We start from the raw sequence: 112,621 nt of genomic DNA, 5'->3' as shown, positions 1-112,621 counted from the left end.
CGATCTCGAAGCCGGTCCAGGCGACCTCGACCGACGTGCTGCCGTCCGCGCACGACACGAGCGCGGTCTGCGTGCGGTGCTTGGCGTAGTCGTACAGGACGTACTTGCCCTTCTCGGCACCGGCCAGCGCCTCGGCGGGGTCGGCCGGCCGCGGGACCTGGTCGGCCTCCAGCAGCCCGCCCGCCACGGCGTCGGACACGACGGCCTGCTGCGCGCCGTCGGCGTCGGACAGGTGCCGGGCGCCGGCCTCCTCGCCTCGCTGCCAGTCGTCACGCACCGTCAGCCCGTCGTCGCCGACCTGGATCACCTGCGCCGAGGTGTACATCTCCTGGGTGTCCGGCTCCCCCTGCCACTCCACGACGACGCCGTCCGTGCAGCTGCTCTCGACGGCCGGTGCGACCGCCTCCTCGGACGCTGCGGCCGACGACGAGGGCTCGCCGCCCGGTTCGTCGGCCCCTCCGCAGCCGGCCAGCACCAGCGCACCGGCGCTCACCAGCGCCACACCCACGGTCCCTCGACGCACCCTCGTCCACATCGCCTCATCGCGTGTCATGCGCCGCAAGGTAGCGGAGCGGAGCCGCTCCCCGGCACCCCTCAGCACAACGATTCGGCAACGGTTGACACGTGTCACCCTCCGGGCCCGGATTCCTCGGCACGACCCAGGGCCTCAGTCCCGTCGACGCACGACGACCGGCAGCACCCCCCAGAGCCCGAGCAGCAGGGCCGCGACCGCTCCACCCACCACCAGACCGACGGCACGGCTCACCACCACGTCGAAGACGAGCAGGGCCGTGGCCGACAGCGCGACGGCGAGCAGCACCAGCCCGAACCGCGTCATCCGGTCCCCGAGGCTGACCACGGCGAGCTTGAGGCGTCGGCGGAACAGCCCGCGGTGCACCGCCACCGGGGCGATGAACAGGCCGGACGTCACCAGGCACACCAGGACGTCGACCAGGTACACCGTGTGCTGGAAGGGGTCGAGGTCGGCGAACCGCGCCTGGAACGGCAGGATGAGCAGGAACCCCGTGAGGATCTGCACGCCCGTCTGCAGCACGCGCAGCTCCTGCAGCAGCTCGTTCCAGTTCCGGTCCGACCGCTGCTCCGCGGTCTCCGGCCGTCCGCCGCGCAGGCGGATCCGGCCCGTCTGGTCGCTCATCTCCCCATCGTGGCGCCTCCCTCGCTCCCGCACACTCGACGGCATACCCCTAGGGGTATTACAGTGGGTCGTGCCCGGAGGCGGCGCCCCTGCGCCCCGGAACTCCCGCCGGAAGGAGCACGCCATGTGCAGTCCCGCTCGTTGTCCCCGCTGCGGCAAGGTCACCTGGACCGGCTGCGGCATGCACGTCGACCAGGTCATGGCCGACGTCCCGCCCGCCGAGCGCTGCACCTGCCGATGACGTCGGCGCCGGACACCCGGGCGCGCCCGGCGGCACGGACGCGTCGACCGGTCAGCGCACGCCGGGTCGTCGTCGGCGTGCTGGCGGCCACCGCCCTGGCCGTCTGGTACGTCACCGCCGCCGGCGTCCCGGGCGCGGCGGCCACCGGACTGCTGGTCGGCAGCGCCGCGATCGGCGGCTCCACACTCGCCACGTACGTCCCGCCCACGGGGACCCGGTGGCGTGCGGTGCTGGGCTGCGGACCCTGCGACGTCGCGGCGGCGGCGACCGTGCTGGTCCCGCCCGTCCTGCTGGCGGGCTCCCCGACTGCCACCATGGCAGTCGTCGCCGTGCTCGCGACCGTCTTCGGGCGCTACCAGCGCCGGGCCGCCGCGGCGACCGCCTGCCCCGTCTGAGCACCCGCGATCCGGGGGAACGCCCCGGGAAGGAGTTCGTATGAGCTACACCCTCACCGCCACCGTCACCGCGCCCTTCGACGAGGCCGTCGCGGCGGTCCGCCAGGCGCTGTCCGACCAGGGCTTCGGCGTGCTGACCGAGATCGACATGGCCGCGACCCTGCGGACCAAGATCGGGGCCGAGATCGAGCCCTACCTGGTGCTCGGCGCCTGCAACCCGCCGCTCGCGCACCGCGCGCTGCAGGCCGACCGCTCCGTCGGAGCGCTGCTGCCGTGCAACGTCGTCGTGCGTGACGCCGGGGACGGGACCACGACGATCGAGGCCATGGACCCCCACGCGATGATGTCCGTCGCCGACAGCGCCGAGCTGGAGGCCGTCGCCGACGACGCCGCCCAGCGGCTGCGCACCGCGCTCGGGTCGCTGTCCTGATCCGTCCGCCGCCCGGGCGATGAGTCCGGGCGGTGCCGGCGGTCCACCCGGGTGACACCGACTCGAGGAGCGAGGACACCCGTGCACACGATCGTCGCCGTGGAGAACGTCTCGCTGGACGGCGTCATGCAGGCGCCGGCCGGCCCGGACGAGGACCCGCGAGGGGGCTTCATCCGGGGTGGTTGGGCCACCCCGTACCTGCAGGCCGACCCCGAGGCCGCGATGGCGGCCTTCACGGGACGCGCCGCCCACGGCGCCGCGCCGGGCGGGATGCTGTTCGGGCACCGCACCTACGACGACGTCGTCGGGTACTGGTTGACCACCACCGAGCCGAACCCGTTCAGCGAGGTGCTGCGCGCGTCCCCCAAGTACGTCGCGACGCGCGACCCGGACGTCGAGCTCGCCTGGCCGGCGTCGTTCCCGCTGGTCGGCGAGGCCATCCAGACCGTCGCCCGGCTCAGGGAGCAGGGCGACGGCGACCTGGTCGTCCTCGGCTCCGGCGCGCTTGTGCGCGATCTCGCCGCCGCAGGGCTGGTCGACCGGTACGTGCTGACGACCCTGCCCGTCGTGCTGGGTCAGGGCACCCGTCTGTTCGCCGGGACGCCCCTGGACCTCGAGGTCCGGTGGTCGACCACGTCCCCGAGCGGGATCGTCACCACCGAGTACGCGGTGCGGCGGCCGTAGCGCCCGCCGCACCGCGCCCCGGCCGCTCACCCCGCGGCGACCGGTGCGCCGCGGCACTGCCGGGCGAGGTGCTCCGCGACGTACCGCGCGTCCCGGCTCACGCCGGGGATCTGCTCGGACGCCTTGGCGTACTGGAAGTCCTGGCCGACGGAGTACAGCCCCGGCACCTCGGTGACCCCGCGGACCTGACGCACGCGTCCTCGCTCGTCCAGGACCGGCAGGTCGATCCACTCCTCCAGCCCGGTCCGGTACCCGGTGCACCAGACGACCGTGCCGACGTCGAGCACCGTGCCGTCCGCCGCCACGGGCAGGCCGTCACGGGCCGCCTCGATGCGCGGGACCCGGTGCACCCCGGCCCGCCGCAGGTCGCGGGGTCGCTCCCGCACCAGCAGGTCCGCCCGGGACTGCAGCACGGGCTGCGCGCGGCGTCCGACCGGGGTGTCGATCGTCAGCACGTGGCGGAACACGAGCCCCACGACCCGGGTGCCGAGGTTCCGCCCGAACCAGCCGTCCACGCGGAACGGCAGGTGCCCGGTCTCGGTGCCGGCCAACCAGGTCTCGTGGTCCCGGGCGGCCTCGACCGCGATCTCCGCCCCGCTGTTGCCCACACCGACCACGAGGACCGGCCCGTCGGCGAGCTGGGAAGGGTTGCGGTAGTCCGCGGAGTGCAGGGTCCGGATGCCGGGCCGCAGGTCGCCCGCGACCGCCGGCACCCGCGGAACCTGGAGGCCACCCATCGCCACGACGACGGCCTCCGCCCGGTATTCGCCGTCCGCGGCCTCGAGCCGGAACCCCGCGCCGTCGGACGCGAGCCGCCGCACCCGGACACCGTGGCGGACGGGCAGGTCGAACTCGCGCTCGTAGCGCTCCAGGTAGTCCGCGAACTCGTCCTTGGTCGGCACCGGGCCGCGGCGCCCGAGGTCCAGGCCGTCCAGGTGGTCGACCCGCGCCGGGGTGAAGAGGCGCAGGGAGTCCCAGCGCCGGCGCCAGGAGTCCCCCGCCCGGGCGGCGGCGTCGAGCACCACGTGCTCGACACCCTGTCGCGAGAGGTGGTACGAGGTGGCCAACCCGGCCTGGCCCCCGCCGACCACCACGACGGGTACCTCGTGCTGCTGCGTGCTCATGACTCCTCCTCGGGTCGGACGGAACGCAGGAAGCTCAGGGCCTGGACGGAGCCGGAGACGAGGCAGCCGGGGACGAACCCGAGCTGGTCGGTGACCAGGGCGTACGCGATCCACGGCGGCTGCACCGACGCCCCCAGCAGCCAGCCCCACCAGCGGGGCCCGCCGGCCGCCCACAACGCCGTGACCTGCAGCCCGGTGAGCAACCACGGCCAGCACGCCGGCGCGCCCAGGTGCGAGGAGGTCGCAGCGGCACTCACCAGCACGGCGACCACCACGGCGGCGCTGCCGGAAGCCCCGAGCGCGCACCGGCGCCGGGTGCGCAGCCGCTCCGCGAGATCCCCGGGGGAGACCGGGGCCGCGGACCGGGTCGGCACGATGTCCATGCCGTCGACGCTACGGAGCCGTGCGCCGCCCCGGTATCAGGAGTTCTCCCCAGGCGAGCAGGCCGTGCTCGGCCGCGAAGAGCGCGACGGCCGCCCGGCTCGACACCCCGATCTTGCGGTACGCGTGCTGCAGGTGCTGGTCCGCCGTCTTCGGGCTGATGCCGAGGGTGCGCGCGACCTGCTTGGTCGCCAGCCCGCGGGCGACGAGCCCCACCACCCGGCTCTCCTGCTCCGTCAGCCCGGCCGGCCGGTGCAGCGGCGGGGGCTCGAGCCCGGCGGCCTCGACGACGGCGGCGACCGCCTCGGCGTCGAGGCGCCCCTCGCGCACGTCACGGCCCAGCGCGTACACCGCCGCGGCGCGGCTCAGCCCTCGGCCGTGGGGCGGTGTCTCGCAGGCCGACCGCATCGCGTCGGCGGCGGCGAGCAGCCGCGCCGGGACCCCGAGCGCCGCGGCCGGCAGCCCCCGGTGGTACCCCGACCCGTCCAGCCGCTCGTGGTGGCAGACGGCGTCCCGGGCCAGGTCGCGCAGGAACGGGGAGGCGGCGCACACCCGCTCGGTGAAGTACGGGTGCAGCCGGACGTGCTCCCGGTCCTCGGCGGACAGCGTCCGGTGGGCGTGCCAGATCCGCGCCGGGACGCTGATCCGCCCGACGTCCTGCAGCAGCGCGGCCCGACGGACGTGCCGGACCTCCGCGGGGTCCAGTCCGGCCAGCTCCGCCGCGTCGCCCGCGAGCGCCGCCACCGCCCGGGACCGGCCTGCCCAGGCCGGCCCGACCACGTCCGCCAGCTCGCCGAGCGTCGCCACGGCGTCGTCGACCTGCTCGGCGGGGATCTCCCGCGGGGTGCCCGGTTCGGCGGCGAGCACCTCGTCCCAGGTCGCCCCCTGCTCGTGCGGCTCACCGAGGATCTCGTGGTGGTGCCGCACGAGCATCCCCGCCACCCACGGGTCGTGCGCACGTCCCGCCCGGTCGGCGATGACGTCGGCCGCGTACCCGCTGCCGCCGACGGACGCCTGGTGGGCGGCGTCGCGGGCGACCAGGACGATCCGCAGCGCGGTCGGGATCTCCTCGCCCCGACCCCGCCCCAGCACCCCGGACCCGTCCCACCGGTCGGTCAGGTGGTGCAGGTCGTCGGCGACGCCGTCGAGCCCCAGGTGGCGGGACAGGTGCTGGGCGACCTCGCACAGGGCGAGCTGCTCGCGCGGCTCGTGGGCGACGGCACGCGGCAGCCGGGCGACCGTCTGCCCCACGGCGGCGGGCACCGGCGCACCAGGGTCGGGCAGCGACCGCAGCACCACGCCCATCTGCTCGCGCCGGGTGCCCCAGATGACGTCGACGATCGACTCGGTGATCGGTCCCCCGAAGAACTCCGCCTTGACCGTCGCGTCGGCGGCGCAGCCGGCGTACGCCAGGAGGCTGAGGAAGTACGCCTGCCGGCGCACGGCCTCGTCGGCTCCCGCCACGTCGCACAGCCGCATCGTCGCGGCGGTCGCCTCGAGACCGTGCGCCCAGGGGAAACCCATGCCGAGGTCGGTGGCCAGGCAGAGGGCCGCGGCGACCTCGGCGGCGCGCACCGGCCGTGCGGTGGCCGACGCCGTCTCAGCCATGCTTCGACGATAGTCCTCGCCCTGCGGCTCGCCGCCGGTCACGCGGAGCAGATCACGCAGCGTGGGCGCGGAGCCAGTCCACGGCCGCGGGCAGCGCGGCCAGCACGCTGATGTGCCCGTCGTGGGGACGCAGCCAGAGCTCACCGGCCGGCAGGGCCCCGTGCAGCAACCTCCCGTGCCGGCGCGGCACCACCCGGTCCGCACCGCCCTGGACGACGAGCGCGGGGGCGGCGACGTCGGCGAGGGCGACACCCCAGTCCCGGACGAACGCGACGTCGTCGTCGACCAGACCCTCGGGCCACGACTCGCTCGCCCGTCCGGCATCGGCCCCGAGCGCGCCCCACGGGCCGGAGAACATCGCCACGTCGGCGTCGGTGAAGCTGGTGGGGTCGAACTCGGCCGTCTCCTCGTAGGCCTGCCGCGCCGCCGCACCGTCGAGGGCGGCCCGCAGCCCGCCGTCGTCGGCCATCGTGGCGAACCAGTCCTCGGTGCCGTCGTACGGGGCGATGCCGGCCAGGGTCACGACGCCGCGGACCAGGTCGGGGCGCCGGGCCGCGAGCGCCAGCGCGTGCGGACCGCCGCCGGAGGCGCCGACGGCGTGGCAGGCGGTGACGCCGATCGTGTCGAGCAGGTGCCCGGTGTCAGCGGCCGCGTCGGCGACGGTCCGCCCGGGCCGTCGGGTCGACCCGCCGTAGCCCGCCCGGGCCGTGGAGACCACCCGGATCCCGCGGTCGGAGGCCGCCCGCACGACCGGGGCGAGCAGCTCGCCGGACTGCGGGGACCCGTGGTGCCACACCAGGACGGGCGCCCCGTCGGGCCCGCCGGTGTCGTGCCCCACCAGCACGCGGCCGTCGGGCAGGTCGATCTCGTGCCGCACCGTCCCGCTCATGCACGCTCCTCGTCGTCCTCGTCGTGCGATGTCGACCGCCCCGACGTCGCGGTCTCATCGTCGCGCACCCGGTCGCCTGGCGCTGGCCGGGGCCCGCACCCGAGGATGGACCCGTGCCCACAGCCCCCGACGACGCCGAGATCGAGCTCATCCGACGGTCCGGCGTGGCGTTGCGCGTCGGCCGGTTGTCCCTGTCCGCCGGGACGGGGTCGTACCGCGTCAAGGCGTCGATGGCCCGCGCCGCCCGCGCGCTGGGGATCGAACGGCACCAGGCCCACGTCACGCTCACCGAGATCACCACGACCTCGCACCGCGGCCCGAGCTTCCGCACGGAGGTCACCGAGGTCCGCAGCGTGGGCATCAACGCCGACCGGCTGTGCGCCCTGGAACGGTTCGCGCAGGACGTCGAGCGGGACCAGCCCGTCAGCGTCGAGGACGCCACCGCGCGGCTCGACCGGATCCAGGACAAGCCCCCGCTGTACCCCGCCGCGCTCAACGCCCTGTGGGCGGCGATGGCGTGCGCGGCGTTCGCCTTCCTCAACCACGGCGGCGTCGTCGAGATCGCCGGGGTGTTCCTCGGGGCCGGTCTCGGGCAGGCGCTGCGCCGCGCCCTCATCCACCGGGGATGGAACCAGTTCGGCGTGACGATGCTCGCCGCGGCGCTGGCCACCACCACCTACGTGGGGTTCCTCGCCGCGTTCGGCGCGCTCGGGGGAGCGGCCACCAACCACGAGGCCGGGTACGTCTCCGCCGTGCTGTTCCTGGTGCCCGGGTTCCCGCTGGTCACCGGCGCGCTGGACCTCGCGAAGCTGGACTTCTCCGCGGGGCTGGCCCGGCTCACGTACGCCCTGATGATCCTCACCTCGGCGGCGCTGTCGGTGTGGGGCGTCTCGATGGTGGTCGGCCTGGACCCGGTCCCGGCCGAACCCATGGGCCTGGACCCGGCGCTGCTGGTGTCGCTGCGGGCGTTGGCGAGCTTCCTCGGCGTCCTCGGGTTCGCGCTGATGTTCAACAGTCCGTGGTCCATGGCGCTGGCGGCCGCCTCCATCGGGATGGTCGCCAACACCGGGCGGCTGTGGCTCGTCGACGCCGACGTCCCCGTCCAGGCGGCGGCCGCCGCCGCGGCCCTGCTCGTCGGGCTGCTGGCCGCCGTCGTCGCCCCGCGCATGAACGTGCCGCGGGTGACCGTCTCGGTGCCCGCCGTCGTCATCATGGTCCCGGGCGCGTCCGCCTACCGGGCGATCTACCACGTGTCGAACGGCGCGACGTCCGAGGCCCTCACCTACGCGGTGGAGGCGACGCTGGTGGTGGCGGCGCTGGCGATCGGTCTGGCGATCGCGCGGATGCTCACCGACCCCGAGTGGGGGTTCGAGCGCTGAGCACACCTCCCGCCACTTTCAATCTATAGCCCGGAGGGGGTCTTGCGGCAAGATCCCCTGGCAGGCGCAGAATCACAGGTCTCACCGGCCCCCTGGGCCGATCGACCGGAGCTGATGCCCGTGCTGCCTCGCCGACCGTTCCGCCTGTCCGAGCACCTCGCCGCCAAGGACGACCCCGCGCTGATCGCCGCCGACGAGGCGCACCTCGCCGCGATCGCCACCGCGATCGACCGGCAGGTCGTCGACCTGACCACCCGGCTGGACGCCGCCCGCCGGGCGCCGGGCCGGTCCGGGCAGGCGGCGTTCGACCGCGACCAGGAGATCCACCGCCTGTCCGCCCGGCTGCGGATGCTGCGGCGCTTCGGCATCGACCTGTGCCTGGGGCGCATCGTGCGGGCCGACGGCGTCGTCACCTACCTCGGCCGGGTCGGCCTGACGGACGCCGCGGGGGAGCGGTTGCTGCTCGACTGGCGCTCACCCGCCGCCGAGCCCTTCTTCAGCGCCACCCACGGAGACCCGAGAGGGCTGGTCAGCCGCCGGCGCTACCGGTGGACCGCAGGGCAGGTCACCGACTACTGGGACGAGGTGTTCACGTCCGACGGGCTCGCGGGGCACGCCGCGCTCGACGACCAGTCCTCGTTCGTCGCGAGCCTGGGAGCCAGCCGTTCGCCCCGCATGCGCGACGTGCTCGCGACGATCGCCGCCGACCAGGACGCGATCGTCCGGGCCGGCTCGGCCGGCACCCTCGTGGTCGACGGCGGGCCGGGCACCGGCAAGACCGTCGTCGCCCTGCACCGCGCCGCCTACCTGCTGTACTCCGACCCGCACGTCGGCGAGCACCACGGGGGCGTGCTGTTCGTCGGCCCGCACCGGCCCTACCCCGGCTACGTGGCCGACGTGCTGCCCGGCCTCGGCGAGGACGGGGTGCGCACGTGCACGCTCGCGGACCTGCTGCCCGAGGGGGACGCCGCCCGGCCCGAGCCCGACCCCGAGGTCGCCCGGCTCAAGGCGGACGCGCGGATGGTGGCCGCCGTCGACCCGGCCGTCGCGCTCTCGGAGGAGTCGCCGACGGAGGGCATGCTCCTCGAGACCGCGTCGGGCGACGTGTGGCTCGACCCGCGCGACTGGGCCGAGGCGTTCGCCGCCCCTGATCCGGGGACACCGCACAACGAGGCGGCCGACGTGGTCCTCGGCGAGCTGCTCACGATATTGGCCGACAAGCTCGCCGACGCCGCCGGGGAGCCCGAGGAGGAGGGGTTCGGGTCCGACGAGAACCCCGGCTGGGACGCCGTGCCCGGGGTGCACCTCGGCGAGGACGAGTTCGACGCCTACGGGATCGCAGGTCCCGAGCCCGGGGCCGACCTGCGGGAGGAGCTGGCCGCCGACGACACGCTGCGGCGCGCTGTGGCCCGGGCCTGGCCGCTGCTGGAAGCCACCGACGTCGTCGCAGACCTGTGGACCGTGCCCGCCTACCTGCGCCGGTGCGCGCCGTGGCTCACGGCGGACGAGGTCGCCGCCCTGCAGCGTCCGGACGCCCGCGCGTGGACCGAGGCCGACCTGCCGCTCCTGGACGCGGCGCGACGCCGGCTCGGGGACCCGGACCACGCCCGTCGCCGCCGGCGGGCCGAGGCCGAGCGCGCCGCCGAGCGCGCCCGGGTCGCCGACGTCGTCGACGACCTGATCGCCACCGACGACTCCGACCTCGGCGTGATGTCCATGCTGCGCGGGCAGGACCTGCAGGCTGCGCTGGTGGGCGACGCGGGGCTGCCCGTCGTCACCCCGGACGCCCTCGCCGGGCCGTTCGCGCACGTCGTCGTCGACGAGGCCCAGGAGCTCACGGACGCGCAGTGGCAGATGCTGCTCGCCCGCTGCCCGTCGCGCAGCCTCACCGTGGTGGGGGACCGGGCCCAGGCCCGGCACGGCTTCGCCGAGTCCTGGACCGAACGGCTGGCGCGGGTCGGGCTGGACCGCGTCGAGCAGGCGTCGCTGACGATCAACTACCGCACGCCCGAGGAGGTCATGGCGGTGGCCGCCCCGGTGATCCGCGCGGCCGTCCCCGACGCCAACGTCCCGACGTCGGTGCGCCCCGGCGGGACTCCGGTCCGGTACGGCACGACGGCGGAGCTCACGGACGTGCTGGACGGCTGGCTGGCGCAGCACCCCGAGGGCACCGCATGCGTGATCGGTGCCGGTCCGCCGGCCGACGCCGCCGTCGAGGACCGCGACCGGGTGCGGTCCCTGACCCCCGCGACCGCCAAGGGCCTCGAGTTCGACCTCGTGGTGCTCGTGGAGCCGGAGGGGTTCGGCGAGGGGATCGAAGGTGCCGTGGACCGGTACGTCAGCATGACCCGGGCGACCCGCGAGCTGGTGGTGCTGGGTCGGCCGTGAGCGGCCGGGAGTGTACCCACGCGCACCTGAACAGGACCTGATCACCACCTGCTCCCGTTCCCAGACTCGTGTGTTTACGCTCGATGCTCCGCACCCCCTTGTCTGGAGTCACCCATGTCGATCAAGCGTCCCCTCGCCGCCGTCACCCTGGCGGCGGTCGTCGCCCTCGCCGGCTGCAGCGCCGGGTCCGACGGCGACGACACCTCGTCCGCCCCGGCCTCCCCCAGCGCCGAGGCCGCGCCGGACGCCGGCGCCGCGCCCGAGGCCGACCTCGAGGACGTGCCCGACGTCGTCGCCGAGGTCAACGGGGAGGAGATCGGCCGCGAGGAGTTCGTCACGAGCTTCGAGGGACAGCTGCAGCAGGCGGCCCTGTCCCAGCAGCAGAGCGGTGCCGGTGAGGTCGACCAGGACGCGCTCAAGAAGCAGGTCGTCGAGCAGCTGGTGAACAACCGGCTCCTGACCCAGGCCGCGGCGGACGCCGGGATCGAGCCCACCGCGAAGGACGTCCGGGCCACGCTCGAGGACGTCGCCGCGCAGAACGGGCTCGAGTCCGCCGACGCGGTCATCAGCGCGTTGAAGGAGCAGGGCCTGACGGAGGAGCAGGTGCGCGCGGACGCCGCGACCCAGTTCCAGGTCTCGACCTACATCGAGCAGGAGGCCGACGTGCAGGAGCCGTCCGAGAAGGAGCTGCGCGCGCAGTACGACGAGCTCGTCGCGCAGATGGAGTCCCAGGGCGGCGACGGCGCGTCGGCACCGGAGATTCCCCCGTTCGAGGACGTGCGCGACCAGCTCGCCCAGCAGGCCACCAGCCAGCAGCAGAGCGCGGCGATCGACACGATCGTCACCGACCTGCGCGAGGACGCGGACGTCACGATCAACCTGTGAGCTCCGCCGGGGGCCCGGCCGGGACGCCCGGCCGCCGTCGGCCGCCGCCTCAGCCCCGGAGGAACTCCCGGACCACGGCCGCGAAGGTCTCCGGGTCGGTCTGGTCCGCGACGTGCTGCTGGCCCTCGAGCGTCACGACCCGGCAGTCCGGGACCGACCCGGCCACGGTGCGGATGGCGTCCTGCAGGAACTCCGGGCTGTCCCCGCCGCGGATGAGCAGGGTCGGGGCCGTGACGCCGGCCGCCTCGGCGGGGTCCAGCAGCAGCGGGACGCTCTCCTCGCGGGGCAGGGTCGGCGCGGTGGCCACGCGGGCCGGCCAGCTCGGCTGCTCCCGGAGCACGGCGAGCTCCGCCTCGGGCATGTGCAGGACGTCGCGCATCATGATCTCGACGGCCTCCTCGTACCGTCCGGCGTCGACCGCCGCCTGCACGCGGGCGACCAGCTCGGGCGGCTGAGGGTGCTGGACGACGGCCGGTTCGTAGAGCACCAGCCGCCGCACGTGCGGGGTGCGCCCCGCGGCCCGGACGCAGAGGTAGCCGCCGAACGAGTGGCCCAGCACGTCGGTCGGCCGCCCCGCGTCCGCGGCCACCGCCTCGATGACGGCGACGACGTCCTCGACCTCCCGCTCCGGCGTCCAGTCGAGAGCGTCCGTGCTGCCGCCCCGACCGCGCCGGTCCATCGCGTGCACCGTCCGGTCCTGCGCGAGCAGGTCGACGATGCGCCAGCGCCGGTGGTCGGACATCGACCCGTGCACGAGCAGCAGCGGGGGACCGGTGCCCGTGCTCCACACCGCCAGACGGGTGCCGTCCGTCGACGTGACGTGCCAGGGACCTGAGGACTGGTGCTGGACCATCGCGACCTCCCGGGGACGCCCTTCCAGCATCCCACCGGGCGTGCCGCCCGGCCATGTCACATCCCGGCGTCCACCGGTGTCGTATGGGCGACACGAGAGGACGTGAGGGACATGCAGCACATCGTCGTGGTGGGCGCCGGGTACGCCGGGGTCGCCGCCGCCAACCACCTGACCGCCGAGGCGCCGACGCCGGTCCGGGTGACCGTCGTCAACCCGCGGGAGGAGTTCGTCGAGAGGATCCGGCTGCACCAGCTCGTGGCGGGCACGGGGTCGGCGGTGCGCCCGCTGCGACCGCTGCTCCGCCCCGGCGTCGACCTGCGGCTCGACACGGTCACGCGGGTCGGCGCGGACGGGGTGGCGCTCGCCGGCGGGGGCGACCTGGCCGCCGACCGGATCGTCTACGCGGTGGGCAGCGGTGCCGGCCCCGCGATGCCGGGGGCACTGCCCGTGCGGCACCTGGACGGGGCCGTCGCGCTGCGCCACCGGGTCGACGGGGCGTCTGCGGGCACGCCCGTCACCGTCGTCGGCGGTGGGCTGACCGGGATCGAGGCCGCGTCCGAGCTCGCCGAGGCCCACCCGCACCTGCGGGTGCGGCTCGTCGCGGGGGCCCTCGCCGCCGGACTGTCCCCGGCCGCCCGGGACGCCGTCCGGCGCGGCCTCGAGGCGCTCGGCGTCGAGGTGCGCGAGGGTGAGCACGTGGACGCACCCGGCGACGGCATCACGGTGGACGCGACGTCGTTCGCCGTGCCCGGCCTCGCCCGGGACAGCGGCCTCGCGGTGGACGACGCCGGACGCCTGCTCGTCGACGACGCCCTGCGCGGCGTCGACGTGCCGACCGTCGTGGCCGCCGGGGACGCGGCGTCGACCCCGCTGCGGATGAGCTGCCAGACGGCGATCCCCCTGGGGATCGCGGCGGCCGACACGGTCCTCGCGGAGCTGCGCGGCGAGCAGCCGCGGCCGGTCTCGGTGGGCCTCACGATGACCTGCGTGAGCCTGGGTCGCCGGCGCGGCGTCGTGCAGCCGACGGACCGACTGGACGTACCGCGGGGCCCGGTGCTGCGCGGGCGGGCCGCCGCCCTGGTCAAGGAGCAGGTCTGCCGCGCCACCGTGCGGTTCGTCCGGCGTCCCGCCCGAGCCGTGACCCGTGCCGGGGACGGCCCGCTGCTGCCCGCGACGGTGCCGGCATGAGCACCGACCCGTTCGTCGAGCACCGCCCGCTGCTGTTCACCATCGCCTACGAGCTGCTGGGCAGCGCCGCCGACGCCGAGGACGTGCTGCAGGAGACGTGGCTGCGCTGGTCCGCGGCCGTCGAGGCCGCCGAGGAGCCGGGGCGGGAGATCCGCGACCCCCGCGCCTACCTGGTCGCGACGGTGACCCGGCAGGGGCTGAACCACCTGCGCACGCTGAAGCGGCGACGCGAGGACTACGTCGGGCCGTGGCTGCCCGAGCCGGTCCGTACCGCGGCCGACCCGGCCGCCGACGCCGAGCTGACCGAGTCGGTGAGCATGGCGATGATGCTCGTGCTGGAGACGCTGAGCCCGATCGAACGTGCCGTGTTCGTGCTGGGCGAGGTCTTCGGCTTCTCGGGGGCGGAGATCGCCGCCGCCACCGGTCGCACGCCGGCCGCGGTGCGGCAGACGGCGCACCGTGCGCGCGAGCACGTGCGCGCGCGGCGCCCCCGGTTCGAGGCCTCACCGGAGCAACGTGCCCAGGTGGCGCGCCGCTTCGTCGTCGCGGCGCAGGCCGGCGACGTCGCCGGCCTGATGGACGTGCTCGCCCCGGACGTGGTCTCCCTGTCCGACGGCGGCGGGCTCGCCTCGGCCGCACGGCACCCGATCCGCGGGGCGGAGAAGGTCGCCGCGTTCGTCTCGGGGCTCGTCCGGACCGCCGGTGCCGGCACCCGGTGGCAGGAGGCGACGTACAACGGGCTGCCCGCCCTCGTGGTCCGACGGGACGGCGCGGTCGAGGTGATCGCCCTGGTCGAGACCTCCGGCGACGCGGTCACGGCGCTGTACTTCGTGCGCAACCCCGAGAAGCTCGGCGGCGTCGACGAGGTGCGGCCACTGGTGCGGTGACCCGAGGACCAGCGGCGACGTGCGCGGTCACCGTCCCGACGGGGTCTCCTGGTGGCGACGGTCCTTCCCGTCGGGCATGCGTCACCGCGCCGGCAGCAGCATGCTGACAGGAGCCGGCATCGGACGGCCCTGCTGCACCGTCGCGCCCCGCGCGAGCTGAACGAAAGGACACCGCACATGACTGTCACCGACGAGGGCCCCCGGCCTCAGGCCTTCGACATCGAGGCTGCCACCCGGCACAACGACGCCTACCGCGCGGTCGTCTGGACGGGGGTGCATCTCCAGGTCACGCTGATGTCGATCCCGGTCGGCGAATCCGTCGGGCTCGAGGTCCACCCGGACACCGACCAGTTCCTCCGGCTGGACGCCGGCCGGGGTCGGTGCGTCATGGGTCCGGCGCGCGACGACCTGGACTTCGTGCAGGACGTCGCCGACGGCTGGGCGATCCAGGTGCCGGCCGGCACCTGGCACGACGTGATCAACACCGGGGACGAGCCGATGCGGCTGTACGCCGTGTACGCCCCCACCCATCACGCGGCAGGAATCGTGCAGGAGACCGCTGACGAGGCCGAGCGCGACGAGTCGAGCGGGCGCGACGAACCGCCGTCGTGGACCGAGCAGCCGGAGGAGGGCGAGCCCGACCGGCACGCCTGAGTCGCGCCGATCGCCAGGCCCCCGGGAACGACGAAGGCCCCGGTTCGAGGAACCGGGGCCTTCGTGCCACGCACCGTGGGGAGGTGGGAAAGCCGGTGCGGGTGACGGCGTGCTGGGGTCAGCCCGCGGATCGGACGGGCTGGCCGGCCCCCACGGAGGCCGCCGACGCCAGCAGCGCCTCGCGGGAGGGGATGTACTCGAAGCCGAACTGGCGCGGCGCGTCCGTGCCGTCCACGTCGGCGTTGAGCCCGAGGCCCGTGGAGGCGGTCTTCATCGTCGGCATGACGACCGACATCGCCCGGATCAGCCAGTTCGGCGCGACCCGGTTGGTGATGCCGGCGTCCGGGTAGGCCACGCGGAGCACGCCGGCCATCTCGGGGATGGACATCGGCCCCGCGTTCGCCGGGAACCGCTGCCCGACGGCGCCCTCGTCCGACATCGCCCGCACGTGGATCCGCGCGACGTCGCGGACGTCGACGACGGGCATGTTCATCTGCGGCAGCATCGGCAGCTGCCCGGTCACGAGCTGCTCGACGGTGCCGAGCGAGGACCCGTAGTGCTCGTCCATCGCCGGGCCGAACACCATGCCGGGGTTGACGACGGTCAGCCGCATCTCGGGGTGCTCGGCGACGAACCGCCACGCCGCCTGCTCGGCCAGCGTCTTGGACGCCTCGTACGGGGTGGTCCTGGGGCCGTCGGTCTCGGTCCAGTCCTCGCGGGTCTTCCGGCGGGACCACTCGTGGTCGGCGGGCTTGTAGATCGCACCGCAGGTCGAGGTGAGCACGACGCGGTGCACCCCCGCGGCCCGGGCGGCGCGCAGGGCGCGCAGGGTCCCGTCCACGGCGGGACGGATGAGGTCCTGCGGGTCCTTGGGCGGGTCGGTCGGGAAGGGGGAGGCCGTGTGCATGAGCACGTCGACACCGACGAGGGCGTCGTCCCAGCCCTCGTCGGAGGTCAGGTCGAGCGAGACGAACTCGAGGTCGGCGTCCGGGAAGAGCGCCTCGACCTGGGCGCGCCGCCGGTCGGACCGGACGGTGGCCCGGACGGTGTGCCCGTCGGCGAGCAGCTCGCGCAGGATGTGCTTGGCGATGAATCCGGAGGCTCCGGTGACCAGGACGGTGGACATGATGCTCCTTGGGGGTGGTTCCGGGCGAGGTGCCGCTAGCGGGCGGCGTTCCGTGCGGTGATCGACGCCCACGCCATCTCGAACGCGACGGCGCGCTCGGCCTCGGCGAGGTCGCGGGAGACCGCGAGGTCGATCTGGTTCTCGACGACCTCGGCGAGGTACGGCAGCGGCATGTCGACGAGCTGCCCGTCGGCCGCCGCCTCGGCCAGCACGTCGGGTACGGCGGCGAAGTAGGTCTGGGCCTCCTCGACGGCGGCCCGCCGGATCAGACCTGCGCCCTTGAGCAGCAGGACCACCCGGTGGCGCGCCGGGTGCGCGGTGCCCCAGGCGACCCACCGGTCCCAGATCGTGCGGGACCGGTCCTTCGTCGAGCCGGTGGCGTCGACGTCGCCGATCGCCGTCGCGAGGTCGCGCTTGAGGTGCAGGTACAGCTCGTCGAGCAGGTCCTGCTTGGTGCGGAAGTAGTGGAAGAGCGTCCCGTTGGACACCCCCGCGGCCGCCGCGACCTTGGCCGTGGACACGCCGATCCCGTCCGCGTCGATCAGGGTCACCGCGGCGTCGAGGATGTCGGCGGGCACGAACTTCATGAACCTAGAGTAAACACTCTAGAGTGATCGGTCAACGGCGTGGCGCGCCTGCCGGTCGCCTCCTCACGGGGAGACGGGCCCCGGTGCGCCGAGGCCCGTGAGCCAAGCACGCAGGACGGCCTCCGCGTCGACGGGGGTGCCGTGCACGCCATGGCCGACGAGCCGGTCGTAGAAAAGGCCGTTCATGATGCCGGCGAGGTCGATGGCTCGCTGCCCGCTGTCGGGCACCCCCAGCCCGTCGAGCAGCCGCCGCGCCTGCTCGAGCACGGTCGCGCGGACGGGAGAGTCGGTGGTGAGCAGGGCGTGCAGCTCGGGGTCGAGCAGCGTGTCGATGGAGAGCGACATGCGCGCCCGGGTGTCGACCCCGCGCGCGACGACGCCCTCGAACGCCTCGGTGAGCTGCTCGACGGCCTCCTCGACGGTGCTGGGCGTCGGCGCCTCCGGCGGGAGCAGGTGCGCGACGGCGGCCACCTGCTGAACCACCAGCAGCATCAGCTCTCGCCGCGACCGGGCGTGGTTCGACGTCGTGCCCTCCGGGAGGCCCAGCCGTCGGTCGACCCTGCGGTGCGTCAGCGCATGGGTGCCGCCCTCGGCGACCAGCTCCATCGCCGCGGCGGCGATGTCGTCCCGCCTCGTCATGTGAGAACCCCTTTCGTTCACTACGCTCGTAGTCTACGATCACAACGATCGTAGTAAAGCCACCTGCGCTACCGCTCCGCCCGCCATCGGGTCGGCCAGCAGACCCGCTCGTCCGGCAGGCATGTCTCCGGAAGGTGTCAGCGACATGACGAACGCCGAGCCCACCACGCGGACCACCGCGCCCGTCCGCCCCTTCACCGCGGCGATCCCGCCGGAGGTGCTGGAGGACCTCCACCACCGGCTCGAGCGGACCCGGTTCGCCGCCGCGGCGCCCGGTGACGGGTGGGATCACGGGACCCCGACCTCCTACCTGCGCGACATGGTCGAACGCTGGAAGGCCTTCGACTGGCGCGCCGTCGAGGCCCGCATCAACGCGGTGCCCAACTTCCTGACCGAGATCGAGCACCAGACGATCCACTTCGTCCACGTGCGGTCACCGCACGAGGACGCGACCCCGCTGCTCCTGCTGCACACCTATCCCGGGTCCTTCGCGGAGTTCCTGGACCTGATCGGCCCCCTCACCGACCCCGAGCGACACGGTGGCGACGCCGAGGACGCGTTCCACGTGGTGGTCCCGTCGATGCCGGGCTTCGCCTTCAGCACCCCGGTCGTCGAGCAGGGGTGGACCATGGACCGCGTGGCCAGCGTCTACGACACGCTGATGCGTCGTCTGGGCTACGACTCCTACGGCGCCCACGGCAGCGACGCCGGCGCCATGGTCTCGCGGGAGCTCGCCGTGCTGGACCCCGAGGGCTTCCTCGGCGCCCACGTGCTCCAGCTGTTCTCCTTCCCCTCCGGCGACCCCGCTGAGCTCGAGCGGTTCGGGCCCCAGGACTACGCCGCTCTGGAGTTCGCGGGCTGGTTCCAGTCCGTGGCGGGCTACCACCAGATGAACGCGACGCGACCGCAGACGATCGCCGCCGCGCTGGCCGACTCGCCCGTGGGCCAGCTCGCCTACCACGAGCTCTTCGAGAACTTCGGCAACGGCACCAGCCTCGTGACACCGGACCAGGTCCTGGCCCAGGTCTCGCTCTACTGGCTCACCAACACCGCGGCCACAGCAGTGCGCTACCACTACGCCGAGCAGCACCCCGCCCGCGACACCACGGTGAGCCACGGGCGCATCGGCGTCGCCGTGTTCGCCGACGACTTCCGGACCATCCGGCCACTGGCCGAGCGTGACAACGCCTTCATCGACCACTGGTCGGAGTTCGACCGCGGTGGACACTTCGCCGCCCTGGAGGTGCCCGACCTTCTCGTCGGCGACCTGCGCACGTTCTTCGGGCCGACGGGACGTCCCACGGGGGAGCGCGGATGAGTGGCGCCCTCACCACGGCAGCGATCGTGGCGCTGTCCGCCCTGATGGCGTGGCGGCCCCTGGTGCCGCGCCGCTCGGCGCCCTTCACCCTGCAGCACGCCCTGGGATGGTGGATCAACGAGGTCCCGTTCCTGGGGGCGTGCTGGCTCGCGGCGGGCACCCTCGGAGCGCTGAGCCATCCTGAGCCGGGCGTGTGGTGGTGGGTGGTGCTCGCGGTGACCGTGGCCGCCGTGCTCCTTCTGGCCCGGCTCGCGGTGCGTGCCCGCTCCGCCCGACCCGCGCTCGCAGCGGCGCTGCAGGATGTCTACGGGCCACGCGCGCGGCCGCGCCGCACCCGCCTGCCCTGGTGGCGGACGCTCGTGCCCTTCGTTGCCCGGCGCCCGGACGTGCGGCGCGTGCGCAACCGTCGCTACGGCCCGGCACGGCTCGGGAACCGGCTCGACCTCTACGTCTCCCGCCGGACCGGCCAGTCCGGGGGACCGGCGCCGGTGCTCGTGTACTTCCATGCCGCGTTCAGCAGCAAGATGCTCGGGTCACAGCCGTTGATCCACCGACTCGCCGCGCACGGGTGGGTGTGCGTCAGCGCCGGGCGTCGCCAGCTCGGTGTCGACCATCGTGCACAGCTCGCCGACGTGCGGGCCGCACTGGACTGGGTGCGTGAGAACGTCGCTGCGTACGGCGGTGATCCCGGACGGATGATCGCCGTCGGCGGGTCGGCGGGGGCGAACCTGGCCGTCACCGCCACGATGACCGACGGTGGCGTCGCCGGGCTCGTCGGGCTGTACGGCTACTACGGCGACTTCGGTGACCCCGGGGCGGCGTCGCCGCACCGGGCGATCCACCGTGACGCGCCCCCGACCCTCCTGATCCACGGCGCCTTGGACACCCTCGTTCCCGCGCGCGAGGCCCGGGCCTTCGCCGATCGGCTCCGCCGGACGTCGGCACAGCCGGTCGTCCATGCCGAGCTGCCCGGCGCGCACCACAGCTTCGACGTGTTCCCGTCGATCCGCTCCCGCGCCGTGGACGACGCGATCGTCCGATTCGCGGACCTCACCGTCACGGGCGATCCGGCGCCGCGTCCACCCGGGCCCGCTTCCTGATGTCCGCCCGATCCGGCCGTAGGCTCGAGATCCCGCCGGGGACGTCGGATGCCGATGCAGTTCATGACCGCAGTGCCACACGTCAACACAGGGGAGAGACGCTGATGTCCGAGACCACGTGTCACATGTCCATCTCGCTCGACGGCTTCGTCGCCGGTCCCGAACAAGGTCGGGACCACCCGCTCGGAAAGCGCGGCGGCGAGCTGCACGGCTGGCATGTCGGCGACCCGCGTGCGACCGAAGCCGACAGGACGGCCGACCGATGGCTCATGCGTCCCCGAGGCGCCTACGTCATGGGCCGGAACATGTTCGGGCCGATCCGCGGGCCGTGGGACCAGGAGTGGGACGGTTGGTGGGGACCCGAGCCGCCGTATCACGCCCCGGTCTTCGTGCTGACCCATCATGCCCGCGAGCCGATCCAGATGGAGGGTGGGACGACCTTCCACTTCGTCACCGAGGGATTCGCCGCCGCGTACGAGCAGGCGCTCGAAGCGGCCCGAGGTCGCGGCGTGGACATCGCCGGCGGCGCTTCGACAGCTCGGCAAGCGCTCAACGCCGGTGCGATCGATGAGCTCACCCTCGACGTCGCACCCGTCCTGCTGGGCGACGGCGAGCGCTTGTTCGACGGCGTCGAGACGTTCGACCTCGAGCCTGTCGAGGTGCTCCACTCACCGCTGACGACCCACATCCGTTATCGCCGGCGCAGCGCCGCCTGACCAACGACCGCCGTCGGATCCCTGCCCGGGGCAGCCTGCGCAAAGCACCCAGGAACGACAAGAAGTCCTCTCGATCCAGGTCGATCACGACGGCATCCGACTCGGCCGCCAGCCCATCCAGCAGCGTCGACTTGCCCACACCACGGGGCCCTTCGAGGAGAAGCACCGGGGTGGTCGCCGAGCGGTCGCGGACAACTCGGGTCAGTCGGCGTGCGATCAGGCTGGTCACGCGCCCGAACGTAGCGGCAGGTCGGAATCTGCCGCCCCCGAATCTCGGATCCTGCCGACATAGGACGTCGGACCATGCCGACCCGTCCTGCTGACCGCCTGGTCCCGCCGCTTCATCCGGGTCCGCCGGCTGAACCCGACCGCCCTGCTGCTCGCCTTCGTCCTGGCGGCCTACAACGCCTGCGAGCTGCACCGCTGGTACGTCGCCGCCGGCATCACCGAGCCCTGGCAAGCCACGCTCGGCGAACCACCGGACGACCGGCCGATGGGCTACACCACGCGCTCAGTGCCGAACCCGCACCGAGGACCACCTGACACCTACCGGCACCCGCCGGACGGACCGGCACGCCCGATATCGGGCCGGAGCGGCCCCCGCAGCAGCGCCACACAGAGCCGCGACGGCCGTGAGACCGCCGACCAGGCTCATGCCAGCACAGCGCCAACCTCCAGAGCCCTGCGCGAACCGCCCAGAAACGACAAAAGTCCCGGCCGGGTCACCCCGGCCGGGACTCAGTCTGCGGTGCGCGAGGGGGGAGTTGAACCCCCACGCCCTCTCGGGCACACGGACCTGAACCGTGCGCGTCTGCCTATTCCGCCACTCGCGCTTGCCGGAGCAGATTAGCACGCACCCGCCCCCGCATCCCAACCCGATCCGGGGCCTCGTGCGGGGACGTACGTCACACCTGCACCGCGCGCTCCGCGTCGTGATCCGGCCGTGATCCGGAGCGCCACCTCTTCCCGAGGGATTCGCACGAAATCCACAGGTTCACGGGCGCGGATGGTGCAGCGATGCCTACGATCTGGATAGTCTGCCCGCACACGCGGGCTGACGGAAGGAGGTGGCATGGGAGCGCTGGACCGCTTCGAGAAGAGCGTCGAGCGGGTCATGAACAACGCGTTCGCGAAGGTCGGGCGAGGCAGCGAGGTCAAGGCGGTCGAGCTGGCGAGCAGACTGCGGCGCGAGATCGACGACCGTGCCGCCGTCGTCGGCTACGACCGGACCGTGGCGCCGAACGAGTTCACGATCGAGCTCGGCCCGGAGGACTTCGACCACGTGCAGTCGTGGGGAGCGGAGACCATGGCCGACGAGCTCGCCGCGAACCTCACCGAGTACGCCTCCTCCCAGCACTACGCGTTCGTCGGTCCCGTCAGCGTGACCTTCGAGCGCAACAGCCAGCTGACCCGGGGCCGGTTCGAGCTCCGGTCGGCGACGGTGCGGGGCAACGTCGCGCCGGCGACCAACCCGGCACCCAGCACGCGCCACCCGCTCATCGACATCGACGGTCAGCGCTACCTGCTCACCGGCCCCGTCACGGTCATCGGCCGTGACGCCGAGGCGGACATCGTCGTCGACGACCCGGGCGTCTCGCGCCGACACCTGGAGATCCGGGTGACGCAGGAGGGCGCGGTGGCCACCGACCTCGGCTCCACCAACGGACTCTTCGTCGAGGGCCACCAGGTCCCGGCGGCGACGCTGCTGGACGGCAACACCTTGACCATCGGACGGACCCGGATCATGTTCTGGACCGGCACGTCCGCCGGACGATCGAACGAGGAGTGGTGATCCGCCCCGGATGAGCGAGCTGACGTTCACCCTGCTGCGGCTGGGATACCTGGTGCTGCTCTGGGTGTTCGTGCTCTCCGCCGTGGCCGTGCTGCGCCGCGACCTGGCGCTGCGCGGCACCCCCCGGGCTCCCAAGAAGTCGGACGACGTCGCCGCGGCGGCGTCGGCGCCGGTCGCCGCTCCCCGGCCCTCCGGCCGTTCCGGCCCGACCCGCCTGGTCGTCACGCAGGGGCCGTTGACCGGCACGACCCTGCCGCTGTCCGGTTCGTCGATCCTCATCGGCCGCGCCCCGAGCTGCACCCTCGTGCTGGACGACGACTACTCCTCCTCCCGGCACGCCCGCATCTTCCCGCAGGGCGACCAGTGGTACGTCGAGGACCTCGGGTCCACGAACGGCACCTACCTCGGCGACCAGCGCGTCTCGTCGCCCGCCCAGCTCGCCCCCGGTGTCGGCGTGCAGATCGGCCGCTCCGTCGTCGAGCTGCAGGGATGACCGCCCCGTGACCCTCGCCCTGCGCTACGCCGCGCGCTCCGACGTCGGTCTGGTGCGCCACGACAACCAGGACTCCGCCTACGCCGGACCCAACCTGCTGGTGGTCGCCGACGGCATGGGCGGGCACGCCGGCGGCGACATCGCCTCCAGCCTCGCGATCTCCGCCCTGGCGCCGCTCGACACCCCGGAGCACGGCCCCGACCAGGCGCTGCAGGACCTCGAGGAGACGGTCGAGCGGGCCCGCCAGGACCTCGTGCACGCCTCGGAGATCTCGCCCGAGCTCGCCGGGATGGGCACCACCGTCACGGCGCTGCTGCGCTCCGGCAACACGCTGGCCATGGCGCACCTGGGTGACTCCCGCGCCTACCTGCTGCGCGACGACAAGCTCACCCAGGTCACCGTCGACCACACCTTCGTCCAGCACCTCGTGGACACCGGCCGGATCTCGCCGGACGAGGCCGAGACGCACCCGCAGCGCAACGTCGTCATGCGCGTCCTGGGCGACTTCGACGTCGACCTCACCCCGGACATGTCGATCCGCGAGGCACGGGCCGGCGACCGCTGGCTCCTCTGCTCGGACGGCCTGTCCGGGTTCGTCCCCGTGGACCAGATCACCGAGGTCCTGGCCCGGTGCGAGTCGCCGGACGAGGCGGCGGACATGCTGATCACGCTGGCCATGACCGCGGGCAGCACCGACAACATCACCGTCGTCGTCGCCGACCTGGTCGACGACGAGACCACTCCGGCGGCGGCCCCGACCGAGACGACCCAGGTCGTCGGGGCGGCGGCCACCGACGTGGCCGCCCCGGTCTCTCGCGACACCGGCACCGAGCCGGCGACCACGGAGTCGGCACCGGCCGACCCGGCCGACGACGCTGACGACGAGGACGACGGCACCGACGACGTCCGCCCGAAGCGTCGCCCCTGGATCGGGGTGCTCGTGCTGCTCCTCGTGCTCGCCGGGGTGGGCCTCGGGGGCTGGTGGGCCTACGGCTGGACGCAGGACCAGTACTACCTCGGGGTCGCGGAGGGCCAGGTCGCCGTCTACCAGGGCATCCCGCAGGACGCCGGCCCGTTGACGCTCTCCCGCGCCGTCGAGGTGACGGACACCTCGGTCGACGACCTGCCCGCCTACTGGGTGGAGCGCCTCGACGGCTCGATCCGCACGGGCTCGCTGGACGAGGCGCTGGAACGCGCCGACCGTCTCGCCGAGGAAGCCGCACCGACGCCGGTCCCGAGCCCCTCTCCCAGCCCGTCGTCCTCACCGAGCCCGTCGGGCAGCCCGCGCCCCGACTCCTCGCCGAGCGAGGAGCCCGCGCAGGCGGCGGAGGAGGGTGACGCGTGACCGTTGACGAACCCGCCGTGACGCCACGGCAGCGTCGTCCGCTGCGCCTGGCCGAGGTCTTCCTGCTCCTGCTGGCCCTCGCCGGCGGCATCGGCGGCTACGCGATGGTCGGGACGTCCATCCGCGGGGAGCTGCCGGACAGCTTCTGGGGGAGCAGCGCCCTGCTGGCCGCCACCGCCCTCGTCGCACACATCGTCCTGCGGCTGCGCGCCCCGTGGTCCGACCAGGTCATCCTGCCCGCGGTCGTGCTCCTCAACGGCATCGGGCTGTCGATGATCTGGCGGCTGGAGATCTCCGGCTCGCCCGGCATGGCCCCGGCGGACGCCGTCGGCAACATGACCGCGTCCCTGCTGGGCGCGAGCGTGGCCTTCACCCTCCTGTGGCTGCTGCGCGACCACCGCTGGCTGCGCCGCTACACGTACATCTTCATGCTCGTGGGTCTGCTGCTGGTGTCGCTGCCGCTGATCCCGGGCCTGGGACAGCAGATCAACGGCGCTCGGATCTGGATCACGATCGGCGGCTTCTCGCTGCAGCCCGCCGAGTTCGCGAAGATCGCGCTGGCCGTGTTCTTCGCGGGCTACCTGGTCGTCAACCGGGACACCCTCGCCCTGGCCGGCCCCAAGGTCCTCGGCCTGCACCTGCCGCGCCTGCGGGACCTGGGGCCGATCATGCTCGTCTGGGGCGTGTCCCTGGTCATCCTCGTGTTCCAGCGCGACCTGGGGACGTCGCTGCTCTTCTTCGGCCTGTTCGTCGCGATGCTGTACCAGGCGACGGCCCGCTCGAGCTGGATCCTGCTCGGCATGACGCTGTTCGCCCTGGGGGCGTTCTCCGCGGCCCAGCTGTTCCCGCACGTCGGCGCGCGCATCGACGTCTGGCTGCACCCCCTGGACGCCGAGCAGTACGACCGCGAGGTCGGTGGCTCCTTCCAGCTCGTCCAGGGCATGTTCTCCATGGCGAACGGCGGGTTGTTCGGCACCGGCTGGGGCGAGGGCCGGCCGTTCCAGATCCCGTACGCCTACTCGGACTTCATCTACGCGGCCCTCGGCGAGGAGCTGGGTCTGACCGGCCTGGCCGCGGTCCTGCTGTCCTACCTGCTCATCGTGCAGCGCGGGTTCAAGGCCGCGTTGACCGTGCGGGACGGCTTCGGCAAGCTGCTGGCCGCCGGGCTGGCGTTCGTCATGGCCCTGCAGATCTTCGTCGTCGTCGGCGGGATCACGCGGATCATCCCGCTGACGGGTCTGACGTTGCCGTTCATGGCTCAGGGCGGGTCGTCCCTGCTCGCCAACTGGATCGTCATCGCGCTCCTGCTGCGCATCTCCGACAGCGCACGGCGCCCCTCCGACCTGCCCGTGCGCGGCCAGGTCGGCGCGGCCGAGCGTGAGCCCGTCCTCGTCGGCGGCACGTCCGCGGACGACGGCACCCCTGTGGCCGGCACCCCGTCCGCGGGCGGGACACCCCCGCCCCCGCCCGACGGCGGCACCCCGGCGGCCGGCAACCGGCTGCCACGCCGCAGCCTCACCGAGCGCGAGAGCTCGGGCACCACCGGCGCGAGCGGTTCGTCGGACCCCACCGAGTACATCGACCCGTCCACCCCCGAGGCCCCACGAGGAGGTGACCGCCCGTGAACAAGACCGCTCGTCGTCTGGCCTCGATCGTGATGGTCATGTTCCTCGCGCTGCTGGTCTCCACCACGTGGATCCAGTTCTTCGCCGCGGAGTCGCTCAACAACGACCCGCGCAACGCCCGCACGCTCTACGAGCAGTTCGGCACCGACCGCGGCCCCATCGTGGTCGGCGGCGAGGCCGTGGCCGACTCCGTCCCCGTCGACGACGAGTGGAACTACCAGCGCGAGTACGCCCAGGGACGCCTCTACGCGCCGCTGACCGGGTACTACTCGCTGGTCAGCGGCACCTCCGGCATCGAACGGGCGGAGAACGACTTCCTCGCCGGTTCGGCCGACGCGCTGTGGGCGGACCGGCTGCAGAACCTGCTGACCGGGTCCGACCCGCAGGGGTCCGCCGTCGAGCTCACCGTGAACCCGGCCGCCCAGCAGGCCGCCTGGGACGCTCTCGGTGACCAGCGCGGCGCCGTCGTCGCCCTCGAGCCGTCCACGGGCCGCATCCTGGCGATGGTCTCCAAGCCGACCTTCGACCCGAACGAGCTGGCGACGCACGACACCAAGCAGGCCAACGACGCCTACCTCGCGCTGTCGAACAGCGACGACAAGCCGCTGAACAACCGAGCGACCTCCGAGATCTACCCTCCGGGGTCGACGTTCAAGCTCGTCACCGCCGCCGCGGCGCTGGAGAGCGGGGACTACACGGCCGAGTCGGTCGTGGACGCGCCCGAGACCTACACCCCGCCGGGCACGAACAGCGCCATCCGCAACTACGGTGGCACCTCCTGCTCGCCGTCCGGGGAGCAGACCCTCGCCGACGCGCTGCGGATCTCCTGCAACACGGCGTTCGCCCAGCTCGGCGTCTCCCTCGGCGACGAGGCGTTGCAGGAGCAGGCCGAGGCGTTCGGGTTCAACGAGAGCTTCGCCGTCCCGTTCGGCACGGCGGCCAGCGTCTTCCCGGACCCGCCGATCGACCCGGCCTTCGTGGCGACCTCCGCCATCGGCCAGTGGGACGTCAGGGCGACACCCCTGCAGATCGCCATGGTCTCGGCCGGCATCGCCAACGACGGCGAGGTCATGGAACCCCACTCGGTCGCCCGGGTGCGTGACCAGAACCTCGACGTCGTCTCCGAGACGCGGCCCAGCGGACTCGGCCGTGCCGTCTCCGCCGACACGGCCCAGCAGCTCACCGAGATGATGATCGGCGTCGTCGAGGGCGGGTCCGGCACGGGGGCGCAGATCTCCGGCGTGACCGTGGCCGGCAAGACGGGCACGGCCCAGCACGGCACGGGCTCCGAGCCACCGCACGTGTGGTTCACCGGGTTCGCCCCGGCCGACGACCCGCAGGTGGCCGTCGCCGTCATGGTGGAGGACGGCGGGTCCATCGGGACGTCCGAGGCGACCGGCGGCAGGGTGGCCGCGCCGATCGCGCGGGCCGTCATGGAGGCGGTGCTCAACGAATGAGGCCGACGACCGGACTGTCCCTGGGGGACCGTTACCGCCTGACCCGACGGATCGCCGTCGGGGGCATGGGCGAGGTGTGGGTCGCCGACGACAGCTACCTGGGCCGCGACGTCGCGGTGAAGGTGCTCCGTGAGGAGTACACGGGCAACGAGGACTTCCTGCGTCGGCTGCGCATCGAGGCGCGCAACAGCGCCTCGCTGTCCCACCGCAACATCGCCCAGATGTACGACTACGGCGAGCAGGACGGCGCCGGGTTCCTCGTCATGGAGCTGGTGCTGGGCGAGCCCCTGGCGGACCTGCTCGAGCGCGAGCCCGTGGTGGCGCCCCGCAAGCTGCTGCCGATGCTCGCCGCCACGGCCCGCGGCCTGCACCACGCCCACAAGGCCAAGGTCGTCCACCGCGACGTCAAGCCCGGCAACATCCTGCTGGAGCACGACGGCGGGGTGAAGATCACCGACTTCGGCGTCTCGCTGGCGGCCAACCAGGTGACGATGACCGCGACGGGCATGGTCATGGGGACCGCGCAGTACCTGTCGCCCGAGCAGGCCGTCGGGCAGGCCGCCACCCCCGCCTCCGACCTCTACGCCCTCGGCGTGGTGGCCTACGAGGCCACCGCCGGCAAGCGGCCGTTCACCGGGTCGACCCCGGTGGACATCGCCGTCGCGCACGTCAACAACGCCGTCCCGCCGCTGCCGCAGGCGGTGCACCCGGGCCTGGTCGACGTCATCATGCGGATGCTCGCCAAGGACCCGGGCAAGCGACCGGCGTCCGGAGCCGACCTCGCCGACGAGCTCGACGCGCTCGCCGCCGAGATCGCCGAGGACCCGCTCGGCGCCCGGTCCCGGTCCGCGCGACGCGCCGCCCGCACCGGCCGGCCCGCACCGGTCCGGCACGCGCGCACCGAGGAACCGTCTCCCGCGGCCGAGCGCCGGACGGCTCCGGCCCGTCCGGACCGGTCGGCGGGCGTCGCGACGCCGGACGCGCCGGAGGTGCCGGCACGTCCGTCGCGGGACCCGGCGCGTCCGCCCGTCCCGCGCGCCTACCCGGCGCGGCGCGACGTGCACGGCGCCACTCGCGCGACCCCGGCACAGGTGGAGGAGCGGACCCGCCGGAGCGGCTCCTCCCGCAGCAGGAACCGGTCGGGGCCGGAGCGGACCTCCACGACGACCGGGCACCGGCTCGGACCGCTCGGGCGGCTCTCCTGGCCGCTGCTCGCCCTGCTGGGTCTGCTCGGCGTCCTGCTGGTCGCGACGCTGGTCAGCGGCTCCGGTGGCGACGGGGACGCTTCCGCGACCGCCGGCACGACACATTCCGTGAACGTGGGGGCGATGACCGTGACCGACTCTGGGATGATGCTCCCAGACCCGCCGCGCCCCGTCGGCGCGGCCATGACCGAGAAGGACGTCTGAGTGGTGGAGAACACGCCCCGAGTACTCGCCGGCCGTTACGAGGTCGGTGAGCTCATCGGCCGTGGCGGCATGGCCGAGGTGCACATCGGCCACGACGCACGCCTGGGCCGCACGGTCGCGATCAAGGTGCTGCGGTCCGACCTCGCACGCGACCCGTCGTTCCTCGCCCGGTTCCGCCGCGAGGCGCAGTCCGCCGCGGCCCTCAACCACCCGGCGATCGTCGCCGTCTACGACACCGGCGAGGACATCTCCACCGACGCCGTCGGTCACCAGGTCCACATCCCGTTCATCGTCATGGAGTACGTCGAGGGCCACACGGTCCGGGACATCCTCGCCGACGGCGCCGCCGTGCCGATCGAGGAGGCCGTCGAGATCACGGTCGGCGTGCTCAGCGCGCTCGAGTACTCCCACCACGCGGGCATCGTGCACCGCGACATCAAGCCCGCCAACGTCATGATCACGCCCACGGGTGCGGTCAAGGTGATGGACTTCGGCATCGCCCGCGCCGTCGCCGACTCCGCCGCGACGATGACGCAGGGCCAGGGCGTCATCGGCACCGCGCAGTACCTCTCGCCCGAGCAGGCGCGGGGCGAGCAGGTGGACGCACGCAGCGACCTGTACTCCACCGGCTGCGTGCTGTTCGAGCTGCTCACAGGCCGTCCGCCCTTCATCGGCGACTCCCCGGTGGCGCTGGCCTACCAGCACGTCGGGCAGGCACCGCAGCGGCCCAGCGAGTTCGCCAACGACGTGCCCGAGGTGCTGGACCGCATCGTGCTGACCGCCCTGACGAAGGACCGCGACCAGCGGTACTCGACGGCCGCGGACTTCCGTTCGGACCTCGAGTCCGCGATGCGCGGCGGTGCGGTGGGGGCACCGGCCATCGGTGCGCTGGCGGCCGGCGCTGCTGCCGGCTACGCCGCGACGCAGGTCCTGGGTGACGGCAGCTCGACCCAGGTCATGAATCCCGCCCAGCAGTCGCCGTGGGGGACGACGGGAACGACCGCCGACCAGTCGGCCGTCGGTGCGGGGCCGCCGGAGAGGGACGACCAGAGCCGCAAGGGCCTGATGTGGACCCTCATCGCCGTCGCCGTGCTGGCCCTGGCCACGATCCTGTTCTTCGCGCTGCGCGGCGGCGACTCCGCCCCGGAGACCGTGACGGTGCCCGAGCTCACCTCGGACATGAGCCCGACCGAGGCGGAACGGGCCCTCGAGGCCGTCGGGCTCGGCTTCTCCCAGCGGCCCGACCCCGACTCCGACGAGCCGGAGAACACCCTGACCCGGTCGGACCCGGCGTCGGGCGAGGAGGTCGAGGTCGGCTCGACCGTCGACGTCTTCTTCTCCACCGGCCCGGAGACCTTCGGCATGCCGGACCTCACCGGCCTGTCCCAGGACGAGGCCGAGTCCCAGATCGAGGACGCCGGCCTCGAGGTCGGCGAGGTCTCGGAGCAGGCCAGTGCCGACTTCGACGAGGGCGAGGTCATCTCGACCGACCCGGCACCCCGCGAGGCGGTCGAACCCGGCGACAGCGTCAACCTCACCGTGGCCAACGGCCAGGTCGAGCTGCCGAACCTCATCGGCATGTCCGAGGACGAGGCCAAGAGCACCCTCGACGGCCTCAACATCAGCTGGAACACCGAGCGCCAGGAGGTCGACGACGCCAACGACGCCGGCCGCGTGGTCAACCAGTCGCCCGAGGCGGGCACGATCGGTCGCGACGAGTCGGTGACGATCTCCATCGGCGAGGAGCGTGAGGTCGAGACCGTCCAGCTGCCCGACGTGGTCGGGCTCTCCGCCCAGGAGGCCGAGCAGCGGCTCAACAGCGAGGCCAACGTCAACGTCCAGCAGACGACCGCCAGCTCCGCGGAATACTGCTCCGGCTTCGTCTCGGCCATGGACCCGGGCGCCGGCTCCGAGGTTGAGGTGGGCTCCACCGTCACGATCACCGTCTCGACCGGCGAGCCCGGTCAGAACTGCACCGGTGGTCCGACACCGGAGGAGCAGCCCCCGGGTCAGCAGGACGGGGACGGCAGCGCCGACGACGGTGCGTGGCTCCCGGTCGAGCCGGACCCGACCGACTGACCGCCGGTGGCGGGGACTCCAGAGGTCCCCGCCATCGCACCGTCGGGATCGGCTGGCGACCCGTGGTCGGCCGCTCCCTGTCGGTTCAGAACACCTTCTGTCGAGTCAGGGTGCTCCTGCCGCGAGTCAGGGCGCTCCTGCCATGAGTCAGGACGACCTCGACCGAGTCAGGGCGCGGCACCGGCCGGGTTCCCCGACGAGATCAGACCATGCCGACCCTGACCGGGCCACGCACGTCCTGACTCGGCGAGGATCGTCCTGACTCGACAGAGGTCGTCCTGACTCGGCGAGGATCGGCCTGACTCGGCGGCCTCGGTCCTGACGCGCGCAGAGTCCTGGCCCGGCCGGCCCGTGGGCTGATCAGGCGGCGTGCACGAGCGGTGCCATGCCGGCCGACCGCTCCACGGCACCGGCGTCGCCGCACACGGCCAGCCAGTTGGCGAGGAGCCGGTGACCACCCTCGGTCAGCACCGACTCCGGGTGGAACTGCACCCCGTGCAGCGGCAGCTCGCGGTGCTGGAGTCCCATGACGACCCCGCTGGCGGTCGCCCCCGTGACCTCGAGCTCGGCCGGCACCGTGTGCGGCTCGACGGCGAGGGAGTGGTACCGCGTCGCCGTGAAGGGCGAACCCAGGCCGGCCAGCACGCCGACTCCCCGGTGCTCGACCTCGCTGGTCTTGCCGTGCATGAGCTCGGGCGCGTGGGAGACCGTGGCGCCGTAGACCTCGGCGAGGGCCTGGTGCCCGAGGCAGACGCCCAGCATCGGCGTCGTGGAGCGGGCGCAGGCCCGGATGACGTCCTCGGAGGCCCCCGCCTGCTTCGGCGTTCCCGGCCCGGGGGAGATCAGCACGCCGTCGAACGCTGTGCCGTCCTCGGTGCGGTAGCGCCCGTCGGCGTCCGGCTCGGGCACGGCGTCGTTGCGGACCACGGTGGTACGCGCGCCGAGCTGATCCAGGTAGCCGACGATCGTGTAGACGAAGGAGTCGTAGTTGTCCACGACGAGGATGGAGGTCATGGTGCGTGCGCCTCGACGGTGTTGTCGTTGATGGGGACGTACTCGGAGAACCAGGGGAAGACCCACTCGAAGCAGACCCAGACGGCCGCGACGAAGAGCGCCAGGAGCAGGAGCGCCCGGAACCAGGCCGGACCGGGCAGGGCGCGCCACAACAGGCCGTACATCATCTCACCCCCGCGTCGTCGTCGGCCAGGGCCTGGATCTCGACCCCGGCGTCGAGGAGCTCCGCCGGGACCCCCTCGTCCACCGGCGCCCAGTAGTCCAGCTCGCCGTGCACGACGTAGCGCTGCGCCGCCGAGTACATCGGGTGGCACGCCGTCATCGTGAGGAAGCGCTGGGTCAGCTCGGGCAACGGTTCGCCCGGCCGCACGCCGGGGACCGGGGAGACGACCTCGACCTGGTTCGGCCAGACGATCTGCGACGAGGTCATCTTGTAGACGTACCAGGTGTCCCGGGTCCGCACCACGAGGGCGTCACCCTCCCGGAGATCGGCGATCTGGTGGAAGGGGCGTCCGTAGGTGGTGCGGTGGCCCGCCATCGCGAAGTTGCCGAGCTCACCCGGGTTGGCGCTGTCCGGGTAGTGACCGATCCCGAGCCGGTCGAGCACGGTGGCCTTGTCGATGCCCTCGGCGATCGGCTCGACGTAGTCGGTGCCGAACCGTGGCACGTAGAACTGCGCGAACACCTCGGCGAACGCCGCCTCGTCGGCGGCGGGCGGCTCGCCACGGTGCTCGGAGGCGACCGCCGGGCCCTCGGCAGCGGTGGTGCCGGACGGCACCTCGGCCGCCGGCGGCTCGGGCCAGTCGAGCTCGGCGAGCACCTCGCTGTGGATGCGCTCCGCCTGGACGTCCGTCCACCAGAGCTGCCACACGACGAACAGTCCGAGGACGACCCCGGCGGTGATCAGGAGCTCGCCGAAGACGCCGATCAGGGTGCTGAACGCGCCGCCGCGGCGCCCGGCCTCGACCCCGGACGCGTGCCTCACGAGAAGACGTCCGTTCCGTCGGGCACACCGGCGAACTCGAGGTCCTGGCCACCGGACGCCGCCGGCACCTCGATGTTCTCGACGGGGTCGGCGGCGTACCCGAGATCGATCCAGTCCACGTAGTCACGGTAGATGGCGACGCCGGGGGAGGAGTCGAGCGCCGCCTGGAGCCGGTCGGGGTCCCCGACGGCCTCGACCACGTACGGCGGGGAGAACACCTTGCCGTGCAGCAGCATGATGTTCCCCGAGCACCGGAAGGCGCTGGTCGGCGTCACCCGTTCGCCCTGCAGCGTCATCGCCTCGGCGCCGCCGGCCCACAGGGCGTTGATGACGTGCTGGACGTCCTGCTGGTGCACCACGAGGTCGTCGGCCGTGACGTTCTCGATGGACAACGACGACGACGGCGCATCCTCCAGGCTGACCCGCATCCCCGGACCCTCGACGGGCCAGGCGCCGGAGACGACGCCTTCCTCGGCCCGCAGCTCGGCGGGACGACGCGGGACGTCCCCCGACACGGACGAGCTGAGCTCCTGGATCTGCGCGTCCAGCGCGGCGACCTCGTCGCTCAGGGCGGCGACACGGTCGGACTCCTCGGCGACGACGGCGGAGAGATCCTCGGCGTGCCGGCTCTCGCCACCGCGGCTGAGCTGTGCGCTGACCGTGAAGAGCACGCCCGACAGCGCCAGGACCACCGCGACGGTGATCCCCGAGCGGATGCGTGGTGACACGGTGGGCCCCCTTCGTCATGATCGTGCCCGGAGCGGTGCTGCTGACCACTACGCTAGACGACGAACCGTCGTCGGCGTGCCGGGATCTCGTCCCGGACGTCGCACCATCGTCCTGACAGGAGCCGATCCGTGCCCGAGAAGTCCGAGAAGCCCCGCAAGAAGTCCGACGCCTCGGAGTCGTCGCTGCCGCACAAGGCCTCGGCCAACCCGCGCTGGCTCGTCCCGACGATGCTGACCCTCATGGTCGCCGGACTCGCCTGGATCGTCACCTACTACCTCACGAGCCAGGGCCTCGGCCTGCCGGTCCCCGCCCTGGGGAACTGGAACCTGCTCGTCGGCTTCGCGCTCATCATCGCCGGCTTCTCGCTGACGACCAGGTGGAAGTGACGCTGCTGTACAGGTGACACCGGTGTGATTCCACACCTGTGCATATCCCTGGGGACGACGGCGCGCGGGCCCCGCCGGGGCCCGCGCTCAGAACAGCCCCAGCACTCCCGCTGCGGTCGGCACCGTCGAGTACTTCCACACCGCCGCCGCGACCAGGAGCACACCGACCGCGGTCGGCAGCGCCCAGCCCACCAGTCGCTGCCGCTCCCGGGGAGCGAGCGCGAAACCGGCTCCGAGGGCGAGGCCGACCACGAGCCCGCCCACGTGCGCCTGCCAGGCGATGTTGGGCAGCCACAGCGGCAGCGCCATGTTGATGGCGATCAGCACGACGATCTGTCCCGCGTTGCGACCGAGCCGTCGCAGCACCGGGATGATGGCGCCGAAGAGGCCGAAGACGGCTCCGGAGGCGCCGACCACACCGACGTACCAGCTCTCCTGCAGAGGGTCGGCGAGCAGCAGCACCCCGACCTGGCCGCCGACCGCGGCCAGCACGTAGAGCGCGATGAACCGGGCGCGCCCGAACGCCTGCTCCAGGAACGGCCCCACCAGCCACAGCGCGTACATGTTGAACAGGATGTGCAGCGGGGTCGTCGAGTGCAGGAACGCGGCCGTGAGGAAACGCCAGGGCTCGACCTGACCGATCGCGGGCGAGAACGCCCACTGCTGGGTCCAGGCGCCCCCGGTGGCGAGCTGGAGGATCCAGCTCACCGCGCACAGGCCGATGATCGTCAGGGTGACGACCGGGCGACCTCCCCGCGCCGTCCCGCCGAACACGGTGCGGGCGCTGCGCGTGTTCCGCTGCGCCTCGGCCACGCAGTCGACGCACTGCACGCCGACGGCGGCCGGCCGCTGGCACTCGGGGCACGCCGGACGGCCGCACCGCTGGCAGCGCACGTAGGAGACGCGGTCCGGGTGGCGCGGGCAGACGGGAGGCGCGTCCGTCGGCGGACCCGACGGCGGGAGCGGCGGGGTGCTGATGGTCGGGTCCTTCAGTCCTCGATCGTCACGCTCTGGATGACGACGTCCTCGACAGGACGGTCACCCGGTCGCGTCTGGGTGGTGTTGACGGCGTCCACCACGGCGCGGGACGCGTCGTCGGCCACCTCGCCGAAGATCGTGTGCTTGCCGTTCAGCCACGGCGTCTCGGCGGTCGTGATGAAGAACTGGGACCCGTTGGTCCCCTCGGCCGCACCGGTCACCGGGTTGCGGCGCTTGCCGGCGTTGGCCATCGCCAGCAGGTACTTGCGGTCGAACGAGAGCTCCGGGTGGATCTCGTCGTCGAAGGTGTAGCCCGGACCGCCCGTACCGGTGCCGAGCGGGTCCCCGCCCTGGATCATGAAGTTCTCGATGACGCGGTGGAAGATCACGCCGTCGTACAGCGGCTCGTTGCGCTCGGCGCCGGTCCGCGGGTCGGTCCACGGCGTCGTCCCGCGGGCCAGACCGACGAAGTTCGCGACGGTCTTCGGCGCGTGGTTCGGGAACAGCTCGAGGCGGATGTCACCAGCGGTGGTGTGGAGGGTTGCGAACATGGCACCCATCATGTCACCACCCGGGGAACGGGCGAGGCACCTGGCGTGTGACGCTGCGCCCTTGTACCAGGGGTGGCAGAGTGGGGCCATGGTGCAGACTCCCAAGATCGACCCCGCCAAGGTGAAGGACTCCACCGCGGAGGTCACGGCCGCGCTGTACGGCGCGGGCACCCGTGCCGCGGGCAGCGCCAAGGACGCCGCAGGTCAGGCCAAGGACTGGGCCGGGCCGCGCTACGACGCCTTCGTCGAGTGGCTCAGGCCACGCGCGGAGAAGGCGTGGTACGACAGCGTCCAGGCTGCCGCACCCCGCGTGGAGGAAGCGGCCGGCAAGGCCGCACCGCTCGTCGACAAGACGCACGACAAGATCGTCGACGAGTATCTCCCCCAGATCGTGACCGCGTTCAACGCCGCGGCCGCCAAGGCGGCGCTCACCGCGGAACAGGCCAACAAGGCCGCGAAGAAGGCCGCCGCGGCGGCCGAGAAGTCGGCGCGCAAGTCGCAGCGCCGGTCCCGCCGGCGCAAGACCGTCGGCTGGTCCGTCGTGCTCGGCGCTCTGGCGGCCGTCGGCTACGCCTTCTACCGCCGTGCCCAGCCGCAGAACGACCCGTGGGCCGAGCCGTGGGAGCAGTCCCGGACGCCGGACTTCGACGGTGTCGCGCGGGACGCCCGCCACGCGGTCGGTGACGCGGCCGAGGCCGTCGGCGAGGCCGCCGGCTCCGCCGTCGCCAAGGGCAAGGAGGCCGTCTCCGAGGCCCGCGAGAAGGCCGCCTCCCGGACGTCCAAGTCCCGCCAGAAGACGACCGAGGCGAGCGGCGAGACCGCCGAGAAGTCCGGTGCGGCGGCGGCGGCCGGGGCCGACAAGACCGCCGGCTCCACTTCGAAGACGGGTGCGGGCGCCAGCTCGTCGGCGGACAAGCCCGCCGGGTCCACCCCGAAGTCCGGGTCGGCGACGAAGGCTGCCGAGGACGCGAAGAACGCCGCGGGCCAGGCATCGCCCGCCGAGGACAAGAAGGAGTAGTCGTCAGCTGATCCCCGACGACGACGAGAGCCCCCGTCCTCGAGGACGGGGGCTCTCGTGCTGTCTCGCGGGTGGAGCCAGGGGGACTCGAACCCCCAACCCCCTGCTTGCAAAGCAGGTGCGCTACCAATTGCGCCATGGCCCCTGGGGGTCGTCAGTCGAGCGAGTCGGTGACCTCGGTCCACAGGTCCCGGTCCGCGGCGTCCTCCGAGAGGCGGCGCCAGACGACGTAACCGACGGTCGCGGTCAGCAGGGCGACGACGATCTTCTTCACTTCGGACCTCCTCGTCGACCGTGGAGTGGGGCTAGGAGGACTTGAACCTCCGACCTCTTCCTTATCAGGGAAGCGCTCTAACCGTCTGAGCTATAGCCCCTCGCAGCACGTCCTCGGTGAGGGCGTGCAGCACGGAACATTACCGTACCGGCCCCACCGGTCCCAAACCGGAACCGGGGCGGCCGGGTGTGACGTCCGTCGCGCGGTGGCGACGGGTCGTCACTCGTCCGTCAGGGTGAGATGCACACCGCCGACCAGGGCCGCGGTGATGTTGTACAGCATCGCCATGATGGTCGCGATGGCCGTGAAGAGGACGACGTTGACCAGGGCGATCAGGGTCGCCAGGGACAGCGTGCGCTCGAACTGGACGATCTGGGTGATGTCGACGGCCTGGGGCCCGAGCGTCGAGATGAGGAACTCCTGGATCGTGGCGAACGTCCCGATCGAGTTCAGCGAGTACCAGACGACGGCGGTCGCGACGACGGTCATGATCCCCAGGGCCACGGAGAGCAGGAACGCCAGCTTCATGATCGACCAGGGGTCGATCCTCGACACCGACAGGCGGACGCGACGCGGGCTGCCGAGGCCCTCGGGCCCGGCGACCGACGGCTGCGTGCCGGTCTGCGGCGACCCGTCGGCGGTCGGCGACTGCTGCGCGGTGCCGTGGACGCCACCCGCCGAGTAGTGCATCTCCGGGCGGGGTCCCGAGGACGTGCTGCTCGGCGGCGGGGGAGGTGCGGACGACCCGGTGGAGCTGCTGTCGTGCGACCCGGACGTGGACATCCCGGCCGAGGCGGCGGACGCGGCGGACTGGACCTTCTTGGCCGCCGTCCGCGCGGCGGCCAGGGCGACCGCGGCGGCCTTGACGGCACCGTTCTTGTCGGACGTCTCGGCGGCGGGACCGCCGGCTGGCCGGTCCGAGCTCGACGCCGGGCGGCCGGCCGTCGGAGCCGGGTCGGACGTCGACGCCGGCGTGGCCGACGTCGAGGCCTCGTCGGCCGCCTGACCGTGCGTGGCCGGCTGGGCGGGCTCGGCGCGGTCGGCCCCGGCCGTGGACTCGCTGCGACCGTTCGGCGTCGAGGACTCCGTCGTCTCGCCGGCCTCGCCCGGGGCGGTCGCGGACGTCCCGGCGGCGGTGGCGGACGACGACTCCTTCGCCGTCCCGGACCCGTTCGTGGGCTCGCTGCTGTCGACCGGTGCGGTCGCGGAGGTGTCCGCCTTCGGCGTCGTCTTCTGGCTGACCATCAGATGTTCCCGTCCCCGGTCTCGTCCTGCTCCGGCGTGCCCGCCGTCGCCTCCTGCGTCGGCTCGACGTCGTCGGCCTCGTGTTCAACGCTAACCGACTCCGCCTCCGCGCGGCGCTCGACGTTCCGTGCGACGGCGATGATGCGGTCTCCTCTGTCCGGCTTTGCGAAGGTCACACCCTGCGTGGTGCGCCCCGTCAGGTTCACCTCGTCCACGCGGGAGCGGACGATCTTGCCCTTGGACATGATCACCAGCACCTCGGTGTCCGGTTCGGTGACGAGCGCCCCCACGAGGTCGCCGCGCGCCTCGACCAGGTTCGCCACCTTGATGCCGTAACCGTTGCGACCCTGGAGACGGTACTCCTCGATCCGGGTGCGCTTGGCGAACCCGCCCTCGGTGACGACGAACAGGTCGGTGTCCGGCTCGACGACGTCGGCCGCGAGCAGCTCGTCGCCCGCCCGGAACTTCATGCCCGTCACGCCGGAGGTGGCGCGTCCCATCGGCCGGAGCGTGTCGTCGTCGGCCGCGAAGCGGATCGACTGGCCCTTGCGCGACACAAGGATGAGCTCGTCGTCGGCGTCGACCAGGCGTGCCGCGACGAGCTCGTCCGGGGTGCCGTCCTCGTCCGTGCGCAGGTTGATCGCGATGAGTCCGCCGCTGCGCGGGGAGTCGTAGTCGGTCAGCCGGGTCTTCTTGACCAGTCCACGCCGGGTGGCGAGCACCAGGTACTCGGCGTCGTCGTAGTCCCGCAGCGCCAGGACCTGGGCGATCTGCTCGCCCGGCTGGAAGGCGAGCAGGTTGGCCACGTGCTGGCCCTTGGCGTCGCGCGCGCCCTCGGGGATCTCGTACCCCTTGGCGCGGTAGACACGGCCGGCGTCGGTGAAGAACAGCAGCCAGTGGTGCGTCGTGGTCACGAAGAAGTGGTCGACGATGTCGTCCTCGCGCAGCTGCGCCCCGCGGATGCCCTTGCCGCCGCGCCGCTGGGCCCGGTAGGAGTCGGTGCGGGTGCGCTTGGCGTACCCGCCGCGGGTGATCGTGACGACCACGTCCTCCTCGGGGATGAGGTCCTCGATGGACATGTCGCCGTCGAACGGCAGGATCTGCGTGCGGCGCTCGTCGCCCCAGCGCTCGACGACGGCGTCCAGCTCGTCGGCGACGATCGTCCGCTGGCGCTCGGGCCGGGCCAGGATGTCCTGGTAGTCGTCGATCTGCGCCTGCAGCTTGGCGTGCTCCTCCAGGATCTGCTGCCGCTCCAGGGCCGCGAGACGGCGCAGCTGCAGGGCCAGGATCGCGCTCGCCTGCTGCTCGTCGATGTCGAGCAGGTCCATGAGCCCGGAACGTGCCTGCTCGGCGTCCGGGGAGCGACGGATGAGGGCGATGACCTCGTCGAGGGCGTCGAGGGCCTTGAGGTAGCCCTCGTAGATGTGGATCTTGTCCTGGGCCTCGCGGAGCAGGAACTCGGTCCGGCGCCGCACGACCTCGATCTGGTGCGTCGTCCAGTGCCGCACGAACGCGTCGAGGCTCAGGGTGCGGGGCACGTCGTCGACGAGCGCGAGCATGTTCGCGCTGAAGTTCTCCTGCAGCGACGTGTGCTTGTACAGGTTGTTCAGCACGACCTTCGCGACGGCGTCGCGCTTGAGGACGATGACCAGACGCTGTCCGGTGCGCCCCGAGGTCTCGTCCCGGATGTCGGCGATGCCGGCGATCCTGCCGTCGTTGACCAGGTCCGCGATCTTCGTGGCCAGGTTGTCCGGGTTGACCTGGTAGGGCAGCTCGGTGATGACCAGGCAGATCCGGTTCTGGATCTCCTCGACGTTGACCACGGCGCGCATCGTGATCGACCCGCGCCCGGTGCGGTACGCCTCCTCGAGGCCCTGGGTCCCGAGGATCTGGGCGCCGGTGGGGAAGTCCGGCCCCTTGATGCGCTGGAGCAGCGCCTCGAGCAGCTCTTCCTTCGAGGCCTCGGGGTGGTCCAGGTGCCACCGCACGCCCGCGGCGACCTCCCGCAGGTTGTGCGGCGGGATGTTCGTCGCCATGCCGACGGCGATGCCGGCGGACCCGTTGACCAGCAGGTTCGGGATGCGCGAGGGCAGGACCGTCGGCTCCTGGGTGCGGCCGTCGTAGTTGTCCTGGAAGTCGACGGTGTCCTTCTCGATGTCCCGCACCATCTCCAGGGCGAGCGGGTCCATCTTGCACTCGGTGTACCGCGGGGCGGCCGCCGGGTCGTTGCCGGGGGAGCCGAAGTTCCCCTGGCCGGCCACGAGCGGGTACCGCATCGACCAGTCCTGCACGAGGCGGACCAGGGCGTCGTAGATCGCCGTGTCACCGTGCGGGTGGTACTTGCCCATGACGTCGCCGACGACGCGCGAGCACTTGGAGAACGAGCGGTCCGGCCGGTAGCCGCCGTCGTACATCGCGTACAGCACCCGCCGGTGGACCGGCTTGAGGCCGTCACGCACGTCGGGCAGGGCACGCCCGACGATGACGCTCATCGCGTAGTCGAGGTAGCTGCGCTGCATCTCGAGCTGCAGGTCGACCTGCTCGATGCGTCCGTGCGCGATGGCCGTCAGGGCCTCCGGGGGACCGCCGTCGGCGCCCTCGGCCATGTCCGGGCCGGGAGTCTCGTCCGTCACCGTGAATCTGTTCCTTCCTGCGCCGCCGGGGCGCTGGTCCTGCCTCGATCACCCGATGTACAGGACGAGACGTCGCCCTGTACGTGCCGTCGTCGACTCAGATGTCGAGGAACCGGACGTCCTTGGCGTTGCGCTGGATGAAGCTGCGGCGGGACTCGACGTCCTCGCCCATGAGCACCGAGAAGATCTCGTCCGCCGCGGCCGCGTCGTCCATCGTGACCTGCAGCAACGTCCGGTGCTCGGGGTCCATCGTGGTGTCCCAGAGCTCGGAGTAGTCCATCTCGCCGAGGCCCTTGTACCGCTGGATGCCGTTGTCCTTCGGGATCCGCTTGCCGGCCGCCACGCCCTGCTCGAGGAACGCGTCGCGCTCCCGGTCGGAGTAGACGTACTCGTGCGGGGCGTTGGACCACTTGAGCCGGTAGAGCGGCGGCTGGGCCAGGTAGACGTGCCCGTGCTCGATGAGAGGGCGCATGTACCGGAACAGCAGCGTCAGCAGCAGGGTGCAGATGTGCTGGCCGTCGACGTCGGCGTCGGCCATGAGCACGATCTTGTGGTACCGCAGCTTGGCCAGGTCGAAGTCCTCGCCGATGCCGGTGCCGAACGCCGTGATGAGCGCCTGGACCTCGTTGTTCGACAGGGCCTTGTCCAGGCGCGCCCGCTCGACGTTGAGGATCTTGCCGCGGATGGGCAGGATCGCCTGGTGGTGCGGGTCGCGGCCGCGCACGGCCGAACCGCCGGCCGAGTCACCCTCCACGATGTAGATCTCGCACTCGTCGGGACGGTTCGACTGGCAGTCCTTCAGCTTGCCCGGCATGCCGCCGGAGCTGAGGATCCCCTTGCGGCGGGTGGCCTCGCGCGCCTTGCGGGCGGCGATGCGCGCCTGGGAGGCGGAGATCGCCTTGCGGATGATGTCGCGGCCCTCGTTCGGGTGCGCGTCGAACCAGTCCGTGAGGCGCTCCCGCACGATGCGCTGGACGAAGGTCTTCGCCTCGGTGTTGCCGAGCTTCGTCTTCGTCTGGCCCTCGAACTGGGGCTCGGAGAGCTTGACGCTGAGGACGGCGGTGAGCCCCTCGCGGATGTCGTCCCCGGTGAGGTTCTCGTCCTTGTCCTTGAGGATGGCCTTGTCCCGCGCGTAGGTGTTGACCAGGCTGGTCAGCGCCGCACGGAAACCCTCCTCGTGGGTACCGCCCTCGGTGGTGGAGATCGTGTTCGCGAACGTGTGGACCGACTCGCTGAACGCCGTGGTCCACTGCATCGCGATCTCGACCGAGACCTTGAGGTCCGTGTCCTCGGCCTCGAGGTCGATGATCTCGGGGTGGATGATGTCGGACTTCTTCGCGGTGTTGATGTGCGCGACGTAGTCCCGCAGACCGCCGTCATACTTGTAGGTCACGGTGCGCACCGCGCCCGCCGCGGACTCGGAGTCGTGCACCTCGTCGTCGGGCGTCCCGGCCGTCTCGGCCCCGTCCCCGGTCGACCCCTCGCCGTCGAGGGCCGCGACGACCGCCCGCGAGTCGAGCGCGCCGGTCACCTCGTCCGGACCCGAGACGTGCTCGGTGCGCTCGTCGGTCAGCGTGATGCGCAGGCCCTTGTTGAGGAACGCCATCTGCTGGAACCGCGCGCGCAGCGTCTCGAAGTCGTAGTCCGTCGTCTCGAAGATCGACGCGTCGGCCCAGAACGTCTGCGTGGTGCCGGTGCGGTCCGTCTCGCCCAGACGCTGCAGCTCGCCCACCGGCGCACCGCCGTCGGCGAAGTCCTGCCGCCAGGCGTAGCCGTCGCGCTCGACCTCGGTGATCACGCGGCTGGACAGCGCGTTGACCACGGAGATGCCCACGCCGTGCAGACCGCCGGAGACGGCGTAGCCGCCGCCGCCGAACTTGCCGCCGGCGTGCAGGATCGTCATGACGACCTCGACCGTGGGCCGCCCCTCGGTCGGGTGCATGGCCACCGGGATGCCGCGCCCGTTGTCCCGGACGCGCACCCCGCCGTCGGCCAGCAGGGTCACGTCGATCCGGTCCGCGTGACCGGCCAGGGCCTCGTCCACGGAGTTGTCCACGACCTCGTAGACCAGGTGGTGCAGACCGCGTTCACCGGTCGACCCGATGTACATGCCGGGTCGCTTGCGGACGGCCTCGAGTCCCTCGAGGACCGTGATGTTCCCGGCGTCGTAGCCGCCGTCGGATCGCTGAGCCACAGGCTGGAGCACTCCTCGTCGTCCATGCACGCGACAGGTCCACCCGGGGGGTGCCCGGGCTGCAGCACACAGGATTGACGCGCGGGGCGCCGGCTGCGGGTCGGTGCTCGTTCGTCCCGGGACAGCCTCACGACCCGAGCAGCCGACGACCGGCCCGAGGGCCGGTCGTACGCCGTTGACACGAGCCCGGGAGGCGGCCCGGGAACATCTGCTCAGTCTACCGTGAAAGCGCAAGAAATAGCGGGTCCCACGTGTCTGGGCGTGTGGGTTCCCCCACGTTGTCCACAGGCGTTGTCCACATCGGTGGTTGCTCGGGCCAACATCGCTCGCCCGGGTCAGCCGTAGGTGTCGCCCGGACCCGGTCCGCGCACCGTCCGACGGCCGCGCCGGAAGCTCGGACCCGACGGCCCGAGGACCGTCACCTGCTCCACGACGCCCTCACCGACCTCCTCGGCCAGCCGGCGCAGCAGGGTCGGCACGAGCAGCCGCACCTGCGTGGCCCACGCCGTGGAGTCGGTGCGCACCACCAGCACCTTGTCCTCGAACGTCTCGGGCGTGCAGTGGTCGGCCACCTGGGCGCCGACGATCTCGCGCCAGCGCCCGACGACGCCCCCGACGGAGACCTCGGCCGTCCAGCCCTTGTCCCGCAGCAGCCGCCCCACGACGTCCGACATCAGCTGCGGGTCGCGCGCGTTGGGGCCCTTGCCCTGGTCCTTCCGTGGTTCGGCCAGGGGGGAGCGCCGCGCGGGGGAGCCGGGCCGCAGGCCCTTGGCGCGGGCTGCCGCCTTGGCACGGTTGAGCGCCTCGCGCGCCACCTCCGAGGGCGGGGTGAGCTCGGTGCGGTCGACCACCGGCCGCGGATCACGGGCCCGCGGCTCGTCGTCGTCCGCCGGCTCCCGGGCGAGACCGTGCTCAGACACGCTCGACCCGCCCCTCGGCGACCTCGAAGCGGGCCCCGAGCAGTCGTTCCGGCACGTCACCGGGCACGGCCGCCGTGACGAGCACCTGGCGAGCCTCGACCACGAGCTCCGCGAGCCGTTCACGACGCCGGACGTCCAGCTCGGCGAAAACGTCGTCCAGGATCAGCACGGGGTCGGCGTCCGAGCCGTGGTCCGGGTCCCAGAAGACGTCGTCGGGCGCCGACGGCTCGCCCCCGCCGAGGAGCCGGAACGAGGCGAGCCGCAGCGCCAGGGCGAACGACCACGACTCCCCGTGGCTGGCGTACCCCTTGGCCGGCAGCCCGCCGAGCGTGAGCTCCAGGTCGTCCCGGTGCGGGCCCACGAGGCTCTGGCCCCGGTCGATCTCGGCCGCCCGGCGCTCCTCGATCGTGGCGAGCATGAGCTTCTCGAGCTCGTCCGCCGGTGCGGGGGCGCCGTCGCCCGCCACCACCGTGGAGCGGTACACCAGCTCGGCCGCGCTGTCCGCATCGCTGACCTGCTCGTACGCCGTCGCCACCAGTGGCCCCAGGGCGCGCACGAGCGCCGTGCGCCAGGCCAGCACCTGCCCGCCGAGCTGGGCGAGCCGGCCGTCCCACACCTCGAGGGTGGAGGTGTCCACGTCCCGCCCGCCGGCGCGGTGGCCCCGCAGCGACTTCAGCAGCGCCGAGCGCTGGCGGAGCACCCGCTCGTAGTCGGCGAGGACCCCGGCCGCGCGGGGCAGGAGCTGGACCACGAGCTGGTCGAGGAAGCGCCGGCGCCCCTCGGGGTCACCCTTGACCAGTGCGAGGTCCTCCGGGGCGAACAGCACCGTGCGCAGGATGCCGAGGACGTCGCGGGCACGACCGAGCTGACCGCGGTTGATGCGCGCGCGGTTGGCCTTGCCGGCGGTGATCTCGAGCTCGACGGTCGAGGCGCGGTCCCCCCGCACGACGCGTGTGCGCACCACGGCACGCTGTGCGCCGGCGCGGATCAGCGGGGTGTCGTTCGGGACCCGGTGGCTGCCCAGCGTGGCCACGTACCCGACGGCCTCGACCAGGTTCGTCTTGCCCCGCCCGTTGCGCCCCACGAACGCGTTCGGTCCGGGCTCCAGCTCGACGTCGACGGTCTCGTAGGACCGGAAGTCGAGGAGGGAGAGGTGCGAGACGTACATGACTCCAGTGTGGCGGGACTACTCGGCGGACGGTCTGACCGCGTGCCCGCCGAACTGCTGACGCAGCGCGGCGACGGACTTCATCGCGGGCGACTCGGGCTGGCGCGAGGAGAACCGCGCGAACAGCGCCGCCGAGATCACGGGCAGCGGCACGGCGTTGTCGATCGCCTCGTCGACGGTCCACCGACCCTCGCCGGAGTCCTCCACCCAGTCGTCGATGGCCTCGAACCAGGGGTCGTGCTCCAGCGCGCGGACCATGAGGTCCAGCAGCCAGGAGCGGACGACGGTGCCGCGCTGCCAGGCGCGCATCGTGCCGTGCACGTCGGTGATCAGGCCCTTCTTGGCCGCCAGCAGCTCGTAGCCCTCGGCGTAGGCCTGCATCAGGCCGTACTCGATCCCGTTGTGGACCATCTTGGCGTAGTGGCCGGCTCCCACCGGCCCCGCGTGCACGAAGCCTTCCTCCCGCGGTCCCTCGGGACGCAGGGCGTCGAAGACGGGCATGAGCTCGGCGACGTCGTCGTCGTCGCCGCCGCACATCAGGCCGTAGCCGTTCTCCAGGCCCCAGACGCCGCCGGAGACGCCGACGTCGACGTACCCGACGCCACGCTCGGCGAGCTCGGCAGCCCGTGCCTGGTCCTCGGCGTAGTGCGAGTTGCCACCCTCGACGACGACGTCCCCCTCGCCCAGGAGTCCCGCCAGCTCGGCGAGGACGTCGCGGGTGGGGTCGCCGGCCGGCACCATGACCCACACCACGCGCCGCGGACCGGGCAGCGCGTCGACCAGCGCGGCGAGCGACTCGACGTCGGAGACCTCGGGCCGGGGGTCGAACCCGGTCACCTCGATCCCGGCGCGGCGCAGCCGTTCGCGCATGTTGGCGCCCATCTTGCCCAGACCGACGAGACCCATGTGGGTGACCATGTGGAAAACCTCCGGAAGTGCGTCGCTGCGAGCGTACGTGGTGGGGCGCGCGGACGCGCGGGAAGCCGGACCGGGCGGGCGACTACCCGGCCGGTGACGCCGGCCCGGTCGTCAGGAGGAGAACCGGATGGGTACCAGGAGGTACCGGTACTCGGACGAGTCCTCGCCGTCCAGCGACTCCTGCCCGGTGAACTCCACCGGCTTGTTCGGGTGCGTGAACGACATCCGCACGAAGTCCGTGCCGAGCGCTCCGAGCCCGTCGAGGAGGAACTGCGGGTTGAACGCCACCTGGATGTCCTCGCCGACCAGGACGGCCTCCAACGCCTCGGACGCCTGCGCGTCGTCGCCCTGGCCGGCGTCGAGCACCACCTGGCCCTCCGAGAAGGCCAGCCGGATCGGGGTGTTGCGCTCCGCCACCAGGGAGACGCGCTTGGCGGCGTCGATGAGCGCCTGGGTGGGGACCACCGCGTGGATCGGGGTGGCGTCGGGGAAGAGCCGGCGCACCGCGGGGTAGTCGCCGTCCACGAGCTGGGAGGTGGTGTGCCGGCCGCCGGCCTCGAACCCGATCAGGTCGACACCCTCGCCCGTGGACAGCCCGACGTTGACGAGGCCGCCGCCCGAACCGAGCGACTTGGCGACGTCGTTGAGGGTCCGCGCCCGGACCAGCGCGACGGCGCTGAATCCGGGGGTCGCGGGGGTCCAGGTGAGCTCGCGCAGCGCCAGCCGGTACCGGTCGGTGGCGAGCAGCGTGATGCGCTCACCCTCGATCTCCATGCGCACACCCGTGAGCAGCGGCAGCGTGTCGTCCCGGCTCGCCGCGACGCTGACCTGAGCGACGGCGTGCGTCAGGGCGTCGCCCGCGACGGTGCCGCTCAGCTCGGGCATGGCGGGCAGGGCCGGGTAGTCCTCGACCGGCATGGTCAGCAGCGTGAAGCGCGAGGCCCCGCAGGTCAGGACCACCTTGTTGCCCTCGACGGTCACGTCGACCGGCTTGTTCGGCAGCGCGCGGGAGATCTCGGCGAGGAGTCGGCCGGAGACCAGCACGGTGCCGGGTTCGGACACCTCGGCCGCGATCTCGGAACGGGCGGAGACCTCGTAGTCGAAGCTCGCCAGCACGATGGAGCCGGCGGCGTCCGCCTCGATGCGCACACCGGCGAGCACGGGTGCGGGCGGCCGCGTGGGCAGGGTGCGGGCCGTCCAGGTCACGGCCTCGGCCAGGACGTCGCGCTCGACGCGGAACTTCATCCCACTCCTCGGGGCTCTCGTGCGGGTGGGGGCGGAGGTCTCGGCTGGTGGGGACCGAACCGCCCGTGGCCAAACACTACCGTGCCGCGGCCGCTCCGGTCCGCTCACCAGCAAGGGGTCGTCCGGCCCATGAAGGCGGAGGGGTCATCTGCAGAGAGAACACGTTCATCGTCGTCATAGGGCTTGTGGATTCTGTTGACGAACGCCGTTGCCGCAGGTCAGGGCGCTTGCAGCCGTGTGGAGACTGCTGGGGGCGAACCTGTGGGCAACCGGGGTCGCCTGGGGACGGCGGATTCTGTCCCCACAGGCGTCCACCGACGGAGGGGTGTTCGTCCACCGCGCCGACGGCGTGTTCCACAGGCGTCCACAGCAGAGTCCACAGGCGTGCCGCGGCGCTGGTCGGACCGGGGCCGAGTTGTCCACCACGCGGGTCCACAGCATGGGGACGACGGGGGTGAGGGTCCCGTCGTCCCGGGGCAGTGCCTGTGGGCAACCCTGTGCACGGCCGTTGTCCACAGCTGTCCACAGGCCTGTGGAGAGGGGGGTTCAGCCGCGGTGCTGCTGCTTGATGCGGCTCGTGAGCTCGGTGACCTGGTTGTAGGTCGACCGGCGTTCGGCCATCTGCCCGGCGATCTTCTTGTTCGCGTGCATGACCGTGGTGTGGTCGCGGCCTCCGAACTGCTGGCCGATCTTCGGCAGGGAGAGGTCGGTCAGCTCGCGGCACAGGTACATGGCGATCTGCCGGGCCGTCACGAGGACCCGGGACCGGGACGACCCGCACAGGTCGTCGATCGTCAGGCCGAAGTAGGCGGCGGTCTGGGCGATGACGACGGCCGGGGTGATCTCGGTGGCCTGGTCGTCGTCGGTGATGAGGTCCTTGAGGACGATCTCGGCCAGGGCGAGGTCGACCTGCTGCTTGTTGAGGTTCGCGAAGGCGGTCACCCGGATCAGCGCGCCCTCGAGCTCACGGATGTTGGTGGAGATGCGCGAGCCGATGTAGCTGAGGACGTCGGCCGGCACGTCCAGGCGTTCGCTCGCGGCCTTCTTGCGCAGGATCGCGATCCGCGTCTCGAGGTCCGGCGGCTGGACGTCGGTGATCAGGCCCCACTCGAACCTTGACCGCAGCCGGTCCTCGAAACCGTCGAGCTGCTTGGGCGGGACGTCGGAGGTGATGACGACCTGCTTGTCGGCGTTGTGGAGCGCGTTGAAGGTGTGGAAGAACTCCTCCATCGTCTGCTCCTTGCCCTGCAGGAACTGGATGTCGTCGATGAGCAGGACGTCGACGTCCCGGTACCTGCGCTGGAAGGCACCGGTCCGGCCCTCACCGATGGAGTTGATGAAGTCGTTCGTGAACTCCTCCGAGTTCACGTACCGCACCCGCACGTGCGGGTAGAGGTTGTTCGCGTAGTGCCCGATGGCGTGCAGCAGGTGCGTCTTGCCGAGCCCCGAGTCGCCGTAGATGAACAGGGGGTTGTAGGCCTTGGCGGGTGCCTCGGCGACCGCGACGGCCGCGGCGTGGGCGAAGCGGTTGGAGGAGCCGATGACGAAGGACTCGAAGATGTACTTCGGGTTCAGCCGCGTGGGTTCGCTGTCCGCCGGGCGCTCGTCCGGCAGCCGGCCCGGGGGAGGGCCCGGCGTCGTCCGCTCGGGTTCCTCCATGCTCGGGGGCGGCGTGTAGTCCTGCGCCGGGCCCGTGAGGGCCTCGTGGCTCAGCTCGGGGTCGACCGTGATCCCGAAACGGGTGTCGCGGCCGAGGGTCGCCGACATGGCCGAGACCAGCTGGTCGCGCACGCTCGTCTCGAGGTACGTGCGCGTCTGCTCGTGCGGCACCGCGATGAACACGGTGTCGTCGAGGATCGCCATGGGCTTGGCCAGCTTGATGAACGCGAGCTGGCGTGCACTCATGTCGGGCCGTGCCTCGAGGGTCGCCAACGTCTGGTTCCAGACGTCGGTGATGTTCTCGTCGGGCTGTGGCACGGTGTCCTCCGGACTGTTCGCGAGCGGTGTCCACATAGTTTTCCACACCCTGTGGAGCCTGTGGACATCGGTGTGGACGATGAGGCCGGACCGTCCGTCCGTCCGTGTCGTCGTCGTCACGTCGGGAGCAGTTGACCTGACGGTGTCGGACGGCGTAACGTCGGACAGCCGTTCCAGGTACTTTCGCGCGCCTTCTTCCGGGCGCGAGCCTCGGGTCGGCTCGGTCGACACACTGCCTCGGCAGGTGTTGACCTGCAACCTGACCGACATCGTCGAGGAACTGACGGTGTACCTCCCCGACGTTTCTTGGAGTACCTCGTGAGCAAGCGGACCTTCCAGCCGAACAACCGCCGTCGCGCGAAGACCCACGGCTTCCGTCTGCGCATGCGCACCCGCGCCGGCCGCAGCATCCTGGGCAACCGCCGCCGCAAGGGCCGCGCGCAGCTCTCCGCCTGAGCCATGCTTCCCGCGGCGCACCGCATGCGCCGTTCCGTCGACTTCGAACGGGCGGTGCGCCGCGGCGCGCGCGCAGGCCGATCGACCGTGGTCGTCCACCTCTCCCGGGATCCGGAGAGGGGCGGGGGACCGCTGGTCGGTCTTGTCGTGTCCAAGGCTGTGGGCAATGCGGTTCGTCGCAACCTCGTCAAGCGCCGGCTGCGCAGCATCGCCGCCGGTCAGCTCTCGCGCGTCCCGGAGGACTCTCTCGTCGTCCTGCGGGCGCTGCCGCGCGCCGCGACGGCTGAGTACGCCCACCTCGAGCGGGACGTCATGAGCGCGACGTCCACGGTCCTCCGACGTCTCGAGGAGCCGGTGCGATGAGCAGCACCGTGCTGTCCCGGAGCCGCGAGCTGATCCGCACGCTGCCCACCGCGGTACTCGTCGGAGCGATCCGCGTCTACCAGGCGGTCGTGTCACCGTGGACGGGACCGACCTGCAAGTACTACCCCTCCTGCTCGCAGTACGCGGTGGTGGCGCTCCGGCGCCACGGGCCGCTGCGCGGCACCGGGATGGCCCTGTGGAGGATTCTGCGGTGCAACCCGTGGAGCCTGGGCGGCGTCGACGACGTGCCGCCTGCTCGTGAGCACGAGCACCGCGGCGCCCACACGCACTGACATCCCGGGAGCGCGCCGCCCGGAGCCGCTTTTCGACAGAGGAGACATATGGGGTTTTTCGACACCATCCTGTACCCCATCCAATGGGTCGTGGCCTGGATCATGTACGGGTCGCACCAGATGTTCATGGCTCTGGGCATGCAGCCGGGACCGAGCTTCGCCTGGGTCCTGTCCATCGTCGCCCTGGTGATCGTCATCCGGATCCTGCTGATCCCGCTGTTCTTCAAGCAGATCAAGGCGTCCCGCGGGATGCAGATGATGCAGCCGGAGCTGCAGGCCATCCAGAAGAAGTACAAGGGCAAGACCGATCCCTCGTCGCGTGAGGCCATGGGCCGCGAGACGATGGAGCTCTACCGCAAGCACGGCACCAACCCGATGGCGTCGTGCATGCCGATCCTGCTGCAGTCGCCGATCTTCTTCGCGCTGTTCCGCCTGCTCTACAACCTGGGCAACATCGCTGCCGGCACGCAGGACCCCATCGGTCCGATCGACCAGCCGGTCGCCGCCGACATCGAGAACTCCGCCCTCTTCGGCGCGCAGCTCTCCGACGTCTTCCTGCAGACGGACGACTGGAGCGTCCGCATCGTCATCCTGTTCCTCATCGTGGCGATGAGCGCGACCACGTTCTTCACGCAGCGCCAGCTGACGATGAAGAACATGCCGAAGGCCGCTCTCGAGGGCCCGATGGCGAACACGCAGAAGATGCTGCTCTACGCGCTGCCGCTGATCTTCCTGATCTCCGGCGTGAACTTCCCCGTGGGTGTGCTGATCTACTGGACCACGACGAACCTGTGGTCGATGGGCCAGCAGTTCTACACGATCAAGCGCATGCCGGCCCCGGGTTCGGAGGCGGAGCGTCTGCTCAAGGAGAAGCGCGCCGCCAAGGCGGCGAAGAAGGGGATCCTCCCGGAGGAGGAGAAGGCCCCGGAGCCCCCGAAGCCGCAGGGCCAGCGCCAGCAGCCGGTGAGCAAGAGCCGCCAGAAGAAGAAGAGGAAGAAGTGAGGTCTGCGCGATGACCACGGACACGACGCCCGAGGGCTCCTCCGATCTCGTCACCCGCCTCGAGGAGGAGGGCGAGATCGCGGCCGACTACCTCGAGGAGTTCCTCGACATCGTCGACCTGGACGGTGACATCGATCTGGACATCAAGCACGACCGCGCGATCGTCGAGGTCGTCTCGGACGACGGCCCCGAGTCGCTCGAGGTGCTGGTCGGCGGCGACGGTGCGGTGCTGGACGCCCTGCAGGACCTGACCCGCCTCGCGGTGCAGGCCCGGACGGGGGAGCGCAGCCGGTTGATGCTGGACATCGCCGGGTTCCGCGCCGGCCGCCGGGGCCAGCTCGAGCGACGGGCGGAGGAAGCGATCCAGCAGGTGCGCCGGTCGGGGGAGGCGCTCTCGCTGGAGCCCATGAACGCGTTCGAACGGAAGGTCGTCCACGACGCCGTGGCGGCCGCAGGGCTGGTGAGCGACTCGGCCGGCGCTGATCCCCAGCGCCACGTCGTCGTGCACCCGGAGGCGTCGGCCTCCTCGTGATCGGTGACGAGAGCCCGTCGTTTCACGTGAAACGACGGGCTCTCGTCATGTCCGGACCCGGTGGGCGGCGCGCCGCCGGGCCGGGGCGCGAGGCGTCCCGGAATCGTCAGGTGAGCGGAAGGTGCCAGGATGGGCGACATGACAGATGGGGACGAGGTGCTGGGCACCGGAGCTGCGGTCCGTGACTACTTCGGAGATCGCTACGAGGTCGTGGCGGAGTACGCGCGGCGCCTGCGCGACGAGGGAGAGCTGCGCGGTCTGATCGGACCGCGTGAGGTCGACCGGCTGTGGGAGCGGCACATCCTGAACTCCGCGGCCGTGGTGCCCTTCCTGTCCTCGGCGTCGACCGTCGCGGACATCGGCTCCGGGGCGGGCCTGCCCGGCATCGTCGTCGCGATCATGCGGCCGGATGCCGAGGTCTTCCTGGTCGAACCCATGGAACGCCGCACGACGTGGCTGACCGAGGTGTCGCAGGACCTCGGGCTCGAGAACGTCGTGGTCAAGCACGGACGTGCGGAGGAGTACGACGGCGCCTTCGAGGTGGATGCCGTGACGTCCCGCGCCGTCGCTGCCCTGTCGAAGCTGGCGCGGCTGTCCCTGCCCCTCGTGCGCCCGGGCGGGGAGATGGTGGTCCTCAAGGGCCGGAGCGTCGAGCGGGAGATCGAGCCGGCGCGGAAGGTCCTGCGGAAGTTCAAGGCATCCGAGCCCGAGATCCTCGAGGGTCGGACGGTCGAGGGGGCCGAACCGACCACGATCGTCCGTATCCGTCGCCGCTGAGTGTCATCACCGCGGCACGGCCGCCGCGTGGTCCCGCGCGCGTCACGATGCCGGTGTGCCGTCCGGGCACGTGCGCGACCATGACCTGGGAGCGCGGGCCCCGTTTCACGTGAAACCGAGCACGCCCGGGGTTGCGGGCGAAGAGCCTGCGTCCGCACGCTCTCGCGCCGATGGATGCGGTGACAGCCGAACGCGGTGCACGGGGGTGTCAGGGCCGCGCCGGGGGGCGCGAGGCCGTAGAGTGTTCGCGGCACTGGTCAACGCCGACGCGACCTGGAGGATCGACCCGTGAACATGAGCAGCGATCGGCCGCACCACCCGTCGGAGGACGGTCGAGACGGATCTGCGTCGGGTGACGCGGACGGCTCCGTTTCACGTGAAACCTGGTCGGCGTCGTGGGTCGGCGACGACCTCAGCGGGCCGCATCCGGAGGATCACCGTGAGGCGCTGATGGACTCGGTGCCGGAGGTGGACGACAGCACCCCGCTCGCTGCCCAGCTCGCACTCGACGCCCGTCGACGGATCGAGCTCGACGGGCGTCGGTTCCCCCGCCCCGCGCACACCCGGATCCTGACGGTGGCCAACCAGAAGGGCGGCGTGGGCAAGACCACGACGACGGTGAACCTGGCCGCCGGACTCGCGCGGGCCGGGCTCAAGGTGCTCGTCATCGACAACGACCCCCAGGGCAACGCGTCGACCGCTCTCGGGCTCGAGCACCGGGCCGGCACCCCGTCCATCTACGAGGTACTCGTGGACGAGGCGCCGCTGTCGAGCACCGTGCAGGAGTGCGCAGAAGTTCCCGGCCTCTGGGGCGTGCCCGCCACCATCGACCTCTCGGGCGCGGAGATCGAGCTCGTGTCGCTGGTCTCCCGGGAGACCCGTCTGCGCAAGGCGCTCGACACCTACCTGGACGAGCGGGAGGCGCGGGGCGAGGAGCCCATCGACTACGTCTTCGTCGACTGCCCGCCCAGCCTCGGCCTGTTGACCGTCAACGCCTTCGTCACCGCTCGCGAGGTCCTCATCCCGATCCAGTGCGAGTACTACGCACTCGAGGGTCTCAGTCAGCTGCTGAAGACGATCGAGCTCATCAAGTCCCATCTCAACCGCGACCTGATCGTCTCGACGATCCTGTTGACGATGTACGACGGTCGGACCAATCTGGCCCAGCAGGTGGCCGCCGAGGTGCGGACCCACTTCCCGGACCAGACCCTCCGGACGACGGTGCCGCGGTCCGTGCGGATCTCCGAGGCCCCGTCTCACGGGCAGACGGTCATGACGTACGACCCGGGTTCGACGGGTGCGCTGGCGTACCTGGAGGCCGCACGGGAGATGGCCGAGCACGCGGTCCAACGCGCTGACCTGCGATGACGCGCGTACGATCGGAGGAGTCAGGGTGAGTGACCTCGTGTGCGAGATGCCGCAAGGACGCGGTACGGACGGACCGACTCGCCCCGTTCACGACCAGGAGGCTGGTGGAGCATGAGCCAGAAGAAGCGCGGACTAGGCCGCGGACTCGGTGCCCTCATTCCCCAGGGCCCTGCCCCGGAGAAGCCGACCGACGTGTTCTTCGCCGGTGCGGAGGAGAGCGGGAACACCAACGTCCTCACGACGTCCGCCGAGAGTGCTGCAGACTCCGAGGAGGGGGGAGGTGCCCGGTCGGGGCGTCGCTCGGCCTCGTGGGACTCCGCGATCGCCGGTGGCCGACTGTCGATCAACGCGTCGTCGGCACGATCGGTGACGAGCGCTCCCGAGGCAGACGCCGCCTGGTCGGGGGAGACGATCGGCGCCCCGGAGCGGGACGGTGCGGTGGACTCGGCGACGGTCCGTACCCCGGCATTCGCCGTCTCGGAGCACGACGCATCGGATGATCCTGCGTCGGCGGTCCTGACCGACTCCGGGGACCGCGAGCGGTCTGCCACGGTTCCGTCGGATCGGGCCGCCGACGGGGACGGACTGCTCCCGGTGCCGGGAGCACGGTTCGCCGAGGTTCCCCTGCGGGCGATCCGCCCGAACGCACGACAGCCGCGGACGGTCTTCGACGAGGGGGAGCTCGACGAGCTCGTCGACTCGATCCGTGAGATCGGTGTCCTGCAGCCGGTCGTCGTGCGTCCCCATCCGGAGATCGCTGGCGGCTTCGAGCTGATCATGGGTGAGCGGCGGTGGCGCGCAGCGGAACAGGCGGGGCTCGAGACCATCCCCGCCATCGTGCGTCAGACCGAGAACTCCCAGATGCTGCGAGATGCTCTGCTGGAGAACCTTCACCGGGCCGCCCTCAACCCGCTGGAGGAAGCCGCGGCTTATCGTCAGCTCCTCGACGACTTCGGCTGCACGCATGACGAGCTCGCGGCTCGGATCGCTCGGTCCCGGCCGCAGATCTCCAACACCCTGCGGCTCCTGCGCCTCCCGCCGCTCGTCCAGCGACGTGTCGCCTCGGGTGTGTTGTCGGCCGGCCATGCCCGGGCACTCCTCGGTCTGTCTGACGGCGCCGAGATCGAGCGCCTGGCACAACGGATCGTCTCCGAGGGTCTCTCGGTCCGTGCGACCGAGGAGATCGTCACCCTCAAGCAGTCCGGGGACGACGAGTCGCCCCGTCGCAGGAAGCCTCGGGCCGGGCAGCGGGTCGAAGCGATGGACGAGTTGTCCTCCCGGTTGTCCGACCGGTTCGAGACCCGCGTGAAGGTCAACCTCGGCAAGACGAAGGGCCGGATGACGGTCGAGTTCGCCTCGGTCGAAGACCTCAACCGCATCCTGGAGGTCATGGCGCCGGAGGACCCCGGGGTGCTCAAACCCTCGGAGTAGGCGAGGCGCGCTCAGGCCCGGGTGCCGTTTCACGTGAAACGGCACCCGGGCCTTGGTGTGTCCGCCTGTCCGCGCACTCGCGTCCCGAGGCATCAGGCTCGCGTCCCGGCTCCACGGGCCGCGACGGCATTCCGCCGTGGCCCCGCGTTGCGCGCACCCCGCAGTCCTCCGGAGGGGAGGGGATTGCGACCGGCCTCTCGACCGCCAGTGGGCGGTGGTGGAAGGAGGATTGTGCGGCGGGCAGGCCGTTTCACGTGAAACGGCCTGCCGTTGACGACGTTGAGCGACACCCGGGTGCGCGATGCGACGGGGAACCGAGAAGCCGCTGGACGTGGCGTGTGACGAGGGAAGGCGGCACGAGGTCCCGCGGGCGCGTCGGCCGACGCGGAAGCGACCGGAGGGGATGGGCCCGGACCTCGCCAGATCCGGCGCCGCGCTCGTTCCACGTGAAACATGCCCAGAGGCCAGACCAGAGGCCAGACCAGAGGCCAGACCAGAGGCCAGAGGCCCCGGGCCGGAGGCCGGAGACCGCCGATCAGCGAACGCGGACCACCGGCCGGCAACCGCCGACCGGCGGCCGCCCGCACTCAGTGCGTCGGAGCCAGAGCGTGCTCGACGATGCGCCGGTAAAGGGTCGGCAGCTCGTAGCCGGCAGCCGCGGCCGCCTGAGGAAGCAACGAGGTCTCGGTGAGGCCGGGGGAGACGTTGACCTCGAGCACGTGAGGTGTGCCCTCCGCATCGAGGATGATGTCGGTCCGCGACAGGTGCTTGAGCCCGAGGATCTCGTGCGCCCGCAGCGCGACGTCGGCGACCCGGGCACTGGCCTCGGCGTCGAGACGGGCGGGGGTGAAGTACTCGACGGGGCCCGGGTTGTAGCGGGCGTCGTAGTCGTAGGACCCGCTGGTGACGATCTCGACCGCCGGGAGCGCTTCGAGGCCGTCCGGACCGTCGATCACCGACACCGCCACCTCGATCCCGTCCACGGCCCGCTCGATGAGGGCGGTGTCGCCGTAGGAGAAGCAGTCCACCATCGCGCGCGGGAACTGCGACGCCTCGTCCACGCGGGTGACGCCGAGTGCTGAGCCGCCCTGCACGGGCTTGACCACGAGCGGGAGACCCAGACGTTCGACGATCATGTCGAGGATGGTCTGCGCGCCGAGGTCGCGGAAGAGCGCCTGGGGCAGGGTGACGTAGTCGGGGGTGCTGATGCCGCCCTGGAGCAGCTCGGCCTTGGCGACCGGCTTGCTCCATGCCTGGCGGCTGCGGCGAGGTCCCGTGCCGACCGTGGGTACCCCGACCAGGGCGAGCACGTCCTGGAGCGACCCGTCCTCACCGCTCGCACCGTGGAGCACGGGCCACACCAGCGCCGGTTCGGTCTCCCGCAGGAAGCGCAGCAGGTCGGCGTCGACGTCGTGCACCTGGACCTCGACGCCGGCCTCCCGCAGGGCGTCGGCGACGCGGCGGCCCGACCGGACCGAGACGTCGCGCTCGTGGGAGAGCCCGCCGGCGAGAATCACGACAGGTCCGACAGTTCCGGACGACACGGTCGTGGTGGCGGCGTCGGGCGCGGGGGCAGTCATGCGAGTGGTCACCTCAGAGGCTGGATGGGTCACGCGAGGTCGGGCGAGGGGATCTCGACGTCCGTCGGGTCGTCGTCAGGCTGGGCCGTGGTGCCGAACAGCTGCACGAGCTCGGACTCGGCGTTGACCACCGTCGCCAGGCGACGCACGCCCTCTCGGATGCGGTCCGGGGTCGGGAAGCAGAACGACAGCCGCATGTGGTCGGAGCCCTGGCCGTCGAAGTAGAACGCCGTGCCCGGGACGTAGGCCACGCGTTCGGTGACGGCACGCGGCAGCATCGACTTCGCGTCCAGCCCCTCGGGCAGCTTCACCCAGACGAAGAACCCCCCGACGGGTACGTTCCAGCTCGCGGCGGGGATGTGCTCGGCGAGCGCACCGACCAGGGCGTCGCGACGCTCGCGGTACATCTCCCGGTAGTCCTTGATCTGTGCCCGCCAGTCGCAGGTGTCGAGGTAGGTCTCGACCGCGAGCTGCGAAGCGTTCGAGGGCGACAGGATCGCGGACTCCGAGGCGAGCACGAGCTTCTCGCGCACGGCGTGCGGCGCGATGACGAAGCCGACGCGGTAGCCGGGGGCGAAGGTCTTGGAGAAGGAGCCGAGGTAGATCACGCCGTCGGCGTCGTAGGAACGCAGCGCCGGGTAGGGGTCGTCCTCGAAGCCGAGCAGACCGTACGGGTTGTCCTCCACGACGAGCACGCCGTGCCGGCGGCAGATCTCGAGGATCTGGGGGCGGCGCTCCACCGACATCGTCACGCCGGCGGGATTGTGGAAGTTCGGGATGGTGTAGAGCATCTTGGCGCGGCGCCCCTCGGCCGCGAGCCGGCTCAGCGTCGCCTCGAGGGCCGCGGGAACCAGACCGTCGGCGTCGAGCTCCACGTGGACGACGTCGGCCTGGTAGGAGCGGAAGACGCCGAGGGCACCGACGTACGAGGGCGCCTCGGCGACGATGACGTCACCGGGATCGATGAAGATCCGCGTGACGAGGTCCAGTGCCTGCTGGGATCCCGTGGTCACGGTGATGTCGTCGGGGTGGGCCTCGACGCCCTCCATGGCGACGACCTCGGTGATGCGTTCGCGCAGGGATTCCTCGCCCTGCCCGGAACCGTACTGGAGCGCTCGGGTGCCCCGGGTGCGGATCAGGCGGTCCATGGCCTCGCCGATGACGTCGAGGGGGAGGCCCTCGATGAAGGGCATGCCACCTGCGAGGGAGACGACCTCGGGGCGGTTGGCGACCGAGAACAGTGCGCGGATCTCCGACGCTCGCATCCCGCGCGTCCGCTCTGCATACGCGCCGAACCAGGGGTCGAGGCGCGTGCCGGAGGTCTGCTCGGTGAGGCGGTTCTGCTCAGTCACCTCGCCAGTGTCCCATGCCACCCGTGAAGGTCCCGTGAGCGGACCACGGTGCGGTCGTGGCCGCCGGGTCGGACCCGGGCCGCGAGCCGGGACGACAGCGGCCTCCCCCGTCGAGGACGGGGGAGGCCGCTGGACGTCGTGCCCCGGAGGTCGGGACGGTGTGTCAGGAGGAGGGGGTGGAGGCGAGCACGCCCTCGATCTCCTCGGTGAGGGCCCGCTTGGGACGGGCACCGATGATCGACTTGACGATCTCGCCGCCGTGGTAGATGTTCAGCGTCGGGATCGACGTGATGCCGTAGGCCATCGTCGTGGCCTGGTTCGCGTCGGTGTCGAGCTTGGCGATCTTCACCTGGCCGGCGTACTCGTCGGAGAGCTCCTCCAGGATCGGGGCGACCATGCGGCAGGGACCGCACCAGGTCGCCCAGAAGTCGACGAGGACGGGGACGTCGGACTCGAGAACCTCGGTCTGGAAGGTGTCGTCGGTGACGGCGACGGTAGGCATGGTGTCTCCTTCGGTCGGGGAGCGGTGGGTCAGCCGGCGACGCTGTCGAGGGCGGCCGGAAGCTCCTCCGGGTCCGTCTCCGACATGTCGGCGAGGTCGGCGAGGTAGGCCTGGGCGTCGAGAGCGGCGGAGCACCCCGACCCGGCGGCGGTGATCGCCTGCCGGTAGGTGTGGTCGACGAGGTCGCCGCAGGCGAAGACGCCGGGAAGGTTGGTCCGCGTGGACCGGCCCTCGGCGAGCACGTAGCCGTCCTCGTCGAGGTCGACCTGGCCCTTCAGCAGCTCGCTGCGCGGGTCGTGCCCGATCGCGACGAACACGCCGGTCACGTCCAGGTCGCGCTCCTCGCCGGTGACGGTGTCCCGCAGCCGCAGCCCGGAGACCTTGTCCTCGCCGTCGATCCCCACGACCTCGCTGTTCCAGGCGAAGTCGATCTTGGGGTCGGCCATCGCGCGGTCGGCCATGATCTTGGAGGCGCGCAGCGCGTCCCGGCGGTGGACGATCGTGACCTTCGACGCGAAACGGCTGAGGAACGTGGCCTCCTCCATCGCGGAGTCGCCACCGCCGACGACGGCGACGTGCTGGTCGCGGAAGAAGAAGCCGTCGCAGGTGGCGCACCACGACACGCCCCGCCCGGAGAGCTTCTTCTCCGCGGGGAGGCCGAGCTCGCGGTAGGCGGAACCGGTCGCCAGGACGACGGCGTAGGCGCGGAAGGTCTTCCCGCCGCCGGTGACGACGGTCTTGATCTCGCCGTCCAGCTCGAGCGTCTCGGCGTCGTCCCAGAGGATCTCGGCGCCGAAGCGTTCGGCCTGCTCACGCATGGCGTCCATGAGGTCCGGGCCCTGGATGCCGGGCGGGAAGCCGGGGTAGTTCTCGACCTCGGTGGTGTTCATCAGCGCGCCGCCGGCGGTCACGGAGCCGGCGACCACGACGGGGGCGAGTCCGGCGCGGGCAGCGTAGATCGCCGCGGTGTACCCGGCGGGGCCGGACCCGACGATGACGATGTCGCGCACCGGGGCGTCCTGGCTGTTCGACTGGTCGGTCACAATCTCTCCTGGAAGTCTGGGATCCGGTCGGAGGCCGGCACCTGGTGGCAACATGCGATACCCCCGGGACATTCCGAAGGGGTCAGGACACCGTGATCTCGTTGAGCTCGAGGCGGAACTCTCCCTCGGAGGTCGGCAGCTCGGAGGTCCACAGCACGAAACCGTCCATCACGACGGGCTCGTCCAGCTCGATGACGGTGTCGGACGAGTAGGACCCCGACGCGAGCACCTCGCCGTTCTCCGGGGCGTCGCTCCCGACACGGCGGAGCTCCCACGCACCGCCCTCGCTGTTGGTGTTCAGCTCGATCTCGGTGACGGGCGCGGGCTCGCGCAGCTCGACCTGGTAGCCGAGGCCCTCCTTGAAGCCCCCGAAGACCGGGTCGTTCTCGTAGGTGTACGTGTGCCAGAACGTCGACGGGTCGGAGTCGAAGGCGAACTCGACCTTCTCCGGCTTCTCACCGTTGCCGAGCGGGTCGATCTCGCTGCCGGCCTCGATGATGGGCCGGACCTCGGGGCTCTCCGACTCGGTCGGTTCCGGCTCGCCGCTCTCGCCGCTGCTGCCGTCGGTGCCCTCGCTCGCCGCGGGGGCCGGTTCCTGGGACGGGTCCTCGGCGACGGTGGTGACGTCGAAGGGGCTGAGCGCCTGGCTCACCGCCCAGACGGCGGCGATCACGACGCCGACGAGGATCATGGCCAGGACGATCGGCGTGGGGTTCACGCCGCGCCGACGCGGTGCCGCGGTCGAGTCGAACGAGCCCGTGGTCGGGCTCCCGGCGGCCGCCGGGCCGTACCCGGCTCCCGGCGGCGGAGGGGGGACCTGCCCCGGGGCGGCGGCCGGGGCCTGGCCATGGGCGGCCTGCTGGCCGTACGGCGGCTGCTGGCCGTAGGGAGCCTGCTGACCGTAGGCCGGGGGCTGAGCCTGGGTGGGCTGCTGCGCGTAGCCGCCGTGGGCGGCACCGTAGGCGGCGCCGGCCGCGCCTCCCATCGCCGCACCCCGGGCGATCCGGCCGCTGGAGGGCCGGCGCACGGGAGGAGCGGGCGGAGGCGTCCCGGGCAGGCTCTCGGTGCCGGCCGGGCTGCCGGCACCGAGCACGGACGAGCGCACCGGGCGTTCCGGCGTCGGCTGGACGAACTGCGGCAGGGATCCCAGGACGGAGACCTGGCCCCAGGGCTCGAGCGTGGCGACGACCTCGCCGGGATCGGCGGGCGCCTGGCCCTCGTCGCCGAAGGTCCGTCGCACCAGCTCGTCGATCTGCTCGTCGACGTGCGGCACGAGCTCCGAGACCCCGAGGACCCCGTGCGGGCCGGTCTGGGCGGGCAGCGGTCGCACGGCGTCGGGCGCGATCCAGCTCACGTCCAGGGCCTCGCCGGGCCACCGCGCGGTGAGCGCGTAGTAGCCCAGGGCAACGACACCGCGGGCGTCCCGGGCCGCTGCGTCGCTCCCCGCCGCCTCGGCGTCGGCCAGCCCGGCGTCGATCCCGAGCCCGGTCACCACGACGCGGTGACCGTCGACCCGCACCGCCTCCGGCCGCAGCGCCAGGTGGTGCACGCCCCGCTGACGCGCGGACTCCAGGGCCGTGGCCGCCTCACCCATGAGCGCCCGAGCCTGCTGGGCGTCCACGAGGCCGCGCGAGACGATCTGCGTGAGGGACTCCCCGGTGTACGGCTCGGTGATCACGTAGGACATCTCGCCGGTGCCGAGGTCGGTGCTGCCGACGTCGAGGACGCGGCACAGCCGCGGGTCGGCCACCAGCGCGGCGCGGCGGGCGGCGTCGATCGCCGCCGGCGCCTGCGGGCCGGTCACGAACGTGACGCGGACCGGACGGTCCAGGATCTGGTCGTGGGCCTCCCAGGCCTCGGCCGCCGCCAGGTCGGTGGCGGCGTGCTGGTTCAGCCGGTAGCGGTCGACCATGACGGTCCCGGGCTGGGCGGTGGTCACCTGGAGGCCTCCGTGGTGGTGTGGGGGAGCGAGGATCGTCGGGACGGTCCGGCGGGGCGTTCCTGCCGACCATGGTAGAGGGAGAGACCCGTCATGCGGGTCCCCGGCGGAGGCGGCGCAGGATCGGGGCGAGCGCGTCGTCGAGCTCCCGGACCCGCATCAGCTTCAGCAGCCCGGCGTACGCAGCACCCATGACCAGGCCCGCGACGGCCGTCGTCAGCACCGCGAAGCCCCACGAGGACGACGCCGACGCGTCCAGCAGCCGGATCGTCAGCCACCCGAGGCCCCCCGCGACAGCCGCGGAGAGCAGGGCGCGGACGTACAGCCGCAGCACGCGGGCGCCGTCCATGCCGTGCAGCTTGCGGTTCATGCCGCGGATGCGCAGCAGCAGGGAGATCCACGTGGCCAGGGCGAAGGACCCGCCGGCCGCGGCCGCCCACGCCGTGTAGGGCAGCGTCTCCGTGGCGATCCACAACCCGGCCACCAGCGAGACGGTGGCGATGATCTGGATGACGAAGATGCTGCGACCGTCCTCGAAGGCGAAGTACATGCGTCGCACCAGCACGGTGGCGCCGAGGGCGATGGTCCCGACCGCCATCGCCCGCAGGATCGGCGCGATCGCCTCCACCTCGAGCTCGGACGCGGAGGGGAGCAGCGCCTTGGTCAGCGGGAACGCGAGGACGAGGAGCGCCGTCGCGGAGAAGACCGAGAAGATGCCCGCCGAACGCAGCCCGAGCGACATGTCCCGGCGCACACCCGGCAGGTCGCCCGCGTTGACGGCGGCGCTCATCCGGGGGAACAGCACCGTGACGATCGAGACCACGACCAGCGAGTGGGGCAGCAGGTAGATCGACATCGCCTGGGTGTAGGCGGCGGGCCCGCCCGCGACCTCACCGAGGTCCTCGGCGAGCTGGCCGGCGGCACCGGTGACGTTCGTCAGGTAGATGACACCGAGCTGTTCCAGGACGACGGCGCCGATGGTCCAGCCGACCACCTTGCCGGCCGACCGCAGGCCGATGCCGCGCAGCCCCAGCCGGAAGCCCCAGCGGAACCCGGCCTTGCGCAGCGCGGGCACGAGGATCGCGGACTGCGCGGCGATCCCGAGGGTCGCGGTGCCGGCGAGCACCAGGGTCTGGACCGTCGTCCAGGCCCCCACGTCGTCCAGACCCGCGTCGGGCGCCTGCCCGAACAGCAGGATGAAGGTGCCGAACCCCACGATCGAGACGACGTTGTTCGCCACCGGGGCCCAGCCGTACGCCGCGAACCGGCCGTGCGCGCTGAGCACCTGACCCAGCAGCGTGTACAGGCCGTAGAAGAAGAGCTGCGGCAGGCACCAGTACGCGAAGACCACCGCGAGCTGCCGGGCCTCGGGCGTCCAGGCGTCGCTGAGCGTCATGAGGTGCACGACCAGGGGCGCCGCCGCCACCAGCACGATCGTGCCGGACAGCAGGCCGAGCCCCGAGATCGTGAGCAGCTTGTCGAGGCGTTCGCGGGCGTTGCGCGCCGACATCGCCTTCATGATCTGCGGCACCAGGACCGACTGCAGGAAACCCGCCGAGATCAGCGCGAACAGCATGTTCGGCAGCTTGTTCGCGATGTCGAAGGCGTTGGCGACGGTCCCGACGGCACCGACCGCGCCGACGAGCAGCATCGTGCGCACCAGGCCCGACGCCCTCGAGGCGGCCGTGCCCAACGACATCGCCAGCGAACCCTTGCCCAGGCTCGCCCTGCGCACCCCGTGCGGGTCCGCCGTCCGACCGGACGCGTCGTCGGGTCCGGCGGGGGTGGCGTCGGGTGCTCCCGGCTCAGGGGGATCGGTGGTCATGACGCGGTGTCCTCCGGGGATGGGGCCTGGGGCGGCACGGTCGTGGTCCGGCCCGTCGGGACGGCGGACTCGGCGACCTGCTCGCCGGTGGTGCGACGGTCGGAGCGTCCGCGGCGGACGGTCCGCCAGATGCCGGTGAGGAACAGCAGGCCGATGCCGGCCGCCATCACGGCGGTGCCGACCGTCTCCCACCCCGCCCGCACCCGCAGGGCGAACTCGGTGGGCGGGGCGACCTCGACACCGCTCGGTGCCAGCACCTCGACGGCGAGCGTCACGTCACCGGAACCGATCGCCCGGACCCGGACCTGGGCGTCCCGGGAGGTGCCGGCCGGGACGACGATCTCGGGGACCGTCTCCACGACCAGCCGGGGGTCGTCGGGCCGCAGCCGCACGGTGACGCGGGTGTCGACGGGCAGATCGTTGCGGATGCGGACCGGGAGGTCTCCGGCGTCGCTGATCAGCAGGACGTCGGCCCGGTCCAGGACGCTGATGCCGGACCGCACCTGGGCGGCGTTCGCCTGCGCCAGCTCCACGGCGCCGGCCCGGGCCTCGGGGGTGTCCCGATAGGCGATCGACAAGGGTGCGAAGAGGTCGCGGTCCACCCCGGCGGTGAGGGTGCCCGGATCCGCGGCGACGGTGGCGAAGGCGGCGACGTCCTCGGAGGTGGAGATCAGGCCGCGGACGGAGCCGGGGGACAGCTCGGCGTCCGCCACCGTCTCCTCGGCCACGCGGGCGTTCCGACCGTCGTCGGCGGGGGCCAGCGCCTCGCCGAGGTCGGTGAGCTCGACCCAGCTCTGCTCGGCCAACGCCCCGAGCACGGCGTCGAAGGTGGCGACGTCCGGTGACCAGCCCCGCGGCAGGGCCGCCACGACGGGGGTGGCGGCCGCCGCCTCGGCCGCGTCCGCGGCGAGCACCGCCGTGTCCGCGAGGAGCCGTTGCACGGTGGCGGCCGGTTCGGAGACCGCACCGCCGGAGCCCGTGGCGTCGTCGAGCACCGCGCTGATCGCCTCGTCCGGCACGGCGACGCGCAGCGGACCGGACCCGCTCGCCACGGAGCCGAGCGAGCCCGGGGCCTCGGGCAGCGCGATGCCCTCCGTGCCGAGCAACGCCCGGGCACCCGCGGCGTCGGCGGCCACGACCGTCGGTGCGTCCACCACCCCGGCGGGCCAGGCGATGCGGGGCCCCCAGTCGTCGGCCGCCGCCCAGTCCTCGGGCAGCACGTCCCGGCCCCCGGCGATCCGGGCGATGTCCTGCGCGTCGACGTCCGCGTGGGCGAGCGCTGCCAGATCGGGGTCGCCGACGGGCAGGGTGACGACGCCGGGACCGCCCTCCCGGAGCAGCAGGTCGGCCCACCGGGCGGCATCGTCGTCCACCGACTGCTCGGCGGTCGCCACGACGGCGGGGTCGACGGCGAGCGAGAGCGCGCCGACCTCGGAGGTGGCCGCCGCGAGGAGCTCGTCGTACGGGGCACCCGGCGCGCTCCAGGCCGCGACCGCGTCCGCGTAGTCCTCGGGTGCGGCCGGGTCGAAGGCCGGACCGGTCACGGGCGCGGCCACGCTCAGCGAGACGGGCGCCGGGGCACCCTGTCGCCCGGACGAGGCACCGCTGCCCGGGTCGTACATCATGAACGTGTGCAGGGTCTCCAGCGTCGTCCGGGCGTCGTGGAGACGGATCGACATCTGCCGTGGCCCCCACGGCGCGTTCTCCCCGAGGAGGAGGTCCTCGACGTCCAGCGACAGCGTGACCTCGAGGGACTCGCCGGGCGGCAGGGGATCGAGCTGCTCGCTCAGCTGGGTCCCGGCCAGACCTGTCTCCGCCGTCGACCAGGAGGCGACCTCGGTCCGCGTGGTGACCGGCCGCCAGCCCACACCGAGATCCACGGTGAGGCCGGTGAGCTCGGTGTCGCCGTCGTTGGTGACACGGAGCGTGATCTCCTGGGTGTCGTCCGGACCCACGACCGTCGGCGAGACCGCCACGATCTCGGTGGTGACGTGCTCCTGGGCGGACGCCGGGGCGGTCGGCAGGAGCACCAGGGGTGCGACCAGCAGCAGGGCGGACAGCAGGAGGAGCAGGGCGCGGCTGCGGGCGCCCCTCGTCCGGGAGTGGATCACGCGCAGGGCCTCACTCGACCAGGTCCGGGGTATGGGTCAGGACGTGCAGGGCCGTCGCCGCGAGGCGCTGCTCGTTGGGATACGCCAGCCGGTCCGGCAGCTCGATCAGTGGCACCCAGCGGGCGTCCTCCGCCTCGCCGTCCGGGTCGTCGGCCGCCGTGATCAGGCCCCCGTCGGCACGCAGCAGGAAGTGGTGGACCACCTTGTGGACCCTGCGGTCCTCCCCGCTGAACCAGTAGTCGATGACCCCGAGGGTCCGGCGTACGGTGCCCTGGATCCCGGTTTCCTCGCGGATCTCGCGCACCGCGGCTTCCTCCGGGGTCTCGGCTCCCTCCAGGTGACCCTTGGGCAGGCACATCTCGAGCCGGCCGGCGCGGTTGCGCCGCAGGATGACCGCGGCCCGGTGACCCGAGACGTGCCGTTCGACGACCAGCCCACCGGCCGACGTCTCGTCGACCACCGGCAGGTGGCCCGTGCTTCCGGGGGTGCTCGGCGCCGTCGCGCGGCGACGCAGCCGCGCCGGGTCGACCTTGAGGGGGTGCCCGCCCGGGGGGACCGGTACCGGCACGGGTGGGCGCTCCTCGGGAGCGCCGGGTGCCGGTACCGCAGATGACATGGACCTACCCTACCGAGAGAACCCGCTGGCCCCGACGACGCCGCCGACCGGGGACGACACGGGCGGGCGCGCAGCGGGCACGGGGATCTGGGAAGATAGGCAGTCGTGTCGACCCCAGATTCTCCCGCCCCCGCGGCGCTGCTGCGCCGAGCCCTCGGTGTGCTCGCCCAGATGGCACCGGCCGCCGTCGAGCTCGGCGAGATCTTCGCCGCCGCCGGCCACGAGCTCTCCCTCGTCGGCGGTCCGGTCCGCGACGCCTTCCTCGGCCGGACCAGCGCCGACCTCGACTTCGCGACCTCGGCGACGCCGGACGAGACCGAGCGCCTCCTGGCCCGCTGGGGTGACGCGCACTGGGACATCGGCAAGGAGTTCGGCACGATCGGCGCCCGGCGGTACGCACGGGATACGGACGGCGGGACGGCGGGTGACGACGTCGTCGTGGAGGTCACGACCTACCGCTCCGACACCTACGACCCCGAGTCGCGCAAGCCGGTCGTGGCGTTCGGCGACACCCTCGACGGCGACCTCTCGCGACGCGACTTCACGGTCAACGCCATGGCGGTGCGCCTGCCGGACCTGACGTTCGTGGACCCGTTCGGCGGGCTGTCGGACCTGGCCGCCCAGGTGCTGCGCACACCCATCGAACCCGAGCGGTCCTTCGACGACGACCCGCTGCGGATGCTGCGTGCCGCGCGGTTCGCCGCCCAGCTCGGGTTCACCGTCGAACCCGCCACCCGCGCAGCGATCGACGAGATGGCCGGCCGGCTCGAGATCGTCTCGGCCGAGCGGGTCCAGGCCGAGCTGTCCAAGCTGCTCTGCTCGGAGCGCCCCCGCGCCGGTCTCGAGGTGCTGGTCGACACCGGGATGGCCGACCACGTGCTGCCCGAGCTGCCGGCCCTGCGCCTGGAGATCGACGAGCACCACCGGCACAAGGACGTCTACGAGCACTCCCTGATCGTGCTCGACCAGGCGATCGCGCAGGAGACGGGTCCCGACGGCGCCGTGCCCGCCCCGGACCTCGTGCTGCGCCTCGCGGCGCTGCTGCACGACATCGGCAAACCCGCCACCCGCAGGTTCGAGCCCGGGGGCGGCGTGAGCTTCCACCACCACGAGGTCGTCGGGGCGAAGCTGACGGCCAAGCGGCTCCGCGCCCTGAAGTACGAGAAGCAGGTCGTCAAGGACGTCTCCCGGCTCGTCGAGCTGCACCTGCGGTTCCACGGGTACGGCGACGGCGCGTGGACGGACTCGGCGGTGCGGCGCTACGTCACCGACGCCGGGCCCCTGCTCGAGCGTCTGCACCGGCTCACCCGGGCCGACTGCACCACCCGCAACCGGCGCAAGGCCAAGCGGCTCGCCGACGCCTACACCGACCTCGAGGAGCGGATCTCCCGGCTGCGCGAGCAGGAGGAGATCGACTCGATCCGGCCCGACCTGGACGGCACGCAGATCATGGCGATCCTCGGTGTCGGTCCCGGTCCCGTCGTCGGGCAGGCCTACCAGCACCTGCTGGGTCTGCGGATGGAGCACGGTCCCCTGGGCGAGGAGCGGGCGACCGCCGAGCTTCAGTCCTGGTGGGAGTCACGGCAGGACTGACCGCTTCCGCGGCGGGAGCCGGTGCGGTTCTCGTGCGGGCCGAGGATCTCGGTGTCGGCCTCGCCCGACGACGGCACCGGGATGTTGCGCACCACGAGGATGCAGGTGTCGTCCTCCTGGGTGCCGTCCGCGCACGCCTCGACGATCGCGTCCCGCGACGCCTCTGCCTCCAGGTCGGGGTCGACCTCCTCGACGCAGGTCAGCAGGTTCTCGAGCTGGGTGCGCAGCGGCCGGTCGCGGCGTTCGATGAGACCGTCGGTGAACAGGACCAGCGAGTCGCCGGGGTGCAGCACCGTCGAGGCCTCCGGCACGTCTCCGGTCAGCAACGGCGCCCCGATGGGCGTCGTGAGGGCCTCGTCGAGCCTCTCGACGTCGTGGTGGGAGTGCATCAGCAACGGGGCGTGGTGCCCGGCCCGGGTGTAGGTGACCCGGCGGTTCCCACCGTCGTCCGGGGGGTCGACGACCGCGAACACGCACGTGGTCATGTCGGCCATCTGCAGACCGCGCACCAGGTCGTCGACCCCGGCGATCACCGCGCTCGGTGACAGCCCCGCCCAAGCCTCCGAGCGCAGCACGGAACGCAGCTGGCCCATCGACGCGGCCGCACGGATGTCGTGGCCGACGACGTCGCCCACCGAGATCGCGACGCGGCCGTCCGGCAGCGGCACGACGTCGTACCAGTCGCCGCCGACGTCGGCCCCCGCGGAGGCCGGCTCGTACAGCGCGGCGCAGTCCAGGCCCGGAGCCTCGACGATCTCCGGGAGCATGCTGTGCTGCAGGGTCAGCGCCGTCTGCTGCTCGCGGCGGTAGAGGCGCGCGTTGTCGAGGGCGAGCCCGGCCCGCGCCCCGAGGGCCACGATGTCGTGGACGTCGGAGGGCGGGAAGGCGGTCGCGACGTCGCCGTCCCTGCTGACGACGATGAGGACACCGATGTCGCCTTCCCGGCCCCGCAACGGGACCACCATCGCCGAACCGAGGCCGAGGCGCCGCAGGGCGGCGAGCTCCTCGGCGCCCGTGCGGCGCGGCAGCGAGTCGATGTCGACGGGGAACGGTTCGGAGATCTCCTCGGTGCCGGTGGTGAGCACCCTGAGGACGGTCGGGGACTCGCGGATCCAGCGGTGCGAGCGTTCCAGCACGGCGATGTCGTCGGCTCGCTCGGGGTCGCGGGAGGCGCCGTGCACGATGCGCGGCGCGCCGTGCTCGTCGACGAGCAGCACGGCGCACCAGGAGCCGTAGTGGGGTGCCACGAGGGCCGGCAGCGCGGCCGCTCCCGACTCCTCGTCGAACAGGTCGACGAGGGCCTGGGTGATGGAGGCCAGCCGCCGCAGGCTCTCGGTCTGCCGGTTGGCGGCGTCGAGCTCCAGCGCCTGCCGGCGGTCGTGGTGCACCCGCTCCGTGACGTCCGTCTGGATGCCGACGTGGTGGGTGACCTTGCCCTCGTCGTCGTGGATGGGGGAGACGACGACCTGGTTCCAGAACGGGGTCCCGTCCTTGCGGTAGTTGAGCAGCGTCTCGCCGACGGCCTGCCCGGCGTCCAGCGCGGCGCGGATGCGGGCCACGGTCTGGCGGTCCGTCCCCTCGCCCTGCAGGAAGCGGCAGTTCGTGCCCAGGACGTCGTCCGTCGTGTAACCGGTGACCTCGCAGAAGGCCGGGTTGACCCAGATGAGCGGGTCGTCGGGCAGCGACGGGTCCGAGATGGTGAAGCTGAGGTGGCTCGCCACGGCCGCGCGGCGTTGCAGCCCGTCGAACTCCGAGGGCGGGTGCGACTCCTGCAGGCCCGTCCCGGGCAGCATCACCACGAGCGCGCGGTTCGCCAGGGTTCCGGGGGCCCCGGCCAGCGGGACGCCGACGGCCCAGAGGTCGTCGGGAGCGTTCTGCCGCGCGGAGAGCACCGCGACGCCGGAGCTGCCGTCCACAGCGGCCGCCAGGGCCCGCTCGGCGGAGATGTCGGCGTCCCGGACGGACAGGCCCGCCGCCGCGCACCAGGCACCGAGCGAGGTCGGCAGCTCGAGGCCGCCGACCATGCGCGCGCCGACCGGGTTCGTGTCGACCACCTCGTGCGTGCGGGTGTCGACGAGGAGCACGGCACCACCCGTGACCACCTTCGCGGGGTCGTGGACCTCCGGCAGGAGATCGCGCGCCAGCGTGGTGATGTCGGTCGGCGCCGACTGTTGCTGCGTCATTCGTGGAACCTTCCCCCCGTCCCTCCGACCCGCCGTCGGGAGGACCGGAGATCCCTATGATGCGGCGAACCGGAACGGCCTGTCCACATGATGGCGGTGCCCGCGGCCGCGTGCGACGCGGGTCACGACGGGCCGGGCCGGTCCCGTCAGTGCGCCGCGGGGGTCTCCTGGCGGACGTCGTCGGCCTTGCGCAGGCGCGTGGCCAGCAGCACCGCACCGATCATGACGCCGGCCGCCACGCCGAAGGCGAGCCGCGCGCCGCCCGCCGTCGCCGCGGCCTCGGTGGCGCCGTCGTCGAGCAGGGCGACGGACCGCAGCGTGAGCAGGGCGACGAACAGCGCCGTCCCGGCCGCACCCGCGAGCTGCTGCAGCGTGGTGATCGTGGCGGACCCGTGGGAGTACAGCCGGGGTGCCAGCCCGCCGAGGGCCGACGTGAGGGTCGGGGTGAACACGCAGGCCAGCCCGAGGCTGAGGACGATGTGCCCGACCATCACCCACCAGACGGGCGAGGACGGCGACAGCGTGGCGAACAGGACCATCGCCACCGCGACGGCCGACACGCCCGGCAGGACGAGCGGGCGCGGGCCGACCCGGTCGTACAGGCGGCCGACGACCGGGCCGAGCAGGCCCATCATGAGACCACCGGGCAGCATGACGAGCCCGCTGGCGAGCGGGGCGAGCCCGATCGCCTCCTGCAGCACCAGCGGCAGGCCGATGATCATGCCGAACATCGCGATCATCGCGACGACGAGCACGCTCAGACCGGCGGGGAAGCCCGGAGCCCGGAAGACCCGCAGGTCCAGCAGGGCGTCGTCGGTGCGCTGCAGGCGGAGCTGGCGCCGCACGAACAGCGCGAGGAACACGAGCCCGCCCACGATCGGGAGCACGGGGGAGACCGGCGGCGTGTGCCGGGCCGCCTCACCGAGGGAGGACAGCCCGTAGACCAGCCCGCCGAACGCGAAGGCCGACAGCACCACCGACAGCCCGTCCAGGTTCTTGCGCGCCCGTTCGGCGACGTCGCGGACCAGGAACAGGCCGAGGGTGAGTCCCACCAGGGCGATCGGCAGCACGACCCAGAAGACCTCGCGCCAGCCCAGGGCGTTGACCACGGCGCCGGACATGGTCGGGCCGAGGGCCGGGGCGACCGCGATGACCAGGGACACGTTGCCCATGACCCGGCCCCGGTGGTGCGGCGGCACGATCGTCATGACCGTGGTCATGAGCAGGGGCAGCATGACCGCCGTGCCGGACGCCTGGACGACACGGGCGGCGACGAGCAGCCCGAACACCGGGGCGAGGCCGGCGAGCAGGGTGCCGAGGCTGAACAGGGACATGCCCAGGATGAACGCCGTCCGCGTCCCGACCCGTTGCAGCAGCCACCCCGTGGTGGGGATGACGACGGCCATGGTCAGCAGGAACGCGGTGGTCAGCCACTGCCCGGCCGACGGTTCGATCCCGAACTCGCTCATGACCGACGGCAGCGCCACACCCATGGTCGTCTCGTTGAGGATGACGATGAACGCCGACACCATGAGCAGCGCGATGACACCCAGGTGCTCGCGCGACAGCTTGTCGGTGTCGCGGGCTGGCACCTCCGCGGCGGGGGTCGCTCCGCCGGGAGGGGTCTCGGTGCTGCGTACGGTCATGAAACCTCCCGGTGGTTCGATCAGCGGTTCGCTCGGACGTCGTCGACCGCGGGCGGCGCTGCGCACGGACGGACCCGTCGGATCAAGGCGTTCTCAGCCTGCGGTATTCCCCGTCACGGTGGCGACCTGATTTCGCCGCCGCACTCATCGGTCGACGCGGGCCGGGTCCCCGGACACCGTCACCGGAGCGGGGTGCCGTGCCCCGGCGAACCCGAGCAGCGCCGCGACACCGACATAGGCGAGCGCGAGCACGAGGAACAGGCCTCGCGACCACCCCTCGTCCGGCACCGTCCAGGCGGCCAGCACCGCCGCACCGACGAACGCCGCGTTGTACAGCACGTCGAAGAAGGCGAAGGCGCGGCCGCGGAAGTCGTCGTGGGTGTCCCGCTGGACGATGGTGTCCACGGCGATCTTGGCGCTCTGGGCGGCCAGGCCGAGCAGACCGGCACCGACCAGCACGATGGTGCGTGACGGGGTGGTGGTCAGCAGGAGCTGGGACGCCGCGGCGAGCAGCAGCATCCACACGATCCAGCCCTGGGGCCCGGTGAGACGCGAGAGGACCGGGGTGATGACGACGGCGCACGCGCCGCCGACCGCGGTCGCCGCCAGGACGAGGGCGAAGTTGGCCAGCCCGGCGGAGGTCTGCCCGGGTTCGGCCAGCAGGTTGCGGGAGATGAGGATCGCGGCGATGAAGACCACGCCGTAGAGGAACCGGTGGGCGGCCATCACGAGCAGCGCCTGGCCCGGGGTCCGCCGGGCCGTCAGGTAGCGGGCGCCGTCGACCAGCCCGCGCGCGACCGCGGAGATCTCGGCCGTCAGGTGGCCCCGGGCCGGATGCTCCGGACCCAGCTGGTCGCGGCCGAGCCGCAGGGCGAGCAGGGCGGCGACGCCGAAGACGACGGCGGCGCACACCAGCGCGGCCGCGTCGTGGGCAGGTCCGGCCGGGATGCCGAGACCGATCGCCAGGGCCACCCCGCCACCGAGGAAGACGGCACCCGCGCCGAGGGTGGGCGTCAGGGAGTTCGCCGTGAGCAGGTACGGGCCCGCGACGACGTTGGGCAGGCTCGCGCTGAGCGCGGCGAGGAGGAAACGGTTGACGCTCAGGGCCAGCAGCCCGAGCAGGATGACCCAGACGTCGCCGCTGCCCTCGAGGCCGACGGTGAGCATGATCGCGGCCATGGCCGCCGTGATCAGGACGCGCAGGGCGTTGCCGTAGGCGAGCACCTGGCGCCGCCGCCACCGGTCGAGGAACACCCCCGCGAAGGGGCCGACGATCGTGAACGGCGCGAGCATGACGGCGAAGGCGCTCGCGACGCCGGTCGCCGTCCCCGCGCGTTCGGGGGAGAAGAAGAGGAGGGCGGCCAGGCCGACCTGGAACATGCCGTCACCGGCCTGGGAGACCAGCCGGACGGCGAACAGCCGACGGAACCCCTCCAGGCGCAGGAGAGCGCGCAGGTCGTGCCAGGTCTCGACCAGAGCTCCCACGGCTCCACCTTCCCATGGTGCGGCGCGGCCCGGAGGGGCTCACCCGCGTGGCGCGGCGCCGCCCCGTCCCGCGAGTCAGGACGTCCCGCCGCGAGTCAGGACGCGCGTGCGCGACTCAGGGCGCCCGGGCTCGGCGTGCCGAGAGTCTCGTCCCGCTGCAGATCGACGCGCGACGTGCAGCGGGACGAGACGTTCGGGAACCGGCGGGAGCGGAGGCCCACTCGGGCCGTCGGAACGCTCCGGGTCAGCGCTCGACGTCGCCGGCGATGAAGGCCTCGAGCTGCGCGCGGCCCTGGGTGTCCTCCATCTGGACCGGCGGGGACTTCATGAAGTACGTCGACGCCGACAGGATCGGGCCGCCGATGCCGCGGTCCTTGGCGATCTTCGCCGCACGGATCGCGTCGATGATGATGCCGGCCGAGTTCGGGGAGTCCCACACCTCGAGCTTGTACTCCAGGTTCAGGGGCGCCTCTCCGAACGCGCGACCCTCGAGGCGCACGTAGGCCCACTTGCGGTCGTCGAGCCAGGCGACGTAGTCCGAGGGGCCGATGTGGACGTTGCGGTCCTCCTTCTTGCCGGCGAGCGCGCCGGTCAGGTTGGAGGTGACGGCCTGGGTCTTGGAGACCTTCTTCGACTCGAGGCGGTCGCGCTGCAGCATGTTCTTGAAGTCCATGTTGCCGCCGACGTTGAGCTGGTACGTGCGGTCCAGCACGACGCCGCGCTGCTCGAACAGCTTGGCGAGCACGCGGTGCGTGATCGTGGCACCGACCTGCGACTTGATGTCGTCGCCGACGATCGGCACGCCGGCGTCCTCGAACTTCTTCGCCCACTCGGGGTCGGAGGCGATGAAGACCGGCAGGGCGTTGACGAAGGCCACGCCCGCGTCGATGGCGCACTGCGCGTAGAACTTGTCGGCGTCCTCCGACCCCACGGGGAGGTAGGAGACGAGGACGTCGACGTTCGCGTCCTTGAGCGCCTGGGTGACGTCGACCGGCTCGTCGGCCGCCTCGTCGATGGTCGCGGCGTAGTAGTCGCCGAGCCCGTCGAGGGTGGGGCCACGCTGGACCATGACACCCGTGGGCGGCACGTCGGCGATCTTGATCGTGTTGTTCTCGGAGGCGTTGATCGCCTCCGCCAGGTCGAAGCCGACCTTCTTCGCGTCGACGTCGAACGCCGCCACGAACTCGAGGTCGCTCACGTGGTAGTCACCGAACTGCACGTGCATGAGACCCGGGACGGTGTCGGACGGGTCGGCGTCGCGGTAGTAGTGCACACCCTGGACCAGGGACGATGCACAGTTTCCGACACCGACGATGGCAACGCGGACGGAGGTCATCCTCGCTCCTTGTTTCTCGGGGCCGGGGCGGGATGCGCCCCGGCGTCGTGGTCGCGGTCACGGCCGCTGACGCGGTCGCGCTCGGTCGTGATGAGCCCGTCGAGCCAGCGCACCTCGCGCTCGACCTGCTCCAGTCCGTGCCGCTGCAGCTCCAGAGTGTATTCGTCGAGCCGCTCGCGGGTCCGGGCTGCGGACTCCCGGACCGCCTCCAGGCGCTCGGTCAGCCGGGTGCGCCGGCCTTCGAGGATGCGGAGACGGGTCTCGGCGTCCGTCTGCGCGAACAGCGCGAACCGGACGTCGAAGCTCTCGTCCTCCCAGGCCGCGGGCCCGGCGGAGGCGAGAGTGGTCTGCAGGTGTTCCTTGCCCTCCGGGGTGAGCCGGTAGACGATCCGTCCACGACGTCCCGTGAGGGGCTTCGTGCCCGACGCCGTCCGCCCGGGCGCCCCGGAGGCTCCGGAGCGTGCCGGCGTGGCCGGGTCGGGGTCGACCGTCTCGATCAGGCCTCGTCCGACCAAGGACTTCAGGGCCGGGTAGAGGGTGCCGTAGGAGAAGGCGCGGAACGAACCCAGGAGCAGGTTGAGCCGCTTGCGCAGCTCATAGCCGTGCAGCGGGGCAGAGCTGAGCAGACCCAGGACGGCCGTCTCGAGAACGTTCGAGCGACTGCGCACCCGTGTTCTCCCTCCCGTGCCGACGGCACCTCTCATGGCGTTGTATCGAGTCGATACATCACGAGGATAGGACGAGCGAGACGGTGCGGCAATCGGCCGCTCCGGCGCGGCGAATGTGAAGGGCTCGTGGAGCCGCGGCCAGGGGTCTGGGGACGACCGGCGCACAAACGGTTGCGTCGCGCGTCTATCTCGACACCCCGCCGCGCGCATCCCCTAGTGTTCGGTGGGGTTCCTCGTGTCCGCAGGGGGCGGAACAGGGTCGAGGACATCGCACTTCGAAAGGGTGGACGTGGGTCGCTTCTGGAACTATCCGCGCCGGGGCCTGGGCCCCGTGCAGCGGTGGCTGCCGTCGTGGCGCATCGTCGTCGGCTGCGTGCTCGGGTTCGTCGCGCTCGGCGCCGGCGTCTTCTTCGCCGCGTGGACGTCGACCGCCATCCCGAAGAACCTCGACGACGTCGACCACCAGGCGACGACGGTCTACTACGCCAACGGCAAGGAGATCGGCACGTTCTCCAGCGTCAAGCGCGAGATCGTCGCGTACGAGGACCTGCCGAAGCACGTCGGCGACGCCGTCGTGGCCAGCGAGAACGAGTCCTTCTGGGAGGACCCGGGCGTCGACTTCCTCGGTATGGCCCGCGCTGCGTTCACCAACCTCACGACCGGCTCCCGCCAGGGCGGTTCCACGCTGACCCAGCAGTACGTCGAGCGCTACTACCTGGGCCAGACGAGTGACATCGCCGGCAAGGCGAGCGAGGCGATCATCGCCATGAAGATCGCGCAGAACCAGCCGAAGGAGCTGGTGCTGGACCGCTACCTCAACACGATCTACTTCGGTCGGGGGGCCTACGGCGTCCAGGCGGCCGCCAAGGCGTACTTCGACAAGCCGGCGACGGAGCTGACCTACTCCGAGTCCGCGATGCTGTCCGGGATCATCCCGGCGCCCGTGCGCTACGACCCGTCGGAGAACCCGGACATCGCCGAGGCTCGCTGGGAGCGCAGCCTCAACCGGATGGCGGAGCAGGGGTACATCACCCAGGCCGAGGCCGACTCGGCGCAGTTCCCCGAGTTCGTCGAGAAGGACACCAGCAGCAACAGCCTCGGCGGCCAGAAGGGCTACATCATGCAGGCCGTCAAGAAGGAGCTGCTCGCCACCGGGGAGTTCACCGAGGAGGACCTCGAGTCCCGTGGCCTGCAGATCCACACGACGATCAAGCCGAAGCTGCAGAACACCGCCGCGAAGATCGTCGAGGACATCCCCGAGGACGCGAACGAGCTTCTCCGTGCGTCGATCGTGTCGATCGACCCCGAGACCGGGGCGATCGTGACGATGTACGGCGGCGCCGACTACCTCGAGCAGCAGAAGAACACCGCGACTGGCGACGTCGTGCAGGCCGGTTCGACCTTCAAGCCGTTCACGCTGATCGGCGCCCTCGAGGAGGGCGTCCAGCTCACCGACCGGTTCGACGGCAACACGCCCGGGCAGTACGAGACCGACGATGGCGACCCGTGGCCGAACAACTTCGGCAACAAGTCGTACGGCGAGGTCGACCTCGTCGAGGCCACGGCGAACTCGATCAACACGGCGTACGTGGAGCTCAACACGGAGGTCGGTCCGGCGAAGACGCGCGACGTCGCACACCGGCTCGGGATCCGTGAGGACGAGAACAACCCGATCAAGGCGGTCCAGGCGAACGTGCTCGGCCCTACCGCCGTCTACCCGATCGACATGGCCGAGGCCTACGCCACGATCGCCGGGGGCGGCTATCACGTGGAGCCGCACATCGTGGACCGGGTGGAGCACATGGATGGCACCCAGCGCTACGCGCCCGAGGTAAACGCCCAGCAGCGGTTCGAGCGCGACGTGATCAACGCCGCGACGTACGCGATGACCAAGGTGGTCGAGGAGGGGTCCGGGCGCGCCGCGCTCGAGCTCACCGGACCCGACGGGCAGCGCCGGCCGGTGGCCGGCAAGACCGGTACGGCCAACGACAACCAGACCGCCTGGTTCACGGGCTTCACGCCCCAGCTCGCGACCGTCGTCAACCTGCGGCAGTACAAGTCGATGGACCCCGAGACCGGCAGCCTGCAGGACACGGCGCCGATCGACGCCTTCGGCCCCTACAGCGAGATCACCGGTTCGACGTGGCCGGCCGCCGCGTGGACCGAGTTCATGCAGGTCGCGCTCGAGGGCAAGGAGATCGCGGAGTTCCCCGAGTACACCCCGCCGACGCCGTCGTTCGAGCCGTCCCCGACGCCGAGCGAGACCGCCGAGTGGGTCGAGCTGCCGGACAACCTCGTCGGCATGAACATCAACGAGGCCACCAGGCTGCTGGAGAGCCTGGGGCTGTCGGTGGCGACGCAGGCGACCGACGACGAGGCCCGCAAGGGCACCGTCGTGAACGTCTACGACACGGGCGGCTCCGTCCAGACGGGGTCGACGGTCACCCTCTGGGTCTCGACCGGCAAGGTCGAGGAGCAGCAGAAGGTCGCCGTGCCCAACGTCGTCGGGCAGTCCGCCGGTTCGGCCGAGAGTCAGCTCAACCGCGTCGGGCTCGGGGCGGCCATCGTCGAGGAGCCGAGCAACGACGTCCAACGGGGCCAGGTGATCCGCACGGAGCCCGGCGCCGGGAGCGAGGTCGACTCCGGGACCACCGTCACCGTGGTGGTCTCGTCCGGGCCCCAGCAGACCCAGGAACCGACGCAGGAGCCGACCTCGGAGCCGTCGCAGTCGCCGTCACCGACGGACCAGCCGGGCAACGGCAACGGCAACGGCAACGGGTGACCGAGGCCACCCGGCGATGAACTTCGTCCGGGGTGCCCGCAGCGGGTATCCTGGTCGACTGGCCGTACCACGCCGTCCCCGCTCGGGAAACGGCAGGGCACGGCCGACGCACGCACTAACCCTCCTGCCACGGAACGACCGTGGCCGCTGAGACCAGAGGAGGTGGGTTGAACTCATGCGTCAGTACGAACTGATGGTGATCCTGGACCCGGAGGTCGAGGAGCGCACCGTGGCCCCGACGCTGGACAAGCTGCTCAAGGTCGTCACGACCGACGGCGGCAGCGTCGACAACGTGGACATCTGGGGTCGTCGCCGCATGGCGTACGACATCAACAAGCGCTCCGAGGGCATCTACGCCGTCGTGAACTACACCGCGACGCCGGACACCGCGAAGGAGCTGGACCGTCAGCTGGGCCTCAACGAGGGCGTGCTGCGGATCAAGACCCTCCGCGCCGCTGCTCACTGAGACCCGCTGAACCGAGACACCCCGCATCCTCGCTGGGCACCTGTCGGTGCCCCGTGATGGGATGCCACTGGACCATCGAGGACAGCCGAATCTCGCGGACGAACGAAGGAGCTTGGCATGGCTGGTGAGACCGTCATCACGGTCGTCGGAAACCTGACCGCGGACCCGGAGCTGCGCTTCACCCCGTCGGGTGCAGCCGTCGCCAACTTCACGATCGCGTCGACGCCCCGCACGTTCGACCGTCAGTCGAACGAGTGGAAGGACGGAGAGGCGCTGTTCCTGCGCTGCTCCATCTGGCGCGAGGCGGCGGAGAACGTCGCCGAGTCGCTGACGAAGGGCATGCGCGTCATCGCGCAGGGCCGCCTTCAGCAGCGTTCGTTCGAGACCCGCGAGGGCGAGAAGCGCACCGTCGTGGAGCTGCAGGTCGACGAGATCGGCCCGTCGCTGAGGTGGGCGTCCGCCAAGGTCGCCCGCGCCCAGCGCAGCGGCGGCGGTGGCGGCGGATTCGGTGGCGGCTACGGCGGCAACGCCGGTGGCCAGCCCGGTGGTGGCGGTGGATTCGGTTCCTCCGGCGGCGGTCAGCAGAGCGACCCGTGGGCCACGGCTGGCCCCGCGTCGTCCGGCGGCGGGTTCTCGGACGAACCCCCGTTCTGATCGTCGCTCACATCCAGAATCACCCCGTGACCTCCCGGCCCCGTGCCGGAGAGGTCCACAGCTGAGAAGGAGCACACACCATGGCCAAGCCTGTGGTGCGCAAGCCCAAGAAGAAGGCGAACCCGCTCAAGGCCGCGAAGGTCGAGACGGTCGACTACAAGGACACCGCCCTGCTGCGGAAGTTCATCTCCGACCGCGGCAAGATCCGTGCGCGTCGCGTCACCGGCGTGAGCGTGCAGGAGCAGCGCCAGATCGCCAAGGCCGTCAAGAACGCGCGCGAGATGGCCCTGCTGCCGTACTCGTCGTCGGCCCGCTGAGGAAAGGATCCAGATCATGGCAAAGCTGATCCTGACCCACGAGGTGACCGGTCTCGGTGAGCCCGGCGACGTCGTCGAGGTGAAGGACGGGTACGCCCGTAACTTCCTCATCCCGCGTTCGCTGGCCACGCCGTGGACCAAGGGCGCCGAGTCGCAGATCTCCGCGATCCGCAAGGCCCGCAAGGCCCGCGAGATCGCCACGCGCGAGGACGCTCAGGCCGCGGCCGAGTCGATCCAGTCGCGGACCTACACCGTCGAGGCGCACGCCGGCGAGTCCGGCCGCCTGTTCGGTGCGGTCACGACCGCGGACATCGCCAAGGCCGTGCAGTCGGCCGGCGGCCCGTCCGTCGACAAGCGCAAGATCGAGATCGGCCAGCCGATCAAGTCGCTCGGTGAGCACACCGTGTCGATCCGCCTGCACCCCGAGGTGTCGGCGAAGATCGAGCTGGAGGTCGTCGCCGGCTGACGCCGGTTCGATCGCACGAAGGCCCCGGTTCCCCTGTGGGGGGCCGGGGCCTTCGTCGTGCTCGGTGGGCGTCGGTGCTCGTGCCGCCCCGCCGATGGACCGGTCCGCGCCCGGTACCGAGACGAGCACGCGCTCGGCAGTTCGTGCCTCGCTCGGCAGTTCAAGCTGCCGAACGAGGCACGAACTGCCGAGTGAGTCCCCAGGCTGTGGACGACCACCGGTGACCGCTCGGTCGGGCCGCGATGCTGAGGTCCGTGCCCTCCGAGATCGTGATCGCCCGCGAGTCCCTGCCCTCGGACCTCCGGCAGGCGTGCCGCGCCGGCGAGATCGAGCGCATCCGACGAGGTGCCTACCGGTCCGTGCCGGACGCTCCGGACGGAGGGCGTCGGAGTGCGGCGCGTGACCTGCAGATCGACCGGGCACGGGCGTTGGACCGACAGCTGCGGGCCGGCCACTGGTTCAGCCACGCGACCGCGGCGATGCTGCACGGACTACCGCTGTGGCGGCTGCCGAGCGGCACTCACGTGCTGCAGACGTACCGCGCGTCGTCGCGCGCCGCTCAGGACGTGCACCGGCACGTGACGCCCGTGCCGCCGGGGGAGCGCACCGAGGCTCTGGGGCTGCCGTCGACCACCCTGGAACGCACCGTGGCGGACTGCGCGACGGCCATGCCTCCGCTGGACGGACTCGTGATCGCCGACGCCGCGCTGGCCCGTGGGCTCGACCGGTCGGCCACGCGGGCACTGATCGGTGCGCGGACCCGTGGCCGCCGGCGGGGGCTGCTCGTGCTCGAGCTCGCTGACCGGGGTGCCGAGAGTCCCTGGGAGTCGTGGCTGCGCTACGTGGCCCACTGGGCCGGTCTGCCGCGGCCGCGGACCCAGGTACCCGTCGCCACGCGGCTCGGACGTTTCCGCGTCGACGTCGGTTGGCCCGAGCACGCGGTGCTCGCGGAGTTCGACGGGCTGGTGAAGTACCGGACCGGTGCGTTAGGCGGTGACCACGATCCCGACCGGGCGCGCATCGAGGAGAAACGCCGTGCCGACGCGATCACGGAGGCGACCGGCATCCAGCTGCTGCGCGTCACCTCGAAGGATGCCTACGACCCGCACGCGGTGGCGGACCGGCTGCTGGCCCGTTTCCCGGCTGCCGTGCGCGGGACGGCGCGCCGGAACCCGCTCCTGTCCCGGCCGCGCTGACCGGGGGCCGCCGTCGCGGGTACCAGCGGGAGGCTCGCACCGACGAGTCGCGATCGGCAGTTCGTGCCTCATTCGGCAGTTCAAGATGCCGATCCAGGCACGAACTGCCGAGCGGGCGCAGCTGAACACGGCATCGGGGTCAGACGCCGGTGGTCATCCAGCGTTCGCCGCGGGCGCGCAGACCGGTCGTTAGGGCGCGGGCCAGCATGAACACCCCGGCGAAGGCCGCCCACAGCCAGGCCAGCCCCACGGCACCGTCCGGCGCCCAGGAGCGCACCGCCAGCGCGACGGGTGCGTAGGCCACGAGCGTCAGCATGCCCGCCCAGGCGAGGAACCGGCCGTCGCCGGCTCCGATGAGGACGCCGTCGAGGACGAACACCCACCCGGCCATCGGCATGAACACCCCGCAGACGACGAGCCCGGCGGTGATGGCCACACGTACGTCGGGGTCGGGGGAGAACAGTGGTGCGATCCACCAGGACGCCGCTGCGAGGACGAGGCCGATGAGCGCCCCCGCGCCGACGCCCCACTGGAGGCACCGCCGCAGCACCGCCCGGACGCGGGTGGTTTCGCCGGAGCCGAGGCCGAAGCCGACCAGCGCCTGCGCCGCGATCGCGAGGGCGTCCAGGGCGAACGCCGCGAGACCCCACAGGCTGTTGACGACCTGGTGCCCGCCGAGCGCGACGGCGCCGAGCCCGGTCGCAACCCACACCGTCAGCAGGATCGCCAGGCGCAGCGAGATGGTGCGCACCAGCAGGGGAGCGCCGGCGACAGCGTTGGCCCAGATGCCCGCGTGGTGAGGGCGCAGCGAGGCGCCGCGGCGGCGTGCCCCGGTGACCACGACGACGGCGAGCACGGCGCCCATCAGGAGCTGCGCCGTCGTCGTCGCGAGGGCCGAGCCGGCGATCCCCATCCCGACGCCGTAGACGAGCGTCACCGAGCCGACAGCGTTGAACACCGCACCGCCGGACGCCACCCACAGGGGGGTACGGGTGTCCTGGAGTCCGCGGAGTACGCCCGTCGTGGCGAGCACGAGGAGCATCCCGGGCAGCCCGGGGGAGGACCAGCGCAGGTAGGTGACCGCGTGCTCGGCGACCTCGCCGGTGGCACCCATGGCGGAGACCGCCCAGGGCGCCGTCGTCCACAGGAGTATCCCCAGGACGAGGCCCAGCCCGAGGGCGAGCCACATGCCGTCGACGCCGGACTGGAGGGCCTCGCGGTCGTGCCCGGCGCCGAGACGCCGCGCCACGGCGGCGGTGGTGGCGTAGGCGAGGAAGATGCACAGCCCGACGAGGGTCAGCAGGATCGTGGAGGCGAGCGAGAGGCCGGCGAGCTGTGCCGTCCCCAGGTGCCCGACGACGGAGCTGTCGACGAGCACGAACAACGGTTCCGCGACGAGCGCGCCGAGGGCCGGCCAGGCGAGCGCGAGGATCTCGCGGTCGATGCGGCGGAAGTCACCCACCGAGTTTTCCTCCACAGCATGAGTACGACGTCGTGGCTGTTCACACCCCGTTTCGGGGCTTGTACACAGCAGATTTCCCCAGTTGTGCACAGGGTTGTCCACCGGCTGTGCACAGGATGTGGGCAGTCTTCCACACCGGGGTCCACACGTTCGTCCACAGGGTCCGTTGCGTCGGTCCCTGGGCGCGCCTAGCGTCATCCACACTGTCAGAGGCGCACGCTAGAACAAGACCTTGACGACCGGTGAACGAGCCCACGCGGGGCATTGATTCCGGTGAGAACCGGACTGGGGGACGCATGTCGATCGAGGAGCTCGAAGCAGGCTACGGATCACGGCCGGCCTTCGACCGCACCCCTCCCCAGGACCTCGACGCCGAGATGAGCGTGCTGGGCGGCATGCTGCTGTCGAAGGACGCGATCGCCGACGTCGTCGAGCAGATCCGCGGCAACGACTTCTACCGGCCTGCGCACGAGGCGATCTACGAGGCGATCATCGACCTCTACGGCCGCGGCGAGCCGGCCGACGCCATCACGGTCGTGGCCGAGCTGACCAAGCGCGGCGAGATCGGCCGCATGGGCGGCGCCTCCTACATCCACGACCTCATGGCCGGGGTGCCGACCGCCGCGAACGCCGGCTACTACGCGCGCATCGTGCGCGAGCGGGCCGTGCTGCGCCGTCTCGTCGAGGCCGGCACCAAGATCGTCCAGCTCGGGTACGCGACCGACGGCGGCGACGTCGAGACCGTCGTCAACAACGCCCAGGCGGAGATCTACGCCGTCACCGAGCGCAAGACCACCGAGGACTACGCGCCGCTGGCGGACATCATCGGCGGCACGATGGACGAGATCGAGGCCGCGGGGAACCGCGGCGAGGGCATGGTCGGCGTGCCCACCGGGTTCGCGGACCTGGACCGGCTGACGAACGGTCTGCACCCCGGGCAGATGATCGTCGTCGCCGCGCGGCCTGCCATGGGCAAGTCGACGCTGGCATTGGATCTTGCTCGTGCGGCGTCGATCAAGAGCCAGAAGACGTCCGTCGTGTTCTCGCTCGAGATGAGCCGCAACGAGATCACGATGCGTCTGCTGTCGGCCGAGGCGCGCGTGCACCTGCAGAAGCTGCGCAACGGTTCCATGGGTGACGACGACTGGCAGAAGCTCGCCAAGATTATGGGCAAGGTCTCCGAGGCCCCGCTGTTCATCGACGACTCGCCGAACATGTCGCTGACCGAGATCCGGGCCAAGTGCCGGCGGCTCAAGCAGAAGCACGACCTCGAGCTCGTCATCGTCGACTACCTGCAGCTCATGACGTCCGGCAAGAAGGTCGAGTCCCGGCAGCAGGAGGTCTCCGAGTTCTCGCGTGCGCTGAAGCTGCTCGCGAAGGAGATCGAGGTCCCCGTCATCGCGCTGTCGCAGCTGAACCGTGGTCCCGAGACCCGGAGCGACAAGAAGCCGCAGATGTCCGACCTGCGTGAGTCGGGCTGCCTGACCGAGGACACGAAGATCCTCCGCGCCGACACGGGCGCCGAGACGACGATGGGTGAGCTCCACGCCGAGGGTGCCACCGACGTGCCCGTGTGGGCGCTCAACGACCGGCTGCAGTACGTGCGGCGCCACCTCACCCACGTGTTCTCCACCGGGGTGAAGCCCGTGTACCGGCTCCGGCTGGCGTCCGGCAAGGAGATCGAGGCGACGGCGAACCACCCCTTCCTCACCTACGAGGGCTGGACCCCGCTCGGCGAGCTTGAGGTCGGGTCACGCCTCGGTGTGCCGCGGCACGTTCCAGGGCCGGAGCAGAACACCGCGTGGGACGACCGCAAGGTGGTCATGCTGGCGCACCTGCTCGGTGACGGGTCGTTCGTCAAGCGGCAGCCGATCCGCTATGCATCGATCGACGAGCGAAACCTGGACGCGGTCAGCGACGCGGCGACCGCCTTCGGCATCACCCCTGTGCGGGATGAGTACGCGGCCGCCCGCGTGACAACGCTCCGCCTGCCGGCGCCGTACAAGCTGGCGCGCGGTAAGCGGAACCCGGTCGCGGCGTGGTTGGACGACCTGGGGCTGTTCGGCGCCCGGAGCCACGAGAAGTTCATCCCGTCGGGCGTGTTCCACCTGCCCAAGGAGCAGATCGCGCTCTTCATCAAGCACATCTGGGCGACCGACGGCTCGGTGACGGTCAACAAGAACCAGCGAGGCGGACGCATCTACTACGCCTCGACGTCACGAGAGCTCGTCGACGGGCTCTCGCGCCTCCTGCTGCGCTTCGGCATCTCGACGAGGATTCGGCGCGCCACGCTGAAGGGTGCGTACCGGCAGGGCTACACGCTCGACGTCTCGGGTGTGGACGACCAGCGACGCTTCCTCCAGGAGATCGGCGTCCACGGCGACCGCGGTGATGCGGCCGAAGAGCTGCTCGGGATCATCCGCGATACCCAGGCGAACACGAACCGGGACACGGTTCCCCGTCAGGTGTGGGACGACGTTCGTGACCTCCTGGTCGAGCGCGGGATGTCGCACCGCCAGTTCGCCGAAGCGATCGGTACACAGTTCTGCGGCAGCGCGCTGTGGAAGCACGCACCCTCGCGCCAGCGCCTCGGCAAGATCGCGGACGTCCTCGAGAGCGAAGAGCTCGAGATCATGGCGGTCAACGACCTGCTGTGGGACGAGGTCGTGTCGATCGAGCCGATGGGTGAGAAGCAGGTCTTCGACGCGACCGTGCTCGGCACCCATAACTTCATCGCCAACGGCATCTCCGTACACAACAGCATCGAGCAGGATGCCGACATGGTGATCCTGCTGCACCGCGAGGACGCCTACGAGAAGGAGTCGCCGCGTGCCGGCGAGGCCGACCTGATCGTGGCGAAGCACCGTAACGGTCCGACCGACACGATCACGGTGGCGTTCCAGGGTCACTACTCGCGATTCGTCGACATGCAGGTTTGACCCGACTGTTATCGACGTGCGGGCGGTCCTTCAGAATCTCGCAGATATGGTTCATGAGCTCCGCCAACTCTCCTGGCGAGCGCCGCGGAGAGCGTGCTCGCGGGGCGGGACTTGATCTGGCAGCCCAATCAGTCGGCATCGTTCGGGTGATCCTGGGTGCGCTGCACCCAGCATGATTCGGGTGGCTGGATGCTGCCGTCTCCGCGGCCGCCGGGGAGGAGGCCTTCGAGTGCGAGCCCTGCACGGATGATCGTGCCGAGACCTCGCGAGGTTCCGTTGCGGCGGGGGCCAGCCCCGCCCGGGAAGTCCGTGTCGAGTTCGTGGTGAGTTCTGTTCGTGACCGCGGCGATCGCCGCCACCGCAGCCTGCGCGTGGGTGTCGAGGGCGCTGTGTCCGCAGGGGAGCGGGACGAGCGCGGCATCCGGGGCTGCGCTGACCACCCGATCGGCGATGGGGCGAGGTGTGCGGAGGTCGCGGTCTCCGGACAGGACTACCAGTGGCCAGTCGAAGCCCGCCCACTGCGCGGGCAGATTCAGGGGCTCCGCTTCGAACGGGTCGTAGTCAGCGGCAAGAGGACGGAAGTCGATGGCTGGATCGAAGGGCCCGCCATCTGGCTCCGGCGCGTAGTTGAGCTCGCGTAGCGCGATGCGGCCGACGAGATCGAACTCCATGACGAACGGCGCCACGTCGTTGGTCTCGCGGTCGCCGAGGCGCGCGATCCAGCGCCAGGTGCGGGACTTGCCTCGCCCTCTGACCGTCAGTAACCGGTGGAGCGTCTCGGTTCCCGCGAGCTCGTAGACGATGCGGGTGACGGCGCAGGCCTGGTCGAGCTCGACGGCGCCCGAGTCGACCAGCTGGCGTAGCAGGTGCGCCACCGTCGTCGTCGCTGCTGTGTTGCCCTCCCAGAGAAGGTCGCGGACATGAGCGCGGACGACGACGTGGTCATTGGCGCTCGCCATCGTCGAGTCCAGGACCATGCCGGCGACACGGTCCGGATGCCATGCGCCGAAGGCCTGGGCGAGGTAGCTGCCATATGACGATCCGTAGATGATGGCGCGGTCGATGCCCTCGGCGTCCAGGACCGCCGCGATGTCGTCCACGGCGGAGCGGACCGTCAGTGCCGTGGCGGGGAGGTCCGCTCCGTCCAGGTCTTCGCGCGAGAGCCCGACGCCGCGGTGCTCGATCATCACGGTGCCCAAGCCCTGCTCGGCGCATCTGCGTCGGAACGCCCGGTACGGCAGGACGGAGGCGAGTCCAGGGCCGCCGGGAAGCACCACCGCCGGAACCGCCGACGACGGGCCAGCACGGACGTAGCCGAGGTCGAACTCGGGTGACTCGTCCGTCCTGGGCCGGCGCACAAAATGCACTCCGGGCACCCCAGCGAGGCGCCCACGCATCTTCTCCCGCTGCGGCGACCTCATAGCCAGGTGCCCCTCACGACACCCCGGGCGGCGGCTTCGGCGATGCGACGCGCGTCCTCGACCGTGACGGGTGATCCAGGCGTCAGTGCCTCCAGCGTCAGTCCGTTGACCAGCGCGATCAGAGCCGACGAGGTGTCGGCGACCGACGACACCTCGAGCGCACCCTCCTCGGTGAGCACCTCGAGCCATCGCCGCAGGTGTTCGTGCGACGTCACCACGGATGCTTCGAGGACGCGGCGTGCGTGTGCGGAGGGCTGAGTTGCCAGTGCTGAGACGTAGAACGCGAACCAGGCGTCGAGCTGTCCGCGATCGGCGCTCGATGCCGGCAGGAACTGCAGCAGGGCGTGGGCGAGCCGGTCAGCCGGTGCCACGTCTCGGTCGAGGATCACCGACTCGTCGAGCATCCCGTCGACCATGTCGGCAACCACGGCGTCGACGAGCTCGCGCTGCGACGGGAAGTAGTGCCGCAGCGTTCCGACGCCGATGCCCGCCGCGGCGCTCACCGCGCGAACAGTGACCGCACCGACGCCGTCACGGGACGCGAGCTCGCGGGCCGCGTTCAGGATCGCGGTCCTGCGATCTTTTGGAGCCGACATGATGCGAGGCTAGCACGCTGTACGAGTACGCCGTGCTAGCGAATCCTGGCGGATTCCGTGTGGTGTGGCGTCCCGAGCAGAGGTGACTGCGACCGACTGGCTCGCTGTGCCCAGCCGGCAACTGGCGCGAGAGGGTCCGGAATCGCGGCCGACGAGTTCGAGCGCGCAGGCTTCGCTGGCCGCCCGCATTCCGGCTCAGATTCCTAGACGCGCTCACAGCTTCATCGCAGTCGATGCTGCCGAGGCCGACTTCTTTGTGCCGATCGGGGCGGCGGCGAGTGAAACGTCGCCCGGCGATCAGGTCGTTCCGCAGCCGGCGTGGGATGGCCCGTCCTGGGCGAAGAGGAAGCGGTCCGTGGGCGACCACAGGTGTTCGTCGTCGCAGCGGTACCCCCGCAGCCAGGAGATGCCGTCAACGACCCGGAGGTAGAAGCCCTTGGGGTACTCGTCGTCGTCCGTCAAGGGTGCCGAGGCCACTGTGACGGCGCCGTCCGGTGCGCGGCCGCGCGACAACACCAGATCGGTGGAGGCTGCCTGGCCGGTCCAAGCCAGGCGCAGGTAGGGAGCGGTGGCGGCTGGGCACAGACCCAGGCCGCGACGCGTCGCCGCGGCGAACACTTCGCTGAGCGATGCACCGCCGCCGAGCCCCAGCTCCGCCACCGAGACCTCAAGGAGGGTCAGCCTGCGCCCCGCGGCCTCGTCGAGGTCGATGTCGTCGAGGAGCCTGCGCGCGTGCACATTGAGCCGCACTCCCGCGACGTCCATGGCTGCCAGCAGCTCCGCGCGGGCCAGTCGGCCGATCAGGACGTCAGTTCTCGTGCCCGGTTCGGAAGTCGTCACCCCGCCATCCTGCCCGCCGAGCACCAGACCTCAGGTGTATGGGCGACGGTCATGCGCCCGCGAGGTGCAGCCGCGCACGATGTGCCGAGGGCCCGTCGAAGCCGATGAATCTGTGCGCCGGACCGCTTTCCGCGGGGAGGTCCGACCAAGGCGCGCCGGTACTAGAGAGCATCGAGCCACGGGTGATCGGGTCGCACTTGTGCGACGGCGGACCGCAGCCACTGCTGTTGCTGCTGGTCGAGTCGAGGGAGGAGGGTCTCGGCGTCCGCGCGGTCTTTCTCGCGCGCTTGGTGGCGGCCGGGTCGAGCACCGCCCGCGGAGCGCGCCGGTCAGGAGCCCCTGCGTTGCACGATGACTGCCGTGAGGGTGGTCATGGCCCAGGTCGTGTGCTGTTCCCTGGCTTCCCAAGTCACGAGGTCTCCCGGTCCGACGTCGGTGGGGACGTCGTCGTCGCCGGCGACCTGCCCGGTGCCCGCCACGACGTAGAACGCCTGGTCCCGTCCTGCCGGATGCTTCGGGAGCGAGGATCCCGGCTTGAGGACGGCGATGTCGACACGGACCTGCTCGGTGTCGAGGCCCGGGGCAAGCATGGTCATCGACACGCCAGCGGCACCGTCGAGCGGATTGAGGGCGGGCCGCTCGATGCGCATGGTGACCAACCTACGGCGCGAGGTCCACGCTGGAGTGCACGACGGCGCGGCGTGCCGCGATCGCCCAGATGCCGTCACGTCGCTCGAAGGAGTCGAAGTAGCTTCCCGCGGAGAGGACCCACCGCCCGTCGGCGACCTGTGTCAGGGCGGCGACGTCCGACACTCCGTCGGCTGTGTCCCGTCCGGTCAGAGTGATGGACGTGTTGGTCGTCCAGTGGTGCATCTGCGGCTGAGCGTCCCACTGGTGCTCGATGGCGGCACGGATCTGGTCGCCGCCGACGAAGCGCGCCACGCCGACGTCCCACACGCCGTCAGCGTGGAAGGTCGCCAGGAACCGTCCGAGGTCTCGCTTGTCCGCCCCGTGCGCGTACTCCGCGACAACGCGGTGCAGAGCTTGGATCGACTCGACCTGGTCGAGGCGTGACTCGAGGTCGGCGTTGCGGCTCATCTCGCCATGCTGGTCGACGGTGCGCGGGCTGGCCATCACAGCGGGCGGCATACTTTGCACGACCCACGCGCCACGCCCGAGATCGCGCAAGGTATGCGGGCGTGTCCGCGCAATCTGCGCTGCACGTCGACAACTGCCAGCGACGCTCATGTGATCGGTCGCAGCGGACCTGACCTGCCAAGGTGTGCGGATGACTGGCGTGGAGTGGTGGGACGTTCTCGACGAGGCCGGCAAGCCGACGGGGGAGGCGTTCCGTCGTGGTACACCGGGATGGCCAGCCGGACGGTTCCACCTGATCGTGGCGACCTGCGTCGTCCGTGCGGACGGCTCGGTGCTCTTGACCCGTCGCGCGGTGACGAAGTCGGAGTTCCCCCTGGCGTGGGAGTTCCCGGGAGGTAGCGCACTTGCCGGCGAGTCGAGCCGCCGAGCAGCACAGCGCGAGCTGCGGGAGGAGACGGGCGTCGAGGTGGCGGAGGACGAGCTCGAGCTCGTCGGCCGCTTCCGGGAGCAGTCGGCTCTGCTCGACATGTACGTCGTCGCCGTTCAGGGAGTGCCGGTGGTGACCGTGGATGAGGCCGAGGTCGACGACGCGGCGTGGGTGACCTGGGATGACGTCGGAGCCCGCCTTGGCGCAGGGCGGATGGCAGAGCCTTGGGTCGATCGGCTGCACGCGCTCGGACCGGGCCTGCGTTCCGCCGCAGTCCCTCGTTGACGGAGCGACTCATCGAACAACGTGCTTCTCCGCCGTGCCGGAAACGTGACGGCGGGCGTGGGGCGACCGGTGCGCCGGTACCCCGTGCGGTGCTCCACCGGCCGAGCGGCCCTAGCGAGATGTATCGCCGTCCTCCGGGGGAAGGTCGTGGACGTACTCGAGCAGGTCACCTGGCTGGCAGTCGAGTTCGCGGCAGATGGCCTCGAGGGTGGCGAGCCGGACCGCCTTGGCCTTGCCCGTCTTGAGGATGGACAGGTTCGCCACGGTGATCCCGATGCGGTCGGCGAGCTCGGTCAGGGTCATCCTGCGCTCGAGGAGCATCCGGTCGAGACGGATCACGATCGCCATCAGACCGTCAGCCTGCGTTCATCCTCGATGGAGGCACCGTGCCTCCCCGGCGACGAGGACGCAGCGCGCTCCGACGCGGTCCGCGACGGCGCCACCCACGACCAGCAGGACGACGCGCGGCAGGCCGTTGAGGATCAGCACTGTTGCCGCCGTCGTCCCGCCGAGGCCGGCCGCGGCCCACCCGAGCGCGAACATGAGCACGGCGCTCCCGAGCTGGGAGACGGTGACGCCGGCGAGCCAGGCGAGGTAGCGGCGGGGCAGATGCTGTTCGGGGGCGTCGACGACGGTCATACCGGCACGCTCCTGCCTCGACCGGGTCGAGGGTCAACGTGCGAGTCCGGGCTCGATGAGGACCGATGAGCGGAAGACGTCGGACTGGCAATCCGCCGTCGTGGCGGTGGGGGCCTTCCTTCGTGAGCGCCCCACACCGGTGCACCTAGTCGGCTGGTCACCGGGCGCGACGATCGCCCAGGAGGTAGCCCTTGCTGACCCCGAGGTGAGTGCGCTGCGACCGCCAAGAGGGCCGCGTCGCACCGCGATGACGGGGTACGCTAACTTTCCGCCATGAAGCGGTTCCTTGACATTCCGCGATGTAGGCGTACCTTGACAGACATGGACGGGACGAGCGCTGCCGGCATCGGCGCCCAGCTGCGCGCCGCCCGTCGTGCGGCGGGTTGGACACAGCAGGAGCTGGCCCGACGGTCAGGAGTCTCCCGACCGACCGTCGGGCTCATCGAGCGGGGGCACCCGAACGGCGAGCTAGGCAAGGTCCTGGCGATGGTCAAGGCGCTCGGTCTGCAGCTTCGCCTCGAGCAGGGCCCCGCCCAGACCTTCTCCCTGGACGTCCTCGAGGCGGAGACCGAGCCGCTGTGACCCGGGAGCTGGCGGTGCTGCTCTACGGTCGGCAGGTCGCCACCGCGGCGCAGGATACCCACGGGCGCCATCACCTGATCTACGAGCCGGGCTACACCGGCCCCGACGCGACCCCGGTGTCGACGTCGATGCCGACGGTGTTGGAGGTGCACGCCGGCAGACCCGTGGACGCCTACATGGCAGGTCTCCTGCCCGACGGCCTGGACGTCCGTGAGCGCTGGGCGGACCGGTGGGGCGTGTCGGCGACCAACTCCTTCGGCCTGTTGGAGCACATGGGGCTGGACTGCGCCGGCGCGGTGCAGTTCGTCCCTCCGGAGGGCGTCGAGCAGGCGCTGACACGCCCGACGCAGCTGACGGCACTGTCCCAGGAGGACATCGCCTCCCGGCTGGCCGCGCTGCGCACGGATGACACGTCCTGGGCGGTGTCCGGCGAACGGTGGTCCCTGGCCGGAGCCCAGGGCAAGTTCACGCTCACCCGCTCCCGGGAGGGCCACTGGAGCGAACCTGAAGGAGCCTCACCCTCCACCCACATCGTCAAGCCCGGCATCAGCGGCTACCGCGACCAGGCCCTGAACGAGCACCTGTGCCTGCGGGCGGCTTCCGCGTGCGGGCTGGAGGTCGTTGCCACCGAGTACACCGCGTTCGCCGGCCAGCCGGCCCTCGTGATCGCCCGCTACGACCGGCGCCGGTCCGGCGATCTGGTCGTCCGCCTGCACCAGGAAGACATGTGCCAGGCGCTGTCGGTGTTCCCCCGCAGGAAGTACGAGGCGTCCGGCGGGCCCGGCGTCGCGCGGATCGCGGAGCTGTTGCGAGACCGGAGCACGCGACCTGACCGTGACGTGCGAGCGTTCCTGACGGCGGTCGCCTTCAACTACCTGATCGGGGCGCCCGACGCGCACGCCAAGAACTACTCCGTTCTCCTGGCGGGCTCCCAGGTACGCCTCGCGCCCCTGTACGACGTCGCCTCGGGGCTGCCGTACGAAGCCACCGAAGCCGATGCCGAGCTGGACCGCTCGGCGATGTCGATCGGCGGGCACCGGATCTTCGGTGACGTCGCCGGTCGCCACTGGGACCGCATGGCGCGCCTCGCGCGCTTCAGCCCGAGGCAGATGCGCGAGATCGTGGCCGACCTCGCCGAACGACTTCCCTCCGCGCTCGAGCAGGTCGTCAGCATGCAGGCGCACGCCGATGACGAGCTCGGCGTGCGCCTGATCGAGCGGGTGGGGGCCCTGTGTGCCACCACGCTGGACCAGCTGAGGCATTGATCCCTGCGGCGACACGGCCGGACGCCGGATGCCTCGCCTCGCTGATCGAGCGGCATCAGCCGTCCGGGAACAGCGGGCCGGTGAGGCTGCTCGAGCCGTCCGTGAGCTGCCACTGGACCGTCGCGTCCTGCCAGAGCTCGGCCGGGTCTGTGCCCTGGCCGCTTGACGCGGTCGGGCCCCAGACGGCCCAGTAGCCGTTCGACACGTCTGCCTCCAGCACGTCTCCGGCAGCGGTGGTGACCCGGACGAGCTCGACGTCGTCGCCGGCGACGCCGACGGCGACCTGCTGCACGCTGGAGCCACCGGCACTCACGGCCCAGGCCTCGTTGTCAGCAGGTTCCAGCGTCTGTCCGGAGGAGGAAAGGTAGGCGAGCCGCTCATAGGGCGGGTCCGCTGCCTGAATGCACGCGCTCATTCGGTGGTCGTCGACGTTGGCGTAGACGACTACTCCCCACTGTCCGCGCCGCTCCTCAAGGACCGGGTCAACGAGTCCGCCAGTTCGCCAATCTCTGCCTGACCGGCACTCGGCGCGGCGGGACGCCGCGATGGGGTTCCACTCGTCCACACCCGGCCAGGCGTCGTTGAGCGAGAGGCTCTTCGAGCTGCCATCGGCGAGGGACCACTCGAGAGTGACCTCGGCCCCGTCAGGGATCTCATCGTCTGTGAGATAGGTCGACCAGTACCCCTTGTCCGACACTTCGGCCTCGACCACGGCGCCCGAGTCGCCTTGCAGATTGCCGCTCCCCTCCTCGCGGGACCAGGCAACCTCCACGACGACGCTGCTCACCTCGCCACCGGCGACACCCCAGACGAACGCCCCGTTCTCGGTCACGACATCGACCGGCAGCACGTCTCCCGCGTCGATGTCGACATCGGGAAGGTGGGTGGTCGAGAGCGTGCTCGTCGACCCGCCGGCGAGATCGAGGCACACGCCGGCGAAGCGGTCGTCGCCGACAACGACCGTCCATCCTGCATCGCCGTCCGACCCGTCGGAGACGGCGTGCCAGGTGAGCCCGGCCGGCACCTCGGCGGGCGCCATCGTCGCGTCGATGCGATCGGCGCACGACTCGTCGGTGGAGGTCAGCCATGCCGGCGCGACGTCGGGCCCGAGGGGCGAGAGCACGACGGCGGTCCCGGTCGCGGCGACCACACCGGCCATCGATGCGGCCAGGGTCCAGCGCTGACCCCGTCGTCGGCGGGCGAGTTGCCTGGCGTCGAGCGGGGTGATGACGTCGACCTGCTGCTCCTCGAGGTACACCTCGTGGGCGCCCGTCCCGCTGTCCGGTCCGGACTCGGGTACGGCGTGGCCGGCCGCCGTCGAGCCCTCAGGCGTCGCCACCCCCGCGTCCAACGCGGCGCGGGCCGCCGCGAACCGTTCGGGGTCGGGGGAGGTGGTGGGGGCGAGGCGGGTCAGGCGGGCGTCGATGTCGTGGTTGCTCATGCCGACCTCCTCGAGGACGCGGGGGCGCTCGCAGGGCGAGCGGTGGAGCGGGTGCCGGTGCGGGTGCTGTCGGTGCTGTCGGTGGCGGCTTTGAGACGTCGTCGTGCCCGGTGCAGGCGGACGTGCAGCGCGGTGGTGGAGCAGCCGGCGACGTCGGCGGCCTGGGTGGGGGACAGCCCGTCCCAGGCCACGAGCAGGATCGCCTCGCGCTCGCGGTCGGTCAGCGCCGCGAGCCCCCGCAGCAGCGTGTCGCGTTCGGTGGCGAGATGCTCGGGGGTGTCGTCCGCAGGGGCGGCTGCCTGCAGGCGGGTCAGCTCGGTGTCGAGCTCGCGTCGCCGGACCTGGGCGCGCGCGGTGCTGCGTCGCAGGTTGCGGGCCACGACCAGCAGCCAGGGCAGGGCGTGCTCGGGCACGTCGTCCACGCGGCGCCAGGCGACCAGGAACGTCTCGGACAGCAGGTCCTGGGCGGTGTCGGGGTCGGTGTGCCGCAGCAGATAGGCGTGCACCCGCACGGCGTGCGCGTCCCACAGCACCGCCAGTCGCGCGGCAGCGTCTTCGCCCGGTCGACCCAGGTCGACTTCGTCCTCGGAGGTGCTCACACCACGTACTGTCCCCGCACGGCCGAGACTTACGTCAGGTCGCAACACCGGATCAGTGATCGTCGTGCGGTACGAACCCGTTCGCCACGATTCCCGGCGGCCTGTCCGGTGCGACCTGCTCTGATCTCGTCGCGACAAGCAGGAGCACCGCCGTGATCGACACCGTGGCGAGGCCGATCGCCCCGGAGAGGACGACGACGTCCCGCGCCGGACCAAGGAGTCCGGGTGTGCCGAGGGCGTTGCCGAGGGCGGCGGTGCCGGACATGACGGCGGCGAGCATGGACCAGATCTGCGCCTGCTGGGCACGGGGGACGTGCTGGTAGACGAGCTGGCGGATCCCGACGTTGTGGACGGCGTTGCCGAAGCCGCCGACGACGAAGACGACGCCGATGACGACGGCCACGGCGACGATTCCCTCGACGAGGATCGCCAGCGACATCAGCAGCCCCCCGACGAGGACCGAGATCCGGATGCCGAGCACGTTGGCTCGCCGCCCGGTCCACCACGCGCCGCCGAGGGACCCCAGGGCCCACAGCGCCAGCAGGCAGGCGTAGACGAAGGGCGTGGGGGCGACGTCCTGGAGGTAGAAGACGCCGGCGACGCCCTCCATCGAGGTGATGAGCACGATGCCGAGGACGACAGGTGCGAAGGCGCGGGCGGCGGCCAGCGACCGGGCGGTCCGGGCCCCGAGCCATACGTCGTGCCACCGGGTCGCGTCGAGGTCGACGTGCACGAGACGGGGAGCGGTCGTCGCCGCACCGGTGCCCGCGACGACGGCGAGTCCGGCCAGGACCAGGAACGCTCCGGCGTTGCTGGTGGCGCCGGCAGACAGTGCTCCGAGGGGTGGTCCGGCGATCGCGGCGAGCGATCCCATACCGACGGCATACGAGCTCGCGGTCCTCTCGTCCAACCCCGGGGACTCGGGCAGAAGCTTGAACGCGGCCGCGTTGACCACGACGGACGCGACGGCCTGGAGTCCGGCCAGCGCGACCACGACGGCCGACACGTCCGTGCCGGCCACACCGAGGCAGCACACCGCGGTGACCAGCAGCGCCCCGGTCCAGGCCCATCGGCCGGACGTGCGATCCACGAGCCAGCCCAGCATCGGGCCGAGCAGCACCGGAGGCAGCAGGTTGGCGACGACGACCGCCGTGACGAACCAGCCGACTCCCGTCGCCGAGGACGACAGCAGCAGCAGGAGGAAGAACGCCGCGTCGACCAGTGCGCCGGTCGCGACGACCGCCAGGAGCAGACGGGTCCGGCCGGTTCGGCGCCGTCGAGCAGAAGCCGGCGGCCGTTCCGTCCCCAGCTCCTCGGTGTTCCGCACAGGTGCTCCTCGAAGGGTGTCGGTGCAGGGTGAGCTGCGCCGACCCTGGCAGGCGGGCGTCAGCCTGTGCAACGGGAATCCCGAGTCCGGCGAGCTGCTCTCGGCTCAGGGATGCTCGGCGCCTCCCAGCAGAACGTGCGTCGAGGCGGGGGTGAGGACCGGGTGCTGTAGAGGCGGTGCACGCGGGCCGTCGCCCCCGTGGACCTCGTGAGCGGACTCGCCGGTGTGCCAGGGGTGTGTGCCGCGAGGACGCTGGCGGGGAGTCGCTCACCACTTCTGACCGGGCCTGCACAGCGACTCCGGTCCGACGTGCCCTCGGCATTGTCCTGTCCAGCCAGGAGCGAGGGAGCTTGGTGGTCAAGCACGCTGGCTAGCGAGAACGGCGGTGGGCCCTCGCGGGGAGCGAGGGCCCACCATGGGCGACGGTTGCGCGTCAGCCGATGCACGGCCTTCTGCAGGGGAGTCTGAGCGTCAATCGACCTTCCAGGCGCGCAGCTCCCCAGCCACCGGCAGCACCGTGCTCAGGGGCGTGATGGGTCCACCGAGCACTCCGTCGAGCGACGAGATCTCGATCGTCGGTCCGTCGACGACGACGCGGAGCGCCCCGCCCGTCCACGGCATCTCGGTGGTCTTGCACCCCGGCCGGTCGAGCCGGACGACGCCGTCGGCGACGGAGACGGTGGCGCTCTCCAGGTCCCCGGCGGTGAGCACGAGACGGTCCCCGCCAGGGTGCGGCTCCCACTCCGCGTCGATCACCTGGTCGCCGTCCGCGGCCTCCCGTCCGCGTCGTGCGTCGAGGTCGGGGTGCGGGGTGGCGACGAGGCGCTCGCCGACGACGGACAGGACATGGGGAACGCTCAGGCAGCTGCTCCATCCGGCGTCGTCGTCACGCACGCCTCGCATCCAGAACATCAGGCACGGGCGACCATCACGGTCCCGGAAGAAGGACGGTGCGTAGTAGCTGTCGCCGAAGCTGAGCCGGCCCCAGGTGTCGGCCTCGAATCGACCGTCGGCGTAGGACCCGATCGCGTAGCCGGCGTAGTGCAGCACGTCGTCGTCCCAGATCGAGCTCACCATGACCCAGCGACCGTCGACCTCGAAGAACTGGGGGCACTCCCACAGCGCCCCCATCCAGACCGGTGAGCGCTCGTCGGTCGAGCGGGACGCGGCCACGCCGTCGTAGGCCCAGTCGGTCAGGTCCGTCGAGGTGTAGGTCAGGGCCATGGCCGTGCCGGCGCGGTCCGCGGCGCCCACGAACATGCGCCAGCCGTCGTCCTCGCGCAGGACGAACGGGTCGCGGTAGGCGATGAGGTCGAGGTCGTCGGGCGCCTCGACCAGGACGTCGCCCTTGGTCCACTCGTCCCAGGTGTCGTCAGTGGGTACGGCGACCCGGACCCGCCCGATCCCGATGTCCGGCTGGACCACCGAGGTGTACAGGATGCGCGCCGTGCCGTCCTCGGCGACGAGGCTTCCGGTCCAGATGCCGTCGTCGCCGTCACCCGGCGCGATCGCCACCGGACGCCGCTCCCAGGTGAGCAGGTCGCGGCCGACGGCGTGTCCCCAGTGGCAGTTCGGCGCCCACTCCATGCTGCCGGGCACGAACTGGTGGAAGAGGTGGTACGCGCCGTCGTGCCAGGTGAGGCCGTGCGGGTCGTTGATCCAGCCGGACTCCGCGGTGAAGTGCAGGTGCGGTCGCATCTCAGCGCCCCCCGTCGTAGGCGCGGCGGACAGCGCGCGCCTGGTCGAGGTTCCCGCGCTCCCAGTCGTCGACCTCGCGGCGGCGCTCCGCGCGCAGCGCGTCGCGTTCGGCGACGAACCGTTCCATCCGGTCGGACGCAGCCCGGCGGGCGGCCTCCTGCTCGTCGGTCAGGGGCGGCAGCGGCGCCTCGATGACCCGGTCGACGGGCCGCAGCGGCAGCCGCTCCTCCACCTCGGGCACGGTGAGGACGGGCGAGGGGAGCGTCTGGTACCAGTACGCCGTGGAGGACCAGTCGTCGGACAGATGGTTGCCGTGACCGTGCTCGAACGTCACCTTGATCCGCTTCTCGAAGCGGATCGGGTCGACGAGGTGGAACCGGTAGCTGTGGTGGAATCCGGGCACGTCCTCCTCGTGGACGATCGTCCCGTTGAACAGGTAGGCGTTGCGCTGCATGCCCCAGGCGTGACCGAAGTAGTCCTCCATGCCGGTGCCGTGCAGGCTCGGCGGCCACGTGTCGTCGTCGATGAAGATCATGTCGTCGCCCTCGCCCCACCAGGATCCCTGGAAGTGGCGGACGGCGAGGTTGCAGCCCACGTAGTGCCCGCGGCCCTCGGTCTCCAGCGCGACGTAGTTGTCCGCGCCGTCGAGGTTGGCCACCGTCGTCTCGATGCTGTTGGTCTGCAGGTCCGGACCCCACCCGCGGTTGGGCAGGGCACGACGCCAGTGGGCGTGGAAGTAGACCGTGTCGGCCGGCAGCGGTTCCGGCGAGAGCTCGTAGTCGATGTAGAAGTACTGCAGGTACGGGATGTCGTTCTGGTTCTCGACGACGACGCGGGCGCGCTTGCCGAAGGGCATCCGGAAGTAGCTGTTGAACGCCGCGCTGCCTCCGAAGGTGTGCAGCTCGGGCTCCTTGGCCGACACCGACAGCGGCAGGGAGTCGTAGCTGCCCGAGAGTGAGTTCATCAGTCCGAAGAAGTCGCCGAGCGGGGCGATGACGCTCGGCGTCTCCTGGTCGTCCCAGTAGATCTTCAGCAGGATCTTCCGGTAGTAGTCCGGGTCCACGACCTCCCAGCTGACCCCGAGGGCGTTGTGGATCTCGAGCATCGGGACGCCGACGACGTCGGGAGCGATCTGACCGGGACCCGGCTGGACGCGGCAGGACTGGGTCATCCAGATGTGGGTGATGAACCCGGGCCCCTCGAGGTCGGCGAGGACGCGCTCCTCCCCGGGCATCACGATCCAGTTGTCGCGGTTGCGACCCGTCTGGTCGAAGCTGGACGCCCGGGCGCTGCGTCCCGGTCGGGCTCGGGTGAGGTCTCCGAGGAGCCCACCGGGGGCGGGGGTGGGGGTCATGACTGTCCTTTCGCGACGACTCTGTGACCAGGAAGAACGCATCGAAACGTTTGCGTGTCTGGATTCGCAGCGTAGACGACGCGTATCCTGCGCGCAAGGACTGAAAAGCCTGTAGGTACAGGCTCCGCGACCGGTGGGGCCGACCAGAAAAATGTTTGATTGGAGTGGTCGATGGCGACCATCGTCGAAGTCGCCCGCATGGCCGGGGTGTCCACGTCGACCGTCTCGCACGTGCTCAACGGGACGCGACCGGTGCGACCGGCGACCCGCAAGCGGGTGGCGGCCGCGATCGAGAAGACCGGCTACCGCCAGGACGCCGTGGCCCGCGCCATGCGCCGGTCCCGGACGGACAGCATCGGGCTGGTCGTCTCCGACGCCGGCGAGCCTGCCTTCGCGGAGATGGTCCACGGCGTGGAGCACGCCGCGGCGGCGCGCGGGCTGACCCTGGTGCTCGCCAACTCGGCCGAGGACCCGGAACGCGAGGAACGCGCGGTGAGCACGCTCCTGGCACGCCGCGTGGACGGGCTGATCCTGGCCCACTGCGCGGACTCGGGGCGCGCCGTCAGCACCCGGCTCGACGCCGACGACGCCCGGCCCGTCGTCCTGCTCGACCGCGTGTTCGACGGTTCGCCGCACGACCAGGTGGGGGCGGACAACCGCGAGACCATGCGCCGCCTCGTGACGCACCTGCGCGGAGCGGGCCACCGACGCTTCCTGCTGGTGGCCGGTGATCAGCGGGTCCCCACGCTCGCCGAGCGCCGGCAGGGCTTCCGCGACGCCATCCCCGACGCCGAGCTCGGCGAGCAGACGATCGTCGACTCCGTCGACACCGCGTCGGTCCGCGCCGACGTGGTGGCCGCTCTCCGCACAGGCGGCGCGACCTGTGTCATCGCCTGCAGCACGCCGCTGGCGGTCGTGGGTCTCGAGTGCCTGCGCGACGCAGGGATCGCGACGCCCGAGCAGATCGCGTTCGCCGCGTTCGACGGGTTCAGCCACTCGGACCTGTTCCGACCCACGATCACGACGGTGCGGCAGCCGGCGTTCGAGATGGGCGAGGCCGCTGTCTCGTTGCTGATGGACCGGATCGCGACCCCGGAGGCGAGCCCGCGCACGCTCCGGCTCAACCAACGCCTTGAGCTGCGGGAGTCGACCGAGGACTACCGCTTCCGGGAAGCGGAATCGGCCCCCATCGCTTGACAGCCGTCGAACGGCGCGCGTAGCCTCGCAAACGATTCGCGCAAACGTTTCGCTAAGCCGTATCCGCCCCCGGGCCTCACCCAACGAAGGACGAGACATGCCTGGCTACCCCTTCCGCCGCCCCGTCGCCGCCGTGGCGACACTCGCCGCGCTCCTGCCGCTCGCCGCCTGCTCCCAGGCGAGCGACGCCGAGCAGGGCGGCCCCACGACCATCACGCTCTCCATGCAGAACCCCGACGTGAAGACCGCCGACCCCGCCACCTGGGCGATCGTGGAGGCCTTCGAGAGCGCCAACCCGGACGTCGACGTCGAGGTCAGCGGCCAGCCGGTCGCCGAGCACCTGCAGTCGCTGTCCATCGCCGCGCAGAGCGACACGCTCCCCGACGTCTTCTGGGTCTACAAGTCGAACGCCGAGGAGATGCTCGCCGGCGACCGGCTGCTGGACCTGCAGCCGATCCTGGAGGAGCAGGGCGTAATCGACAGCCTGCCCGCGACCACCGTCGAGTACTTCACGTCGGACGGCACGGTCTTCGGCGTGCCGTATCAGGGCCTGCTGACCGGCCTGTGGACCAACACCCAGGTCCTCTCCGACCACGGCCTGTCGACGCCGACCACGTTCGACGAGCTGCTCCAGGTCGCCGAGACGCTGGCCGACGAGGACGTCGTGACGATCTCGAACGGCGCGAGCCAGTCGGCGTTCAGCGTCTGGCAGTTCCTCGTGTGGCTGGACCGCTTCGGGTTCGAGGAGAAGATGGACGGCCTGCTCGACGGCTCGGAGTCGTGGGAGAACCCCGACTTCGTGCGGATGTACGAGCACATCGCCGAGCTGCGCGACGCCGGGGCGTTCTCCAGCAACGTGTCCACCCAGACCTACCAGCAGGCGGTGGACCAGTTCCTCCAGGGCGAGGCGGCCTTCCTCGACGCGGGGGTCTGGGCCGCGGGGGCGATCCAGGACTCCGAGGTCGCGCCGGACACCACCTTCTGGAAGGGCCCGACGTTCTCCGACGGCGTCGGCGAGCAGAACATCATCATGAACGTGGCCTCCGCCCCCCTCGTCGTCGCGAAGAAGGTCGGTGAGGACGAGGCCAAGCTCGACGCCGTCGAGCGGTTCCTCGGCTTCTACTACAGCGACGAGGCGCAGCAGCTCATGGTCGACAACGGGCAGCCGCCCGTCACGACCTATGAGCCGGAGCTCGACGAGAAGGAGCAGTCGGTCCTGAAGTCGGCGCTCGACGCCGCTCGGGAGGAGGGCGTGTCGACGCCCGGGACCCAGCCGGACCTCGTGTTCCCGGTCGCCGTGTCGAACGCCATCTACGACTCGATCTACGGCGTGATCCAGGACCAGCTCACCCCCGAGGAAGCCGCCGCGCTCGTGCAGCGAGCGCTCGACGCCGAGTGAGGCACGCGGGTGCGCCGCCGAGCGGCGCACCCGCGTCCCTGACCGAACCCCCAGCATCGTCGAGACAAGGAACGACCGTCATGATCTGGCTCAGCTCGCGGTGGAGGATCGCGGTGATGGTGCTGCCCGCGGTGGTCCTGTTCACCCTGTTCTTCGCCTACCCGGTGCTGTACGGCGTCGGCTACAGCCTCACCGACGCGCAGGGCTTCAGCGCTCCCCGGCTCATCGGGCTCGACAACTATGCCGCGCTGGGCGACGACCCGTTCTTCTGGCTCTCGCTGAAGAACACGGTCATCATCCTCGTGGTCAGCGTGGCCTTCCTGGTGCCGGCCTCCTTCGCGCTGGCCCTGCTGATGCAGCAGAGGATCCGGGCCGCAGGAGCGCTCCGGGCGCTCCTGTTCGGACCGGCGATCGTCGCGCCGATCCTCGTCGGTCTCGTCTGGGTGTTCATCCTCGACCCGCGGGTCGGACTGCTCAACCGGCTGCTCGTCCCCCTCGGCATCCCCGAGATCCAGTGGATCGGCGGCGACTCGCTCACGCCGTACTCCATCGCCCTCGTCTTCAGCTGGGCGAGCATCGGCTTCGCGATGACCATCTTCTACGCCGGTCTGCAACAGCTGCCCGACGACGTGATGGAGGCGAGCTCCCTCGACGGGGCGACCCGGTGGCAGCAGCTGCTCCACGTCACCGTCCCGATGATGCGCGAGACCATCGGCATCGTGTCGATCCTGCTCGTCACGAACGTCTTCAAGATCTTCGAGCTCGTCTACATGCTGACCGGCGGCGGTCCCGTCCACCGCTCGGAGACCCTGGTCAGCTACATGTACTTCGTCACGTTCACCAGCCAGCGTTACGGGGCCGGCATGGCGATCGCCGTCGTCGTGCTCGTGCTCGGCGCGCTGACCTCGCTCGTCTACCTGGCCCTCGCACGCCGCGGCCGGTCCGCATGAACTCCCGGAGCGCACCCATGACCTCTGCCACCGTCACCGGTCGCGAGACCGCACCGCCGCCCGCGCCGGCCACCGAGCGCCGGCCCGGGCGCGTGCGGCACCGGCCCACGCGGTCACCCGCCGCCGAGCGCCGCCGACGGGTACGCACGCGGATCATCGTCGCCGGCATCGCGTACCTGGTGACCTTCCTCGTCGTGCTGCCCATCCTCTGGATCGTCCTGCTGTCCTTCCAGCAGAGCGACCAGATCCTCTCGGACCCGTTCTCGGTGCAGACCCTGACCCTCGAGAACTACCGGGACGCGATCGCCACGCTGCCGCTCGTGCAGATGTACAAGAACACGATCATCATCGCCGCGGTCGCGGTGACGATCGGCACGACCGTCTCGTTCATGGCGTCCTTCGCGCTGACCCGGATGGTCTTCCGGAGACGCGGCGTGCAGTCCGCGCTCCTGCTGTACTTCCTGGCGGGGCTGGCGGTGCCCGTCTACGTGCTGCTCTTCCCGGTCTACCGTCTGGACCTGGCGCTGGGCATCTTCGGCACCTACGCCGCGGTGATCCTCCCGTACGCCGTGGTGTCCATCCCCTTTAACACCCTGCTGCTGACCGGGTTCCTGCGCGGCATGCCGGGGGAGCTCGAGGAGGCCGCCATCATCGACGGCGCCGGTCTGTTCCGGGTCTGCTGGTCCGTCGTCCTCCCGGTCATGCGCCCGATCCTCGCGACCGTCGTGATCTTCAACGTCGTGTACGTGTTCAACGAGTTCCCCTTCGTGTCGGTCCTCATCAACGACCCGGACCTGGCGACCGTGTCGCTGGCCGTGTCCAAGTTCCAGGGCCAGTACTCCGTGAACTACGGCGGGATGATGGCCGCGGCGACGCTGGTCCTGCTTCCCCAGCTCGCCATCTACGCCGTGCTGCAGCGACACGTGATCGCCGGCCTGACGGCGGGCGCGGTCAAGGGGTAGGGATCCCGCGTCGTCGCACCAGATCCAGCTCGAGAAGAGAGGCAGTGCCCATGGATGACCGCAACGACGCGGCCGACCCGTCCCCACGCGCCGACACCGTCACCCGACGTCAGGTGCTCGTCGCGCTCGGCATCGCCGCCGCGGCCGCTGTCCCGCTCACCGTGCTCGACGGCGGACCGGCGGAGATGCTCACCGCCGCGGCGGCGGAGGCTCCAGAACTCCCGCCCTACGACGCCATCATCGGCCTGATCTGACCACAGAAGGAGCAGTTCCCGTGGCCTCCACCGTCTACGACGTGACCACCTTTGCCGCGAGCGTGTCGCCGCAGGACGACATCGGGCAGGTGATCAACGAGATCATCGCCGACATCCACGGACGCCAGACCGGTCAGACCACGCGCCCCGGCGCCGTCGTGTACATCCCCCCGGGTCACTACACGTTGCGGACGACCGTGGTCGTCGACGTGGGGTTCCTGACGATCAAGGGCTCCGGCCACGGCTTCCTGTCCGAGGCGATCCGGGACGACGTCGATCACTCGGCGTGGGTCGAGACGCTTCCGGGGTCGAGCCATGTCCAGATCGCCAACGACGGTCAGGTGGGCTTCCTCGTGGACCGGACGGGCGACCCGGCGACCAACGGACGGCTCAACTCCGTCGTCTTCCAGGACTTCTGCCTCGACGGCATGAACAGCACGAAGCCCTATGTCGGCACGAACGGCAACGGCAAGACCGGCATCAGGTTCGAGTACGACAACGACGCGATCCGCGTCGAGGGCATGGGCTTCGTCTACCTGGAGGAGGCCCTCACCGTCCGCAACGCCGACGCCTACAGCATCACGAACAACTTCATCGGCGAGTGCGGCCACGGGATCAGGATGATCAACGGTTCGATCGCCGGAAAGATCACGAACAACTACATCGTCACGCCCTGGGGCGGCAACTCGATCTTCGTCGAGAACGCCGAGAACTGCCTGATCAACGGCAATAGTCTGCTGTGGGGGGCTCGCATCCAGTGCAAGGGCGTCCACCGAGCCGTGATAACGGGCAACAAGCTCGTGAGCAACTTCTCCGGGATGATCGTGCACGAGACCCCCTGCCATGAGCACCTCATCTCCGGCAACCAATTCCGGCGGATCCACGGGGACGGCGGCCCGGCGCGCAACGACGACCTCTACGGGATGCTGCACCTCAACGGTGACGACAACGCAGTCACAGCCAACCTGTTCTCGTTCGACATCGGCAGCGGGGACGTCGTCCCGGCGGGGGCCACGCCGACCGTCGTCCTCGTCAAGGGCGGCGCGAGGAATTTCCTGTCCAGCAACCAGCTCGCCGCGACCACGGCCGTGCGACACGTCGTGGACTCGAGCGCGACCTCGTCGAAGGTGCTGTGGTCGGGAACCGCGGGACAGCTGCAGGATCTGAGCTCGAGCACGTCGTTTGTGGCGACACCGTGAGAGCCCCACTCGTGCACCCCGCTCCGGACCACGACGCCCTGGTCGTCGGCGAGGCGTTGATCGATGAGGTCGTCGCCGCCGACGGTGCCGTCCGGGAGCATCCCGGAGGGAGCCCGGCGAACGTGGCGGTCACGCTCGGTCGGCTCGGCCGTCGGCCGCGGCTCGCCACCCAGCTCGGTCGGGACGACAGGGGCCGCAGGGTGCGGGAGTGGTTGTCGGCGTCGGGGGTGGTGCTGGCGCGCGGGTGCGAGCAGGAGGACCCGACGTCGGTCGCTACGTGTCGCCTCGGCGCCGACGGCGGAGCCACGTACGACTTCGCGCTGACCTGGTCACCGGACCTCTCCGGCGTCGGGACGGCGCCGCTGGTTCACGTCGGCAGCATCGCGACGCTCCTGGAGCCGGGGGCCGGTGAGGTGCTGCGGCTGCTCGAGCGATCGCGGGAGACCGCGCTCGTCACGTACGACCCGAACGTGCGCCCGACGATCTGCCCCGACCGCGAGGCGGTTCGACACCGTGTGGAACAGTTCGTCGGCCTGGCGGACGTCGTGAAGGTCTCGGACGAGGACCTCGCGTGGCTCTATCCCGGTGAGGGCGCGATGACAGTCCTGCGGCGGTGGGCGACCGCCGGACCCGCGGCCGTCGTCGTCACTCGGGGGGCCGAGGGGTCGGTGCTCCTGGCGGGGGAGTCCTGCCGGGAGGTGCCGGGACGGAGCGTCGACGTGGTGGACACCATCGGAGCCGGCGACTCGTTCATGGGCGCGCTGATCCACGGCCTGCTCGACCTGGTGCCCCCCGGAGCGGAGGCGCGCACAGGGCTGCGTGGGGCGTCGGTGGAGACCCTGGCACCGATCGTGGAGTTCGCCGGCGAGGTCGCGGCCGTGACCGTCGCGCGCGCCGGGGCCAACCCGCCGTGGCGGCACGAGGTCGCGGCCTAGGGGCCGAGCGCGACCACCGGGTCCCGGGGCTGCGCCCCGCGCGCCGCCACCGTGTCGCGCGATAGCCCCACTACGGTCATGTCGTCCGGGTCCACCGGTTCAGCGAGGGAAGGACATCGATGGGTCTCTTCGGCCGACGCGCCCGACGTGCCCGCCCGGCCGGCCGCCGTCCGCCGGAGGTGCCCGACGTCGAGGCCTCCCGGCCGGTCGCCACCGAACCGCTGGGTGCGTCGAAGCTGTGGTCCGACGGCATGGGCAAGGTCGCGACGCGCTCGGTGCAGGCACTCGCGGTGATCGCCCTCGTCGGCGTGCTGGTGTTCGCGAGCACCCGGCTGACCTTGGTCGTCATCCCGGTGCTCATCGCACTGGTCCTCGCGGCGGCGATCTCACCGCTCGTGTCGTGGCTGCGTCGCCGGGGGGTGCGGTCGATCCTCGCGACGTGGCTGGCGCTCCTCGCGCTGATCGCGATCCTGGCGGCTGTCCTGTGGCTGGTCGTGCGAGCCGTCGTCGATCAGTGGGACGAGCTGCGGCGCCAGGCCCTCGACGGCTTCGACTCCCTGCAGACCTACGTCCAGGACCTGCCGTTCCAGATCTCCTCCGAGCAGATCAGCTCGGTGCGGGACTCCGCGGTGAACTTCCTGCAGTCCAGCGCGGTGGGGTCCGGTGCGCTCCAGGGGGTGTCACAGACCGCGGACTTCGTCGCGGGCTTCTTCATCATGGTCGTGGTCCTGTTCTTCTTCCTGAAGGACGGCCCGGCGATGTGGGAGTTCCTGCTGCGGCCGTTCGACGGCGAGGCGTACCAGCGCGGCCGACGCGTCGGTGCGGCGACCATCCAGACCCTCGGCAACTACGTCCGGGGGACGGCGATCGTGGCGGCCGTCGACGCGATCGGCATCGGGATCGGCCTCGCGATCGTGGGCGTCCCCCTGGCGCTCCCGCTGTCGGTCCTGGTCTTCCTGCTCGCCTTCATCCCGCTCGTCGGTGCGACGCTGGCGGGCATCCTCGCGGCACTGGTCGCACTGGTCGCCGTCGGCCCGGTCGAGGCGCTGATCGTCGTCGCGATCGTCGTCGGCGTGAACCAGCTCGAGGGCAACTTCCTCCAGCCGATCGTCATGGGCCGGACCCTCCGGCTGCACCCGCTGGTCATCCTGTTCGCCCTGACGGCCGGGACGGTGCTCGTCGGCATCACCGGCGCGGTGCTCGCCGTGCCGATCGCCGCGTCGATCTGGCGGGCGATCCAGGTGTGGGACGGGCCCGACCTGCCGGCGAAGTTCGCCCGGCAGAAGCGGGTCGAGACCGTCTGACGGCGTCGGCGGTCAGCTCGGTCGTCCCGCTCCCGAGATCCATCGTCAGATGCTCGCCCGGAGGCCGGGCGGGTCCACGCCGCCTGCCTCGGCGGCAGGGTGGCGGGCATGGTGGACACGGACCGTGAGGGAGTCCGTCGCAGGGGAGGTCGTGTCAGCGACCGGCGTCACCCACCAGACGGCTCCCGAGCCGACGACCTCGACCGGCCTGTCCATCCCCCGGACGACGAGGGCCGTGTCCTCGTCGATCGCCACGGCGCTCGATGCCAGCGCCCTGCCGACCACGTCGACGGCTCGACCGAGGGTTCCGGCCTGTGCGGCGTGGGTCTCCACCGCCCACGGCACGAGGCCCAGGCCCGGTCGCACATCCACCTCCTCGAGGCCTTCGGACCACTCGACGGGGCACACGTCCGCTCCCGAGGACCGATGCCCGCCGAGGATCGAGGCGCCGGAGGCCACCATGGCACCGGCGGAGAACCCCAGATACGGAGCACCCGAGCGGACGCGGCGCCTCATCGGAGCCGCGACGGTGGCGAGCGCTCGGTGATACACCGGAGTCGGCCCGCCCCCGACCACGAACGCGTCGTAGCGATCGATCTGCTCGGCGGTGACGCCGTCGGACAGCGGGAGGACCTCCACGGCGTCGGCCGTGTCCGAAAGCAGCGAGACGTAGTCCGCGGCGTAGTGGTCGGCGCTGTCGCGGTCCCCGGCGAGGAGCAGGGCGACCCGTCGTGCGCCGCGGTCGTGACAGGCCCGGACGAACGGCTCGACGACCTCCGGGGAGCGGGTCGAGTCCGGTCCGCCGCCGACCAGGGTGATCGTCATGACGCGACGGTAGTGGCCCGGCGCGCCGCTGACCAGGCGATTCAGGGCCGGGTCTCCTGCACGATGACGGCCGTGAGCCGGGTCGTCGCCCAGGTGGTGTGCTGCTCGCCGGCCTCCCAGGTCACCAGGTCACCCGGCCCGACGTCGGTGCGGACTTCGTCGTCGGCGGCGACCTGACCGGTCCCGGCGACGACGTAGAACGCCTGGTCCCGTCCGGCAGGATGCCGGGGCAGCCGGGAGCCGGCGTCGATCACGGCGACGTCGACGCGCACCCGCGCCGGGTCCGTCCCGGGGCGGAGCATGCTCATCGCGACGCCGGCAGCGCCGTCCAGCGGCACGAGGTCCAGATGGTGGATACGCATGGGTGGGAACCTACCCGGGTGGCTCCGGAGCCCGGCGGCCGCCTCCGCCCGGCGCCGGACCCGCTACCTTCACCTCGTGCATCACGTGCGGAGAACGGCCCGGTTCGTGGCTCTTGTCGCAGGTGTGCTGGCGATCGCCGACGGCTTCCGGTGGGGCAACCGCTGGTACGTCTCGACGATGTACGGCGGCGCGGCGGACGGCGGCGCGCTCGCGGTGGAGAGGCTGGTCGCCGCGCACAGCGCTCTGGTCAGCGGTCTGGGTTGGCTGTGCCTGGCGGTCGCGGCCGCAGCCCTGGGATGGCGCCTCCGGATCGTCGCGGCTCCGGGCTTCCGCTAACGCATGCCTGCCAGGAGCAGGTGGGTGAGCCTGCGGGCGTCGTAGCGGCCGTCGTCACCGGAGAAGAGGCAGAGGTTGCCGATGCCGCGCATGAGCTCGTAGCCGCTGATGTCGACGGCGACCTCTCCGTCCTCGCGCGCTGCGGCGAGGAGGCGGTCGCAGATCGGCACGAGGCGGTCGAGGAAGTAGTCGTGCAGCCCGCTGCCCGACTCGTCGCTGGTGCGGACGGAGGCGAGGCCGTGCTTGGTCGCCAGGAAGTCCACGAAGGCGTCGATCCACTCGCTGAGTGCGGCGAAGCGTGACGAGTCGCCCTGGACCAGCGACTCGCCGAGGTCGACGCACGCGTCGACCTGGTGGCGGTAGACGGCGGCGACGAGCTCGGCACGGGAGGGGAAGTGCCGGTAGATGGTGCCCATCCCGACCCCGGCCTCGGCGGCGATGAGCCGCACCGGGGCGTCGATCCCTGACTCCGCGAACACCCGCGCCGCGGCGCCGAGCAGGGCCTGCTCGTTGCGCCGGGCGTCGGAGCGCCGCGTCCGGGACGGAGCCGCGGGCTCGCTGCGGTCGGACTCGGTGGTGGGCATGACAGGACTCCTCCTTGCTAAACGGAGCATCGCTCCGTATATTTAACGGAGCAGCGTTCCGCTTCAATCATGCCAGACCTTCGCTGCACCGCACCATCCTCATGACAGGAGAACGCTCATGCAGTACCGCACGCTCGGGCACACCGGCATCCAGGTGAGCAGCCTGGCGCTGGGCACGATGAACTTCGGGAAGATCGGCGGCACGACGCAGGCCGACGTCGACACCCTCGTCGGCACCGCGCTGGATGCCGGGATCAACCTTGTCGACACCGCCGACGTCTACAGCGGCGGGGAGTCGGAGGAACTGCTCGGCAAGGCCCTCGTCGGCCGCCGTGACGACGTCGTGCTCGCCACCAAGGCCGGCCTCCCGATGGGCGACGGACCTGGCCAGAGGGGTGCGTCGCGGCGCTGGCTCACCACGGCGCTGGACGCGAGTCTGCGCAGGCTGGGGGTCGACCATGTCGACCTGTTCCAGATCCACCGGTGGGACCCGGCGACGAGCGACGAGGAGACTCTCGCGGCGCTGTCGGATCTGCAGCGGGCCGGGAAGATCCGTCACTTCGGCACCTCGACCTACCCCGCCTACCGGATGGTCCAGGCCCAGTGGGCAGCCGCCGAGGCGAAGCTCGGGCGGTTCGTCACGGAGCAGCCCAGCTACTCGATCCTGCAGCGTGGCGTCGAGCGGGACGTGCTGCCCGTGGCGCAGCAGTACGGGCTCGGAGTGATGGTGTGGAGTCCGCTGGCGTCGGGATGGCTCTCCGGAGCCGTGCGCCGTGACCAGGAGGTCACCACCCACCGCGCGGCCTTCATGCCGCAGCGGTTCGACCTCGCCGACCGCGCGAACCAGGCGCGGATGGACGCTGTCGAGCAGCTCGCGACCGTCGCCGAGGAGGCCGGCCTGAGCCTCGTCCAGCTCGCGCTGGGGTTCGTGACCGCCCATCCCGGCGTCACCAGTGCCCTGATCGGGCCGCGCACGCCCGACCACCTCGCCTCGCAGCTCGCGGCCGCCGAGACGGTGCTGACGGCCGAGGTGCTCGACGCGATCGACGCGATCGTGGCGCCCGGCACCGACCTGGCTGCGCACGAGAAGAACGACGCCCCGCCGGCGTTGCAGGACGCGGCGCTGCGCCGGCGGTGAGCTGAACCGCCCGTCCTCCAACCAGGTGACCCGGGGGCGCCCGAGGAGTCGGGCGCCCCCCGGTCACCTACGCGTAGTCGGCCCAGACCCGCTGCTCCGCCCCGTCGACGGTGAGCATCCCGCCGTACGGCAGGATCCACTGCGGCCGGGTGTGGCCGAACGGCACGCCGACGACGATCACGGCCTCCGGGTTGTAGCGCTGCACGGTCTCGATGACGACGTCGCGCTGCTCGGCACGCTTCTCGGCGCGTTCCGCCGGCGTGAGCTCGACGTCGAACGACGTGGTCGGCGGGCGTGCGACGACGACGGCGTCGACGGCGTCGAGCAGCCCGCGCTCTCCGAGCGAGCGCACGACGAAGCCCACCTCCCGGGCGGGAGGGAGCTCCTCGGACGTCTCGAGCAGCAGGACGCCGCCGTCGACGACGGCAGGGTCGGTCGGGAAGCGGCCCGCGGTGAGAATCCACGGCAGCACGTCGAGGCAGCCGCCCCAGGTCCGTCCGGTGACGGACCGCTCGGGCCCCGCCCACGTCCACGGCTCGGTGGGTTCGCGGTCGCCGAACGAGGTGAGGGCGGCCGGGTCCTGCCAGTCGACGCCGAAGTCCTCGGCCTCGCCAGGTTCGGTGATCTCCAGCCGCTCGCCGGTCAGCAGCGCGGCGCGCAGGGACGCGGCGTGGACCGGGTCGACGGCGGGTCCCGGGCCGAGGTGCACCTGGGTCGACCCGCCGTAATAGCCCGCGACGCCGTGCGTCCACAACCAGCTCAGCAGGTTCGTGTTGTCGCTGTGCCCGAGGAACGGCTTCGGGTCGGCGCGCACGAGGTCCGCGTCGAGGTGGGGGATCACGGTGATCTGGTCCTCGCCGCCGATCGTGGCCAGCACCGCGCGGATCTCGGGGTCGCCGAAGGCCGCGTTCAGGTCGGCGGCGCGGTCCTGCGGCGTCGCGCCGAGGCGTCGGGTGGTCGGGTACTCGACCGGGACCAGACCGGTGACCTCCTCGAGGCGCTCCATCGCCTGCTCGTGCACCGCGGGGGCGAACCCGGGTGCCGCGAACGACGGCGAGACGACGGCGACCTTGTCACCGGGGGCGGCCTTGCGGGGCGATATGAGCTCCATGTCCGTCATGGTGCCGTGGGTGTGGGCGACGGGGGAACCTGATTCCCGGCCCACCAGTCCACCGCGGCGGAGACCACCCGCTCGGGGGACCGGACCCAGCGGATGTGGTCGTTGCTGGCTCCGGCGGGCACCTCGTGGTCGGCGTAGTGCCAGCGGGTGACGGTCCCGGGTGCGAACAGGTCGCGGGCGAACGCCTCGACCGCCCGGCGTGGTGCCAGTGGGTCGTCGTCGAGGCTGACGACGAGCGACGGGGTCCCGATGGGTGGTGCGGTCGGGAAGGGCGGCCGTCCGCTCCGTGCCATCGTCGCCCACTCGCGCATGAGGGTGCGAGCGCCGGGACCGCCGAACGCCGGCCGGGGGAGGTACCCGAAGACGGCCGTCAGCGCCGGCACGATCACGCCTCCCATGAGCACGAGGTGCACGCCGCCGTAGGGGAAGTGGCGGTGGTAGGGCAGGGCTCCCGCGACGGTGATCAGCCCGTCCACCGCGCCGCCGGTCAGCGCGTAGCCCGCCGCGAGCTGCGCGCCGAGGCTGTGGCCGAGCAGCAGGACGGGACGGTCCGGGCGCTCGCGGCGTGCCGCGGCGACGGCGTCCGCGATGTCGTCGATCTCGTCCTGGTAGGCCCAGTCCCGCCCCCGGCCGGCCGTGACCGACGGGTCCTCGAAGCCGCGACGGGTCAGGGCGCGCGCGTCCCACCCGGCCTCCTCGAACGCCGCGACCACCGGCCGGTAGTAGCGGGAGCCGATGGCCATCGCCGGGGAGATCAGCACCACGGGTGCCGGCTCGCCGGAGCTCCGACCGTTCGTTCCCAGGGTGGTCTGCATCGATCTCGACTTTCCACGGGTCTCGCCGCACAGCAGTGTGAGCGCGGCACACCTGAGCCTAGGGGGCGACGAGCAGCGACCGCGTGCACGCTGCGGTCGCCGAGATCCTCGCCGTCGGTTTGGATGGTCAGGTCCCGACATCCGCTCGACTGGAGGCACACCCGTGACCCGACGCATCCTTCACGTGGTCACCAACGTCGGCCACTATGACGACCCGTCGCA

Annotated in this window: 107 protein-coding genes and 3 tRNA genes (2 of these 110 cut by a window edge); 51 read left to right on the top strand and 59 right to left on the bottom strand. The window is 71.7% G+C overall.

The window, feature by feature from the left end:
- Both HLI28_RS06650 and HLI28_RS06645 read right to left on the bottom strand, forming a co-directional pair.
- Window positions 1–553, bottom strand: partial view of a hypothetical protein gene (locus tag HLI28_RS06650; RefSeq protein WP_171246714.1) — the 5' portion only. It extends 95 nt beyond the left edge of the window; 553 of the gene's 648 nt are visible here — the first part of the coding sequence; the start codon lies at window positions 551–553; its stop codon lies beyond the left edge, outside the window.
- Window positions 554–667: 114 nt separating this feature from the next.
- Window positions 668–1,156 carry a DUF6328 family protein gene (locus HLI28_RS06645; RefSeq protein WP_171246713.1) on the bottom strand — a complete coding sequence of 163 codons (489 nt, stop codon included), beginning with the start codon at window positions 1,154–1,156 and terminating at the stop codon, window positions 668–670.
- A 237-nt stretch (window positions 1,157–1,393) separates the two neighbouring features.
- Here HLI28_RS06645 and HLI28_RS06640 point away from each other — a divergent pair, with 237 nt between their 5' ends.
- From HLI28_RS06640 to HLI28_RS06630, 3 genes are all read left to right on the top strand, one after another.
- A complete protein-coding gene (locus tag HLI28_RS06640; RefSeq protein WP_171246712.1) occupies window positions 1,394–1,792 on the top strand; it encodes a hypothetical protein in 399 nt (132 codons plus the stop codon).
- A 40-nt stretch (window positions 1,793–1,832) separates the two neighbouring features.
- A complete protein-coding gene (locus HLI28_RS06635; protein ID WP_171246711.1) occupies window positions 1,833–2,222 on the top strand; it encodes a DUF302 domain-containing protein in 390 nt (129 codons plus the stop codon).
- Window positions 2,223–2,303: 81 nt separating this feature from the next.
- Window positions 2,304–2,906, top strand: coding sequence for a dihydrofolate reductase family protein (locus HLI28_RS06630; protein WP_216077439.1), 603 nt, complete (start codon window positions 2,304–2,306; stop codon window positions 2,904–2,906).
- 26 nt (window positions 2,907–2,932) lie between these two features.
- Here HLI28_RS06630 and HLI28_RS06625 read toward each other — a convergent pair whose 3' ends face one another.
- Genes HLI28_RS06625 through HLI28_RS06610 form a run of 4 tightly spaced genes read right to left on the bottom strand, consistent with a single transcriptional unit; the run spans window position 2,933 to window position 6,908 of the window.
- Entirely contained in the window at window positions 2,933–4,030 is a 1,098-nt protein-coding gene (locus HLI28_RS06625; RefSeq protein WP_171246710.1) for a flavin-containing monooxygenase, read from the bottom strand.
- Window positions 4,027–4,413, bottom strand: coding sequence for a hypothetical protein (locus HLI28_RS06620; protein WP_171246709.1), 387 nt, complete (start codon window positions 4,411–4,413; stop codon window positions 4,027–4,029). Before HLI28_RS06620 ends, HLI28_RS06625 begins: the two co-directional genes overlap by 4 nt.
- A 10-nt stretch (window positions 4,414–4,423) precedes the next feature.
- Window positions 4,424–6,019: an HD domain-containing phosphohydrolase gene (locus tag HLI28_RS06615; RefSeq protein WP_171246708.1), complete on the bottom strand. Its 1,596-nt coding sequence runs from the start codon at window positions 6,017–6,019 to the stop codon at window positions 4,424–4,426.
- 52 nt (window positions 6,020–6,071) lie between these two features.
- Window positions 6,072–6,908, bottom strand: coding sequence for an alpha/beta fold hydrolase (locus HLI28_RS06610; protein WP_171246707.1), 837 nt, complete (start codon window positions 6,906–6,908; stop codon window positions 6,072–6,074).
- A 113-nt stretch (window positions 6,909–7,021) separates the two neighbouring features.
- Between HLI28_RS06610 and HLI28_RS06605 the strand changes: the two genes are divergently transcribed.
- The 3 genes from HLI28_RS06605 (at window position 7,022) to HLI28_RS06595 (ending at window position 11,560) form a co-directional block, all read left to right on the top strand.
- Window positions 7,022–8,287 (top strand): threonine/serine exporter family protein, encoded by a 1,266-nt coding sequence (locus tag HLI28_RS06605; protein ID WP_171246706.1) that lies wholly within the window; start codon window positions 7,022–7,024, stop codon window positions 8,285–8,287.
- A gap of 114 nt (window positions 8,288–8,401) precedes the next feature.
- Complete coding sequence (gene helR / locus HLI28_RS06600; protein WP_171246705.1) at window positions 8,402–10,675, top strand: RNA polymerase recycling motor ATPase HelR; 2,274 nt, start codon at window positions 8,402–8,404, stop codon at window positions 10,673–10,675.
- A 114-nt stretch (window positions 10,676–10,789) separates the two neighbouring features.
- Complete coding sequence (locus HLI28_RS06595; RefSeq protein ID WP_171246704.1) at window positions 10,790–11,560, top strand: SurA N-terminal domain-containing protein; 771 nt, start codon at window positions 10,790–10,792, stop codon at window positions 11,558–11,560.
- Between the two features lie 49 nt (window positions 11,561–11,609).
- On the opposite strand, the gene HLI28_RS06590 is transcribed toward HLI28_RS06595, so the two are convergent.
- Entirely contained in the window at window positions 11,610–12,413 is an 804-nt protein-coding gene (locus tag HLI28_RS06590) for an alpha/beta fold hydrolase (RefSeq protein ID WP_171246703.1), read from the bottom strand.
- Between the two features lie 111 nt (window positions 12,414–12,524).
- Between HLI28_RS06590 and HLI28_RS06585 the strand changes: the two genes are divergently transcribed.
- The 3 genes from HLI28_RS06585 to HLI28_RS06575 all read left to right on the top strand — a co-directional run bounded on the left by HLI28_RS06585 (window position 12,525) and on the right by HLI28_RS06575 (window position 15,142).
- The gene (locus HLI28_RS06585; RefSeq protein ID WP_246246491.1) at window positions 12,525–13,601 is read left to right on the top strand and encodes an NAD(P)/FAD-dependent oxidoreductase; all 1,077 of its coding nucleotides are present in this window, start codon (window positions 12,525–12,527) and stop codon (window positions 13,599–13,601) included.
- Window positions 13,598–14,488, top strand: coding sequence for an RNA polymerase sigma-70 factor (locus HLI28_RS06580; RefSeq protein WP_171246702.1), 891 nt, complete (start codon window positions 13,598–13,600; stop codon window positions 14,486–14,488). The genes HLI28_RS06585 and HLI28_RS06580 overlap by 4 nt, the downstream gene beginning before the upstream one ends.
- Before the next feature lie 177 nt (window positions 14,489–14,665).
- On the top strand, window positions 14,666–15,142 hold the full coding sequence (locus HLI28_RS06575; protein ID WP_171246701.1) for a cupin domain-containing protein: 477 nt from the start codon (window positions 14,666–14,668) through the stop codon (window positions 15,140–15,142).
- 118 nt (window positions 15,143–15,260) lie between these two features.
- On the opposite strand, the gene HLI28_RS06570 is transcribed toward HLI28_RS06575, so the two are convergent.
- The 3 genes from HLI28_RS06570 to HLI28_RS06560 all read right to left on the bottom strand — a co-directional run bounded on the left by HLI28_RS06570 (window position 15,261) and on the right by HLI28_RS06560 (window position 17,494).
- A complete protein-coding gene (locus HLI28_RS06570) occupies window positions 15,261–16,268 on the bottom strand; it encodes an NAD-dependent epimerase/dehydratase family protein (protein WP_171246700.1) in 1,008 nt (335 codons plus the stop codon).
- Between the two features lie 35 nt (window positions 16,269–16,303).
- Window positions 16,304–16,855 (bottom strand): TetR/AcrR family transcriptional regulator, encoded by a 552-nt coding sequence (locus tag HLI28_RS06565; protein ID WP_171246699.1) that lies wholly within the window; start codon window positions 16,853–16,855, stop codon window positions 16,304–16,306.
- A gap of 63 nt (window positions 16,856–16,918) precedes the next feature.
- On the bottom strand, window positions 16,919–17,494 hold the full coding sequence (locus tag HLI28_RS06560) for a TetR/AcrR family transcriptional regulator (RefSeq protein ID WP_171246698.1): 576 nt from the start codon (window positions 17,492–17,494) through the stop codon (window positions 16,919–16,921).
- Between the two features lie 145 nt (window positions 17,495–17,639).
- On the opposite strand from HLI28_RS06560, the gene HLI28_RS06555 reads away from it, so the two are divergent.
- From HLI28_RS06555 to HLI28_RS06545, 3 genes are all read left to right on the top strand, one after another.
- Window positions 17,640–18,812, top strand: coding sequence for an epoxide hydrolase family protein (locus HLI28_RS06555; RefSeq protein WP_171246697.1), 1,173 nt, complete (start codon window positions 17,640–17,642; stop codon window positions 18,810–18,812).
- Window positions 18,809–19,912, top strand: a complete 1,104-nt coding sequence (locus HLI28_RS06550; protein WP_171246696.1) for an alpha/beta hydrolase — start codon at window positions 18,809–18,811, stop codon at window positions 19,910–19,912. Before HLI28_RS06555 ends, HLI28_RS06550 begins: the two co-directional genes overlap by 4 nt.
- A 125-nt stretch (window positions 19,913–20,037) precedes the next feature.
- The gene (locus HLI28_RS06545; protein ID WP_246246468.1) at window positions 20,038–20,628 is read left to right on the top strand and encodes a dihydrofolate reductase family protein; all 591 of its coding nucleotides are present in this window, start codon (window positions 20,038–20,040) and stop codon (window positions 20,626–20,628) included.
- Between the two features lie 749 nt (window positions 20,629–21,377).
- On the opposite strand, the gene HLI28_RS06540 is transcribed toward HLI28_RS06545, so the two are convergent.
- Window positions 21,378–21,461, bottom strand: a tRNA-Leu gene (locus HLI28_RS06540).
- A gap of 239 nt (window positions 21,462–21,700) precedes the next feature.
- Here HLI28_RS06540 and HLI28_RS06535 point away from each other — a divergent pair.
- The 7 genes from HLI28_RS06535 to pknB are packed head-to-tail and all read left to right on the top strand — an operon-like array spanning window position 21,701 to window position 30,828.
- Window positions 21,701–22,420, top strand: a complete 720-nt coding sequence (locus tag HLI28_RS06535; RefSeq protein WP_171246694.1) for an FHA domain-containing protein — start codon at window positions 21,701–21,703, stop codon at window positions 22,418–22,420.
- Window positions 22,421–22,430: 10 nt separating this feature from the next.
- Window positions 22,431–22,913 (top strand): FHA domain-containing protein FhaB/FipA, encoded by a 483-nt coding sequence (locus HLI28_RS06530; RefSeq protein ID WP_171246693.1) that lies wholly within the window; start codon window positions 22,431–22,433, stop codon window positions 22,911–22,913.
- Window positions 22,914–22,920: 7 nt separating this feature from the next.
- Window positions 22,921–24,258 carry a protein phosphatase 2C domain-containing protein gene (locus HLI28_RS06525; protein ID WP_171246692.1) on the top strand — a complete coding sequence of 446 codons (1,338 nt, stop codon included), beginning with the start codon at window positions 22,921–22,923 and terminating at the stop codon, window positions 24,256–24,258.
- Window positions 24,255–25,883, top strand: coding sequence for an FtsW/RodA/SpoVE family cell cycle protein (locus tag HLI28_RS06520; protein WP_343035702.1), 1,629 nt, complete (start codon window positions 24,255–24,257; stop codon window positions 25,881–25,883). The genes HLI28_RS06525 and HLI28_RS06520 overlap by 4 nt, the downstream gene beginning before the upstream one ends.
- Window positions 25,880–27,340, top strand: a complete 1,461-nt coding sequence (locus HLI28_RS06515; RefSeq protein ID WP_171246691.1) for a penicillin-binding transpeptidase domain-containing protein — start codon at window positions 25,880–25,882, stop codon at window positions 27,338–27,340. Before HLI28_RS06520 ends, HLI28_RS06515 begins: the two co-directional genes overlap by 4 nt.
- Window positions 27,337–28,749, top strand: a complete 1,413-nt coding sequence (locus HLI28_RS06510; RefSeq protein ID WP_171246690.1) for a serine/threonine-protein kinase — start codon at window positions 27,337–27,339, stop codon at window positions 28,747–28,749. Before HLI28_RS06515 ends, HLI28_RS06510 begins: the two co-directional genes overlap by 4 nt.
- Window positions 28,750–30,828, top strand: a complete 2,079-nt coding sequence (gene pknB, locus HLI28_RS06505) for a Stk1 family PASTA domain-containing Ser/Thr kinase (RefSeq protein ID WP_171246689.1) — start codon at window positions 28,750–28,752, stop codon at window positions 30,826–30,828.
- Window positions 30,829–31,188: 360 nt separating this feature from the next.
- On the opposite strand, the gene HLI28_RS06500 is transcribed toward pknB, so the two are convergent.
- The 4 genes from HLI28_RS06500 to HLI28_RS06485 are packed head-to-tail and all read right to left on the bottom strand — an operon-like array spanning window position 31,189 to window position 33,555.
- A complete protein-coding gene (locus HLI28_RS06500) occupies window positions 31,189–31,842 on the bottom strand; it encodes an aminodeoxychorismate/anthranilate synthase component II (protein WP_171246688.1) in 654 nt (217 codons plus the stop codon).
- A complete protein-coding gene (locus HLI28_RS06495; protein WP_171246687.1) occupies window positions 31,839–32,006 on the bottom strand; it encodes a hypothetical protein in 168 nt (55 codons plus the stop codon). The genes HLI28_RS06500 and HLI28_RS06495 overlap by 4 nt, the downstream gene beginning before the upstream one ends.
- Window positions 32,006–32,827, bottom strand: a complete 822-nt coding sequence (locus HLI28_RS06490) for a class E sortase (protein ID WP_171246686.1) — start codon at window positions 32,825–32,827, stop codon at window positions 32,006–32,008. The genes HLI28_RS06495 and HLI28_RS06490 overlap by 1 nt, the downstream gene beginning before the upstream one ends.
- Window positions 32,824–33,555, bottom strand: coding sequence for a DUF881 domain-containing protein (locus tag HLI28_RS06485; protein WP_171246685.1), 732 nt, complete (start codon window positions 33,553–33,555; stop codon window positions 32,824–32,826). The genes HLI28_RS06490 and HLI28_RS06485 overlap by 4 nt, the downstream gene beginning before the upstream one ends.
- A gap of 129 nt (window positions 33,556–33,684) precedes the next feature.
- Here HLI28_RS06485 and HLI28_RS06480 point away from each other — a divergent pair, with 129 nt between their 5' ends.
- Window positions 33,685–33,942 carry a cell division protein CrgA gene (locus HLI28_RS06480; protein WP_171246684.1) on the top strand — a complete coding sequence of 86 codons (258 nt, stop codon included), beginning with the start codon at window positions 33,685–33,687 and terminating at the stop codon, window positions 33,940–33,942.
- Window positions 33,943–34,029: 87 nt separating this feature from the next.
- On the opposite strand, the gene HLI28_RS06475 is transcribed toward HLI28_RS06480, so the two are convergent.
- On the bottom strand, window positions 34,030–34,755 hold the full coding sequence (locus HLI28_RS06475) for a rhomboid family intramembrane serine protease (RefSeq protein WP_343035701.1): 726 nt from the start codon (window positions 34,753–34,755) through the stop codon (window positions 34,030–34,032).
- 176 nt (window positions 34,756–34,931) lie between these two features.
- Window positions 34,932–35,471, bottom strand: a complete 540-nt coding sequence (locus tag HLI28_RS06470; protein WP_171246683.1) for a peptidylprolyl isomerase — start codon at window positions 35,469–35,471, stop codon at window positions 34,932–34,934.
- A gap of 88 nt (window positions 35,472–35,559) precedes the next feature.
- Between HLI28_RS06470 and HLI28_RS06465 the strand changes: the two genes are divergently transcribed.
- Window positions 35,560–36,489: a hypothetical protein gene (locus HLI28_RS06465; RefSeq protein ID WP_171246682.1), complete on the top strand. Its 930-nt coding sequence runs from the start codon at window positions 35,560–35,562 to the stop codon at window positions 36,487–36,489.
- Window positions 36,490–36,561: 72 nt separating this feature from the next.
- Here the strand turns inward: HLI28_RS06465 and HLI28_RS06460 are convergent.
- The 11 genes from HLI28_RS06460 to dnaA all read right to left on the bottom strand — a co-directional run bounded on the left by HLI28_RS06460 (window position 36,562) and on the right by dnaA (window position 49,063).
- Window positions 36,562–36,634, bottom strand: a tRNA-Ala gene (locus HLI28_RS06460).
- 9 nt (window positions 36,635–36,643) lie between these two features.
- Window positions 36,644–36,763: a DLW-39 family protein gene (locus tag HLI28_RS15255; RefSeq protein ID WP_304602977.1), complete on the bottom strand. Its 120-nt coding sequence runs from the start codon at window positions 36,761–36,763 to the stop codon at window positions 36,644–36,646.
- Between the two features lie 26 nt (window positions 36,764–36,789).
- Window positions 36,790–36,863: transfer RNA gene (locus HLI28_RS06455), tRNA-Ile, on the bottom strand.
- 119 nt (window positions 36,864–36,982) lie between these two features.
- Complete coding sequence (locus HLI28_RS15495) at window positions 36,983–38,008, bottom strand: DUF3566 domain-containing protein (RefSeq protein WP_246246467.1); 1,026 nt, start codon at window positions 38,006–38,008, stop codon at window positions 36,983–36,985.
- Entirely contained in the window at window positions 38,008–40,614 is a 2,607-nt protein-coding gene (gene gyrA / locus HLI28_RS06445) for a DNA gyrase subunit A (protein WP_171246788.1), read from the bottom strand. The genes HLI28_RS15495 and gyrA overlap by 1 nt, the downstream gene beginning before the upstream one ends.
- A gap of 124 nt (window positions 40,615–40,738) precedes the next feature.
- Window positions 40,739–42,835: a DNA topoisomerase (ATP-hydrolyzing) subunit B gene (gene gyrB, locus HLI28_RS06440; RefSeq protein WP_343035700.1), complete on the bottom strand. Its 2,097-nt coding sequence runs from the start codon at window positions 42,833–42,835 to the stop codon at window positions 40,739–40,741.
- A 335-nt stretch (window positions 42,836–43,170) separates the two neighbouring features.
- A complete protein-coding gene (locus HLI28_RS15930; RefSeq protein ID WP_343035699.1) occupies window positions 43,171–43,755 on the bottom strand; it encodes a DciA family protein in 585 nt (194 codons plus the stop codon).
- Window positions 43,748–44,923 (bottom strand): DNA replication/repair protein RecF, encoded by a 1,176-nt coding sequence (recF, locus tag HLI28_RS06430; protein WP_171246680.1) that lies wholly within the window; start codon window positions 44,921–44,923, stop codon window positions 43,748–43,750. The genes HLI28_RS15930 and recF overlap by 8 nt, the downstream gene beginning before the upstream one ends.
- Before the next feature lie 18 nt (window positions 44,924–44,941).
- Window positions 44,942–45,841, bottom strand: a complete 900-nt coding sequence (gnd, locus tag HLI28_RS06425) for a phosphogluconate dehydrogenase (NAD(+)-dependent, decarboxylating) (protein ID WP_171246679.1) — start codon at window positions 45,839–45,841, stop codon at window positions 44,942–44,944.
- Window positions 45,842–45,952: 111 nt separating this feature from the next.
- The gene (gene dnaN / locus HLI28_RS06420) at window positions 45,953–47,086 is read right to left on the bottom strand and encodes a DNA polymerase III subunit beta (protein WP_171246678.1); all 1,134 of its coding nucleotides are present in this window, start codon (window positions 47,084–47,086) and stop codon (window positions 45,953–45,955) included.
- A 546-nt stretch (window positions 47,087–47,632) separates the two neighbouring features.
- Window positions 47,633–49,063, bottom strand: coding sequence for a chromosomal replication initiator protein DnaA (gene dnaA / locus HLI28_RS06415; protein WP_171246677.1), 1,431 nt, complete (start codon window positions 49,061–49,063; stop codon window positions 47,633–47,635).
- Window positions 49,064–49,381: 318 nt separating this feature from the next.
- Here dnaA and rpmH point away from each other — a divergent pair, with 318 nt between their 5' ends.
- From rpmH to HLI28_RS06375, 8 genes are all read left to right on the top strand, one after another.
- Window positions 49,382–49,519, top strand: coding sequence for a 50S ribosomal protein L34 (gene rpmH, locus HLI28_RS06410; protein ID WP_171246676.1), 138 nt, complete (start codon window positions 49,382–49,384; stop codon window positions 49,517–49,519).
- A 3-nt stretch (window positions 49,520–49,522) separates the two neighbouring features.
- Window positions 49,523–49,882: a ribonuclease P protein component gene (gene rnpA / locus HLI28_RS06405; protein WP_171246675.1), complete on the top strand. Its 360-nt coding sequence runs from the start codon at window positions 49,523–49,525 to the stop codon at window positions 49,880–49,882.
- Window positions 49,879–50,175, top strand: a complete 297-nt coding sequence (gene yidD / locus HLI28_RS06400) for a membrane protein insertion efficiency factor YidD (protein ID WP_171246674.1) — start codon at window positions 49,879–49,881, stop codon at window positions 50,173–50,175. The genes rnpA and yidD overlap by 4 nt, the downstream gene beginning before the upstream one ends.
- Window positions 50,176–50,223: 48 nt before the next feature.
- Complete coding sequence (gene yidC, locus HLI28_RS06395) at window positions 50,224–51,177, top strand: membrane protein insertase YidC (RefSeq protein WP_171246673.1); 954 nt, start codon at window positions 50,224–50,226, stop codon at window positions 51,175–51,177.
- A gap of 10 nt (window positions 51,178–51,187) precedes the next feature.
- Window positions 51,188–51,709, top strand: coding sequence for a Jag family protein (locus tag HLI28_RS06390; protein WP_171246672.1), 522 nt, complete (start codon window positions 51,188–51,190; stop codon window positions 51,707–51,709).
- Window positions 51,710–51,847: 138 nt separating this feature from the next.
- Complete coding sequence (gene rsmG / locus HLI28_RS06385; RefSeq protein WP_246246466.1) at window positions 51,848–52,486, top strand: 16S rRNA (guanine(527)-N(7))-methyltransferase RsmG; 639 nt, start codon at window positions 51,848–51,850, stop codon at window positions 52,484–52,486.
- A gap of 450 nt (window positions 52,487–52,936) precedes the next feature.
- Entirely contained in the window at window positions 52,937–53,854 is a 918-nt protein-coding gene (locus tag HLI28_RS06380; RefSeq protein WP_171246670.1) for a ParA family protein, read from the top strand.
- Between the two features lie 111 nt (window positions 53,855–53,965).
- A complete protein-coding gene (locus HLI28_RS06375) occupies window positions 53,966–55,285 on the top strand; it encodes a ParB/RepB/Spo0J family partition protein (protein ID WP_171246669.1) in 1,320 nt (439 codons plus the stop codon).
- Between the two features lie 587 nt (window positions 55,286–55,872).
- Here HLI28_RS06375 and HLI28_RS06370 read toward each other — a convergent pair.
- From HLI28_RS06370 to HLI28_RS06335, 8 genes are all read right to left on the bottom strand, one after another.
- Window positions 55,873–56,865 (bottom strand): D-alanine--D-alanine ligase family protein, encoded by a 993-nt coding sequence (locus tag HLI28_RS06370; RefSeq protein WP_171246668.1) that lies wholly within the window; start codon window positions 56,863–56,865, stop codon window positions 55,873–55,875.
- Window positions 56,866–56,894: 29 nt separating this feature from the next.
- Window positions 56,895–58,217: an aminotransferase-like domain-containing protein gene (locus tag HLI28_RS06365; RefSeq protein WP_425483383.1), complete on the bottom strand. Its 1,323-nt coding sequence runs from the start codon at window positions 58,215–58,217 to the stop codon at window positions 56,895–56,897.
- A 163-nt stretch (window positions 58,218–58,380) separates the two neighbouring features.
- Window positions 58,381–58,719 carry a thioredoxin gene (gene trxA / locus HLI28_RS06360; protein WP_171246667.1) on the bottom strand — a complete coding sequence of 113 codons (339 nt, stop codon included), beginning with the start codon at window positions 58,717–58,719 and terminating at the stop codon, window positions 58,381–58,383.
- Window positions 58,720–58,748: 29 nt separating this feature from the next.
- Window positions 58,749–59,762: a thioredoxin-disulfide reductase gene (gene trxB, locus HLI28_RS06355; RefSeq protein ID WP_343035697.1), complete on the bottom strand. Its 1,014-nt coding sequence runs from the start codon at window positions 59,760–59,762 to the stop codon at window positions 58,749–58,751.
- Between the two features lie 82 nt (window positions 59,763–59,844).
- On the bottom strand, window positions 59,845–61,701 hold the full coding sequence (locus tag HLI28_RS06350) for a protein kinase family protein (protein WP_171246665.1): 1,857 nt from the start codon (window positions 61,699–61,701) through the stop codon (window positions 59,845–59,847).
- 91 nt (window positions 61,702–61,792) lie between these two features.
- A complete protein-coding gene (gene murJ, locus HLI28_RS06345) occupies window positions 61,793–63,526 on the bottom strand; it encodes a murein biosynthesis integral membrane protein MurJ (RefSeq protein ID WP_171246664.1) in 1,734 nt (577 codons plus the stop codon).
- Window positions 63,523–65,637: a DUF6049 family protein gene (locus HLI28_RS06340; RefSeq protein WP_171246663.1), complete on the bottom strand. Its 2,115-nt coding sequence runs from the start codon at window positions 65,635–65,637 to the stop codon at window positions 63,523–63,525. Before HLI28_RS06340 ends, murJ begins: the two co-directional genes overlap by 4 nt.
- Before the next feature lie 10 nt (window positions 65,638–65,647).
- Window positions 65,648–66,253, bottom strand: a complete 606-nt coding sequence (locus HLI28_RS06335; protein ID WP_171246662.1) for an NUDIX hydrolase — start codon at window positions 66,251–66,253, stop codon at window positions 65,648–65,650.
- 171 nt (window positions 66,254–66,424) lie between these two features.
- On the opposite strand from HLI28_RS06335, the gene HLI28_RS06330 reads away from it, so the two are divergent.
- Window positions 66,425–67,846: a CCA tRNA nucleotidyltransferase gene (locus tag HLI28_RS06330; protein WP_171246785.1), complete on the top strand. Its 1,422-nt coding sequence runs from the start codon at window positions 66,425–66,427 to the stop codon at window positions 67,844–67,846.
- Here the strand turns inward: HLI28_RS06330 and HLI28_RS06325 are convergent.
- The 5 genes from HLI28_RS06325 to HLI28_RS06305 all read right to left on the bottom strand — a co-directional run bounded on the left by HLI28_RS06325 (window position 67,816) and on the right by HLI28_RS06305 (window position 75,164).
- Window positions 67,816–70,029: a SpoIIE family protein phosphatase gene (locus tag HLI28_RS06325; RefSeq protein ID WP_171246661.1), complete on the bottom strand. Its 2,214-nt coding sequence runs from the start codon at window positions 70,027–70,029 to the stop codon at window positions 67,816–67,818. The two genes, HLI28_RS06330 and HLI28_RS06325, sit on opposite strands and share 31 nt — an antisense overlap.
- Before the next feature lie 146 nt (window positions 70,030–70,175).
- Window positions 70,176–71,675: a DHA2 family efflux MFS transporter permease subunit gene (locus tag HLI28_RS06320; protein WP_171246660.1), complete on the bottom strand. Its 1,500-nt coding sequence runs from the start codon at window positions 71,673–71,675 to the stop codon at window positions 70,176–70,178.
- A gap of 144 nt (window positions 71,676–71,819) precedes the next feature.
- On the bottom strand, window positions 71,820–73,160 hold the full coding sequence (locus tag HLI28_RS06315; RefSeq protein ID WP_171246659.1) for an MFS transporter: 1,341 nt from the start codon (window positions 73,158–73,160) through the stop codon (window positions 71,820–71,822).
- A gap of 244 nt (window positions 73,161–73,404) precedes the next feature.
- Window positions 73,405–74,496 (bottom strand): inositol-3-phosphate synthase, encoded by a 1,092-nt coding sequence (locus HLI28_RS06310; protein WP_171246658.1) that lies wholly within the window; start codon window positions 74,494–74,496, stop codon window positions 73,405–73,407.
- Window positions 74,493–75,164 (bottom strand): helix-turn-helix transcriptional regulator, encoded by a 672-nt coding sequence (locus HLI28_RS06305; protein WP_171246657.1) that lies wholly within the window; start codon window positions 75,162–75,164, stop codon window positions 74,493–74,495. Before HLI28_RS06305 ends, HLI28_RS06310 begins: the two co-directional genes overlap by 4 nt.
- 289 nt (window positions 75,165–75,453) lie before the next feature.
- Here HLI28_RS06305 and HLI28_RS06300 point away from each other — a divergent pair, with 289 nt between their 5' ends.
- The 6 genes from HLI28_RS06300 to HLI28_RS06275 all read left to right on the top strand — a co-directional run bounded on the left by HLI28_RS06300 (window position 75,454) and on the right by HLI28_RS06275 (window position 81,045).
- Window positions 75,454–77,946, top strand: coding sequence for a transglycosylase domain-containing protein (locus HLI28_RS06300; RefSeq protein ID WP_171246656.1), 2,493 nt, complete (start codon window positions 75,454–75,456; stop codon window positions 77,944–77,946).
- A gap of 175 nt (window positions 77,947–78,121) precedes the next feature.
- Window positions 78,122–78,412, top strand: a complete 291-nt coding sequence (gene rpsF / locus HLI28_RS06295; RefSeq protein ID WP_171246655.1) for a 30S ribosomal protein S6 — start codon at window positions 78,122–78,124, stop codon at window positions 78,410–78,412.
- Window positions 78,413–78,529: 117 nt separating this feature from the next.
- A complete protein-coding gene (locus HLI28_RS06290) occupies window positions 78,530–79,066 on the top strand; it encodes a single-stranded DNA-binding protein (protein ID WP_171246654.1) in 537 nt (178 codons plus the stop codon).
- Between the two features lie 80 nt (window positions 79,067–79,146).
- The gene (gene rpsR, locus HLI28_RS06285) at window positions 79,147–79,383 is read left to right on the top strand and encodes a 30S ribosomal protein S18 (RefSeq protein WP_106265817.1); all 237 of its coding nucleotides are present in this window, start codon (window positions 79,147–79,149) and stop codon (window positions 79,381–79,383) included.
- Window positions 79,384–79,399: 16 nt separating this feature from the next.
- Window positions 79,400–79,849: a 50S ribosomal protein L9 gene (gene rplI / locus HLI28_RS06280; RefSeq protein WP_171246653.1), complete on the top strand. Its 450-nt coding sequence runs from the start codon at window positions 79,400–79,402 to the stop codon at window positions 79,847–79,849.
- A 254-nt stretch (window positions 79,850–80,103) separates the two neighbouring features.
- Window positions 80,104–81,045: a hypothetical protein gene (locus HLI28_RS06275; protein WP_171246652.1), complete on the top strand. Its 942-nt coding sequence runs from the start codon at window positions 80,104–80,106 to the stop codon at window positions 81,043–81,045.
- A gap of 139 nt (window positions 81,046–81,184) precedes the next feature.
- Here HLI28_RS06275 and HLI28_RS06270 read toward each other — a convergent pair whose 3' ends face one another.
- On the bottom strand, window positions 81,185–82,507 hold the full coding sequence (locus HLI28_RS06270) for an MATE family efflux transporter (RefSeq protein WP_171246651.1): 1,323 nt from the start codon (window positions 82,505–82,507) through the stop codon (window positions 81,185–81,187).
- A 296-nt stretch (window positions 82,508–82,803) separates the two neighbouring features.
- Between HLI28_RS06270 and HLI28_RS06265 the strand changes: the two genes are divergently transcribed.
- Window positions 82,804–85,446 (top strand): replicative DNA helicase, encoded by a 2,643-nt coding sequence (locus HLI28_RS06265; RefSeq protein ID WP_171246650.1) that lies wholly within the window; start codon window positions 82,804–82,806, stop codon window positions 85,444–85,446.
- 128 nt (window positions 85,447–85,574) lie between these two features.
- On the opposite strand, the gene HLI28_RS06260 is transcribed toward HLI28_RS06265, so the two are convergent.
- The 5 genes from HLI28_RS06260 to HLI28_RS06240 all read right to left on the bottom strand — a co-directional run bounded on the left by HLI28_RS06260 (window position 85,575) and on the right by HLI28_RS06240 (window position 89,401).
- The gene (locus tag HLI28_RS06260; protein WP_246246482.1) at window positions 85,575–86,843 is read right to left on the bottom strand and encodes an alpha/beta fold hydrolase; all 1,269 of its coding nucleotides are present in this window, start codon (window positions 86,841–86,843) and stop codon (window positions 85,575–85,577) included.
- 20 nt (window positions 86,844–86,863) lie between these two features.
- Window positions 86,864–87,463: a TetR/AcrR family transcriptional regulator gene (locus HLI28_RS06255; protein WP_171246648.1), complete on the bottom strand. Its 600-nt coding sequence runs from the start codon at window positions 87,461–87,463 to the stop codon at window positions 86,864–86,866.
- A gap of 297 nt (window positions 87,464–87,760) precedes the next feature.
- The gene (locus tag HLI28_RS06250) at window positions 87,761–88,303 is read right to left on the bottom strand and encodes a hypothetical protein (RefSeq protein ID WP_343035696.1); all 543 of its coding nucleotides are present in this window, start codon (window positions 88,301–88,303) and stop codon (window positions 87,761–87,763) included.
- Window positions 88,304–88,632: 329 nt separating this feature from the next.
- The gene (locus HLI28_RS06245; protein ID WP_171246647.1) at window positions 88,633–88,953 is read right to left on the bottom strand and encodes a cupin domain-containing protein; all 321 of its coding nucleotides are present in this window, start codon (window positions 88,951–88,953) and stop codon (window positions 88,633–88,635) included.
- Window positions 88,954–88,963: 10 nt separating this feature from the next.
- Complete coding sequence (locus HLI28_RS06240; protein WP_171246646.1) at window positions 88,964–89,401, bottom strand: nuclear transport factor 2 family protein; 438 nt, start codon at window positions 89,399–89,401, stop codon at window positions 88,964–88,966.
- 190 nt (window positions 89,402–89,591) lie between these two features.
- On the opposite strand from HLI28_RS06240, the gene HLI28_RS06235 reads away from it, so the two are divergent.
- Window positions 89,592–90,113 carry an NUDIX hydrolase gene (locus HLI28_RS06235; RefSeq protein ID WP_171246645.1) on the top strand — a complete coding sequence of 174 codons (522 nt, stop codon included), beginning with the start codon at window positions 89,592–89,594 and terminating at the stop codon, window positions 90,111–90,113.
- A gap of 111 nt (window positions 90,114–90,224) precedes the next feature.
- On the opposite strand, the gene HLI28_RS06230 is transcribed toward HLI28_RS06235, so the two are convergent.
- Together HLI28_RS06230 and HLI28_RS06225 are read right to left on the bottom strand one after the other, a co-directional pair.
- Entirely contained in the window at window positions 90,225–90,461 is a 237-nt protein-coding gene (locus HLI28_RS06230; RefSeq protein ID WP_171246644.1) for a helix-turn-helix domain-containing protein, read from the bottom strand.
- 18 nt (window positions 90,462–90,479) lie between these two features.
- Window positions 90,480–90,752, bottom strand: coding sequence for a hypothetical protein (locus tag HLI28_RS06225; RefSeq protein ID WP_246246465.1), 273 nt, complete (start codon window positions 90,750–90,752; stop codon window positions 90,480–90,482).
- Window positions 90,753–91,073: 321 nt separating this feature from the next.
- On the opposite strand from HLI28_RS06225, the gene HLI28_RS06220 reads away from it, so the two are divergent.
- Window positions 91,074–91,334, top strand: a complete 261-nt coding sequence (locus HLI28_RS06220; RefSeq protein ID WP_171246643.1) for a helix-turn-helix domain-containing protein — start codon at window positions 91,074–91,076, stop codon at window positions 91,332–91,334.
- The gene (locus tag HLI28_RS06215) at window positions 91,331–92,599 is read left to right on the top strand and encodes a HipA domain-containing protein (protein ID WP_171246642.1); all 1,269 of its coding nucleotides are present in this window, start codon (window positions 91,331–91,333) and stop codon (window positions 92,597–92,599) included. Before HLI28_RS06220 ends, HLI28_RS06215 begins: the two co-directional genes overlap by 4 nt.
- A gap of 55 nt (window positions 92,600–92,654) precedes the next feature.
- On the opposite strand, the gene HLI28_RS06210 is transcribed toward HLI28_RS06215, so the two are convergent.
- The 5 genes from HLI28_RS06210 to HLI28_RS06190 form a co-directional block, all read right to left on the bottom strand.
- Window positions 92,655–93,857, bottom strand: a complete 1,203-nt coding sequence (locus HLI28_RS06210; RefSeq protein WP_171246641.1) for a hypothetical protein — start codon at window positions 93,855–93,857, stop codon at window positions 92,655–92,657.
- Between the two features lie 179 nt (window positions 93,858–94,036).
- Entirely contained in the window at window positions 94,037–94,639 is a 603-nt protein-coding gene (locus tag HLI28_RS06205) for an RNA polymerase sigma factor (RefSeq protein WP_343035695.1), read from the bottom strand.
- Between the two features lie 52 nt (window positions 94,640–94,691).
- Window positions 94,692–95,966 carry an MFS transporter gene (locus HLI28_RS06200; protein ID WP_171246640.1) on the bottom strand — a complete coding sequence of 425 codons (1,275 nt, stop codon included), beginning with the start codon at window positions 95,964–95,966 and terminating at the stop codon, window positions 94,692–94,694.
- A 471-nt stretch (window positions 95,967–96,437) separates the two neighbouring features.
- Entirely contained in the window at window positions 96,438–97,664 is a 1,227-nt protein-coding gene (locus tag HLI28_RS06195) for a glycoside hydrolase family 32 protein (RefSeq protein WP_171246639.1), read from the bottom strand.
- 1 nt (window position 97,665) lies between these two features.
- The gene (locus HLI28_RS06190) at window positions 97,666–99,018 is read right to left on the bottom strand and encodes a glycoside hydrolase family 172 protein (RefSeq protein WP_171246638.1); all 1,353 of its coding nucleotides are present in this window, start codon (window positions 99,016–99,018) and stop codon (window positions 97,666–97,668) included.
- A 171-nt stretch (window positions 99,019–99,189) separates the two neighbouring features.
- On the opposite strand from HLI28_RS06190, the gene HLI28_RS06185 reads away from it, so the two are divergent.
- The 8 genes from HLI28_RS06185 to HLI28_RS06150 all read left to right on the top strand — a co-directional run bounded on the left by HLI28_RS06185 (window position 99,190) and on the right by HLI28_RS06150 (window position 107,218).
- On the top strand, window positions 99,190–100,215 hold the full coding sequence (locus HLI28_RS06185) for a LacI family DNA-binding transcriptional regulator (protein WP_171246637.1): 1,026 nt from the start codon (window positions 99,190–99,192) through the stop codon (window positions 100,213–100,215).
- 97 nt (window positions 100,216–100,312) lie between these two features.
- Window positions 100,313–101,614: an ABC transporter substrate-binding protein gene (locus HLI28_RS06180; protein ID WP_171246636.1), complete on the top strand. Its 1,302-nt coding sequence runs from the start codon at window positions 100,313–100,315 to the stop codon at window positions 101,612–101,614.
- A gap of 80 nt (window positions 101,615–101,694) precedes the next feature.
- Window positions 101,695–102,564: a carbohydrate ABC transporter permease gene (locus tag HLI28_RS06175; RefSeq protein ID WP_171246635.1), complete on the top strand. Its 870-nt coding sequence runs from the start codon at window positions 101,695–101,697 to the stop codon at window positions 102,562–102,564.
- A gap of 17 nt (window positions 102,565–102,581) precedes the next feature.
- Complete coding sequence (locus tag HLI28_RS06170) at window positions 102,582–103,526, top strand: carbohydrate ABC transporter permease (protein WP_171246634.1); 945 nt, start codon at window positions 102,582–102,584, stop codon at window positions 103,524–103,526.
- A gap of 50 nt (window positions 103,527–103,576) precedes the next feature.
- A complete protein-coding gene (locus HLI28_RS06165) occupies window positions 103,577–103,780 on the top strand; it encodes a twin-arginine translocation signal domain-containing protein (protein ID WP_171246633.1) in 204 nt (67 codons plus the stop codon).
- Window positions 103,781–103,800: 20 nt separating this feature from the next.
- Entirely contained in the window at window positions 103,801–104,979 is a 1,179-nt protein-coding gene (locus HLI28_RS15925; protein ID WP_171246632.1) for a NosD domain-containing protein, read from the top strand.
- Window positions 104,976–105,914 (top strand): carbohydrate kinase family protein, encoded by a 939-nt coding sequence (locus tag HLI28_RS06155; protein WP_343035694.1) that lies wholly within the window; start codon window positions 104,976–104,978, stop codon window positions 105,912–105,914. The genes HLI28_RS15925 and HLI28_RS06155 overlap by 4 nt, the downstream gene beginning before the upstream one ends.
- A 119-nt stretch (window positions 105,915–106,033) precedes the next feature.
- A complete protein-coding gene (locus HLI28_RS06150; RefSeq protein WP_171246631.1) occupies window positions 106,034–107,218 on the top strand; it encodes an AI-2E family transporter in 1,185 nt (394 codons plus the stop codon).
- Window positions 107,219–107,263: 45 nt separating this feature from the next.
- On the opposite strand, the gene HLI28_RS06145 is transcribed toward HLI28_RS06150, so the two are convergent.
- Together HLI28_RS06145 and HLI28_RS06140 are read right to left on the bottom strand one after the other, a co-directional pair.
- Window positions 107,264–108,043, bottom strand: coding sequence for a Type 1 glutamine amidotransferase-like domain-containing protein (locus HLI28_RS06145; protein WP_171246630.1), 780 nt, complete (start codon window positions 108,041–108,043; stop codon window positions 107,264–107,266).
- Between the two features lie 41 nt (window positions 108,044–108,084).
- The gene (locus HLI28_RS06140) at window positions 108,085–108,405 is read right to left on the bottom strand and encodes a cupin domain-containing protein (protein ID WP_171246629.1); all 321 of its coding nucleotides are present in this window, start codon (window positions 108,403–108,405) and stop codon (window positions 108,085–108,087) included.
- A gap of 106 nt (window positions 108,406–108,511) precedes the next feature.
- Between HLI28_RS06140 and HLI28_RS06135 the strand changes: the two genes are divergently transcribed.
- The gene (locus tag HLI28_RS06135) at window positions 108,512–108,742 is read left to right on the top strand and encodes a hypothetical protein (RefSeq protein ID WP_171246628.1); all 231 of its coding nucleotides are present in this window, start codon (window positions 108,512–108,514) and stop codon (window positions 108,740–108,742) included.
- Here the strand turns inward: HLI28_RS06135 and HLI28_RS06130 are convergent.
- Window positions 108,739–109,326 carry a TetR/AcrR family transcriptional regulator gene (locus HLI28_RS06130; protein WP_171246627.1) on the bottom strand — a complete coding sequence of 196 codons (588 nt, stop codon included), beginning with the start codon at window positions 109,324–109,326 and terminating at the stop codon, window positions 108,739–108,741. The genes HLI28_RS06135 and HLI28_RS06130 overlap by 4 nt on opposite strands.
- 118 nt (window positions 109,327–109,444) lie before the next feature.
- Here HLI28_RS06130 and HLI28_RS06125 point away from each other — a divergent pair, with 118 nt between their 5' ends.
- Window positions 109,445–110,464, top strand: coding sequence for an aldo/keto reductase (locus tag HLI28_RS06125; RefSeq protein ID WP_171246626.1), 1,020 nt, complete (start codon window positions 109,445–109,447; stop codon window positions 110,462–110,464).
- Window positions 110,465–110,531: 67 nt separating this feature from the next.
- Here the strand turns inward: HLI28_RS06125 and HLI28_RS06120 are convergent, their stop codons facing one another.
- Both HLI28_RS06120 and HLI28_RS06115 read right to left on the bottom strand, forming a co-directional pair.
- Window positions 110,532–111,584 carry a S66 family peptidase gene (locus tag HLI28_RS06120; RefSeq protein WP_171246625.1) on the bottom strand — a complete coding sequence of 351 codons (1,053 nt, stop codon included), beginning with the start codon at window positions 111,582–111,584 and terminating at the stop codon, window positions 110,532–110,534.
- Complete coding sequence (locus HLI28_RS06115) at window positions 111,581–112,399, bottom strand: alpha/beta fold hydrolase (protein ID WP_171246624.1); 819 nt, start codon at window positions 112,397–112,399, stop codon at window positions 111,581–111,583. Before HLI28_RS06115 ends, HLI28_RS06120 begins: the two co-directional genes overlap by 4 nt.
- Window positions 112,400–112,562: 163 nt before the next feature.
- On the opposite strand from HLI28_RS06115, the gene HLI28_RS06110 reads away from it, so the two are divergent.
- Window positions 112,563–112,621, top strand: partial view of a DJ-1/PfpI family protein gene (locus HLI28_RS06110; RefSeq protein ID WP_171246623.1) — the start only. 625 nt of this gene lie beyond the right edge of the window; 59 of the gene's 684 nt are visible here — the first part of the coding sequence; it begins with the start codon at window positions 112,563–112,565; the stop codon falls past the right edge of the window.

It is taken from the genome of Isoptericola sediminis (genome assembly GCF_013085345.1).
In the GTDB taxonomy this organism is placed as follows: domain Bacteria; phylum Actinomycetota; class Actinomycetes; order Actinomycetales; family Cellulomonadaceae; genus Isoptericola; species Isoptericola sediminis.
This window is presented reverse-complemented; position numbering and strand designations above follow the sequence as displayed.

Excerpts from the sequence above, each read along its gene's own strand:
- HLI28_RS06645 (WP_171246713.1), bottom strand. The coding sequence starts at position 1,156 with ATGAGCGACCAGACGGGCCGGATCCGCCTGCGCGGCGGACGGCCGGAG.
- HLI28_RS06640 (WP_171246712.1), top strand. The coding sequence starts at position 1,394 with ATGACGTCGGCGCCGGACACCCGGGCGCGCCCGGCGGCACGGACGCGT.
- HLI28_RS06635 (WP_171246711.1), top strand. The coding sequence starts at position 1,833 with ATGAGCTACACCCTCACCGCCACCGTCACCGCGCCCTTCGACGAGGCC.
- HLI28_RS06625 (WP_171246710.1), bottom strand. The coding sequence starts at position 4,030 with ATGAGCACGCAGCAGCACGAGGTACCCGTCGTGGTGGTCGGCGGGGGC.
- HLI28_RS06620 (WP_171246709.1), bottom strand. The coding sequence starts at position 4,413 with ATGGACATCGTGCCGACCCGGTCCGCGGCCCCGGTCTCCCCCGGGGAT.
- HLI28_RS06615 (WP_171246708.1), bottom strand. The coding sequence starts at position 6,019 with ATGGCTGAGACGGCGTCGGCCACCGCACGGCCGGTGCGCGCCGCCGAG.
- HLI28_RS06610 (WP_171246707.1), bottom strand. The coding sequence starts at position 6,908 with ATGAGCGGGACGGTGCGGCACGAGATCGACCTGCCCGACGGCCGCGTG.
- helR (WP_171246705.1), top strand. The coding sequence starts at position 8,402 with ATGCCCGTGCTGCCTCGCCGACCGTTCCGCCTGTCCGAGCACCTCGCC.
- HLI28_RS06595 (WP_171246704.1), top strand. The coding sequence starts at position 10,790 with ATGTCGATCAAGCGTCCCCTCGCCGCCGTCACCCTGGCGGCGGTCGTC.
- HLI28_RS06590 (WP_171246703.1), bottom strand. The coding sequence starts at position 12,413 with ATGGTCCAGCACCAGTCCTCAGGTCCCTGGCACGTCACGTCGACGGAC.
- HLI28_RS06585 (WP_246246491.1), top strand. The coding sequence starts at position 12,525 with ATGCAGCACATCGTCGTGGTGGGCGCCGGGTACGCCGGGGTCGCCGCC.
- HLI28_RS06580 (WP_171246702.1), top strand. The coding sequence starts at position 13,598 with ATGAGCACCGACCCGTTCGTCGAGCACCGCCCGCTGCTGTTCACCATC.
- HLI28_RS06575 (WP_171246701.1), top strand. The coding sequence starts at position 14,666 with ATGACTGTCACCGACGAGGGCCCCCGGCCTCAGGCCTTCGACATCGAG.
- HLI28_RS06570 (WP_171246700.1), bottom strand. The coding sequence starts at position 16,268 with ATGTCCACCGTCCTGGTCACCGGAGCCTCCGGATTCATCGCCAAGCAC.
- HLI28_RS06565 (WP_171246699.1), bottom strand. The coding sequence starts at position 16,855 with ATGAAGTTCGTGCCCGCCGACATCCTCGACGCCGCGGTGACCCTGATC.
- HLI28_RS06560 (WP_171246698.1), bottom strand. The coding sequence starts at position 17,494 with ATGACGAGGCGGGACGACATCGCCGCCGCGGCGATGGAGCTGGTCGCC.
- HLI28_RS06555 (WP_171246697.1), top strand. The coding sequence starts at position 17,640 with ATGACGAACGCCGAGCCCACCACGCGGACCACCGCGCCCGTCCGCCCC.
- HLI28_RS06550 (WP_171246696.1), top strand. The coding sequence starts at position 18,809 with ATGAGTGGCGCCCTCACCACGGCAGCGATCGTGGCGCTGTCCGCCCTG.
- HLI28_RS06545 (WP_246246468.1), top strand. The coding sequence starts at position 20,038 with ATGTCCATCTCGCTCGACGGCTTCGTCGCCGGTCCCGAACAAGGTCGG.
- HLI28_RS06535 (WP_171246694.1), top strand. The coding sequence starts at position 21,701 with ATGGGAGCGCTGGACCGCTTCGAGAAGAGCGTCGAGCGGGTCATGAAC.
- HLI28_RS06530 (WP_171246693.1), top strand. The coding sequence starts at position 22,431 with ATGAGCGAGCTGACGTTCACCCTGCTGCGGCTGGGATACCTGGTGCTG.
- HLI28_RS06510 (WP_171246690.1), top strand. The coding sequence starts at position 27,337 with ATGAGGCCGACGACCGGACTGTCCCTGGGGGACCGTTACCGCCTGACC.
- HLI28_RS06500 (WP_171246688.1), bottom strand. The coding sequence starts at position 31,842 with ATGACCTCCATCCTCGTCGTGGACAACTACGACTCCTTCGTCTACACG.
- HLI28_RS06495 (WP_171246687.1), bottom strand. The coding sequence starts at position 32,006 with ATGTACGGCCTGTTGTGGCGCGCCCTGCCCGGTCCGGCCTGGTTCCGG.
- HLI28_RS06470 (WP_171246683.1), bottom strand. The coding sequence starts at position 35,471 with ATGTTCGCAACCCTCCACACCACCGCTGGTGACATCCGCCTCGAGCTG.
- HLI28_RS06465 (WP_171246682.1), top strand. The coding sequence starts at position 35,560 with ATGGTGCAGACTCCCAAGATCGACCCCGCCAAGGTGAAGGACTCCACC.
- HLI28_RS15495 (WP_246246467.1), bottom strand. The coding sequence starts at position 38,008 with ATGGTCAGCCAGAAGACGACGCCGAAGGCGGACACCTCCGCGACCGCA.
- gyrA (WP_171246788.1), bottom strand. The coding sequence starts at position 40,614 with ATGGCCGAGGGCGCCGACGGCGGTCCCCCGGAGGCCCTGACGGCCATC.
- recF (WP_171246680.1), bottom strand. The coding sequence starts at position 44,923 with ATGTACGTCTCGCACCTCTCCCTCCTCGACTTCCGGTCCTACGAGACC.
- gnd (WP_171246679.1), bottom strand. The coding sequence starts at position 45,841 with ATGGTCACCCACATGGGTCTCGTCGGTCTGGGCAAGATGGGCGCCAAC.
- dnaN (WP_171246678.1), bottom strand. The coding sequence starts at position 47,086 with ATGAAGTTCCGCGTCGAGCGCGACGTCCTGGCCGAGGCCGTGACCTGG.
- rnpA (WP_171246675.1), top strand. The coding sequence starts at position 49,523 with ATGCTTCCCGCGGCGCACCGCATGCGCCGTTCCGTCGACTTCGAACGG.
- yidD (WP_171246674.1), top strand. The coding sequence starts at position 49,879 with ATGAGCAGCACCGTGCTGTCCCGGAGCCGCGAGCTGATCCGCACGCTG.
- yidC (WP_171246673.1), top strand. The coding sequence starts at position 50,224 with ATGGGGTTTTTCGACACCATCCTGTACCCCATCCAATGGGTCGTGGCC.
- HLI28_RS06390 (WP_171246672.1), top strand. The coding sequence starts at position 51,188 with ATGACCACGGACACGACGCCCGAGGGCTCCTCCGATCTCGTCACCCGC.
- rsmG (WP_246246466.1), top strand. The coding sequence starts at position 51,848 with ATGACAGATGGGGACGAGGTGCTGGGCACCGGAGCTGCGGTCCGTGAC.
- HLI28_RS06380 (WP_171246670.1), top strand. The coding sequence starts at position 52,937 with ATGGACTCGGTGCCGGAGGTGGACGACAGCACCCCGCTCGCTGCCCAG.
- HLI28_RS06375 (WP_171246669.1), top strand. The coding sequence starts at position 53,966 with ATGAGCCAGAAGAAGCGCGGACTAGGCCGCGGACTCGGTGCCCTCATT.
- HLI28_RS06370 (WP_171246668.1), bottom strand. The coding sequence starts at position 56,865 with ATGACTGCCCCCGCGCCCGACGCCGCCACCACGACCGTGTCGTCCGGA.
- trxA (WP_171246667.1), bottom strand. The coding sequence starts at position 58,719 with ATGCCTACCGTCGCCGTCACCGACGACACCTTCCAGACCGAGGTTCTC.
- murJ (WP_171246664.1), bottom strand. The coding sequence starts at position 63,526 with ATGACCACCGATCCCCCTGAGCCGGGAGCACCCGACGCCACCCCCGCC.
- HLI28_RS06335 (WP_171246662.1), bottom strand. The coding sequence starts at position 66,253 with ATGTCATCTGCGGTACCGGCACCCGGCGCTCCCGAGGAGCGCCCACCC.
- HLI28_RS06330 (WP_171246785.1), top strand. The coding sequence starts at position 66,425 with ATGGCACCGGCCGCCGTCGAGCTCGGCGAGATCTTCGCCGCCGCCGGC.
- HLI28_RS06325 (WP_171246661.1), bottom strand. The coding sequence starts at position 70,029 with ATGACGCAGCAACAGTCGGCGCCGACCGACATCACCACGCTGGCGCGC.
- HLI28_RS06320 (WP_171246660.1), bottom strand. The coding sequence starts at position 71,675 with ATGACCGTACGCAGCACCGAGACCCCTCCCGGCGGAGCGACCCCCGCC.
- HLI28_RS06310 (WP_171246658.1), bottom strand. The coding sequence starts at position 74,496 with ATGACCTCCGTCCGCGTTGCCATCGTCGGTGTCGGAAACTGTGCATCG.
- rpsF (WP_171246655.1), top strand. The coding sequence starts at position 78,122 with ATGCGTCAGTACGAACTGATGGTGATCCTGGACCCGGAGGTCGAGGAG.
- HLI28_RS06290 (WP_171246654.1), top strand. The coding sequence starts at position 78,530 with ATGGCTGGTGAGACCGTCATCACGGTCGTCGGAAACCTGACCGCGGAC.
- rpsR (WP_106265817.1), top strand. The coding sequence starts at position 79,147 with ATGGCCAAGCCTGTGGTGCGCAAGCCCAAGAAGAAGGCGAACCCGCTC.
- rplI (WP_171246653.1), top strand. The coding sequence starts at position 79,400 with ATGGCAAAGCTGATCCTGACCCACGAGGTGACCGGTCTCGGTGAGCCC.
- HLI28_RS06265 (WP_171246650.1), top strand. The coding sequence starts at position 82,804 with ATGTCGATCGAGGAGCTCGAAGCAGGCTACGGATCACGGCCGGCCTTC.
- HLI28_RS06260 (WP_246246482.1), bottom strand. The coding sequence starts at position 86,843 with ATGCGTGGGCGCCTCGCTGGGGTGCCCGGAGTGCATTTTGTGCGCCGG.
- HLI28_RS06255 (WP_171246648.1), bottom strand. The coding sequence starts at position 87,463 with ATGTCGGCTCCAAAAGATCGCAGGACCGCGATCCTGAACGCGGCCCGC.
- HLI28_RS06245 (WP_171246647.1), bottom strand. The coding sequence starts at position 88,953 with ATGCGCATCGAGCGGCCCGCCCTCAATCCGCTCGACGGTGCCGCTGGC.
- HLI28_RS06240 (WP_171246646.1), bottom strand. The coding sequence starts at position 89,401 with ATGAGCCGCAACGCCGACCTCGAGTCACGCCTCGACCAGGTCGAGTCG.
- HLI28_RS06235 (WP_171246645.1), top strand. The coding sequence starts at position 89,592 with ATGACTGGCGTGGAGTGGTGGGACGTTCTCGACGAGGCCGGCAAGCCG.
- HLI28_RS06230 (WP_171246644.1), bottom strand. The coding sequence starts at position 90,461 with ATGGCGATCGTGATCCGTCTCGACCGGATGCTCCTCGAGCGCAGGATG.
- HLI28_RS06225 (WP_246246465.1), bottom strand. The coding sequence starts at position 90,752 with ATGACCGTCGTCGACGCCCCCGAACAGCATCTGCCCCGCCGCTACCTC.
- HLI28_RS06220 (WP_171246643.1), top strand. The coding sequence starts at position 91,074 with ATGGACGGGACGAGCGCTGCCGGCATCGGCGCCCAGCTGCGCGCCGCC.
- HLI28_RS06195 (WP_171246639.1), bottom strand. The coding sequence starts at position 97,664 with ATGCGACCGCACCTGCACTTCACCGCGGAGTCCGGCTGGATCAACGAC.
- HLI28_RS06190 (WP_171246638.1), bottom strand. The coding sequence starts at position 99,018 with ATGACCCCCACCCCCGCCCCCGGTGGGCTCCTCGGAGACCTCACCCGA.
- HLI28_RS06185 (WP_171246637.1), top strand. The coding sequence starts at position 99,190 with ATGGCGACCATCGTCGAAGTCGCCCGCATGGCCGGGGTGTCCACGTCG.
- HLI28_RS06180 (WP_171246636.1), top strand. The coding sequence starts at position 100,313 with ATGCCTGGCTACCCCTTCCGCCGCCCCGTCGCCGCCGTGGCGACACTC.
- HLI28_RS06175 (WP_171246635.1), top strand. The coding sequence starts at position 101,695 with ATGATCTGGCTCAGCTCGCGGTGGAGGATCGCGGTGATGGTGCTGCCC.
- HLI28_RS06170 (WP_171246634.1), top strand. The coding sequence starts at position 102,582 with ATGACCTCTGCCACCGTCACCGGTCGCGAGACCGCACCGCCGCCCGCG.
- HLI28_RS06165 (WP_171246633.1), top strand. The coding sequence starts at position 103,577 with ATGGATGACCGCAACGACGCGGCCGACCCGTCCCCACGCGCCGACACC.
- HLI28_RS06150 (WP_171246631.1), top strand. The coding sequence starts at position 106,034 with ATGGGTCTCTTCGGCCGACGCGCCCGACGTGCCCGCCCGGCCGGCCGC.
- HLI28_RS06145 (WP_171246630.1), bottom strand. The coding sequence starts at position 108,043 with ATGACGATCACCCTGGTCGGCGGCGGACCGGACTCGACCCGCTCCCCG.
- HLI28_RS06140 (WP_171246629.1), bottom strand. The coding sequence starts at position 108,405 with ATGCGTATCCACCATCTGGACCTCGTGCCGCTGGACGGCGCTGCCGGC.
- HLI28_RS06130 (WP_171246627.1), bottom strand. The coding sequence starts at position 109,326 with ATGCCCACCACCGAGTCCGACCGCAGCGAGCCCGCGGCTCCGTCCCGG.
- HLI28_RS06125 (WP_171246626.1), top strand. The coding sequence starts at position 109,445 with ATGCAGTACCGCACGCTCGGGCACACCGGCATCCAGGTGAGCAGCCTG.
- HLI28_RS06120 (WP_171246625.1), bottom strand. The coding sequence starts at position 111,584 with ATGACGGACATGGAGCTCATATCGCCCCGCAAGGCCGCCCCCGGTGAC.
- HLI28_RS06115 (WP_171246624.1), bottom strand. The coding sequence starts at position 112,399 with ATGCAGACCACCCTGGGAACGAACGGTCGGAGCTCCGGCGAGCCGGCA.